Consider the following 115343-nt stretch of genomic DNA (forward strand, 5'->3'; position numbering starts at 1 on the left):
ATTCAATTTTAGAAAAAATTATAAGTATGAATAATATACTTATAGGTTTTATGCACTTTATTATATTACTAAGTGCATCATATTCCTTTTCTTTGTGTTTAATTATAGGTAATACAGATCCTATAGATACCATTATAAATAAATACAACTTAATTAATTCTATATACCTAGATTGAATAAAAAAGTATAAATGATATATAATTGTATTTGTAGAACCTTTTAAATTTATCGGCAAAAAAAATATAAAAATACCACAAATTGAATATATTACTATTCTAAATGAATCCATTAATTCAAAATTTTTATATTCATTGCTTTTTTCTTTTGTATCAATTCCTTCCATCCATTACCTCCATACATATAATATATAATTGATTTAATATTTATATAAATGTATAATACTATCATTAATTAAATTTTAAAAAAGAGGTGATATATTGAATAACACCAAAAAAACAATATTGATTCTTACCGCTCAATTTGGAGCCGGACATATAAGTGCAGCTAATGCTATTAAAGAATACATACTTGAAGAACAGCCTTCATATAAAGTTGTTATACAAAACTTTATAAGTGCAAGTGTTCCAAAAATGAATAAGCCACTTGTTAAACTTTATGAAGCTAATACAAAATATACTCCTGGACTATACAATTATTATTACTATTTAAAAAAATCATTTGACTCTAGACATGATATAGCTTATAAAATGTATACTCCAAAATTATCCCAGTATATAATGGAAACTAATCCAGATCTTATAATTTCAACGTTTCCTATGGCTTGCACTTGTGTTGATTATTTTAAAACTAAAAATCCTGAGTTTAAGGTTCCAACTATTACAGTAGTTACTGACGTTGTCGATAGTCTTGAATGGATTTATCCAACTACTAATATGTATTTTGTAGCTTCTCATGAGATAAAAAATAGATACGTTCAAAAAGGCATAAATCCTAATATAGTTAAAGTAACTGGAGTTCCTGTAAAAAAAGAATTTGAGCATAACTCAGAACAAAATTCATCTCAAAAACATAAGCTACTTATAGTTGGTGGTGGTAGAGGTTTATTTGATATGGAAGATGATTTTTTTTACTACATAGATGATTTATTAGACTTAAATGGAGATGCATTAAAAGTCACTATAGTGTGTGGTAAAAATCAAAAACTTTATGATAAATTAACAGAAAAAAAACCTCTTAAAAACATTAATGTTTTAGGATTCGTAACAAATATGCCATATCTATTGAAAGAACATACATTATTGATAACAAAACCTGGTGGTGCAACTTTATTTGAAGCTATAAAAAGTGAAATTCCAGTAGTTGTCATGCTTCCTAAAGTTGGACAAGAGATAGAAAATGCCCGATTTATAATAGATAAAGGTATCGGCATTGTATATAACGATGAAGATGACTTAAAAAACTTATTAGATGCTTTAGTTGATAAAAGATTAAACGATAGAATAAACTTCATGGTAGACAATATAATTAATTTTAAAAATTCTATAGATTATAATAAAATTGCATCTTTTGTTACACAATTAATAGGGACTTTATAAAATAGTCCCTTATTTATTAATATTTTTATATTTATTAATATTTATTATCTTTGATTCATTTGTAACAAATTTAATATTTTTTATATTACTTTTAGTTAATATATATTTTGTGTTCTTTATAAATTTAGAAATTAGCACAGCTTCTCCTATAAAAAATATAATACATATTGAAGCCTCAATGTTTAAATTATTCAAATATCCTGTTTTTCCTAAGCTAAATACTGAATGAGATTTTACTAAAATTAAAATTAATATATGGATAATTACAATCGATGTAAGCTTATAAAATTCTTTATATAAGTTATTTTTTTTGATTGAGTTAATGATTTGAATTTGGCTGAAATTAAGGATTTTCAATATATCTATGTATATCTGTTTAAATATGTTTCTATCTACTAAGTTTAATATCACTATAACTATAGAAGCAATTATTAAACAATATATATTATATATATATATATGATAAGGCTCATTTAATCCTATCTTTAAAGATTGCATAAAGGTGTATCCAATTGAAAAAAATAAACCTGAAAAATTAAACCTAAATTGATTGTATTTAATGATCATAGAGTATGCAATTAAAATCATAGTAGTCGTCATAAGAGAATATATTTTAGATTCTCCTTTAAATATAGAAAATAGAACAACCGGAGCAATAAAATATACCAAGGCATCTCCTATAAGCCTTTTTTTCATAAATCCACCTCCATTTTATTGAATATTTCAAATCTTCCTATAATTTTTCTCTATATAAAATAAATTCTATTAAACTACTTTTTTTCCTCCTTTTCCATAGTTTTTATTCACAAAAATAAAGACTATCTAACGAAAGTTATATGGATCATATTACTTTACCTAGATAGCCTTTATTTTTTATGCTACTTTTTCAGTTTTTGAATTTTCATTTTTATCATCTTCTAATAAACCTAATTTTTTAGCTAATATCTTTGTAGTACTAGCTTGTACGATTAATGTTATTAAAATTGTCATAAATACAACTGATGAAATTATTTGATAACCTGGAAGTTGCATAGATACAATTATTCCTGATAGAGCCGCTGGTATAACCCCTGTTTCTCTTACCCACATCATAAACAACTTATCTTTAAAATTCCATTTAGCTTGTCTATCAAATAATGTACATATTAAAACTACTAATGGTCTTGCTACAAACATTAAAACTAAAACTACTAATAGTGAAGGTAACCAATATTGTGCTAGTGCAGATAGGTCTACATGAGTTCCTAAGACTATAAATATAGCCATTCTACATAATGCTCCTACACTCTCTCTAAAACAATGTTCTGCATGAAAATCAATATCTGGTACCCATAGTCCGAATAATTTTCTATTTCCTGCTATAAGTCCTGCTATAAATACAGCCATATATCCACTTCCATGTAACTTAGTAGCTATTTCATAAGCTAATGCAACCTTTAAAACAGAAATTATTGGTGCATATGAGTGGAATACACCCCATTTTTTGTCTGACACTAAAAGTGAAAATAATAAACCTATAACAACTCCAACTGCTAATCCTACTACTACTGAAATTAATAATTCCTTTGCACTTTCACCAAGTGAAAATGATCCTGATGTTATAACTGCCAATAAAGTACTTACTAGTATTGCTCCTACTGCATCATTAAATGCTGATTCGCTTACTACTGTTTGCTTAATTTTATCTTTTATTGCAACTTGCTTAAATACTGGTATAAGTGCTGCTGGATCTGTAGATGCTATGACTGCACCTATAAGTAAAGCCGTCATAATTGATACTGGGAAAATTTTACTAGTTGCTAATCCAACTACAACTGTAGATATTACAACTCCTAAAGTCGAAAGTAAACCTACACTAATTTTAACTTTATTTAAAACTTTTAAATTTATCTCTCTACCGCCTTCATATAATATAAATGCCGATCCGAAAGTCAGTATAAGATTATTTTCTATTGGAAAAGCTTCTATACTTATTATATTTAAAACAGCTGGCCCTATTATTATTCCTGCTATTAAATATAAAATTACATCGGGTAATTTTAGTATTTCACTTAATTTACCTAATACTATACCTGTTACTACTACTACTGAAAATATAAACAATAGATTGTTGGTAGCAATTGCCTCCATTGTATTTTCCATACTGTTCACCCCATTCTTTCCATTAATTAGATTTCTAACTGTTTTCTTATCAAACAATTAATAATTATAGTACTCTTGAAATATAAAGTCAATTACTTAATAATTTTTCATTATATTTAAAAAACTCAAACAATTACCTTCAAAACCTTTTTATTTTAATTTTTATTAAATAATTGGTAATACCAATTTCAAGAATAAAATAAATTCACTAAAATTCTTTCTTTATTAAATCAAACAATAAAAAAGCTTATATAATAAACTTTTAATTTTTTATCATATAAGCCTTTAATTTCAATAGTTTTTTAATTTTTATTTAGAAGTTATATCTAAAGGATTTTTTAATTCTCCATTTATCGTTACTTCAAAATGAACATGATTACCTGTTGATCGTCCTGTTGAACCTACCTTAGCAATAGGTTGCCCTTTATATACTAAATCACCCTCGTTGACTATGTTCTGACTATTATGTCCATATATAGAAGTTTTTCCATCAAAATGTTTTATAGCCACTACATTTCCATATCCATTTTGAATACCTGAAAAACTTACAACCCCATAGTCAGTAGATAATACTTCAGTTCCATAATCAGCAGGTATATCTACACCCTTATGAAGTTTTCTTTCTTTAGTTATAGGATGAATTCTATAACCAAAAGGCGAACTCAACTCTGTAAATCCTGGAACAGGCCAAGATCCATAATTTACTTTTCCATTCATTTCATTTTTCAAATTATTTTCTTGGTTTTCTAAATTTTTAACTTGATCATTTAAAGGTAATTTCGACTCCTCTAAAGCTTTTATTTCTAACTCTACAGAATTTTTCAATAAATCTTCATTGTCTTTTAAGCTCTTTTCATCATCAACAAAATTTAATTGAACAACTTCCACATCACTAGATTCTTTTTGAATTAACTTTTTTTCTTCTATAGATTTATCTATATCTGAAATTTTTTCATTGATATTTTTTTGTTCAATTTTTAAGTTGTATATATCTTTTACAATTTGTTCACCTGATGAATTTTCAGTTTCTGCTCCATATATATTAAGTGTACTCATAGTCGTTATTAAACCTACAGCCATTAATATTTTAAAACTCTTAACCATACTTTTTCCTCCTTCTTAATAACTATTTCTTAATATAGACAAGTTAAATATAAATTATTCAAAATTTAACTTAATATCAATCACAATGGACAATCAAACTTAATAAAATAATATAAACTATTTGTTTAAACCTATTAATTTATTTAAAAAGGGGAAGATAATATGATTAAAAATCAAGAGGTTATCTTTGGAATTATATCTGCTATATTCATAATAATATATTCTGCATCATACATACTTTCTGATATATATTTGATAGTGAACTCTAGAACTTTAAAATCAAATATAAATAAAGTACTCCCTACGCTTAGCAAACTAAATACACCTTCACTAATACTATCACTTGCATGTTTAATACCTCATATTTATACATTAAAAGCTAATTTTTCTATATTTGATAGTAGTTCTATGTTATTATTTGTATTGTTTATGGCAACTTGCACAAAGTTAAATTTTTTAAATAAATTAAAAATAAAACAATACTCATCTATAATTGCTTATTTATTAATAGTAAGTTTATCTGTTCATATATTTTTCAGATAAAAAGTTCATTCAATATAACAAAAGGGATTAAGCTTTGCTTAATCCCTTTCTAAATTCTAAATAAAAGTAGTTTAATATACTCTTTTATCTAATTATAAAAACTATTAAAATATGTTTTTTTGATATTGAATATATTTTTGTTGAACTTCTTTCATTTTCTTTTTCATTTCTATTTGAAGATTCGATGCTGTTTCATAATCTTTAATTTCTATAGAATCTTTTATTCTTGTAAATAAAGATTTTTTATTCATTGTATCTTTCATTAAATAATGTTTTATATAGTTTATCTCTTCCCATAATACTTCATCTAAAACGTCCATATCATCATTTATGTGTAATTTTTTTAAACTTCTTATTATATCTATATTATCTTGTATAATTCTATTTTTAAGCTCTTTTTTCCATTTGTCTATAGCCCCTACTTTAAATGAGTCTATTATTTTATCTGAAAATACATTTCCTTGAGTTAATGATTCTAACTTATAGCTTTGAGTTTCTAAGTTTTTCATATTCTCATATACAGTAGCTGGAGGAGTTGAAAATCTTTGATTTCTTTCTTCTTCTTCATAATCTTCAAATACATCATTTTCGTCTCTATAGGCTCTATTTTTTTCTAGATAAAAACTATTTTCGCCTATATCTTTTGATAGTTCCTTCTCTAATTCCTTTGTACCTAATTTACTCTCTGCAACAGCCTTTATTCCATGAATTATAGTTTGGTATGCTCCAGCTATAACTAAATAAGTATTAGATAATGGATTTGGAGATCTAAGCTCAAATCTTGTAGCTAAAGGACTATTGAGATCTCTTATAAGTCCAACTAATATAGATCTATTTCTTGATGGAACTTCGTAAGAGTGACCTACTGATGTAACTATACAAACAGGGGCTTCAAAACCTGGAACTAATCTATTGAATCCATCATTAGACGAAGTAACGAATGGGTTTAGTACTTCATAGTTTCTAAGTATTCCCATTAAAGCCCCATATCCAAACTTTGTAGTATAATCATTTTTCATATCTTCTGGCGAAAATAAATTGACTATCTTTCCATTTTTAAGCTTTGCACTAATTCCAAAGTGAGTGTGTTCTCCACTTCCTGCAACACTATCTAAAGGCTTAGCTTTGAAAGTTACTTCTAAACCACTCCTACAAAAAACGTCTTCTATAACTTCTCTAGCCAATAATTCATTATCCGCGCATTGAAGTGGTGTTGAATATTTCCAGTCTATTTCCAATTGTTCCATTGCATGGTTAGTTTTTCCATCTATACTAATAGAGCTTGTTATTCCTCCAACCTCTTTATGACCCATTTCTGGTTCTACCCCTAAATTTTGAAGTATTATTAGACTATTTTCTAGACAAGTTCTTATAATTCCTTTTGTTCTTTTCCAATACTGTTCTTTTAAACTTTGAGATACATGAAGAGCTTCTATATCAGCTTTATCTTCTGGTGTGTTTACCCAAAATTCTAGTTCTGTTGCAGCAGTTAGATTTATACTTTCTATTTCATCTATGCTACTTATCCCTAGACCTTCAAGCATGTGTGGTTGTTGTGATATTATGTTCATTATAACTTCTTTTGTGTATTCTTCTGACTTTTTTAAAATCCCTCTAGAGCAAACTCTTTTTCCTTCATGTAATAAAAATGCTGGTATTTTTAAAGTTCCTATCGGTAAGTTGCACTTATTACACATATTTTCCATATTATAATCTATATACCAAATAGCATCATTATCTGGCATTAAATCAACTTTTGCATTGTTTAATGTTGCTATATTGTATAATTCAACACTAGAACCATCAGTTTGTATCCCTGAATTTAAAAATCCTGTAATATCATCTAGAAAAAGTTCTATAGGTATTTTTTCATCTATAGCATTTCCACCTAGATCAACTCCCATCAGAGATACAAATTTTATATTTTCATGTTGAGACAATAGTTCCTTTAAATCTTTTTCATTGTGACTATGTTTTTCAATAACATATAATAAAGATTGCATTTTTATCCCCCAATTCACTGATTTTATTTTATGATTTGCAAGTTATAATGTTTTTCAGAATAAAACACTTTTAATTCGCAATATAATTTATATTATTATAATATATTTGTATTTTGTTCGCAATATATTTAATTTTTTAAATTTACTTAAAAATCCTGTGTATGATTTTTTTTTTACATAGGGTATACTAAATTAATAACCAAAAATTTTTAGGAGAGATTCGTATGGAATATATAGTTTTCGATTTAGAATTTAATCAGGGATTTGATAAAGAAAATAACAAAACATTTTCTAATGAACAATGCCCTTTTGAAATAATACAAATAGGAGCTATAAAACTTGATGCTAATTTTAATATAATCGACAAATTTAGTAGTTTTGTAAAACCCAATATATATAAAACCATCCATCCATTCGTTGGAAAAATGACTCATATAACATTGGACAAAGTAAAAGATGCACCTTCTTTTTCAAACGTATATAAGGAATTTAGAAAGTTTATTTCTAGCAAGTCTAGTATAATGTGCGTTTGGGGTTCTGGAGATTTAAAGGAGTTATACAGAAATATAAATTATTACTCACTTCCTTCAAAAGGATTGCCCCAGTTATATATAAACGTTCAGCAGTACGCATCATCTTACTTTAATAATCCAACTGGCCAAAGTATCGGCCTTCAAAATGCTATACAAATTTTACAGCTTGAACAAGACAAGGCATACCACGATGCTTTAAACGACGCTTACTATACAGCTTTAGTTTTAAAAAATATCTACGATGAAAATATAGTTGCAGATACTTATGTATATACACCTGTTAAATCCAATAGAACTAGATCTAAATCAGTTAAAAAGAAAGTTAACTACCTTGCTTTATTTGAAGAATTTAAAAAGATACTAGGAAGAGATTTAACTTCAGATGATAAGAAACTTATAGATTTAGCTTATAAGATGGGGAAAACTAATCAGTTTTTAATAGATGATATACCAGCTCCAACACCTAAAGCTTCACCTAAATCTAGTAAGAAAAAATCAAAACATGGTTTTAAGTATAAAAAAAGAAGATAAGTCCTAATTTTAGGACTTATCTTTTTTATATATTTTTATGCATTCAAAAACAACATTTTTATATTTTCATATTGTGCAAACTCTACAACATCTATTGGTTTATCTTCATTTCTAAATTTGCTTTCTTTTCCTACATATACATTTACATTTCCAACTTGATTGTATACTTCATCTATAATATTTATAAAATCTTCACTTTTTAAGCTTTCTCCTTTAGACTTTATAAATACTACACTTTCATTATCTTCATTTCTAACTATAGACTCTATTCCAAACAAAAGACTCTCTTCTTTTATATAAACAACTTCAGCGCCTAAAGCTATCCCTTTATTTACTTTTTCTTTAAGCTGTACTATATTCATAATACCCTCCTTTATTTAATAGTTTATTAAATTATATTAAAGGTATTATGATTTTATGTTTTATTTTATCACTAACTCAACTGGACAATGATCAGAACCTAGTATTTCAGTATGAATGTTCGCTGATACCAATCTATCTTTTAACTTATCAGATGCACAGAAATAATCAATTCTCCATCCAGCATTATTGTTTCTAGCATTAAATCTATATGACCACCAGCTATATACGCCTTCTTTATCTGGATTAAAGAATCTATAAGTATCTATAAATCCTGAATTTAAAAAATCTGTGAATTTATTTCTTTCATCATCTGTAAATCCAGCATTTTTTCTATTTGTCTTAGGATTTTTCAAATCTATCTCTGTATGAGCTACATTTAAATCCCCACACATTATAACAGGTTTTATCTCATCTAACCTATTTAAATAATCTCTAAAATCATCTTCCCACTGCATTCTATATTCAAGTCTTTTTAAACCCTGTTGTGAATTTGGAGTATATACTGTAACAAAGTAAAAATCTTCAAATTCTAATGTTATAACTCTTCCTTCATTATCATGCTCTTCTATTCCTATTCCATACTTAACATCTAATGCCTTATTTTTTGAAAATATAGCAGTCCCTGAATAACCTTTCTTTTGAGCATAATTCCAATAATCATAGTATCCTTCAATATCTAAGTCAATTTGACCTTCTTGAAGTTTTGTTTCTTGCAAACAAAATATATCTGCATCTATTTCTTTAAAAAATTCCATAAAGCCTTTAGTTACACAAGCTCTCAGGCCGTTTACATTCCAAGATATAAATTTCATATTTTTCTCCTTTGTATCTACTTAAATTTTATTTTTTTCGCAAAGTCTTGTGGCTTAGTTGAAGATACATATATCCCATTACTTACTTCAAATCCCCCAAAGTTATATTTTCTAGGAATTACATGGAAATGCAAATGAAATAAATTATCATTTTCTAATCCCTTTGGATGCGCATGCATACATAAATTAAAAGGCATATATCCACATTCAATGTATATTTTTTCAAATACTTTTTTAAATATATAGGCAAGTTCATTTAAGTTTACTTCACTTAAATTTTCAAACTTAGAACTATCTTTACATATTATTCTAACTTCATTGTTATACATGGATGCATATGGAATTAGCACCAAGAAATTTTCTCCGTTATGCACAACTCTTTCATTTAAACTTATTTCTTCATTTATTACTTTCTCATACAAACTTTCTTTTTTACTTTCATAGTACTCTTTTAGTATCTCTACTTCATTTTTTATATATTTAGGTACTAAAGACATAGAAATAATTTGCGAATGAGGATGAGCTAAAGATGCTCCAGCCTTCTTAAGAAAGTTCTTAAATATACTAATATATACAGTATCTTTATTTTCTATATACTCTTTATACCTATTTTGGTATGCGAGAAACATATTTTTAAATTCAATTTCACTCATATTATAAAAAGAACCATTGTGTCTGTATGTATCTATAATAACTTCATGAATTCCACTTATTCCTATTGCCCCTTCTTCTATTATTGGATATTTATTATAAATAGATTTGCATATCCATCCAGAATCACTATTTATTTGAAAAGTCGTTCCTGCTGAAAGTTCTTCATTCCCTCTACAAAAAGGGCATTTCTCTTCATAAATATTAGCTAATTCTTTTTCATCTTCAATTTTTTTCATATCAGTTGGTCTACCTGTTCTATCAGGAGCAAATATAATTACATCTCCACTAAATAAATCTACCCTTAAATCACTCAAATTTAACACCTCTATTCAGAGTATTTATTAATTAATTAATTTTTAAATATATACTTAATATAATATCTTCAAAATACTACTTTGCTATAATATTTTTTGTAAATCTATAGTTATAATTTTACATATTTTATCACAGATTGCAAATCTTATAAAACCCTTATGATATCTGAAAAAACTGAGTGCTTTTTATCTTCGTTTATGATATTATTCTCTTGTAAGGGGATTTTACATATTTTTCATAATACAGGGGGTATTAAAAATGTACTTTTCTAATAGAGTTATTTCTATGCAATCTTCACCTATAAGAAAGTTAGTTCCTTATGCAACAGCTGCAAAGGAAAAGGGAATAAAGGTTTATCATTTAAACATAGGTCAACCTGATATAAAAACACCTAAAGGTTTTTTTGATGCTGTCAATACTTTTAATAGCGATGTTTTAGAGTATGCTGTATCTCAAGGTTTGCCTGAGTTAATAGATGCAATGATTGATTATTATGCTACATATGACATGAATTTTGAAAAAGATGAAATACTTATAACTAATGGTGGTAGTGAGGCTTTATTATTTTCCATGATGGCTATTTGTGATCCTGGTGACAACATTCTAGTGCCTGAACCATTTTATACAAACTACAATGGTTTTAGCTCTTGTGTAAACGTTTTTGTAAAACCTATAACTACGCATCCAGAAAATGGATTCCATCTTCCAAACAAAGAAGAAATTTGTTCTAAGATTGATAAAAACACTAAAGCAATACTTATATCAAATCCAGGAAATCCAACTGGAACTGTTTATACAAAAGAAGAGGTTCATATGTTAGCTGATATAGCAAAAGAAAATAACTTATGGATAATCGCTGATGAAGTTTATAGAGAATTTGTTTATGATAACTTAGATTATATAAGCTTCGGAAATATAGAAGAAATCAAAGATAGAGTAATAATAGTTGACAGCGTATCAAAAAGATATAGTGCATGTGGAGCAAGAATAGGGTCTTTAGCTTGTAAAAATAAAGAGTTCATTGCTCAGGTTTTAAAATTATGTCAAGGAAGATTGTGTGTATCTACTCTTGACCAAATAGGATCTATAGAATTGTACAAAACTCCTAATACTTATTTTAAAAAAGTTAATGAAGAATATGAAAAAAGAAGAGATGTTTTATATAGTGAGTTAATGAAAGTTGAAGGAGTAATATGCAAAAAGCCAACAGGCGCATTTTATATACTTGCTAAATTGCCAATAGAAAATGCAGAAGATTTTGTAATCTGGATGTTAAATGAATTTGATGTAGATGGAGAAACTGTTATGGCTTGCCCTGCTGAAGGATTCTATGGAACTGAAGGCTTAGGTAAAAGCGAAATAAGACTTGCTTATATATTAAATGAACATGATTTAAAGAAAGCTGCAAATATTTTAAAAGAAGGTCTTGAAAAATATATGGAAGTTAAAAATGATTTAGCAACTAATAACTAAATTTAAAATAGACTAATCAAATGATTAGTCTATTTTTTCGCCACTTTTTACACTTACTGTTAACTTGTCTCTTAAATTGGGTGCTTATGCACATACCCTAGCTTTCTTTTATAAGTATTTCTTCTAAGTTTTTTATAGAATCCATAAATTTATTACGATCTTCTTCATTTAATTCCAAGAATCTTGATTCTAATCTAGTTCCTAATGCTTCTAAAAAGTCTTTAGCTATCTCTTCACCTGAAGTTGTTAAGTTTAATATATATTTTCTTCTGTCTCTTGAATCTCTTGTTCTAGTTAGGTATCCCTTTTTAGTTAAGTCATCTACCATAGTAGTAAGACTTCCTTTTTCTATATTTAATTTTTCGCATAAGTCCGTCATTGTTATTTCCCCATTATTATTTATGAATACAAGTGCTCTTAATTGTGTTCTGTTTACATTTATATTTGCGGCATACTCTTTTAAAGACTCTAAATATAGACTAGCATGTATCTTAGGAAAAGTTTTTGATACGAAGTCTATAATTTCTTTTATTATTTCATTCATTTCTTCACCTCCACCCCCTTAAAAGTATTGTCAAATTCTAGTTTACACTAATTCCTTTGTATAGACAACACCCAAAAACAGCAATCTGATTGTGTTGCAATTTTAACATTATTTTTCAAATTTGATTTTATTTTCTAACTCTTTCTACATTTTTCTACATTTAAACTATTTACAAAATTAATTTTATATAATATAATTGAATCATAACCGCAAAAAGCGGGAAAACAATAACAAGCATTTATTTATTTTAATCAACGAGGAGGAAAACTTTTTATGATGCAAATTATAACGAGTACGGCACTATTATTAGTTGTACTGGCATTATTCACTTTATTCAGTTACAAAGCACCTCACGGTATGAAAGCTATGGGTGCACTAGCAAGTGCTGCTTGCGCAAGTTTCTTAGTTGAAGCATTCCACGCTTCATTATTTGGACAACAATTCGGAATCTCTTTCTTAGAGCAAGTTGGAGCTGCAAACGGTAGTTTAGGAGGAGTTGCTGCTGGTATATTAGTACCATTAGCTTTAGGAGTATCTCCAGTTTATGCAGTTTTAGTTGGTTTAACAGTTTCAGGATTCGGAATACTTCCAGGATTCGTTGCAGGATACTTAATATCATTCGTTGTTAAGTTCTTAGAGGAAAAAACTCCTGCTGGTCTTGACTTAATAGTTATAATATTAGTTGCTGCTCCATTATCAAGAGCAATAGCTATGTTTATGAACCCAATAGTTAATGATACATTAATGCAAATAGGACAAGCTTTAACAGCTGCTTCTACATCTTCTCCAATATTCATGGGTATAATACTTGGAGGATTAATAACAGTTGTTGCTACTGCTCCATTATCATCAATGGCATTAACATCTATAATAGGTTTAACTGGTCTTCCAATGGCAATAGGTGCATTAGCAGTATTTGGTTCTTCTTTCATGAACTTTGTATTCTTCTCTAGAATGAAGTTTGGTGATAAGAAAGATACTATAGCTGTTGCTATAGAGCCATTAACTCAATCAGATATAATATCTGCAAACCCAATACCAGTATTCACTACTAACTTTATAGGTGGAGCATTATCAGGTGTTGTAGTTGCTTTAATAAGTACTTACGTTGCACCTCTTGCAATAAGTGTTCCAGGTATGGCTACTCCAATAGCTGGTTTCGCTGTAGCAGTTGGACAAAACGGAACTCCTGCTTTAATGGCTGCTGCTGGATGTATAGTAGTAAGTATATTCGCTGGATTCTTAGGACATACAATATTCAAGAACTACAAAATAGTTACTGCTGATATAATACGTGGTAACGGAAATGACGAAGATACTGCTGCTTAGTCAGCATATTATAAAAGCACATCATATGATGTGCTTTTTTTATGCGCAAAAAATTTCAATGTCTAGTTTTGTTGATTCTTCTATTTGAATCTCATTAAAAACTTCTTTCATTACAGGCTCTTCTCCTTGTCCTCCATATATAAATATGCCTAAAACAGTGATACAGCAAAGCGCATATAACTTCATAATTCTCCCCTCCCACATAAATTGTATACGAATCGCAATCAATTGACTACAAATACACCAAATATAATGGTAATTTTTTAACAAATCGCCAGTTTAGCTAACATATCTCAAATTTCATTAAAGATAAAAAAGCATAAGTCCAATGACCTATGCCTAATTTTTATCTTTTAAATTTATAGCACTTATCTATCTAACACAAAATACACTTAAAATTCCTGGACCTGCATGAGCGCCTACACAAGATCCTACATCTACTATTGAAATTCCATTAGGATTTAACTCCAAAGTTGCAAGATCCTTTAATTTACTCATATCCTGATTACAATCACCATGTCCTATAGCAATTTCTTTTCCTTCTCCACAATATTCTTTAGTCATATCTACCATCTTAGAAAATATATGTTTCTTTCCTCTTACTTGCGCCACCGGTGTTACTAGCCCATCTTTAACTTCTAATATAGGCTTTATCCCTAACATATTTCCTATAACAGCCTTAGATGATGATATCCTACCACCTCTTTGCAAGTATTTTAAGTCATCTACAGAAAATACTACATACATATTCTCTTTCATATATTCTAATTTATTTAAAATATTATCTATACTAGCACCTTCTCTAGCCATTTGTGCAGCTTTAACAACTTGCATCCCACAGCCATATGAAAAGTTCATAGTATCAAAAGTATATATTTTACCATCCGTATCATTTTTTGCCATTATTGCACTTTGATATGTTCCTGTAGCCCTAGATGATCCTGATATGTATAAAATTTCTCTACCTTCATTTACAAATTTATCAAATACAGATTTAAATTGAGAGTATGTAGCTTGTGATGTTTGAGGCATTTTTCCATCTCTCAACATATCATAAAATTCTTTAGGCGCTAAATCTATACCATCTCTATATTCTTTATCATCAAATCTAACAGTCAACGGAACCATTTCGATATCATACCTATCCCTTAACTCTTTTGATATATCAGATAAACTATCACATACTATCTTTAAATTATTCATTGCAACTCCTCCTTTGTTTTGAATTTTCTAAAAAAAGCAGATTTTTTCTTTATTAAAAATCACTTTTATCGAGTCACCTATAATTGTATTTATATCATGTTTCTTAATATTCATATAAATAACAGCTGCATTACTAAACTTCTCATTTTTTATTACAATAGTAAAGTCAAAAGGATTTTCTGTAATATTTATAACTTCCATATAAATCTCATCACTCCTTCTATTATCACTAATTTTTATATCATATTCACGTATACATAAATATTGTAAATTTTTATATTGGTTTGCATTGTCTATATCAATATTTAAATTCCAATCTATTGCATAAATCAAATTATCATTTATAAATTTAAATCTTGATATATTTTTAAACCCTGTTAATTTTGCTTCTTTTATAGATTTCGGATTATTGAATAATTCATATTTATTTCTTGTTACTACTCCAACACCTTCATCATATACAACTATATCCTCACATACTCTATAAGCTTCATTTATATTATGTGTTACAAATATTGTGCTCCCCTTATATCTGTTCAGTATAACTCTTAAGTTTTCTTCAATTTCACCTCTTAAATGGTAATCTAACGCTGATAATGGTTCATCTAAAAGTAATATATCTGGTTCTTTCGCTAAAGCTCTTGCCAATGCTACTCGTTGCTGCTGCCCTCCTGATAGTTGATTTGGTAAATTATTTTTCACTTTTTCTAAATTAAAATCTTCTATGTATTTATTACAAATTAAATTTTTGCTTTTTTTATCTATATTTTTTAATCCTATTTCTATATTTTCATATACAGTCATGTGAGGAAATAACGCATAGTTTTGAAATACAAAGCCCACATTTCTTTCTTGAGGTTTTAAATTTATATTTTTCTCTGAATCATATAAAACTTTACCATTCAAAGTAATTCTACCTTTATCTGGATTTTCAAGTCCTGCTATGCATTTCAAAGTCATGCTTTTGCCGCACCCAGACTCGCCTAATAATCCTGTAATTTTATTTATTTGGTCTATAAATACCCTTAGCTTATAATTTTTTAAAGTTTTTTCTATATCCACATATAAAGACATTTTAATTCCCTTTCCCAAATTTTTTATCTCTAGATTTAGATATAAAATTTGATATAGTTATTACAATCGATGAAATTCCAATGATAATCATAACCCAAATCATAGCTTTATTCATATCACCACTTTCAACTGCAAAAAATATTGCAATAGGCATAGTTTGAGTTTTTCCAGGTATATTGCCAGCAATCATAAGTGTCGCTCCGAACTCTCCAATGGCTCTTGCAAATGATAAAATTACAGCTCCGATTACCCCAGGGTATGATATTGGTAACATTATTTTCATAAATATTTCCTTCTCACTAAGCCCTAACGTCTTTGCTGCAAATATCATGTTATTGTCTATTTGCTCAAATGAACTTTTTAAACTTCTATACATTATAGGAAAAGATACGATTACAGCTGAAATTACAGTAGCTGTCCATGTGAATATAAGATTTATATCTATTGTTTTAAGTATCATTCCCACAGGTCCATTTTTTCCTATTATAATTAATATAAAAAATCCTACTACTGTGGGAGGTAATACAAGTGGTAAAGTTAGTATAGTATCTATCAAACTTTCATATCTTCCTTTATACCAAAATATTTTATAAGATATAATAATACCTAAAATAAAAGTTATTAAAGTTGCCACAAGTGATGTTTTGATAGATATAATTAATGGCGAAATATCCATATATTGCTCCAATCTAAAATATTAAAAGATTATAAAATTTCTTCATAACCTTTTTACGCTTTATTAATTTATACTTTTTATTATATATTCAGCTCATTTCTTAGTCAAATATATGCGTTTGTTTATATATTTTTACATTTTCCGACATTTTACCTATGTTATAAGTACTTATTCTGGGGTATAATAATAGATATTAATATAGGTGGTGATTTTTTGTTAGATTTAAATTTAGAAGCTAATAGATGTTTAGTTTGTAAAAATGCTAGATGTAAAAGTGCTTGTCCTATAAGTACAGATATACCTACTGTAATAAATTTATATAAAGAAGGTAAAATAAAAGAAGCTGGTGAACTTCTATTTAATAATAATCCTCTTTCTGCTGTTTGTGCAATTGTTTGCCCACATGAAGATCAGTGTGCTGGTAATTGTATAAGAGGAATTAAAGGAGAACCAATTCAGTTTTATAAAATAGAAGAAGAAATTTCTAAAAACTATTTAAAAGATGCTGATTTTTCGAATATAAGCAAAAACGGAAAAAACATTGCTATAGTTGGATCTGGCCCTGCTGGTCTTACAGTTGCATTTGAGTTAGCAAAAAAAGGCTATAATATAACTGTGTTTGAGAAAAATGAGCAGCTTGGAGGAATTCTTAGATACGGTATACCTGAATTTAGGCTTCCAAGAGAAATAATTGATAATTTAATCAATATACTAAAAAATATGGGAGTTAAGTTTAAAATCAACGCTACAGTTGGTCCTATACTTACATTAGACAAGTTACTTGAAGATGGATATGATTCTATATTTATAGGTACTGGAGTTTGGAATCCAAGAAGATTAGAAATAAAAGGAGAAAGCTTAGGTCATGTACACTATGCTATCGATTACCTACGTTCTCCTAAAAATTACGACTTAGGAAATAAGGTTGTTGTTATAGGTGCTGGTAATGTTGCTATGGATGCTGCTAGAAGTGCTAAGCATTATGGTTCAAAAGATGTTTTCGTAGCATATAGACGTGACTTTGACAATATGACAGCAACTAAAGCTGAAATTCATGAAGCTATTGAAGAAGGTGTAGAGTTTATGACTTATAAAGCTCCTATAAAAATAGTTAATGAAGGTATAATTTTAGCTGATACTAAAAAAGTAGTTAATGAAGATGGGACTACTTCTTTAATTACTGTAGAAGATAGCGAAAAGTTATTTAAGTGTGATTCTATACTAGTCGCAGTTAGCCAAGTTCCTAGAAATACTATTGTTTCTAATAACAAAGGCTTAGATGTTAATAATAGAGGACTTATTATGACAGATAATAGTGGACATACTACTCGCGATGGAGTATTTGCTTGTGGCGATGTTACTCATGGTGCTAAAACTGTTATAGAAGCTGTTGTAGCTGCTAAAATTGTTGCTACCTCTATAGATGAATATTTAAAGTAATGTTTATTTCAAAATAAATCTTACTTTAGATACAATAGTATTCTACTGAAAAAAGAGGTGTTTTATCGTGAATAAAGAAGAAAAATTAGTTGATATATTGAGAAATAGTGATAATATAGTTTTCTTTGGTGGCGCTGGAGTTTCAACAGCATCTAATATACCTGACTTTAGAAGTTCCAACGGATTATTTAATGAGAAATTAAATATTACTTTAACTCCAGAGCAATTAGTTTCTCATACTTTTTATTTAAAATATACTAAGGAATTTTTTAATTTTTATAAGAAAAAACTTATATATCCTGATGCAAAACCTAATAATGCTCACATTGCTTTGGCTCAACTTGAAAAAATGGGTAAACTTAAAGCTGTAATTACTCAAAATATAGATGGGCTTCATCAAATGGCAGGTAGCAAAAATGTATTTGAACTTCATGGTTCTGTACATAGAAATTACTGTGTTAGTTGCAATGAGTTTTATGACTCTAATTTCATTCTTAATTCAAAGAATGTCCCAACTTGCACTAAATGTGGAGATACAGTTAAACCTGATGTAGTTCTTTATGAGGAAGGTTTGGATGATTCTATAATAAAAGGATCTATTAATGCTATATCTAAAGCTGATACTTTAATTATCGGAGGCACATCACTTGTAGTGTATCCTGCAGCAGGACTTATAGACTACTTTAAAGGCAAGAATTTAATCCTTATAAATAAAAGTACTACTCATGCTGATAATAAAGCTGATTTAGTTATAAATGATAGTATTGATATAGTATTATTTAATGCCTTAAATAAAATTTAATAAATTTAATTAATATAGAGATTTTGTATATACAACTTAATCTCTATATTTTTATTTTAAATAAAAATATAGAGGATACAATGTAACTTTATATACATCGTATCCTCTTCTTTTTAATATATAATTAATTAATCTTCACTATACTAATACTTTAAATTGATATCCATTATCTTTATAGTATTTTATTAATTGTGGAAGAGCTTTTGCAGTATTTTCTTTACCATAAGTATCATGCATTAAAATAACTACCATTTCTTTTCCCTCTGAAGTTTTTACTGCATAGTTGTATAGTTCTTCAGGTGATTTCTTTTTACCTTCAGCATCTCCACTTAAGGCATTCCAATCTATTGCAGCCATACTGTTAGCAGCCATATATTCATCTAAAGGTTCCATACCTTTCCATGACATATGTCCACCTGGACATCTTATAACCTCTGTTGAGAAGTAAGGTCCTAAAACTCTTTTTAATATATCATCAGTCTTTTTAAAGTCGCCTTTGAAAGCTTCTAAGTCTAATGTTCTATTTGGGTATAATATACCATAATCATGGCTATATGAGTGATTTGCTATTGCATGTCCTTCTTCAAATTCTTGCTTTAGTAAATCTTCAGCTTTCTTTCCACCACGTTCTATATTAGATCCTGTTACAAAAAATGTAGCTTTAACATCTTCATCTTTTAATGTTTTTAATATCTCTGGAGTAACTGTAGTTGATGTTCCATCATCAAAAGTTAAAAATACTACCTTTTCTCCATTGTTTGAATAGTCTCCACTTTTTAATTTCTCTGCAACTTTTTCGGCACTATAGCTGTAACTTTCTGCTCCATGCTTAACTCCGATCATTTTCTTTTTAGCTTCTTCTTCTTCTTTACGTTTTTGTTCTTCTGCTGCAAGTCTTTTCTCCTCTGCAACTTTTTCCTCTTGTTTTTCTTTTATTGTTTCATCCACATAAGCTTTAACTTTATTAAAAGAACCAAATATAACTACACATACTACCATTAGTAAAAATGCTCTTTTAACATTTAGTTTTGCCCGTTTCTTATTTTTATTAGAGCCAGAAAAAATATTGTTATTTTTTTTCATAACTTCCCCCTTACTGTCACTTAATGTCACTTTTTATTATATATACATTATACTCTAATTAATCCATTATGTGTATTACAGCTTCGTAACAACTATTTCAAAATGGTAACATATTGAAAAAATTAAAACAAATTTAATAATTTTATTCCTGTTTTTTAAATTTTATTAAATAATTATATATTATTTTTAAGTTTTATTGGTTTATCTAATGCGTAAAAAAACTGCATACGCAGTTTGTTTTAATACTAATTAACTTTTTTCTTTTCCGATTTCTTCGTTTTCACTGTAATTGTATACAATGCTTCCAAACTCTTGTTGATATCTCATAGTCGTATTTATAATTATATAACCTAACCCCAAAAATATAAAAACTAAGGTAATCCCAATTACCAGTTTTATCTTTAGCCTCATATGGGACCTCCCCTTTTTTCCATTTTTTACCTAATTAAATTATATAACATTTTCTGACTATTTAACAGAAATTATTATCTATTTTTTTCTACAAATTAATGCATAAAAAAAAGCTGGTTAAAACCAGCTTTTTTATTTAAACTTTATTTGTCCATTTTCTATCGACTCTAAAACTACTAATGATTGTAAATTTATATTTTTTTCATCTAAAAGTTTAGCCCCATCTTGGAATCCTTTTTCTATAACTATTCCAACTCCAACCAAGTTAGCTTGAGCTTGCTCAACTAATTCATTTAAACCTATTGCAGCTCTTCCATTTGCTAAAAAGTCATCTAAAACTAATATGTTTTCACCTTTATTTAAATACCTTTTTGAAACTCTTATTGTATAATTTTTAGCTTTAGTAAATGAATATACTTCAGATTCATAAACATCTTTATCCAAATTTTTAGATTCAACTTTTTTTGCAAATACTACAGGTACATTCCCAAAATGTTGAGATGCTATAGATGCTATAGCTATACCTGAAGCTTCTATTGTAAGTATTTTATCTATTTTTTTACCTTCAAATCTTTTTGAAAACTCTTTTCCTATTTCATTTAAAAACGCTACGTCTAATTGATGATTTAAAAAACTATCTACTTTTAATATATCATTACCTGAAATTCTTCCTTCAGTTAATATTTTTTCTTTTAACTTTTCCATAAATATGCCTCCAAATTTTAGTATACTGCATAAATAATGTTGAGAAAGTTTAAAAAAACTCCTGTCTAAAAAGACAGGAGTTGTATTTACTATAAAAAATAATAAACAAACTTCCTGTAGTCAAATCATTTACGGTGATTTGGTAGAAACTCTTGACCCTTATCGTCAAATTTATACAGATATTGTAATCAGTTTATCTAATTATAAATCATTAGTATGTATTAATCAATATTTATTTTATTTATCTCATTTATGCTAAGTGGTTTAAAATAATAATATCCTTGTATATACATCTTTTCATTTTTTATGTTTTTTATAAAATCTTTTTGACATTTATATTCTACGCCTTCACATACAATGGACTTATTCGTGGCTTTACATATATTAGATAAAAATATAATAATTTCCTTTACAAAAATGGAACTTTCTATACTATCTATAAAGTATTTATCTATTTTAACTATATCAAAATCTAATTTTTCTAATATATCTAAATTGGAATATTCAACACCAAAATCATCTATAGCTATCATAAATCCACATTTTTTTAATTTTTCTATAGACCTATTTATTTTGCTTAAATCATTTATCCCCACTTTTTCTAAAATTTCTATACATATGCTATGCTTTTTCATATTCATTAAAGTTGATATATCACATATTTGTTTTATAAATGTATCATTTTCAATTTCATTTAAAGACATGTTTAGTGATATATAAAATTCATCGTTTTTAATATTATTGTATTTTTTTATAATGTCATAATCATTTATTGCAAGTTTTAATATATGTAATGAAGTTTCAAATAACATATCATTGTTTTCAATCTCTTTTATAAAAAAATAAGGTGTTAGTATTTTATTATCTTTTCTCAATCTCAACAACCCTTCAAATCCAATTATTACATTTTTTTTAGGATTTACTATAGGTTGGTAATATAAAAAATATTTATTTTTCTTCAAATCTTCTCTTATGATTTTTTTCATCTTGCACTTTTTAATATATGGTAATTTTTTTTTATAAAAAATATATGCTAAAAATGCAACAATACTTAATCCTATTAAAATAATTATTTTGAAATTACTTTTATACCTACTCTCTCCTTTATTGAAGTATATATCTTTAAGGTTATCTATCGGACTATATTTTTGTTTAGAATATAACTTTAACTTCTTATCTATATCTTTTACAAGTTGTTTATTTTTTTTATTTCCAGCTATGTAAACAGGTCCTGTTGAATATTCAAAAATCTCATTCATATCACTTAACTTTGTATTATTTATATGAGAAATAGTAGCATCAATTTCATTTTTTATTAGTAAATCATCAAGTTCTTTATAAGATTGAGCTTCAACAGGAATTACTTTTATATCCCTATTTTCTAATAAATCCATTATCCATTTCGAGTTAGTCTCTCCAGGTATATATCCAAATCTTAAATTGTTTAAACCTTTTATGTTACCATAGTCTATAGGCTTATTAGTATATACTCCATAAGTTTCTAAAGTTATATAGCTATCTGTAAATTCAAATTCATTATCTCTATCTTCTGTTCTATTAATTCCAATAAGTAAATCTAAATCTCCATTTTTTAACATACTCATTGCTTGTAAAATATTGGTATATTTATACTCATATTCAATTCCCAAATCGTTGCATATAGTGTCTAATATATCGTTATAATATCCAGTTGGATTTCCTTTGTCTATATAAAAATACGGGTTATAATCATAAAATCCAACTTTTATAACTTTATTTTTATATGGTTTCTCCTGTGAATATATATTATTATCAATTATGGGTATTAATACTATGAGAATAACTAAAATGTTACTTATTTTTTTAAGCATAATTCTCTCCGTTTCAATCGTTTTGTATTTAATAATAATATTATCTTTAATCTTTCCTAACCATATATTCCCATTTTATTCATACCATAGTTTAATAAAATTCATACTCTCTTTTGATGGGTAAAACATTTTATCTTTACTTTTTTCTCCTACAGCAAAAATAGAAAACCCTTTAATATACTTTTCATTGTCAAAGGCTATTTTATATGCGTTAAAACATCTAGCTTGCTCATCTCCATTTACCAAGTCAGATACATTATTGTTCCAAGGGTGTGTTGCCGCATATTCAAGTCTTGGAAATCCTAATTCCCCTAAAAAAATTTTTTTATTATATTTATTTGCAAAGTTCTCAATTTCTTGCTTTATATTTTGATTTCTATTATTTACTGTAGAACTATTGATGCATTTAACCAACTCATCAACTGTATTTATAGGCTTATCACTAAGCTCAAAATAAGCTGCAATAGATATAAAATCTACTTTCGAAAACAATTTGTTATTTAATTTTTTATTATATAATTCTTTACTTTTAAGATCCCATTTAGCAGTGTACCACCATGAAGTTTTATATGTTACAAGTCCTTTGAATCTCTTTTTCGTAAAGTCTATTATGTCACACCACTGTTGTTCATAAGATTCAAGCTTACTGAAATTAGATGCTGTATTTATAATATCTACTTTACATGGAACTGCTACCTCATCAATTAGCTCACTTAATATACTTTTCCAATCATTAAAAAATTGTTTTTTATCTTTAGGATTATATTCAGTTTCATATTTACTACCATTGTCAATCCATGGAAATGCTTCTAATATTACTGTTTTATTATTTTTTTTCAAAATTTTAATAATCTGTATGGCCTTATTTTTACTATATTCATCTATAATCATTTTGTTAGATTCTAAAGAAGGTATTTTTATAACTATAGGTACATTTACAGTATTTGCATTTAACATTTTTATATCTTGTAATGCCTGATTAATTTCATAATCTGTAGATAAATTTACTGAATTTAATTTATCTGGTACTTCTGCTTTATCATGTCTATATGCAACTATGCCTCCACATAAAGCTAATATAAGTGTTAAAATTATTACCTTTTTCAAGAGTATCAACTACTTTCTATATTTTAATATTAATAATATAGCTGATATTATTACAGTTAAGAATAAAAATCCTGCAATAAGTACAAATGTTAAACTTGATTTTTCTAATTTAAATTTAGCAGAGTTATCTTCGGGTTCTCCATCTCTTGTGTTGTTTTCTTTGAAACTTATATCCTGAATACCTCCATCTCTATTTACTACAGCTGCATCCCCTTTTAAATCTCTGGTTAAATTGTTATCAGATAAATACCTTACTGATGAACTCAAGCTATTTTTATCTAAAGAAGATACTATAATAGCTGAATTTGATTTACTATAAGGTGAATTTATAAGTTGTATTGTTGATAATTGTTTTGAATATTTATCATCTAAAAATTTAATCTTATCATTATTTTCAAATCCACTAAAATTCTTATCAAATTTAATGTATAAGTCTTTATTTATATCTTTTAAAATACTATTGTCATCTGGAGTTCCTATAACTATAAGATTTCCTTTTTTGTTCGTGTTTAAAAATTCACTATCAGTTAATACATTTAAATTTCCTGTATTATAAACTGCATCTCTTCCCATATTTCCAATTATATTAGCTATGTTACTTAAATCTGAAGAGTTTAAATTCTTAGAAACAACTACATTTATATCATTTGCTTGTTGATTATCTATAAAAGGATACGGATAACTTTTGAAATTCAAACTATCATTGTCTTTAAAATCAAACTTTATAAATGAACTATCCAAAATATAAGCCCATGGGTTATCTGTATCTCTTGTAACGCACATTAAATCTTTTAACTCTAAATTAAATTCAACTTTTATTTTATAATAATTTTTACCTAAAACATCCGTTGGAAGATTTACTTCTAAATTATCATTATCTGCTTTTTCTAAAGATAATTTTTTACTTGAAATAGGCTTATCATTTACATATACAGTAACTAATGATCTTTCAAAATCTAAATTTTTAGCGTATCTAAACTTTAAATTCAAAATTGATCCAGCCGTACTTATTTTATGTTTAGGTATAGATACATCAAAGTTAGTTTCTTGTGAAAAAGGTCCCTTAAGTAAAAAATCATTATACCCTAAGTCATTTAAAGTTAATTTATTTTTAGTATCTTTTTTTATATCTGAAACATCTTTATTTTCATCAATTATGAAGCTACTACTATTTAATTCATTTAACAGCTCATTATTACATATTAATTTAGTTGCATTTTTAAGAGCTTTGATATTATCTGAGATTATTAAAATCATTCTTTTGTCTTTATTAAACGGAGAAATTACTTGCTTTATAACAGCTTTATTTTTAGCCTGATTTTTTTCGTCATTGCTTAGTAAATTCAAAAAATCTGTAGATGTATCATTTGTTCCACCTACATAGATAATATTATTATTGTATTCTTTTAAATTTGACTTTAGTTTTACATCTAATTTGAAATTGTCAGCTTTTAGTTTTTGTCCCATATTTAAGCTTAAATTCATTATGGAGCTTAATTCATTACTATTATACTTATCTGGTAATACAAAAGTTGTATCTACATACTCCTCATTACCTATATTTGTAAATGTACTATTATAGTCTTTTATTTCATTTGAGTTAGATTTTAATGAATAATTCAATTCTATATCTGATTGTTTATGTATTACTAACCAATTTGCAGTATTAGAATCATCTCTACATATTTTATCTGATATAGTTTTATATGCTTTTATAGAAATGCTATTATATCCTGGTTTTACAAGTTCTTTAGGAATGTTAACTTGCCATTTATCCTGATATTTTCTATCTCCATCTAACCTTTTTGAGCTTACAGGCTCTCCATTAATAAATACTGTAATGGTTGAATAGTTTACATCCAATAGCTCACTTTTTGTATATACTAAATTTAATTTCAAATCCTTAACATCCCAATTTTGAGATACATTAAAAAATCTTTCGGTGCTTCCAATAACACCATTTATAGTCACGTCATCTTGAAATTTATATGCTTTTACATCTTCATTATCTGCAAATATCAAACTAATATTAGAAAAAGTTAGTATTAACGATAATGCTATAGTTATTATTCTCATTAAGTACCTCCCTAGAACCTTTCTGTTTTATACCATTTAGCTTCTCTTTTTAAAAATACATCTTGGAAATGTCCAAACATACCCTTAATCGCTACTAATAGCCACATTTGTGAATATGTGAAGTACATAATTGCAACTAAAAATATATTTTCAAGTCCACTTTCTCCTTTTTCCATAGATAAAGTTATGCTAACTTGCAAAATAAATAGGATATATGATAATACCCATACAATCCAAAAGTTAAACGGTATATTGACCTGTACTATATTAAATAAGCTTAAAACAAATATACAGTCTGATATTACAACTGAAGTTAAAAATAAAAAATATACTGAGAAGAAATATACTATATCGAATAATACTCTATTTTGCTTACCTTTAAATATATTTTTTATATACTTAACTAGTACATATATATTTCCTTTAACCCATCTAGTTCTCTGCTTTATCCATACATTTATAGTCTCTGGCTCTTGTTCCCAAGTTACAGCTTGAGGAACATACGTTATTCTTTGCCCTAATTTATAAATTCTAAAACTTATCTCTGTATCTTCGGCTATTGCTTTCGTATCCCATCCACCTAACTGCTCAATAGTTGTTTTTCTTAATACAAAGTTAGTTCCTGGTATCGTACAAAGCCCTAATAATTGTCTTCGTCCTGCTTGAGCTATCCATTGAAAACTCAATGTTTCTATATTTATAAATTTTGTTAAAATGTTTTTATGTTTATTTCTAGTTCTAAATTTTCCAATAACAGCACCTAACTTATCATCTTTTACTATGGTTTGGATTAAATATCTAAGTGCTGTTTTTTCTGGAGTGTTATCTGCATCATATATTGCAATAAACTCTCCTATTGCTTCTTGATATCCAATATTTAGTGCATTTGATTTTCCTTTACCTCCAGTAATATTATCTGTATTTATAATGGTAAAATTATATTTTTTGTATTTATTTTTTATACTCTGAAGTATATCTTTAGAATCATCACTTGAATTATCATTTATCACTATCAATTCCATCTTATCTCTAGGATAATCTAATAATAATAATGACTCCACAGTTTTTCCTATAACCTTTCCCTCATTATGAGCTGGAACTAATATAGATACAAATGGATATTCTTTTAATCTTTCATCTTTAAAATTAAGATTTTTAAGATAATATACATATCCACTTGCAGCTAAAAGAATATTTATAAAAAGTATTGCCCATATAGATATTAAAGAAAATAAAAATAAGTAATCTACTATAGTAAATCTATTCATAACTATCTCCTTCTAAATTTTCGTCTATTTATAAATCTAAAGAATATAAATATTATCGTAAATACAACCAATACAGCAGACACAAATATTACGATTATCTTATTTATATTAGACATAGAGTTTTCAAAGTTCATCTCAGATTTAGATTTTTCATTTGACTTATTCTTATCATACGTAACATCTATTTTGCCATCTTTCGACTTTATATTTATATCATCAATTTTTACATAATTATTTATATCTTTTAAATTTAAGAACTCTGCATCATTGTCTTTTAAGTAAGATATAACTTGTTTTAAATAATCTATATTCATATAAGGATGAAAGAAAAAACCTCCAGTGTATCCTCTTACCATAGAAAGTTTATAAAAGTTATTCTTTATAATATCTATTGAAAACTTATTGTCTCGTTCTATATATCCTAAATTCTCAGGAATTAAAATGTTGAAGTTTTTACTTCCTTCTATGATATATGGAAAACTACTTGTCGCAAAGTTTTCGTTATTGTTTTGATATTGACCAACATAAGTTGAAAAATATTTTTTTAATTCTGTATAGCCATTTTGATCCATAGCATAGTGAGGCGCTTCAAATGCGAGAGGGTAAATACCCTGTTCTACACACAATCTTAATCCACTTAAAACTCTATACTTAACATAGTTCTCCATATTTTCAGATATAGGCTCATCTTTTTCCATATCCCAAAACTCATATCCTTCCCCTGAAATCTCTCTTTTGTCTAAAGAATGCATATATCCATGTAGAATAACGCTACCACCTCTATCTTGCATATACTTTATAGTTTGTATAAACTCTGGATCATCTTTTATGGTATTTATTTTACCAGTTTTGCTATCTACATACGCTGGAATTAATGCTATCATAAAAGGTATGCCTTCAGAGTATAAATAGTCTGCAATCTCTTTTAGGTTATTTTTATCTCTAAATAAATGCACATCCTCAATCCTTACAAATACTTTACCTTTTTCAAAGTTTTTTATATTATAAAAATCATTTAAAGTATCTTCAAATATGAAGGACTGATCTATTTTGTACTCTGCAATGAAATATAAATTTTTATTGTTTATAACATAAGGATATTCATTATAAGAATCTTTCATAGTTGCTAATACCTTATTACTCTCACCCCTAGTGTTAACTACATCAAAATAATCACTTCCAGATATAGTTAGTTTTTTCCCTTTATAATTTAATTCATTTATGCTATTTACCTTTTTATCATATATTAAATCATACTTTTTACTATAGCTTAAAAAGTCTTCAATTCTATTTCCTATCCAATATATACTGTTTTTATAATTTGCTAAATCATCTAGCAAATCAGTATTATTTATTTCATTTTCTATATTTATTACAAATACTGAATCATATTTTGTTAGATTTCCTTTTTTGTAATCATTTACATATATATTATCTACACTTTTGTTAAACCTATATAAAAGTTCATTTAAGTGATTTACTACATTTTCTTTATACGAAAATGTCTTTTGATTTTCATATATTATTAGAGCTTTTTCTTTTTTCTGTATGTCTGCAAAAACTATGCTGCTACTGCTAAAAACTAATAAAACACTTAGAATTATAGCAATATATTTTTTACACATCATACTGAAGCTCCTCTTCACATAAATTTTTAAATTCTATAGAACCATTTATACTTTCCTTATATTCAACAATAGCTATTTTTGTATCTATGTCTATATATGACTTTCCTTGATTTAATTCTAAATTTAATTCACTTATATTTTTTTTAATTCTTTCTTTTACTGTGTTTGCACCGTCAAAATCGGTATATGGCATTATAATCCCTATCATGTCACTTTCCAAGTAATATCTCTCATCTTCAGATCTTGTAGAATCTATTATTATATTGCTTACACTTTTAACTAAGTTATATGTTTTTTCTTCTCCAATTATTTTTCTAATTTCTTTATAATAAGGAAGCTTTATCATCATTAGTGTTAGCTTATTTTTGTGTCGATTTGATTTACTCATTTCTTTTTCTAAAGTAGAATAGAAATGTTTAATATTTCCAAGACCTGTTACTTCATCAACTGTAACAAGATTTTTATATTTGTCTTTTAATACTTTGTTATCTTTTTGAAGTGCTAAAATAACATTAGATAACCTTCCACTAGTCATACATATGATAGGCATACTCAACATCCAAATATAAGATATATAGTTTATATCTATATTCAATACTGTATTTCTATAAAATATTAAAGATGCATATAAAAATATTGCTACTGATGTTAATATAAGCCCAAATATAATGCCTCCTATATATGTTGTTATCGAAATTAAAAATGTAATTCCTAGCATGATAAAATTCAATAAAAAATTAGTATTTTCTTTTGATATAAATAATATCACTACAACAATAAATAATTCTAATACTAGTGCTATCATATACGAGTCTATTTTCTTTGATAACTTATCCATTTTCCCCTCCTATTTATATTTTTTACTTAATTAATCATGTGTATATTATACTCCTTTTTTTACTTTTTTCGCGTTTTTTCGATTTTTTTTAACATTTTTTGCCTTTAAAACTTCTAAAATAAAAAATAGAACACACTTAGTGTATTCTATTTTTTATTTAGTTATTCAATTGGTAGTATTATAATGAATTTACTACCTTTTCCAAATTCACTTTCAATATAAATCTCTCCTCCATGTAGGTTTACTATTTCTTTAGTTATCGTAAGCCCTAATCCACTGGAGTTTTGAATTTCTTCATTTGCATCTACTACTTGCCTAAATCTGTCAAATATAATCTTTTTATGTTCTTCATCTATTCCAATTCCATTGTCCTTTACATATATCTCTACTTCATTTATATGATCTTTTATACCTAATTCTATAGTTCCACCTTCTGGTGTGTATTTTACAGCATTACTTATTAAGTTCTCTATGCATCTTTTTATTTCTATTTTATCAAAGCTAACTATTTTTTCTTCTATCTCTGGATCTATTATCAGCTCTATTCCTTTACATTCTACATGATTTTTCAGCCTTAAAGCTTCATTTTCTATAACCTCAACTATGTCTTGCTTAGTTTTATTGATTTTATATTTTCCATATTCTATTTTTTCTATATCCATTAAATTTGTAATTAATTCCAACAGTCTCTCTGCATTTTTATTAATTACACTCATATGATACTTTAGATTGTCTTTACTTAAACCTTTTTTATCAAGCATAATACTTATTAGCTGTTCAGTTGATGATATAACATTTAATGGAGTTCTTAATTCATGAGACAAGTTTACAAAATAGCTATTTTTTTTCTTTTCTAAACTTAAAACTTTATTAAATAATTTTTCATTTTTTTCAATTTCCTTTGTAAGTGCCTTTGTTCTTTTATTTACCATAGAGTCTAGTAACTTTACTTTACTATCATAGTATAAAATAGCAAATATGCATATAATTCCATAGATAACCATAGCTATTTTACTTTTCCAAATTGGAGGTTTTATAGAAAATTTAATTGTTTTTTCATTAGATTCAGCTACATTATTGTTTATTGCCTTAAGCTTTAAAGTATATTTACCCGGGTTTAAATTTACCAGGTTTAATTTATTACTTTTAACATCTTTAAAGTCTTTGTCTACTCCCTCTATCTTATAATAATACTTAGTATCCCTCATATTCTTATAGTATGGTAAAAACATCTCTATACTTATATTATTTTCATTGAATTTAAAGTTAACATCCTCAATACTGTTATATCTTTTATCATTTACATATATATCTCCTATAGATAAGTCTATATAATATTTCTTCTTCTTTAGCTCTTCACATCTGAATGAGTTTAAGCCGTTTGTTCCTCCAAAGAAAATTTCACCATCGTCACTTATATTAAATGATTTTCCATTAAATTCTCTTCCTTGTAATCCATCTACTATATCAAAATTTGTAAACTCATTTTTTTTGTAATCAAATTTTGATAATCCGTAATTTGTACTTACCCATATATGATCTGATTTATCTATAACTATTCCGTATATAGTATTATTAGGCAATCCATCTTCCATTGTGTAAACTTCAAACTTTTCTGTTTTTGGATTAAATTTATTAAGTCCATAATTTGTACCTATCCACAAGTTACCTTGTTTATCTTCATTTATAACTCTTACAGAATTATTACTTATAGAATTTGAGTCATTTTCTCTCATCCTGTATAATTTTGTTTTTTGAGTCTTAGGATCAAATTTTAAAAGTCCCCCATCTAAAAAATATCCTATCCAATATATTCCATGTCTATCTTTATAAATACATCCATTTAATTTATCTTCTATATTATATTTAGATGACAAACTAGACATATCTACTATTTCACCTGTAGATATATTTAATATTACAACCCCTTCAGTTGTTCCTAGCCATACTTTATTATCATCATCGATAATCACACTTCTTATATTACTATTTTTTAAACCAGTATCTTTATTGTACACCTTTAACGTTTTTTCTTTTTTATTTATTACATTCAGTCCATCATCTGTGGAAATTACTATTATGTCTCCTTTTCCCTTTATATCATACACTTTGTTACTACTTAACCCATCTTTTCTTTTTATATAATAAGTTTTTTCCTTTTCTCTATTTAAAACCGTTACTCCTTCCGAATTTGTTCCAACCCATAGCACACCATCATTATCTTTATAAACCCCACTTACCATATTATCTGAAATGGATGTCTTATCTTCTGGATTTGGATCATGTTTATAATAATTTATATTAGTCTTTGAATCAAATATACTTATCCCAGAATAAGTACCAAGCCATAGAAGACCACTTTTATCTTCCATTATGCAAAATATTAAGTTATCGGTTAACCCATTTACATCGTACTTTCCCTTTTGATAAACTCTAAACTTATCTTTTAACTTATCGTATTTTACTAGTCCCGAGTCTGTAGCTATCCAAAGTTCTTTATTTTTATCCTGTAATATGTCTCTTATAGATGAATTTTTATCAATTCCTTCTGGAGGGTCATACTCTTTTATTTTATTTGTTTTTGTATTTATTTTATATAGATTTTCATTTCTAGTCCCAATCCATAAATTTTTATCCCCATCAAAATAAACTTTGTATACAGTTAAATCTTTTCCACAAGTATCTTTAGTCAAAAATTGTTCAACCGTTTCATCTTTTTTATCAAATTTATATAGTCCCTTTTTAGTCCCAATCCAATAGTTACCACTATCATCTTCAGTTATATCGTATATATGTTTACTTTTTAATTCAGTCAAATTTTTAATTGCTGGTTTAAACTTATCATTTTTTTCATCATATATATCTACACCATTTGCTGTTGCAATTAAAACCTCACCATCTTTGTTTATTAAAATATCATAAACACTGCTATCTGATAAATTCCCATTATCTTTGCTATTATAGTAGTTTTTTATAGAATCAGTTTCAGTATTTATTTTACTTACCCCTCCTATAGTTGCAACCCACAAATTGCCTTTCTTATCTTCTTTTATATCGATAATATAACTATTTGCTATTCCTTTTTTGGGGTCTTTTTTTTGACCATACACTTTAAATTCATATCCATTGTAAACATTTAGTCCATCATTTGTTCCTATCCATATTCGCCCTTTACTATCTTGTTCTATTGCTTGTACTGTTCCCTGAGATAATCCTTGGTTTATAGTTATATTTTTAAAATTTATACTTTCTTGTGCATTAGAAATATCAACTCTGAGTATCATTACAAAAACTATAGATATAAATAGTTTTAAGTATTTTATTCTTTGCATAAATTTTTTCTCCTAAATATTTACTTATTAATCGCTGTGTAGACCTTCAGTATAGTTTAAAATTTTTTTATACTTTAATCTTGGGTAACTATCACTTATAAGTGCATAGTTCGAAAGCTTATTTCCTATCCATCTAGAATGTATTTTGCTATATATCCTAATTGATGCTAAAAATATTTTGCAATCCGGACACGTATATATATGATGTATCCTTTTATTTTTCTTTTTAAATTCGGTATCTATATTATATGCTCTAATTTTGTAAAGCATATGACTATTGCAGCTAGGACATATATATATAGATTTATAATACAGTGAATTTTTTTTAAATTCAGAGGTATAACAGTCTTCTTCATTTAATGATTTAATTTCTTTTATTCTATCACTAGACTTAGCCCAATCTATTTTTTTTAAAAACCCTTTACCTCCAGATTCAAAATCAGACTTATCCAAGCAGTCTTTATTTAAATTAAATTCTTTTAAGTAACTACATCCTGCATACTTTCTATTTAAATAGCTTTTGTTATTTTCTGCTATGTAATTTTTTTCATTACAGTTAGAATTTTCCCGTCTAAATAAATCAAATTTTATTTTCATGGAATCACTCCTTTAATACTTTTGTTATTACTACGAGTATACACTTTTTAACTGTAAGTTTTTGTCGAAATTAGTATTTTTTTAAAATTTTGTACAGAATCTTAAAAAAATACTATTAAATATTTAAATTTAAAATAACAGGCATTATGAGTAGCGTTAAGGTTTGTCCTAAATATAGGGATTGTGAAATGTTATGAGTAAAATAAATAAAAAAATTACCAATATATAATTATATATTGGTAATTTTTTTATTTATTAAAAGTTGTTAAAATTCAACGTATTTCTTCACATACAGTACTATAATTAACCCCATTTAAATTTATACTGTAAAATTTTTCATTCACTAATTCAAACTTTTTTATATTGTTCTTAATTTCAGAAATTTCATCTTCATATTTTTTTAAAGTTCTATGCGCCTCATATATATCTACTTCTTTAAATTTAACTTTATCTCCTGGTTTACATTGAGCTAATTTGCATAGATCTACGCTTATAACATTAGCTATTTTTGTATAACCTCCTACTGTCTGTCTATCCGACATCATAATAATAGGATTTCCATGTCCTGGAATTTGAATTGCCCCAAACGCTATTCCATCTGAAACTATATCTGCACCATCTAAATGATTAATTTTATCCCCAGATAATCTATACCCCATTCTGTCACATTCATTTGTTATAGTATATACAGAGTTATAAAAAGTTTTTATATTTTTTGAGTCAAACATATTATCTTGTGGTCCCCTTATTGCTCTTAATATAATTTCTTTATCATACTCTTTTACATATTTTTTAGGCAAAATTGAGTTTATATTCCCATCAAATTTTAAAAGTCTTATATAGTCTTCATCTATGAGTTCCCTACCTTTATATCCTCCTAGATTACCTTTTATATACGTTGACTTACTCCCCATAACAATAGGTACGTCTATTCCTCCACCAAATGCAATATAAGTTCTACATCCATTTTTCATCCCAGAAAAAGATAATATGTCTCCGCTACTTACAATATAACTTCTATACATATCAATTCTAATTCCATTTAACATAGGGCCTAAATCTCCACCAGTTATTGCTATAATAGATTTCTCATCGAACTCTATAGTAGGGCCAATTATTAATGATTCTATACATGCTTCATATTCATCATTTCCAACTAATACATTTGCAACTCTTAATGAATAATCATCCATTGCTCCAGAAACAGGAACCCCATATTGTTGAAACCCTATTCTAGGACCACCTTGAATTAAGCTTAGTAATCCTTTATTTAAAACTTTAGCTCCCACTAATTAGCTCCCCCTTCATTTAAAAATGTATTGAACTCATCCTTTGTTATAGGTGTAAACTTCACATAATCTCCTGCTTTTAATAATATAGGATTTTCTCTTTTAGGATTATACAATTTAATAGGTGTTCTTCCTATTAATTGCCATCCTCCAGGACTCTCTATAGGATATACTCCTGTCTGTTTTCCAGCTATACCTACAGATCCTTCCGGTATTTTAACCCTTGGATTATCTAACCTAGGAGTCTCTAGTTTGCTATTCATTCCCCCTAAATATGTAAACCCAGGAGTAAATCCTAACATATAAACTAAGTATTCAGCTTCACTATGAAGTCTTATAACATCTTCAATGCTTAATCTATTATGTTTTGCAACAGTATCTATATCAGGACCACAGTCATTTCCATACAAAACAGGTATCTTGATTATATTTTTTTCTCTTTTATCTAAAATTTTCAAATTAAATTCTATATTTTTTACTGAGTTTATAAGATCATTAAATGTTATTTTTAAAGGGTTATAAATTATCATAAGAGATCTATATGTTGGTATCATCTCATATATAGAATTAATCAAACTAGACGATTCTATATTCTTCATTAAATTTATAACTTTTCTATTTATATCTTCATCTATAATATCTCCAAATTCAACTACTATAGCTTTATCTCCTGCTAACAAGTATTTTGTTTCCATAACTAATTTTATCCCCCCAAAAAGTATTTTTAAAATAACTTCGTTATATCTTTAAGCGATATCAAACCACCTACAGCAGTAACTATTACTACTAAAACCCCTAAAATTAATAACCATTTTGGATGCTTATATTCACCCACAATTTCTTTGTTTTTAGATGCTAATAGTATAACGCCTAAGGTAATAGGAAGAATCAATCCATTTAAAGACCCAGCTAAAATAAGTAAACTTGCTGGCTTTCCTACTGCTGCCATTATTAATGTTGAAATAAATATAAACAAAATTATAAATTTATTTTCATGTTTATCTATTAACGGATGAAGCGTTTTTATGAAAGAGACAGATGTATATGCAGCTCCAATAACTGATGTTATACTAGCACTCCATAATACTAATCCAAAAAATTTATATCCTAAATTTCCAGCTCCATATTTAAAAGCTGATGCAGCTGGATTTTCAGGATCTAAACTTAATCCTTGTGAAACAACTGCAAATACCGCTAAAAATAATAAAATTCTTACTATAGTTGCTACACTTATACCTAATATCGAAGATTTTGTTACATCCTTTAAATTCTCTTCTCCTGTTATTCCCGCATCAATAAGTCTGTGTCCTCCTGCAAAAGTTATATATCCCCCTACACTACCGCCTAAAAGAGTTATTATTGGAAAAATCAATCCACCTGGGTTTTCTGGAATAAATGTTCCTTTTACAACTTGATACATATCAGGTTTGTTTATTATAGCAACATATCCTACTACAACTATTACTATAATTGCTAATAATCTTGTAAATCTGTCTATTATTGTCCCAGATTCTTTTATTAAAAAAATTGCTATAGCTATAAATCCACATACTAAAGTAGATATTGTAACATTGGCATTAAACATTACATTTACCCCAAGTGCTGCTCCCCCTACATTTCCAATGTTAAATGCAAGTCCTCCTATTCCTACTAATATAGCTATAAAATAACCTAATCCCGGCAAAACCTTATTTGCTATATCCTGGCCTCTAAGCCCAGATACTCCTATTATTCTCCACACATTAAGCTGTGCTCCAACAAAAAATATAGTAGTCATTAAAACTACAAAGCCAAAACTAGCTCCATATAACTCTGTAAATTTAGCTGTTTGAGTTAAAAAACCAGGTCCAATAGCTGAAGTAGCCATTATAAAAGCAGCTCCCATAAGAGCTGTCAAGTTTTTTTTATTATACATAAATACTCCTCCAATTATTTAATAACTTCACTTATGCAACATATATTTATGCCTTCCTTTATAAGCTCTGATTTTATGCTTTTTACAAATTCTATAGCTTTAGGATTATCTCCATGTACACATATAGAATCCGCTTTGATATCTATGTATTTTCCATTTATATCCTCTACTTTGTTTTCTTTTACCATTTTTATAACTCTTTTTATTGCTATATTTGGATCATATATAATAGATTCTTCAAGACTTCTTGATACTAACGTTCCATCGCTATTGTATGCTCTATCTGCAAATACCTCATTTGCAACCCTTAACCCTACATCTTTCCCAGCATCTATAATTGAGCTATTTGCAAGTCCAAGAAGAATTATATTTTTATCAACCTCATATACTGCTTGTGCTATAGATAAAGATATCTCATAATCTTTCGCTGCCATATTATAAAGAGCACCATGAGCTTTAACATGTTGTATATTTGCTCCATTTGAAATAACAAAAGAATTTAGTGCCCCTAATTGATATTTTACGTAAGCCTTAACTTCATCTTTACTAATTTTCATTTCTCTTCTTCCAAACCCTATAACATCCATAAACCCTGGATGAGCGCCTATTTGCACATTATTTTCCATAGCTAATTTTACAGTTTTATCCATTTGTATTGGATCGCCTGCATGAAATCCACAAGCTATATTTGCTGAGGTTATATGCTTTAAAACCTCCTCATCCATACCTATTTTATAACAACCAAAACTTTCTCCTAAATCACTATTTAAATCTACTTTATACAAATTCTATTCCCCCTATAAACATTTTTAATTTTTATTTATTGTCCTACTTAAATTTTATGAATAAAAAATAATGGTATGACTTAAATTAAGTCATACCATTATTTTTTTATTCATATTCTTACAAAGAAACAATTCCTCTGTTGTACGCATATATAGCGGCTTGCATTCTATCTTTTAAATTTAATTTCGAAAATATATTACTAGTGTGTTTTTTTACTGTATGTTCTGTTATATACAATTCTTTTGAAATTTCAATATTAGTTTTTCCTTTTGCTATACAAACTAATATCTCTTGTTCTCTTTTTGTAAGTGTTTCTATACATTCATTTTCACCTCTAGAGATATAGGTTTCAATTAAATCAGAATCATAATATTTTTTACCCTTAGATATTTGTTTTACAGCATATCCTATATCTTCTGAATCTATGTTTGCCAGTATATATCCGTCTATACCTATTTTCATAGATTTTGCAAATAAGCTTCTATCTTCATAAAAATCTAGTATCATAATCTTTGTCTTTGTAGTCAATTTTATATTTTTTAAATCATTAATATATCCTTCATTTGTCTTTTTTAAATCTAAGATAATTAAATCATAATTTTTTTTATGTATATCTGAATATAAATGACTTTCAATAACTTCACTTACACAACTTTCTTCTGATAATATTTGTACTATACCTTTTCTTATTATTAATGACTCAGAAATAACTATAACTTGCATATTTCCCCCCCATAAAATATCAAGCTATTTAGCCGGTTGCACTACTAGCTCAGTATATTTCAAAGTGCCCAAATACAAAATATACCTCTTAGCATCTAAACCACTTAAATTAATCAAAATTACTACTTTCGTTTAGCAATCATACTTATAGTATATATCTATATTGAGTATGCGTAATCATAAAATAGTTGTATTTGTAATGGTACTAAAGTATAATACAAGTTTTATTTTTCTACATTTTCCCTTGTTCAATTGCATAAATCATTATATCTTGTCTGTTTTTCAAATTTAACTTAGATAAAATACTACTAACATGTTTTTTTATTGTATATTCAGTTACATCTACTTCTTTTGCTATGCTTTTATTGCTTAATCCTTTAACTAAAAATTTCATTACTTGCTCTTCTTTTTTTGTTAGATTTTCAAAATTAGATACACATTCATTCTTAGAATTCCCCAATAAATCTGAATCAAAAAACTTCTTTCCATTAATTATCTTTTTTATTATATATTTAAAATCATCTTCATCTGATATATCTAATATGTATCCATCAATTCCAACTTTAAGTAAATCTAAAAATAAACTTTTATCTTTTTTTGTATCTAATATTATTATTTTTATATCTTTAAATTTTTTAATATCTTTCACTGCTTTTGTAATATAATTTTGTTGACTATTTGAATCTAGGAATAGTAATTCACTGTTCATTACATCTTCTATACTTATATCTTTTAAATTCGGTAAAGATTTTACATTCATATCATCAAAAATATTTTCAAATAAATGTGTAAGTGAATTTCTAAATAAAAAGCACTCTGAAACTACTAGAAAATTCATTTTTTCCCCCCCTAAAATAAACTTTTATCACTAAAAGTAATCTAATAATATATTAATTTATTAAAATTTAAAAATATATTATTAGATTAAAGTATATATTATCACCTTTAAGTATTATGACGGTACCTAAAAGTGTTATATAAAAGTCTAGAGATTAATTTAGATATCTGTTAACACATTATATAAGTTTAAAATAAAAAAAGATGTTTCAAACTTATATTTTGAAACATCTAATTATGATATATTTAACATTGAAATTATAGCTTCTTGTCTATTTTTAAACCCTAGCTTACAAAAAATATTACTTACATGCTTTTTAACTGTATACTCAGTTATATAAAGATTATTTGCAATTTCTTTATTATTAATTCCCTTTGCAATTTCTTGTAATACTTCATGTTCTCTTTTTGTGAGTAGATCCATATTAATTATATATTTATTTTGAACTATGTTTTCAATTAAATCCGATTCAAATACTTTTTTACCTCTTAATACTTTTTCTATATTATATATAAATTCATCCTTATCCTTTATATTAACTATATATCCATCTACATTGATTTGAACTAATTTTGTAAATATAAATTCACTTTTATTTCTGTCTAAAACAATTATCTTTGTGTCCTTTGAATATAACTTTATATACCTTATTAATTCTAAATCAATTTCTGTCTTATCTTCTATTTCTATAAATATCAATTCTGAATTTAACAGTTCTTCTTTAGTCAAATCTGATAATCTTTCTTTTAATATTATATTATCCATCTTTAAAATTTCTTTAAATACACGATATAAAGATTCTCTAGTTATAAATGACATTGATATAACTAGGTTTGCCATAATATATTTCCCTCCTTTTCCTTTAAACAATATCTTAAATTGCAAATTAGAAAAGCCGGTTGCGCTACTAGTTCCATATACTCCAAGCGCCCATATAAAGAGTATACTTCAACACCTCTTCCTACCTTATGTATTAATCTAACTAATTCTACCACAGTATACTTTTGTATACCATATTTTCTCTTCGCCATTTTACTACAAATTTTGTGCTATAATCAAAAATATTATTATCAAATTTATACCTAATAATCTCTCTGTTATTTTATCTTATTTTGTTTTTTTCTACTTATTTTATTCCATTGATATTTTCTTTTTCTATATCCAATAAATCCTGTTATCCTATACCATGAACATAGTTGCCTATACCCAAAACTTTCAAGAAATGCAAATAACATGAGCTTTAATAAAGTTGATAATTTTAAAATATATTTAAACATGTAGTTTTCAAGTATTATCGCTGTCAAAGAGATTATTACACTATAAAAAATATATATAAATAAAAAAGTGATTAAAAATTTTAAATTAAGTAATCCACTAAAATACGATATTAAAATTATAATCAAACCAAAAACATCAATTATACATGAAAACATTTCATAAACAACAAAGTAAAGAAAAGAAAAAATACCTACTAATCCGTATTTAGGATTTAAAAATATGTATCTATGACTATTTAAACTAGTGATTAGACCTATATGCCATCTTCTTCTTTGTCCTTTTAAATCCTTAAGTTTTTCCGGAACTTGTGACCAACATATAGCTTTATATTCATACTTAATTTTATATTTAATCTTATTTTTCCTATAAAAGGAATGCAGTTTTACCACAAGGTCCATATCTTCCCCTACAGTATCTGTATCATAGCCGCCTACATTTAAAACTGCATTTTTTTTAAACAACCCAAATGCTCCTGATATTATTAAATTTCCATTAAAACTATTAAACCAAACCCTTGTTGTTAAAAACACTCTATAATATTCTATTGTTTGAAATATTGTAAGAATCTTTTTAGGTGGCATTACTTTAATAACTTGGCCTTTATCTAAAACAACTTGATTGGCTACTTTTATACTACCTCCTACAGCTATAGTTGTATCATCTTCCATAAATGGCATAACTATATTACTAATTGAATCACGTTGTAAAATTGAATCTGCATCCAAAGAAATAAACAATGGATATTTAGATACATTTATGCCCATATTTAATGCATCTGCTTTTCCTCCATTTTCTTTTTTTACCAATGTCAACTTTATACCATCTTTGATATAGCCTTCATATATAAATTGTTCATTCTTACATTTAACCAATCTTCTTATAGGTCTTGGAACTTTTTTTAATTCAAATTTATTTATTAATTTATTAGAAGTATCATCATTTGATCCATCATCTATAACTACAATTTCATATTCTGGGTAATCTACATACGATAACGATTCAATACAGTCACAAATTGTTTCCTCCTCATTATAAGCTGGAACTAATATAGAAACAGGTACATAGTTATCTGTGCTTTTCAGTGAAAGTTCGTTTAAATACATTTTATTACGTTTATCTTCATTTAAATTTAAAATAGCAAATATAGTAGATATAAAAAATACTATAGCGTAAATAAACATATAATATAAAAAGAACGCATTTAAATAATCTACGAATAATCTTAACATTGATATTCTACCTCTATCTCCTCTAATTTTTCTAAATACTCTTCATACGATATCTTGTTGTCCATAAACATTGCATAGAAAAGTATATCTTTTGCATATTTATCATCATTTTCCAATATATAATTTATTAAATCTTTATCACCAAATTTTAATATGCTTATTGCAGAGTTATATCTAACATACCAGTTTTTATCATTTATACTTTTTAAAAGTGCTTTTTCACTACATTTACACTTATAATTTTTTAAAGCAATTGCACATACAGCTCTATATTCCCAATCCCCATTATTTAATAATTCAATGATTGTATCCTTACATTCATCATACTTTATAATAGTAAAGTATTTTACTATACTTATATTAATTTCTTTGCTTATATTATCTTTTAATATGTTTAATAGTTCTTCTTTTACAAATTTAATTTTATTGTTTTTAAAATGTTCAACAATTACTTTTTGTAGGCTTTCATTAAACTCTTTAAAATCATTTATCAAATATTTATCTAATTCACTTTTGTCTCCTCCAAATTGATTTATTATATCTGTGAAAACTTTATTATTTATATATTTTTCTTCTTTAGATACATATTCAATAGCACTTCTCAATGTATTTATATTTCCTATTTTCGATATTGATTCTAATGCTGTTACTCTTAGATATATAGATTTAGTATTTATACAGCTAAGTAAAAACTCACTTATTTCATAGTTACTAAGCTTGTATTCTCCTAGATTTATAGCCATATATGTTTTTAATGTATTATCCTTTAATTTATGCTTTAAAACGTATCTATTTACTATATCTTCGAAATTCTCCATATAAGTTTTTGTATATTTATGATTATTTATATCTTTATTAAAAACTTCTATAGTATTATTAAAAACCTTAATATAGGGTTTATATTTTAATTTCTCTATAACATATGATATATCCATTTTGGATATATCAGTTCCATTTTTTACACAACTCAATTGTTTTAAAATTTCAGCTTCAAACTTTGGCTTTATAGCTTTTACTTTTTTAAAAAATCTAAAGTTTAAAATATCTTTTGCTATCATATAAATAACAGCACAAGCTATTATATAAATAAAAAAGCTCAGTACTAAATATATATCAACTATATTTTTCATAAAATTTTCCTCTTTACTTTTTTAACTCATCTTTAACTATATAATAAGATTGCTTTAAACGCTCATGATACTCAGGTACATTCCATCCCTTTAAATTGTACGCTTTGCTATTTAATCTATTTATAGTGTTATTCTCTTCTTTTTCAGTTACTCCTATATTTATAGCATTTATTCTTAGAGGCTTCGTCTTAAATTCTTTATAAAAATCATCTTGAATTTGTTTTGTTGAAGGATCCATAAAGTTTATAAGACCCCATGGTATACGCACCTCTACATAATTGTCTCCTATATAATAATCTGTAGCTGAATTATAGTTTTTGCTATTAGGATTTCCATTGCCTTTAGTTAATTTTCCAGTCTCATAACTTATTTTATTTAATGTCTCGTTTAATGATTTAACATACATCTTAGGTCTTATATCCATATAAATAGGTGAGAAATAGTCCATATCAGGTGTATTTTTTATTAAATCTGGTCGTTGTTCATAAAGTGTTTTACTTTCATAAAAGTTAAATCTATTATAGTATTCATGTACTGATACCATCGAATTTTTATTATCATTTATACTAATTATAAAATCTACGGGTTTATCAAATTTTAGATTATACTGAGTACTTTTATTTGATCCTGACTTAGGAGTTACATCTAAATCTATATATAATCCTCCTTTCTTTAAATTCAGCTTTCTTTGTGACTTAACCATTAAATATAGATACTTATCATCACTTTTTGCATATAAACTTAATTTATCATTTTGATTTAAAATATCACTATTATTCCAATCACTTAAGCTATCATCCGGGTATGGAGTTTCATTCACTTTACCTGGCTCAAAATCCATAAGTCCAAAACTTTGACTATATGTTTGTGCATCACTCCAATATGCAGATCTGTCTAGTATCTTGCTATCTTTAGTATTCCATGATGATGATGCCCAACTATCTTGAAATTCAAATAAAAAACATCCTGAAATACCCGATTTTTTTATAGCTCTATATGCACTAACTAGAGCTTTCCCCTGTTCCTGCTCAGTAATATAACCTTTATTAACATCTTTGTTAAAATCTCCTCCTGCCCTACTTGATGGGACACCCATTTCTCCGATTATAACAGGTATTTTATAATGATCATTAATCTTTTTAAAGTATTCACCCATATTGTCCTGATATTCTTTTAAGTCCGTAAAAGATGGATATATATTGTAACTAGCAACTATACCTGTTTTTAATGATCTTGTTCTTTTTATATCGCTAACATCTACAAAGTTTTTTATTTCCTTTTTATCTTTGTTTTTATCTTTGCTAGATTTATTGTTAACTATGTTAGATGGCGATGTTCCTATAAAACTTATTAAGCTTTGTTTCTTGTATTTTTCAAACTCGTATTTAGTTAAATAGTCACCCATACTAGCTAGGTATGATTCAAATGAAGATGCATCTTTATTTGTATACATATATTTCCCATTGTATGGAGATTTTTGGTTCATTATATCTGCATATATTATGTCATGCTTTGCAAATTCAATTCCTACGCTATACCCAATAACATATTTTGATACATCTGTCTTATATCTTTCAAATATATCTGATTTTTTTAAGTTATTTAAATTTCCATGCACAGAATCTATTGCAATTTTAATATTATTTTTAAATGCTTCAGATGCCGTTTTTCCTTCCGGATCTTTACCATTTTTAAGCAATTTTTCATCAAAATAAATTCCTTGCATTAAGTATATAGGATTTTTTTTATCTTTATTAAATTTATGTAGTGCATCGTAAAAACTAGCATCCATTGTATGCGAAACCTTTATACAGTTGGCCCCCATATCATAAATATAACTTATCCATCTTAAATATTCTTCTTCACTTATCATATTTTCACTTGGAAATACACCCGGTTTAGTAGAATTCAAATCTACACCTACAATTTTTAAATTTTCCCATTTATCATTCTTAGCTATATAAATATCTTTTCCTTTAGTTTTCACAAAATAAGTCTTATTTTTTGCAAAAATATCATTTGATATAAAATTTTGAAATGCAACCGTACCTATTACAAAAACTAATATACAAATAGTTAAAAACTTCTTCATCTAATTTCACTCCTATTAAATCGCCCACTTACTTAAGGTATTTATATTTTGATCCATCCACTTACCTCTATTTTTTATAAAATTTTTCATTAGATTTAATTCTTCTTGGTATGACTTAGCTTTGCCTTCTGTCGATTTTAATAAGTGAGAGTGCTTATTTAAAAACTCAATATATTCTTGAGGTGTTTTTATATTTGAATCTCCAAATAAGTCTAAACTATTTTCCTCAAATATCTCTGCTTGATTACATAGTTTTATTGGCCATTTATTGAAATTCCTTTCAATTGATTTGCCTAATTTTCCTTGAGCTTCATCAATTTCTCCTATCAAATATTCATCACTTAAATAAGTTTTTCTCAGTTCTTTGTATCTATTTACAACTTTATTAGCAAATATCTTATCTTCAATTAATCTATCAAACCAAGGTCTTTGATTCATAAAAAAACCTTTATAGTCATATGGTTGTCCTATATCTTCAGTATGATTTCCTAATGATTGATTGAAATCCCAAACTGGACCAGCTTTCATTTTTCCATTATAGTCCTTATACATATATGTACTATAAATTCCAGCATCAGTATTTTTAAAAAATTCATTAATTATATAAAAATCAATAAATGAATCATCATCAATATATTTTTTATATCCTATATCTGGATCATTAAATTTATCAGAATAAAGTATTCTTTCAAACTCACTTATATATTTTTGTATGTATCGGTATTTCCCGGGTGTTAAATTTTTTTTAGGATATTCAATGTTTAATCCATTATTATATAATGAAATTTCTTTTCCATAACTATCAACTTCTATATCTCCTTCTTTTTGTCTATTTTTAGCTAATATGAAACTAGTATCATTTCTTCCCTCTATAGTTTTAGTTATATCTACTCTGTCTTCTCCTCTGTTGATTTTTTCAATCATCATATATACACCTTGATAATTAGAATCATCTATATTAAGACTTTTGTCATCTACTAAAAACACTTCACAAAATTTCACTCTAGGTGCATATCCCATTATTTTGCTAGATGTTTCTAATGCTATATAATTTCTCATTAAAGATTTATCCGCAAAAGGCGCATTTAACACCCATTCAGAATCCCTTGGCATTCCTAGTAAACTTTTTTCTTTCTCCCCACCTTTTTTATCCATAAGTTTTATTATGTATTGTTTTTTAGGGTATTTACTAGTACTATTTCCTCTTATTTTAAAACTCGCTCTACTTGTGAGGTTCGGTGTATCACTTAATCTATTCAATCCTGATTTTTTATCATAAATTTGAATTCGTCCAACAGTTTTATCTTCTCTTTTTATGGTGTTTCCATCTGTATCAATCAGAACTATAGGTAAGTTGTAATCTTTGCTTATTTTACTTTCTTGTTGATATGCTTTGAAGTTTTTTTGTTTAACTTTTTCGAATTCTTTTTGTGATAATTCTTTTATATAACTTAGGTTTGCTACTATTAATAATGTTAAAAATAAAAAAGTAATTGCTACAAAGCTTTTAAATATATCTTTTTTCATAATATATCCCCTAACCTATTGTCTCTCCATTTTGAGCAACTATATTTACAGTGCTAACCCCTTCTATACTATATAAGCTACCTATAATATTTTTATCTTCATTATTTTTAATTTTTATCTGATATATTATTTCTATATTGTCTCCTACTGAGTTTTTAGCTCTTAATTGACTACCCTTAAATGAGTTAAATACACATCTCATGATCTCTTCTTCTTTTTCTCTTAAACCCCTTATTATTAATATATATCTATCTTCTTTTCCAAAACCACTGAAACTAAACATAGATAAAACTGCAAATAAGAATAATGAACCTATAATTGCTACCATATAATTTGAGCTACCTACACTAAGGCCTATTGCTATACACCAAAATATATAACCAGTATCTCTTGGGTCCTTTATTGCAGTCCTAAAACGAACTATAGATAATGCCCCTACCATACCTAGAGATAAAGCTATATCACTACCAATAACTATCATTACCATAGTTGTAACTAAAGTAAGCATTACTAAAGATACATTAAATTTTCTATTGTACATAACTCCGCTAAATGTTATTTTATATGTCCAAAATACTACTACCGATAGTAATAGTGCTATACACATTGTTTCCAATGCTCCAAAAGCTGTTATAGTTCCACTTTGATTTGTTAAGTATTTGTATAATGTTTCCTTCATTCCACCACATCCTTATAATATATAATTTTCAAAAAACTGTCTTGAGCTACAATACTTACTAAGAGATCTGTTTGTTGTGTCTAATCCAGCTAAAGCTTGCGATATCCAACAAAATAGCTCCCCATCAAATTTAACTTCTAAAACTGCATTATAATAATCTACAATAGGTGTCATTAATATATCTTCATTAAACATATCAAAGTCAAATTCATTAGACTTTATATCACTGTCTAATGTAACTCGTATATTATTTTCATTATGTATATAAGCCCTTCTATTGTAATCTACAAGTACTACTGGCCTATATTGACCTATAGTCATTATATTGTACGCGGATTTAGCTGTGTCATTTTCATAATTTAAAAGTACACTATAGTCTTTATTTATAAGAGCTATTGCATCTTCTCTACTTATAGTAGTTGTCTCTTTTCTTTGGCTTACATTCATCTTTCGCTTTATTTCAAGTTTGACCTTATCTGTTTTGGTGTCATATATTCTCAACCTTATTTTCTTTCTTATCTCTTCTCCATTTACTTTTGCATAATAATCATCATTGTTTAAACTATCAAAGTATAAGCTTCGTATACGATACCCATAACTTTTATTGTTTGGATCAGGTGTTAATACCTCCTTAAAAAGTTCATTAACTTTGTAATAATCCATTTCACCTATCGGGTATTTAAGTTCTCTTCTATTTACTATCAAAATTTACACTCCTTCTGAAAATTTTCTAGTTAATATATTTTACATTCTAACATAATACGATATTTTTTTATTTTTTTCGACATCATAGACAATATTTTATTTATTTAATGGTAAAAAATGTAATTAATTTATTAACTTAAGCTAATATTATACATCTTTACTTAATTGATATACCCAATGTTTATCTGTTTTAATAAATTTTTCTCTTTTATTGTATTTCTAAATCTGTTGCAGCAAAAAATAACTTAACTTTGATGTAATCTATTGATTATCCCTATCAAAATTAAGTTATTTTTATTTATATATTAAAACTTACTAATAAATTTATTTTTTATTAATATCATTATAGTAAACATTTTGACTTACTTCCTCACCTAGATTACTACTTGTATTTGATTTATCTGATTCTTCTTCTGGTTTCACTATAGGATCCTCTGGTTTTTCAGGTACTGTTGGCTCTTCTGGCTTTACTGGAGGTTCTACTGGCTTTTCCGGTGTTGTCGGTTCATCAGGTTTTACTGGAGGTTCTACTGGCTTTTCCGGTGTTGTCGGTTCATCAGGTTTTACTGAAGGTTCTACTGGCTTTTCCGGCTTTACTGAAGGTTTTACTTGATTTTGTTGTTCATTTGTAGGTTTATACTGAGAATTTATTGATGTCTGCTGATTTGAATTTTTATTGACGTAATAATTTTTTTTATGTTTTTTTTCATTTTTATTAGATTTGACCGTATTTTCATCTTCTTTAGTGATTTCCTCTTTTTTATTTTCTTGTTTATTAGTCCTATCTTCGATATTTTTTAAAGCTACTTCTTGCTTCTCTACCCTTTTATATTCTTCATTTGCAATAATGGGAGCTTGTGTTAAAGTAAACCCTGAAACTAGTGCAGTTGTTAAAATTGTTGAGACTACTACAACTTTTCCTTCTTTATTCATTTGTTAACTCCTTTGCTTAATATTATTCTATTTGTTTTATATTATCTATTCACTTAAATTCAATAGTTTTCCTTTAGTTAAATTCTTTCATATTTTTCACTAGCTTCTCATAATTTGTGGATTTACTTTGTATTGTAAAGAAGGGTGTAGGTAGTTGACTCTTAACACCAAAGTCTCTGACTTTTAAGTGTTTAAAATCAACTACCTACACCCTTCTTCTTCTCCTTCTTTTCCACAATAAGCAAAGGGATATAGTTGTATTTTAGCTACATTTCAAGCGTCTTTTTGCTTGTGTAGCAAAATACAACTATATCCCTATCTTTACTTATAACTTTAAATCTTTTACTGCTTCTCTTGTTACTACTAATTTATTTTCTATTTCTTCGATATTTTCTTTAGCCATACCTATAAACAGCATATCGATTATCGCAAGTTGAGAGATTCTTGAGCTCATAGCTCCTTCTCTTAAAGATTTTTCTACATAAGGAACCTTTAACGTTATATCAGATAAATCTTCCAATTTATTACTTATACTTGCCTTTGTTATACTTATCACTGGAACATTATTTTTATTTGCATTTTCTACACACTTTATTACTTCTTTTGTCGTTCCTGAATATGATATTGCAACTGCTACATCTTCAGGTTCCATTAAAATAGATGAAGTAATTTGTAAGTGAGTGTCCACATGTGCTATACATCTTTTATTTATTCTACTTAATTTATAATAAAAATCTTGTCCTACTAATCCTGAAACTCCAACACTATAGATATATATATTCTTTGCTTTAGAAAGCAAATCTATCGCTTTTTCTAAATCTTCTTCTTGAATTAGATTTACAGTTTTATCCATAACTTTATCAATCGATTTTTTTATTCCATATATTATATCTGTTGTCTCAAGTTTTTTGTTTATATACTCAAAATCAGCTTTTTCTTTTATATCCCTTAAACTAATAGATAGTTTTAACTTCATTTCATTTAAACTTTCAAAACCTAACTTTTTTGAAAATCTAATCAGTGTAGCTGCTGAAGTATTTGTTATTTCCCCTATTTCTTTAGCTGATAAATTAATTATACTCTCATTATTAGAAAGTAAATAATCAGCTATAAGCTTCTCGCTATCTGTAAAATCTTCATAATTTTGTTTTATATACTCTAAAATATTCATAACTTAAACCTTTCTAAAATAAAACTTTTTACCATCCTTTATATATTTTAATAGATAAAAGTCATCTTGTAAAACTGATGCTACTTTATTTATTCTAGCATCGTGAGCTTGATTTGTAGTTAAAATTTGAAGCTCTCCCATATACCTCTTATATCCTTCATTGTCTATAGTTATATCTCCATAATTTTTATCTACTGTATTTTCAGGTTTTATATTATTCCCATTTAATATTAACCTACTTTCACTAGCTCTTATAGCATCTCTTGCTCCATCAGTTCGTGAACTATATATTTCTTCTAATAATTTTAACGAAACTTTCTCTTTAGTATCTACTTTTATTCTTAATTCTACTCCTTCAGTGAAAAGATTAGCTAAATCATTTAACTCTTGTTTGCTTGGAAGTGAATCACCTATAAAAACTGACTGATTTCCTATTGCAAACAAATGATTTGCAGCTTGTCTTACATCTTTATTCCTATGATCTTCTAATGTTGGTAATCCATCTTTTAATGGACTTCTTTTTCTGTTATTAGACTGAACGAATGCACATACCTTTATTCCTCTATCATTTAAAATCTTATTCTTTTCTAACATGCATTCCTCAGATATCCCCGTTCCGATTCTTGGGTAAAAATTGTGAAGGGCATCTATATTTTCATAATTTGGCGAAAATTTATCTAAGTTTTTGAAAAATGATTCTGTTATTGTAGACGCATTTAATTGTATTTGTATACCATAATCATTTTTACTCATATTAGATATCTCTTCTTCTGTATATCCAAAGTCAATTCTTATAGTTTTTACTCCCATATCTCTTAACCCTTTTAAATCCATGTTATCTAAATCTAAAAATTTAAAAGTATTTGGAGATACATCACTAATTATATCCATATCATATTGTTTTGCTAATTCAAAAAACTCTCTCACTTCAACTTTTAAAATATCATAATTAGCTTCTGGAATATGTAGCGATGTGAAAATCCTAGTAAATCCTAATTCCTTAGCATCTTTTAATAATTGTATATTTTCATCTTTTGTATTATCTAATCCAAAATAAACTGAAAATCCTAAACTCATAATTACTTCCTCCTATTTATATTAAAATAGACTGACCTTATTTTTAGGTGAAGATATGAGAAAAAGTTTTAGCGACCTTCAAAGCATCTTTTCAGCTTTGGGAGCAAAACTTATTCTTATATCTGAAACACCCAATATTAGGTCAGTCCTTTACTATTTTTTATTCTACTGGATCTTCAAACCCTAATAATTCTGTAAAGAAGTATCCACCTACGTATGATGCTACAACTCCAATTAAGAATACAAACATTTTTCCATCAGCTATTAATAGTGCAAGTGGTAATCCTGATACTCCCATTGCAACTGCTCCAACTTTGAAAAATGCCATTACTGCTCCACCTATTCCAGCTCCTAAGCAAGCTCCTAGGAAAGGTTTTCCAAGAGGTAATGTTACTCCATATATTAAAGGCTCTCCTATACCTAAAAAACCTGGTACTAATCCATTTTTTGCTGTTTCTTTTAATCTTTTATTTTTAGTCTTTTTAAAAACTGCTATTGTAGCCCCAACTTGAGCCATACCTGCTGTTGCCAGTATTGGAAGCAAAACTGTTGACCCTGTACTTGCTATTAAATCTGCATGTATAGGTGTTAAAGCTTGATGCATTCCAGTCATAACTAATGGTAGGAATAATGCTCCTGACACTGCTCCTGATATAACAGAAACTATCATATTTCCTGATGCTACAGTATTTGCTACTACTAAGCCTATTGAATCAGATATAAATCCACCTACTGGTTGCAATATTAATAATGCAACTAAAACTGAAACTGTTAGTGTCACTAGTGGTGTTATAAATAAATCTAGTACATCTGGTACTACTTTTTTACATCCTTTTTCAATGTAAACTGCTAATAGTGCAACTAGTATTACTGATATTATTCCACCTCTACCTGGTGTTAATGTCATTCCAAATAAATTTATATCAGCAAGTACTGGAGATGATAAAATTCCTCCAAGTACTCCACCCATCATAGGCATTTGTGATCCAAATTCTTTTGCTGCATTTAATCCAACTAATATAGATAAAACTGAGAAAACTCCGTTTCCTATTAACCCTATTATCTTAGCTGCAGTTGTACTTGTATATGCTTCTCCAAAATATACACCTGCAATATTGTTAACTGCTAAAACCAATCCACATGCTACAAATAACGGTATTAAAGGTATAAATATATTTCCAACTTTTTTAAGTGCGTTTTTGAATTTTGTATTATTTTTTTCCTTTAATTTATCTTTTGTTTCTTTTATTGCATCATCACCTAATAAAACTTTTTTACCAACTATCTTATTTACTTCTTCAGTTACTTTATTTACTTTACCTGGTCCATAAATAATTTGTAATTGTCCCTCTGCTTGAACTACTCCCAACGCACCTTCTGACTTTTTCAATTCTTCCATTTGAACTTTTGAATAATCGAAAAGTTCAAGTCTACAACGTGTCATACAGTTTTGTACACTTTTAATATTTTCTTTTCCACCAACTAACTCAATTAAATTCTTTGCTATTTCTTGGTTTGTCATTACAATTCCTCCTATCTATTTTTATATATTTTTAAGAGCTTTTGCTATATATCCATTATTCATTTCTAATATTACTTTAGCTTCTTCTTTTTCTAAGTTTGACAAGATCATAAATATAGATAACTTTACATCAAAACCAGTTTCATTTAAAATAGTTTCTGCTTCTTTAAAACTTACTCCTGTAGCTTCGCATACTATTTTCTTAGCTCTTTCAACTAATTTTTCATTTGTTGCTTTTACGTCTACCATTAAGTTCCCGTATACTTTTCCCATTTTTATCATGCTTCCTGTTGATAGCATATTTAATACTAATTTTTGTGCTGTCCCTGACTTTAATCTTGTAGACCCTGTTACAACTTCTGCTCCAACAACTGGAGATATTGCTATTTTAGCTTCTTTTGCTACTTGTGAGTCTGCATTACATGTAACTGATATCGTTAGGGCTCCTATTTCATTTGCATACTCTAATCCCCCTATTACATATGGTGTTCTACCTGATGCAGCTATGCCTACTACCGTATCATTTTCATTTAAATGCTTATCCTTTAAATCTAATACAGCTAATTCTTTAGAATCTTCAGCACCTTCTTTAGCTCTAAATATGGCTTCTTGACCTCCTGCTATTAATCCTTGAACTAATTCTTCTGATACTCCATATGTTGGAGGACATTCTGATGCATCTAGTATTCCTAACCTTCCAGAAGTTCCTGCACCTATATATATTAATCTTCCACCTTTTTGCATTCTCTCTACTATTCCATCTATTGCTTCTGCTATTTTAGGTAGTTCTATTTCTATTGCATTTGCTACCTTTTTATCTTCTTCATTTATCATCTTAACCATTTCTAAAGTTGATACTTTATCTATATTTAATGTATTTTGATTCCTACTTTCTGTTGTTAATTTCGATAAGTTTAATTTATCCATTTTTTTACCTCCATATTTTTATGAATTCGTTTTCTTGTTTGTAATTTCATAATACCATGTTTGAAATATCATTTCAATATATTTTATAAATAAAGAAATATTATTTTATACATATGATAAAAATTTATATCCTATTAATATATTTAAGCGAATACATTTTCCTAAAACTAAAAAAGTTAACTCACTTTTTATGAGTTAACTTCTACTTTTGACTGCACTTTTCTTTCCATTTTACTAATTTTTTATTGTATATTTCTTTTATAAGTTCAATATCCACTTCATTTTCATAATTTTGACTTATTATTGAACTTGCAACTATAATAACATCTAAGCATTCTTCAGTTATATCATGCTTTGACTTATTTTTATATCCACATCCACATGCGTTTATACTACTAAGTATCGCCTGTGCTACTTCTCCTGTTTCTTCTGTTAATTTTAAAGACCTTTGCTCTATTGTTTTTTTATCTATTTCTGTTAGTTTTTGAATTTCTTCAAAATTGACTAATGTTTTGTTGTTCATTGTTATACCTCTTTTCTTTAATTAAACACCATATTTAGTATAACATAAGTCTTAGATATAAGAGGATATACGTGTTTTGCTCCACAAACAAAGTTCATATTGAAATGTCGCTAACCCATGTATATCTTTTTATCAAACTTTAATATATATTTAATAGAATTTTAATGTTAAATATTATTAACAAAATCAGTAAAATACCTAGTTTTATTGGTTTAGTATTAAATTTGTGTTAATATATATATATGTAGCTAATTTGAAATTTAATTGGCTACCTCGTGTTTTTACTTCCTACGATTTTCGTAAATTTAAAGGGGGTTGTAATCAGCAATGGATCGGTTGAGAAGAAGTTATAATATGGTTATGTTCTTATTATTAGGACTAATCTGTGGTATATCTGGAAATTTACTAGATAAACCTGTATTAACTCCTGTACTTTATATAGGTTGCGCATTATGTGGACTTATATTTTCAGGGTTAGTATTCTCTCCAATGAAAAAAGGACTTGAAAGTTAAAACTTAAATAAAAAAGAGCTATTTATATAGCTCTTTTTTTCATGTTATTTTACGTTTTCTACATTATAATCATTATCTAACTTTGATTTATATCCATTAACTAGTGAGTCTAATGCTTGCTTTATTTCATATTCACTTGGTAATATTACATATCTTCTTGCATCTAATATAAATTTACTTTCCTTATTAACTATATTAACACTAGAAATTTTCTTATTTACACTACCTTTCATATCTAAAAGTAGTTTTGAAAATTCACCTTTGGTAATATTTTTTAAGATTATGTAAATTTCTTTTTCTGTTAATAAATTATCTCTTGAAACTCTTTCAACTTCTTCATTGAACATTTCCATAACTTCTTGATTAGTATTTTTTATATATTTATCAAGTATTAATTTTGATAATCTAGCTGTTGCAAATCCTCCTGCACCTATTCCTACTATGTTTAGCAATATGTATATATAAGAATTATTTAATAATTTCCCAAAGTTAGTAATAAGAGCCAATATAAAGAAGGCTAATGTACCTCCTAAAATACCTAATATCAGTTTCACATTGTTAATCTTTTGATAATTTTTTTCGTCTTCTAAATAAAAATCATCTTCTATTGTATGGTTTCTATATTTATACAAATCTATATCAAGTGAATTATTCGTAGAGTGTAGACTATTTGCAAATCTACAGTATTCACTTTTATCCACAGTATTATCCAAGTTTATACTTTCAATAAATTTATCTCCGTAAATTTTTATACTTCTCAAAATAGATTTGATAAGCGCTTCATTTTTCGAATCTCCATTCCATATAGATAGTGCATATTCTATACACCCTGACATGCCTAGTATATGTTCTGTTTCTACACTTCCATCAATTTCAAAAAATTCTACTCCTCTTACTTTACCTTCATTAGCTATAATTTTAGCTTGATTGTATGTAAAAGCTCCTCTTTTTAATATCTCCTTTGGCTCTAATGTTGCATGCGTCATACCTTCCTTTATTCTATCTTCAAAGTCCGCTATAGCTTCTTCATATTTATCTAGAGGTATTTCAATACTCACAGGTGATCCATCTTCGTTTATAAACCTTAATTCACCATAATTCAGACATGCATCAACACATCGTTCGCCACTGCTACTATATTTGCTTTTTAGTATCTTTGTCATATATAATTTTCACCCTTTACAAATGAACTTTGTTATCTATGGTTGTTGTTTATCTATTGTGTCTACTATAATAAGTCCTTTTTTATTTTTTATAAGCCCTGGCTTACACTCATAAACATTATATCCATTTACGCTAAGTAGTGCAACTCCATTCGCTTTATTGTCTAGTTTCAAAACATCTCCTACATTTAAATTAATAAGGTCTCTTACAGATATGTTTGTATTTCCTAATGTTGCAGTCATATCAGCCTTTACACTACAAATGTTTTGATATATAGCATTGGTAAATTCATATTGACCTTCTATATCTCTAGTTTTTAGAAGTTTTTTTGTTTCTAATTGTTCAAGTACTGGCTCCATACAACAATAAGGATTGCAAAAATGCATCTTTCCAATTTCTTCGGTACCATTATACATAGTCATTTGTGCAATAAGTACAGACTCACTTACTGAAAACTTATTACTGGATTCAATATTGGTATAAATATTTGAAACTTCCCGTTTATTACATCCTTCTACTATGTGTAACCTTTTTATAAAAGTTTCAGCAATATTCAAAATTAGATGCTTATCAATTTCAGTTAATTCTCTATTTTTATTTTTAAAGCTTCCATCTCCACCTAACATTAAATCTATAAGTGTAAGAGCTACTGTTTTATCCATTTGATATATAAGTCCCTTTACTAAGGGTAATATGTCATGTTCTATTATTATCGAGTCATATTCAATCGATTTCATAAATTCTTCAAAATTAGTTTGCCTTACTTTTTTAAGTTTAGCATTTATGCTTTTCTGTTTTAAATCATATGCTATATTTAAATTCATATACTTGCAAAAGTCTTCAGCTATAAGTGATAAAAATCTCATATTATCAGCAGAATATCTTTGAGGTTTTTTAAAATCATAATCTCTGATTGTAATTTCCATTTTATATGCCTCCGATTCTATCTACTTTGAAGATTGTTTACCATTGACCACATATCGTCTCCTACCTGTATACCCTTGCTGTTATACTGAAATGACCTTTGAGCCATTATTAAATTTACCATCTCATCTTGCATATTTACATTAGACATTTCTACATGTCCTTGTAATATGCTTTTATTTTGTACAGCTTCAACATTAGTTGGCTTTGCAGTAAATAAATTATCTCCTACTGATACAAAATCAGCATCTCCTTTAGGTTGATATAAATTAATCACTCCAACTTTGTTATTATCTAGATATATTTCCCCATTCTTATGTATACTTAAATCTCCATTTTTTAGATTAATATTTTTACCATTCCCATTTAAAGGTTGTATATCTAATATATTACCCTTATCATCTACTAATTTACCAGTTGAATCTAAATTAAATTCTCCATTTCTTGTGTATGCGTAGCTTCCATCTGATCTCATCACTCTAAAAAAGCCATCTCCATCTATTGCTAAATTAGTATTTATTTTAGTTTCTTTAATTGCACCTTGTTCATAATTTCTAGTTGCTTGAGATATCCTACTTCCAGTACCAGTTCTAACACTTGTAGAGTTAGTTGGGTATGAATTTTTATGTAATGATTCTTGATATAAATCTAAAAAATTAGCATCTAATTTTTTATATCCTACAGTCTGTGAATTTGTTATATTATTTGAAATCAAATCTATATTAGATTGACTTGATAACATCCCAGACTTACTATTATGCATTATATTATACATATTTTATACCTACCTTACATTTCCGATTTCATTAGCTATTTGTCTTAATGTTGAATCTATAGTTTGTATAACTTTTTGATTAGCTTCAAACTCTTTTACTGTTTCCATCATTTCTGTTACTGAGCTTATGTAATCTACATTTGACCCTTCTACATATCCTTGTTTTATAGAATAGTTATTTGAGTTTTTAGGGTTATTTCCTGAGTATAAGTTATCTCCAACTTTTTTAAGATTTTTGTAATCATTAAAATCTACAATAGAAAATTTATAACTAGCTCCACCTTCTACCATAAGCTCGTTTGAAGGTGTAACTGTAATTTTACCATTACCTACATATATAGGTTCATTAGCTCCACTTGCCTGATTTAATCCCATAACATTATGGCCACCATTTGTTACAAGGTATCCTTGTGAGTTAACCTTAAATGATCCATCTCTAGAATAAAATGTATTTCCACCAAAGTCTCTTATCTGAAAAAATCCACTACCATCTATTGCAAAATCGGAATTATTTTCAGTTGCTACAAATGTACCTTGCTTAAAATTTGTATTAACTTCGTCTATTCTAGTACCAAAACTTACTCCACCTAAAATTTGTTGATATGCTTTTCCATTTTGGTAATTATCATTATTGGATAAAGTCATTTCTTCAAAACTTTTAGATATTAATTTATCTTCTTTATATCCATTAGTTTTTATATTTGCTATATTGTTTGTTATTGTACTTTGTCTCGACTGTAAATTTAACATCGAAGATACAGATGCATATAGTCCTCTTATCATATTTCCTCCTAATCCAGGTATTTTAGTTTTTTCATCATACCTCTTAAATTTGAAATAGCCTTTTTACTTAACTGTGAAACTCTAGACTCTGTAACTCCTAATATTTCGCCAATTTCTTTAAGTGTCAATTCTTCATAATAATACAGTGATAGCACAAGTCTATCCTTTTCCTTTAGTAAGTCTAACGCCTTAGCTACTGTTTCTATAAGTTCTTCTTTTTCTATTGATGCTTCTACGTTTATAGACTCGTCTTTTATTATATCTATAAGCTTTAAATCATTTTCGCTATCTAAAACCATATTATCAAGAGAACTTGTACTTAAATTTAAGGTGCTTTTTCTTATTTTATGAACTTCGTCATTTGATATTTCCATAAAGTCAGCTATTTCATTTACTGTAGGTTCTCTAAAATTTTTGTGTTGTAAATTTTCTATACAATTTTTATATGATCTTACTTTACTTATACATCCTCTAGATACTGGTGATTGTTTTCTAATTTCATCTATTATATAAGATGTTATTCTTATAGAAGCATAAGTTGAAAATTTAACGCCTTTTCCTTCATCAAACTTATCACTTGCATCTAATAATCCCATAACCCCATAACTTACTAAGTCTTCGTATTCCATTCCTATTTTATTTGTATAATACTTAGAAGCAATGCTTCTAACAATAGGCATATTTTGATTTATAAGTTCTTCTTTACTAATCATAATGTCAACAACTCCAATCACTATATATTAATTACCCCTTGAGATTTTATTTGTACATCATTAGGTATTTCATTTAATGACAATATAGTTAAGTTAGTAAACACCATTTCAACTAATTTTCTAAATGGTGCTCTTATCTTAGGAGAAACTAATACTATTGGTCTATTATTATTAAAATTGACAGACTCTATAGTCGATTGTATTCCTTTAAAAATCTTATTAGTAGTTTCTGGATCTATAGCTGGATATGTTCCATTTACAGATCTTTGTAAACTATTAGCTACTAAATTTTCAATTTCCATAGATAGTGTTGTAACTACTATCGAATTGTTTTCATCTATTAATTCAAGACATATACTTCTACTCATAGCCATTCTTACATATTCGGTAAGTAGCTCTAAATCTTTAGTATTTCTTGCATTATCTGCTAAAGTTTCTAGTATAGTAACTCTATCTTTTATAGATACCTTTTCTTTTAATAGATTTTGGAATACTTTTTGAACTTCTCCTAATGTCATTAAATCTGGTATTAACTCTTCTACAACTGCACTGTATTTTTCTCTTGTAGCATCTATTATCGCCTTTACTTCTTGACGTCCCATAAGTTCATGAGATTTAGATTTTATAGTCTCAAGTAAGTGAGTTACTAATATAGTTGTAGGGTCTACAACAGTAAATCCGTATAATTCTGCCTCTTCTGCTTTGTCTTTTTCTATCCATAAGGCATCTAACCCAAATGTAGGTTCTTTAGTTGATATACCATCCAAATCTACGTCCATGCCCATTGGGTTCATACATAAAAGCATATTTGGCATAAGTTCATATGTTGTTACTGGTATACCTTTTATTTTTATAGTATATTGATTTGGATTTAACTGTAGGTTATCTCTTATCCTTATCGGATGAACTATTATTCCCATATCAATTGCACATTGTCTTCTAACCGATACAATCCTTTGTAATAAATCTCCGCCACTACTTTCATCAGCTAAAGGAATTATTCCATATCCAATTTCTATCTCTATAGGTTCTACATTTAAAAGAGATGAAACATCTTCTGCATTTTCCAGACTTTCCTCAGCTGTCGGCGCAGCTTCAACTTCATATAAAGCTTCCTCTTCGGCCTCTTTTTCTTCTTTTTTAAGTGTGTATCCTATAAATATAGCTCCTGCACCTAAAGTGAAAAATGATAATTTAGGTAACCCAGGCAATAATCCTAGTAATACTAAAACTATACCTGCCATAATTACCGCTTTAGGAATTGATATTAACTGTTTTCCTAATTGAGTACTAAAGTTTTCATCGCCATTAACTTTAGTTACTAATATACCTGCAGATGTTGAGATAATTAATGCAGGTACCTGACTTACTAAACCATCTCCAATTGTAAGTGTTGTATAGGTTTGAATAGATTCCATAAAATCCATATCAAGCATTACAACACCAATAACTATACCTGCAAGTATATTTATTGTAGTTATTATTATCCCTGCAATAGCATCACCTTTTACAAACTTAGATGCCCCATCCATAGAACCATAAAACTCAGCTTCTTGTTGTAATTCTTTTCTTCTTTTTCTAGCTGTCTTTTCATCTATAGCTCCTGCATTTAAATCTGCATCTATACTCATCTGCTTACCTGGCATTGCATCTAAGGTAAATCTTGCTGATACTTCAGATACTCTACTCGAACCATTTGTTATAACAACAAATTGTATTATTACAATTATTAAAAATATGATTATACCAACTACGTAATTTCCTCCAACAACAAAACTTCCAAAAGACTCTATAACATTTCCTGCATAACCTTGCCCTAATATAAGTCTTGTAGATGATATATTAAGACCTAGCCTAAATAAAGTTGTCACTAGAAGTATCGTTGGAAATATTGATAATTCTAATATACTAGTTGAAAATATCGTCATTAGTAATATAAGCACTGACAGCCCTATATTTATAGCTAGCATTATATCTAATAAAAAAGGTGGTAGTGGAATTATTATCATAAGTATAATTCCAATTATCCCAAATCCAACTAATATATCAGTTCTTTTTTTAAGCCCTAATTTTTCCATTTAAAACCTCTTTTTATATTTTTTTATATCTATTTTTTATTTTATAAACTGCAACTAATACCTCTGCTACTTCTTGATACATCTTTTCTGGTATCTCTTGTTCAATCTCTACTTCTTTATAAATAAGTCTTGCTAAAGGCTTATTTTCTATAATAGGTATATCATGCTCTTTTGCTATTTCTCTTATTTTAAAGGCTACTAAATCTGCTCCTTTTGCTACAACTGTCGGTGCAGAATCTGCTCCTTTTTCATATTTTATAGCTATAGATATATGAGTAGGATTTGTTACAATTACACTAGCTGATGGTACAGATTCCATCATTCTTCTTGATGACATTTCTCTTTGCTTTTGCTTTATCTTACCTTTTATTTCTGGATTACCTTCCATTTGCTTGAACTCTTCTTTTACTTCTTGTTTAGTCATCTTAAGATCTTTTTTATGTACATACTTTTGATATGCAAAATCTAGCGTAGATACAACTACTAAAACAAGAATTATATTTTGTATTAAATCTCTAATTAACTCAACTATAGTTCTCATTAAATATGGTAGATAAATATCTCCGGTTTTCATTATTCCCATGAAGTTTTTCTCCATAAATGAATATCCTACCTTAAAAAGAACAGTTACAATGACTATACTTTTTATTAAATTTCCTAATGCCTTCTTCGAAAACATATTTTTAAATCCACTTATAGGATTTAATTTTGACAACTTTGGCTTTAATGGATCCGCTGTCATTAAAAAACCACTTTGCATAAGATTTCCTATTGATGAAAAAAGTATGATAATCATACCAACAGGTATTATAATTTTCATAAACCCCATTAAAAGAATCATCAATAAATCTCTTACCAATGCTATTGAAAACTCATTTGTAAAACCAGTATTTAAATATTGAACTATGTAGCTTTGTAACTCTCCAATTATAAAATCAGACATAGAGTAAATTATCATAAGGACACCTAAAAGTGTTACTGTCGTTACAACCTCTTTACTTTTTGCTACATTTCCACTTTTTCTAGCATCTTTTATTTTTTTACCAGTAGGCTCTTCTGTCTTATCATCAGTTGAAAGCAAAAAACCTAACGGCGCCATAGATGTTACATGCATTTTGCTAGTGGCTTTAAAAGTTCCATCTAAAATATCAGTCATATTAATCAATAAATTATGTAATTCATTTAATATAAATGGTAATGAAATCACAAAAAACATTATTCCAACAATTACTTTTAAAGGCATTCCTATTACCATTACATTTAATTGTGGTACACTTCTTGAAATTAAACCCATTATAAAATCTGTTATTATAAGTGCTAGTATTATAGGAACTGCTATCTTAAATCCGATTATAAAGCACTGAATAAATATATTTACAACATATGTGTAATTATCTTTTAATATATAACTCCCAACCTCGATAAGTTTAAAACTTTGACTTATACCTTTTATAAGCTCATGATGCCCGTTTATACTAAAAAATACCATTATTCCAATCCAATAAACTATATTCTCAATTAGTGTGTTACTTTCATGGCTTGTTGGATCATAAATATTTATCATCGATAACCCAAGTTGTTGATCTATTAAGCTTCCAGCTATCTTTAAACTGTTTATACATATACTTGTTATATAACCTAAAACTAATCCTGTTATAGTTTCCATTACTCCAATATTGACTAGTTCATACACATTTTTAACCTCTACATTAACATTTATTGTAGAAGTAATTATTACCGACATAAATAGTGTGAAAGTAACTTTAAATACATTTGGCGTTCCACTCGGGAAAATTATAGTTATGCATGAAAAAAATGCAATCAATCTTAAAAATACAAATATCAATTTTAAAAGTTATCCTTTTATATTTGCAACCATATTCATAATTTTATTTGTAAATTGAATAAGCTCATTTAACATCCAAGCTCCACCGATCGCCAATGTAATCGCTACAACTATCAACTTCGGTATAAAAGATAATGTTTGTTCTTGGATTTGAGTGGTTGCCTGGAATATACTTATTAGTAAACCTACCAATAAAGATAATATTAAAATAGGCCCTGCTATTAACATTCCTGTATATAAAGTTTCTTTTACTATGCTGACTACTACACTTTCACTCATTTTAGTACGCTCCTCAATTATTGAAAACTTAGCAATAAAGATTTTATTAATAAATTCCATCCATCTACCATAATAAATAACAATAGTTTAAATGGTAGTGAAATCATAACAGGTGGTAGCATAAACATACCCATAGACATAAGTACACTTGATACTACTAAATCTATTAACAAGAATGGTAAATAAATTAAAAATCCTATTTGGAAAGCTGTTTTTAATTCACTAATAGAAAATGCTGGTATTAATATATATAAGGGTATATTTTCTCTAGTTAAATTTTTTTCATTTAAATCTGAGTTTTCAACAAATAGTTTTATATCTTCTTGTCTAGTCTGTTTTAATAAGAATTTTCTTATAGGTTTTTCTGCTTTTTCTACGGCTTCTTCAAACTTAATTTCATGACTCATATAGGGTTTTAGTGCTTGTTCATTTATTTGCTTCACGGTAGGAGCCATAATAAACATAGTCAAACATATTGCAAGTCCAACTAATACTTGATTAGGTATTGTTTGCTGAGCACCTAGTGCAGACTTTATAAAAGAAAAAGTTATTATAATTCTTACAAAACTTGTCATCATAAAGACAATTGCACCTAAAAACATTAAACCTGTTAAAACTATAAACATTTTCATTAAAGGAGTATAATCGCTTAAATATGGTGTTATATCACTTAATGTTTGCATCTTTTTTCTCCTTTAGCTTACCTATTAAATTCATAGGGTTTTGTATATCTTTTTTTAAGTTCAATTTTTTAAATTTTAATTTATCTGCTTTTAATACATTGTTATTTTGTCTTTTATCTTCTATCTCTTTTATGTCCTCTGGAGTTAAATCTTTTATTTTTTCTATATTATTATTTGAAACTAACAACACACATCCATCTTCTCCTGTTTTTAAAACAACTAAATATGTATCTTTGTTAATCCCAACTTTTTCTAAAATTTTTGCATATTTATAAATTCCAACATTTTGTAAGTTTATTCCATTCATTTTATAAGCAATAGCAATTACTCCAATCATCAGAATGATAAATGCACTTAAGTTTACTAAGTATCTCAATGTTTCATACATAATAAGTTATCTTACTCCTTCGTGTCTTGACTTTGTTGCGGTTGTTGATTTTGATTTTGTTCTTCTTGCTGCTTAGCTTTTTCTTTTTTATCTACTATTAAGATATCTACTCTTCTATTTGTAGATCTATTTTCTGGAGTATCGTTAGCTACTAAAGGTCTAAACTCTGCATATCCTTTTACTGCAAATCTAGTTGGTGGAACCTCTTTATTTTCAACGAAGTATCTTACAACACTTACAGCTCTGGCTGTTGAAAGTTCCCAGTTTGATGCATACTGTGAGTTATGTATAGGAACATTGTCTGTATGTCCTTCTACTAAAACATCATTATCCATATCTGTAACTAGCTTAGTTATAGTATCTAATGCCTTTATACTTGTTTCTTTTAAATCTGATTTTCCTGAATCATAAAGTATATTTTCATCTAATTGAAGTACTATACCTCTATCTTCTTCTCTTACTTTAACCGAGTCTTGAAGGTTATTATCTTGCACTGCTTTATTAACTTTCTTTGCAAGATCCTCTTTTTCTAAATTAGGTTTACCTACTTGCACCTTTAAATCTTCTAAATTTTCTATTTTTTCTATAGATGTACTTCCACCTAAAGAACTTTTTAAAGCTTTTGATAATTCACTTAACTTTTGACTATCTACTGCCGATATTGAATATAGTAGGATAAAGAAAGTAAGAAGTAGTGTTATTGTGTCAGCATATGTATCCATCCAAGACCCTGTTTCTACATCATCGCCTTTTCTTTTTCTTTTATCTCTACGCGACATTTACTTCTTCACCTTCTATCGTACCTCTAGTATAATAAGATTTCTTTTCTTTTGGAGTTAGGAAGTTCACTAGTTTTTCTTCAATAACTCTAGTGCTATCTCCATTTTGGATACTCATAATTCCACAAATCATCATATCCATACGTTCACATTCTCTTTCCCCTTTTATTTGAATGTTAAATCCAATTGGATTTAGTATAGCATTAGCCATTAATGCCCCATAAAATGTAGTTATAAGAGCTGCAGCCATACCACTTGATATAGTATCTGGACTTCCCATGTCTGAAAGCATCTGAATTAATCCTATTAATGTTCCAACCATACCAAATGCAGGTGCATAAGATCCCCATATCTTAAATATTTTTGACCCTGTACTGTATTTACTTTCTACTTCATCTATTTCTATTTCTAATATTTCTTTAATATCTTCCATGTCAATACCATCTATAGCTAGTTCTAAGCCTTTTCTTAAAAATGCATCTTCTATTTCAGAAACTTCTTGCTCTACTGCCAAAGGTCCATCTTTTCTAACTTTTCTAGCTAATTCCTTAAATTGATCTACTAAATCAACTTTATTTATATTCCCTGATCGTAATATTTCCTTAGTTATTTTAAATCCCGTTTTTAAATCTTCCATAGAAAATGTTATAAGGATTGATGCAAAAGATCCTCCAACTGTAATTGCTAAGGATGGCACATCTATAAATGCGCCTATCCCTGTTTTTCCTAGTGATATACCATATACAACAAATCCAAGAGCTAATACAAGACCTACGGGAGTTAACATATCATTTTTTTTCATATTATCCTCCTACTATCTTTTTAAGTTTATTATTTCCTGTAAAAGTTCGTCACTTGTTGTTATAACCTTACTAGCTGCTTGGAATGCTCTTGTTGTCACTATCATCTCTGTAAACTCATCTGATAAATCAACATTTGACATTTCTATAGCACCTTGGTTTATAAGACCATATTTAACTCCATACATAGCATTTCCTGAGTTAGCAGTTTCTCCATAAAGGTTACCACTTAAAGATTCTAACCCTTCTGGATTTTGGAATACTGCTATCTTTAATGTTTGAGCATTTTCAACCTTAGTTCCATCTGCTAGTAAATATGACACTTTACCTTCTTTTGATATATTAAAAGATAAAACCTTTTGCATTTCTCCATCTGGATTAGGTTGTTCTTTTGGTATTTCTACTGGCTTTCCATCTGTATTTAAAACTTTATATCCATCAGCTGTTACTAAGTTTCCATTAGCATCTAATGTAAAAGATCCATCTCTTGTGTAAGCTTCTTGATTAGGTCCTACACTTACAACAAAAAATCCATCTCCATCTATTGCTAAATCTGTTGGTCTTCCTGTTGGCTGTACATTTCCTTGTATCATATTTCTAAATATTCCACTTACTTTAGTCCCAATTCCTACTTGTCCTGGGTTAACCCCTCCTATTACATTAGGGTCTCCAGCAGCTCCACCAGGAACACTTGAATATATTACTGTTTGGTTTAATGCATCTGAAAATCTAACACCTGACTTTTTAAAAGCTGTTGTTCCAACATTTGCAACATTGTTACCTACAACGTCCATTTTAGTTTGATTTGCCTTCATTCCACTTATTCCTGAATACATTGACTTTAACATATCATTACTCTCCCTTTTTATTTGTATTTGACTCTAAAGAGCCTTTATTTTCACTTGCTTTTATAAGAGATCCATATTCTATAGATTTTAATTCTCCTGTTTCATCTACTCTTACTTCCATATAAACAATACCATCTTTAATTTTTATGCCTTCTACTACTCCTGTAATAGTTTTTTTATCATCTGGCTTTTCATCATCTTTAACTACATTGTTAGTTTCCTCAGTATCATCTTCCTTTGGAGCATAAGCTTCTATTCTCTTTCCTATAAGTGCTGATGCTGTGCTCATCGCAGAGTTTACTAAAACTCCATTAGTTAATCCTACTAGGTATTCCATCCCCTCATTTAAATTTTGCATCTGCTCTAACGAACTAAATTGAGCAAGCTGTGTTACATATTGTGTAGGGTCCTGTGGGTTTAGAGGATCTTGGTTACTCATTTGTGCTACTAGTAGCTTTAAAAATAAATCTTTATTAGTTTCTTCTCCAGGCATAACTATAGGTGTTCCATTATCTGTTTTACCAGATGACTTGGTATTTCCTACATTTTTAGTATTCGATGTAGTTTTAGTACTTGCTTGTTGTGTATTTACTTTCATAAAATTATTCATAATTTACCTCTAAGCTAATATATTAAGATTTGATTCATCTATTTTATTTTCATCTAAATCTTCTACAGAATTTAGTACTGTGTTATTGTTTCTATTATTTTTTTTTTGCTTTTTTTGTTCTTCTTTTTTGCTAAATTCTTGACTTAAGTTATCTGAAAAGAAATTTTGGTCATTGGATTTCATTTCAACAACTATGTCTTTAGCCTTTATTCCTAAATCTGTTAGATGCTTATTTATATCATGTAAATTTTTATTTAACATATTAAAAGTTTCTTCTTTTCCTACATGTATAAATATTTTTGTAGCTTCCCCGTCTTTTAAAAGCTTTATCGTCATATCCCCTAGCTCTTTAGGATTTATATTTACTTTAATTTCTTCTATATTATTACTTTTCAAGTATTTAACCATTTTTATAAAATCATCACCAATATTACTTGCACGTATGGTTACTGCTGGTAAATTTTTATTTGCAGAAGATTCTTGAGTAAATGTTTTGTTATTTATTATGGATAAATCACTTGCATTTTTATCTGCTATATTTTCTAAGATACTTAAGCTTTCATCCTTGCTTTTATCTTTTTGATTTATATCTACAATGTTATTTTTATTAACATTTGTTGCTACATTTAATTCTTCATATGACTTTAAAGATTTTATCTCACTGTCTACTTTTTTAATTCCATCTTTAGGATTTTTATCCTGTTCATTGATATTTTCTGCCAGTTTAATATTTTCTTCACCAGCTTTTTTCGACAATTTATCTAAATTTAAACCTTTAGGTAAAATAATTTCATCATCAGTTGGTAAATCTAAACCATCAGTTTTAGTAAATTTATCTAAATTAAAATTTAAATCAATATAACTACTTATTTCATCATTACTTAATTTAATCATCTTATCAATATCTAATGTTTTTAAGCTTAAGTTTGATTTATCATTTATGCTCAAAATAGTATCGTTTATTGACTTCAAAATTTCTTCTTTTTTCAAATCTGGATTTACACCTGAATTATCCATTTCTTTTAATTTATTTAAATTTGAAAAAAGGTTTTGAATTAATGATGCTATTAAATCACAATCTTCATTTTTTTGATCTACATTTGTATTTTCAATGTCCATATCTAAAGAAGCTAGTAAATCTTCAAATCCACCTTTACTTGATAACTTAGTGCTTAAATTACTTTTTCCAAGTGCTAAGTTTACTAAGTCGAAGGAAAAATTCAAGTTAAAATTCATATCTCAATCATCCTTTATGATATATTCTTTTTATTTCTCATGTACGCATATAAAGCAAATTCATCATTTTCTATTTGTTCTTTTCTCGCTTCTTCTTTTCTTAACTTTATAAATTTATTTTCTTTTAATGTTTCTAAAGATTTTCTGTTTATTTGTTTTTCAATAAACTTATCTTTAGCCTCTACTACTATTCTTTCTTTTTCTACTAATATTCTATTGCTTTGCTCTATAGTTTGACTTATTGAGTGAAGATAGTTTAATCTTACTTTCTGACTTACAGTATCCTCTACATCTTCAAACTGAGCATATTTTTTATAGCTACAATCTAATTCTTTTATATTATCTTCTAATACTTTTTTATCATTTTGTGCCTTTGTATATTCTAATTTACTTGCTTCTTCTTCTTTTATTTTTATATCTAATAACTTTTGTAGCTTAAACTTATAGTTTGTCACTTAAACCTCTCCTCGTTATTTGAATATGTTCTTTAGTTCCACTATACTCTCTTCAAATTTAGTTTTTTCATTTACACCTTGCTTTAAAAATGAATTAACTTTATCTATGTATTCAATCGCTAAATCTATATTTTTATTAGATCCATGTTCGTATGCACCTATATTAATTAAATCTTCAGCCTCTTTATATGTAGCTAATATATCTCTTGCTAAAGATGCACACTCTTGATGTTGATCCTCACAAATTTCTTTCATAAGTCTACTTACACTATTTAAAATGTCTATAGCTGGGTAATGATTTTTATGTGCAAGGTCTCTAGATAAAACAATATGCCCATCTAAAATACCTCTTACTGTATCTGCAATTGGTTCATTAAAGTCATCTCCATCAACTAAAACTGTATAAAAAGCAGTTATCGACCCTTTATCAGACATTCCACTTCTTTCCATAAGCTTTGGAAGTAGTGCAAATACTGATGGTGTATATCCTTTTTGTGCAGGTGGCTCGCCTATAGCTAGTCCAACTTCTCTTTGAGCCATTGCAAATCTTGTTACAGAATCCATCATTAAAATAACTTTTTTACCTTGATCTCTAAAGTACTCAGCTATAGCTGTTGCTGTTAGTGCTCCCTTTAATCTAAGCAAAGGTGATTTATCAGAAGTTGCGCAAACTACTACAGATTTTTTCATACCTTCTTCACCTAGATCTCTCTCTATGAAGTCCAGTACTTCTCTACCTCTTTCCCCTATAAGGGCAATAACATTTACATCAGCTTTAGCTGTTTTTGCTATCATTCCTAAAGTTGTGCTTTTTCCAACACCACTTCCTGCAAATATACCTATCCTTTGACCCTCTCCACAAGTTAAGAATCCATCAATTGCCCTTATACCTGTAGGCATGATATTTTTTATTCTTGGTCTTTTCATTGGATCTGGTGGTTCATTTGAAAGACTGTATCTTTCTCCTCCTAAAACCTCTTCATCATCTATTGGATTTCCGATTCCATCAAGTACTTTACCTAATAAATCATTACTACATTTAACACTAAGTGGTATTCCTCTAGCAACAACTTTACACCCAGGAGCTACTCCTGCAAGTTCTCCTAGTGGCATTAAAATTACATTCTTATCTTTAAAACCAACAACTTCACAATTTATAGGCTCATCTGCATAATTGTAAACTGTACAAAGCTCTCCTACAAATGCCTTTATACCTTCTACTTCAACAGTAAGACCTATTATCTTAGTTACCTTACCTTCTGATATAACTTCTTTAACTTCTAAAACTTTATTTTTCAATCTTTCAAAGTCTATATCTATCATAAAAGTTCCTCTTTCACCTTTTCTAAAACACAGTCAACGCCTACTATTAATCTACCTTTATTGGTTTCAATTATTGCGTTTCCTGCTTCTATAAATTCATCTGCTAGTATAAATGATTCTCCTTTTATTAATTGTTGGCTTTTTAACTCATTTAATTGTTCATTAACTTTTTCTATGTAGATTGCATTAGTTCTTATTACAAAATTTTCTTTAATTTCATATTCTTTTATAGTAGCTTCAATTATATTATTCATAGAGTCTACATCTTTAAATTTTTCTTTAAGGACTTTTTCTGCTATAGATATACTCAAACTAACAATTTCTTTTTTACTATCTTTTAAAAAGTCTGTAAATTGCTCATTAGCTTGTAATAAAATATTATTTGCTTTATTTATAATATCTTCTGACTCTTGTTTTGCTTTTTCAATATTATCTTCATATGATTCCTTGTATCCATCTTCATAACCATTTCTCAATCCTATGTTGTGGCCTTCTTCATATGCTCTTTTTTTTATTTCTTCACATTCATTTTGTGCTTCTTGAACAATTCTTTCACTTTCTACTTGTGCATTTGATATCATATTTTCACAAGTGTCTTTCGCTTGATTTAGTTGTTCTTCAATTTCTTCTTTGACTTTTAATTCTTTATTTTCATCAACTATTTCTTCATTATTAACTTTTTTGGGTTTAGAAGTAGTTTTTAAAGGCTTAACACCTTTAAAAACTACTCCATTAGATTTTAAAATACTGTTACTTTTAAATAAACTCATCGTCTGAACCTCTAGATAATGTTATTTCACCAGCATCTTCAAGTCGTCTAACAACATTTACAATAGCTTGTTGAGCTTCTTCTACTTGAGATATCTTTACCTTACCAAGTAAATCAATTTCTTCTCGTAATGCTTGTGATGCTCTTTGAGATTGATTTTTAAATATTGCAGTTGAGACATCTGCTGATGCTCCTTTAAGCGCAAATGCAAGGTCTTTAACATTAACTTCTTTAAGAATTCTTTGAATAGCCATATTATCAAGTCTAACGATATCGTCAAAGATAAACATGTTAGATTTAATTTCTTCAGCCAATTCTTCATTTTTCTGCTCGATAAATTTGATAATATTTTTCTCTGTTTTTCTATCAACATTTGTTAATATATCTACCAAGCTATTAACACCACCAGCACTTTCCATCTCTAACTTTCCTAAGCTATTTAATTTTTCTTCTATAGCTTTGTCTATAGATTTTATTACAGCTGGTGATATGTTTGATGTAGTTCCTATCTTAAGTGCAATTTCAAGCTTAAGTTCATCAGGTAATTCAGATAATACTACTGCTGCTTTATCAGGTTGAATATGAGCTAATATTATGGCTATAGCCTGAGGACTTTCACCTTGTATGCATGCTAGTATTTGTTCAGGCTCAGCCTTTCTAGCTGATATAAATAACTTTGTATATGCATCATATTTTATACCTTCTAATAATTTAGTAGCTCTTTGACTTCCTAATGCTCCATTAAGTAAAGATTTCGCACAGTCAATTCCACCTTCTATTACAAACTCTTTTCCCTTGTTTAACTCTATAAATTCTTGTAAAACCTCTCTTCTTTCTCTCGGCTTTACAGTATTTATATTAGCTATTTCAACCCCTATTTTTTGGATTTTTCTATCTGAAAGATTTTTTATTACACTTGAAGCAATCTCAGGACCTAATGTCATTAAAAGTATAGCCGCCTTTCTAGATCCTGTTACTCTTCTAAACTTAGGGATATCGCCTAAGTCATATGCATTACCTTTTATACCTTCTGTCTGCAAATAATCTCACCCTTTACTCATTTAACCAACTATTTACTAGGTCTGTAACTTGATCCGGATTATCAGCTGCAAATTGTTTAACTTCATCTTCTAAGCTAATATTTTCCTCATCCTCTTCTTCGTTACTATTTAATCTATTTTGTTCTAACTCTTCTAGTTTTTTGTTGATTAGTTCTATTTCATCTTCTTCATCTACATAATCTAGCTCACTAGATGCTTTCTTTTTCTTTATAATCATATAAATTATTGTACCTATTATTAAAAGTAAAATAATTACACTCAGTACACCTGCTATAATTAACACCCTTCCTAATGATTTGTCCTTACTTATAGCACTCTTTATAACTCCAAATGTAGAAGTATCTTCGTCTTCTGAGCCAAATCCCATAGAAACTACTTTAACACTATCTCCTCTTTTAGGTTGCATACCAACTGCATTTGCTACCATTCCTTCAACATTTCTCAGTTCTGCACTAGTAAGTGTTCCATTTATAGCAACTGAAGCAGTTATCCTGTTTATGCCACCTTTAGCTTTTATTACTTTTGTCTCCGTTTTACCAGTTTGATATTCTACTTCTTGCTGAGTATCTTCATCTGTTCCTTTTCCACTTTCATTAATATTACTCATATTATTATCTACAGCTCCGCCTGAGTTTTGTCTTTCACTCGACTTACTGTTTGACTTTGATTCTTTTGTAATTACTTTATTTGGATCTATTATAAGTTCAGTTTTTTCACTTGAATCGAAATCTAAGTCTGTATTAACACTAGCTCTTATATTTCCTTCTCCAAATATAGGTTCTAATAAACCTAATATTGATCTTTCTAAGTCTTTACTTAAGTCTTTTTCAGCTTTGATAGATTCATCAACTTCACTTAAGCTATTTGTATGTACATTCCCTTTATCATCAATTAATCCATCTGATAATAATTTCATATTTTGATCTATTACTTCAACATTTTGTTTTGGTACGTTTTGTGTACTCGCTGAAACAAGCGACATTATAGATATTACTTGGTCTTGTTTTAAAGTTTGTCCAGGGCTTAACTCTACGTAAACAGCAGCTTTACCAGGTACTGTTTCATTCGCAAATACAGATTCTTCTCCTTGGGTTATATGAACTCTAGCACTTTGTACTTGAGGAAAAACTTTTATAGTTTTTTCAATTTCCCCTTGAATCATCCTTTGTTTTTTAATTTGGAATTCTTCATCTGTCATACCAAATGATGATCCCCCATCCATTAACTCAAATCCCTTAGATCCATTAGAAATATTACTTGATAATTCCATCCTAAGTTTATCTACGTCTCCCTTGGGTACTAAAATACTATCACCTTTTATTTTAGTTTCCACCTTTTTCGACTCTAGCTCTTTAGTTACCACCGTAGCATCATTAGAATCTAATCCTGAAAAAAGCACTGCATATTTATTTGATTTTGCATAATTAATTCCAAATATTCCTGCTACAACCAAAGTCACAATTGCAGTTGCAATTATTATTTTCTTTTTTTTAGGAAGCTCAATAAATTGATCTTTTTTTACGATCACAAAATCTTTTGTTTTTTGCGGAAATTCCTTTATATTCATTTAAAATTCTCCTTGCTATGAAGTTATAATTGGACTCTATTTAGCTCTTGATAAGCTTCATATATCTTGTTTCTAACCTCAATCATCAACTGCATTGACAATTGCGCTTCTTGAGCTGACAACATCACATCATGCATAGAGACATTTTCTCCTTTTATAAGGTCTTGAATTTTTTGATTTGATTGTACCTGCTTATCATTAACTTTATCTAATGCTTCTTTTATTACATCTCCAAAGTTATTTTCTTTTTCAACTTTTCCTGTGTTACTAGCTCCTGTAAGTAAGTTGTTATTTGTTGCTATATTGTTTATTGCATTTATAGTACTTATTCCACTCATAAACTACTCCTTTTACCTACCTATTTCTAAAGCTTTCGAAATCATACTTTTTTGTGCATTTAATGTATCTATATTTGATTCATAAGATCTAGATGCTGTCATTAAATCAGTCATCTCAACTAAAATATCTACATTTGGATACTCCACATAACCTTGAGCATCTGCATCTGGGTTATTTGGTTCGTATAATTTTCTTAGTGGAGACTTATCCTCCTCTATAGCTACTGATTTCACGCCTAGCATCCCTAATTTTTTATCATAATTTTCTTCAAATACAGGCACTTTTCGTTTATAAGCTCCGCCCTCAGGTGTCCTAGTTGTTTTCATATTAGCTATGTTTGATGAAACAACATCCATTCTTAATCGCTCTGCCGAAAGTGCACTTGCACTTATTCTCATTCCTGAAAAAATGCTCATTTACTTACCTCCCTGTTATTACACTTCTACTCATCCCTAGTTTTATATTCGTCAAAGTTATAAGTGCGTTATATTCAAGAGTTGTAGCCGCCTGGTTAACTTTTTCATTTTCTAAATCAATGTTATTACCATCTTCTCTGACTTTTGATGATGTATCTGTTTTTATCTCAGGCTTAGTATTTTTATCCATAGACTCTTTTAGTGTATTTTCAAACTCTACATATTTTCTCTTGTAATTTGGAGTATTAATATTTGCAATGTTATTAGCAATAACTCTACTTCTTAATTCTGTTGCATCTAATCCTGATTTTAGTAAATTGTAAACTTCCATTTTCCCCTCCAATGCTTAAAATGTTTTTTAGAATTAAAAAAAACTACTCTGAAAGAGTAGTTCATCACTTTTATAGAATATTATTACTAATTTTTTATTTGAAAAATTAAAACAAAACTAGAAAAGAAAATTAATAATAATCATAACTTCATTGTGAATTTTTACACAGATAGTCTTTATAAAAAAAGTGTATGTAAATTTTATGTATTTTAAAAATATACACACTTCACCAATATGCATTAACATGATTTTATAGATTTTCTTAAAATTTTTAGTATCTCTTTGCTTAATTTTACAATTTTAATATTAGCAATGATAACAAAAAGTTTTATTAACTCTTCGGTAACTGGCGAGCATAGCTTTTCAAAGCCTTAGCCCCTATAGTTTTGCGTAGCTAGATTTCCCTAGTTTTGCCCTTAAATATCATTTTTCGACTTACACTTACATTTTATACCAAAATATCACTTATTTCAAGCTTTTACTTTTATTTTGGATAATTCTAAATTTTAATTTTTTATTAACAGAATAATTCATTATTCTACATTAATTTGCAAAAGCTTCTCATTTAGTTTAATAATCGGCATTTTATTTGTAAACTGTATAGTTTTTTTAAAATTTCTAACTATTATATGTATTTATTTAATTCTTTTGTAATTTTTATAGCTCCTAGTTCACTCATATGATCAAAATCTATAAAATCAACTTCATCAAAAATATCTATTTTTGAAAAATCGACAAACTTAATATCATATAATTTATCTATTTCATTTATTATTGAATAAAATTCACGCTCATAGTTTGGACTCAATGAATTTTTATAATATGAAGTGTTTGGAAATACTACTATTATAGGTTCTACTTTGTTGTCTTTTAAAAACGTTAAAAATGATTTAAATATATCCTTATACTCTTTATATGTTTCTTTATATGTTTCAAGCTTGTTATGTTGATTTGCTCTTTCAGTTCCCAACCTTATTTTGTCATTCTCACTAATATCAGTCAATTTCACACCTCTAAGAGCACTATTCATCTCTCTTGTAAAGTTAGTATTGAAATATCCTTTATTATCTCTATATATTAAATCTTTAAAATAAAGATCTAACATATCTAAGTCAAATATATAATTAATACTATTGTTATCTATAACTTTTGAAATATTTAATAGTTCTACTTCTTCTACATTAGTTGCATTATGCTTATCTCTTAAAATTGGATAATATGTATTTTTAACTAAGTTTACTGAATACTCACTTCTTGATTTAGATAAATCATGATTTACTAAGTAATATCCAGCTCCAATAATACATTTTTTTATGTTGCTATTATTTTCTATTGATAACTTTGCTAATTTATAAGAATAATATAGATCTTGACTTGATAAAGCCAATTTTATTGATTTTATATCTAACAAGTCTTCAATAATACCTGTTAGTGGATAAGAATTTCCAACTACTATAGCTTCCACTTGGCTCTCTTTAGATTTTTCCAGTGATTTAGTTAAATAATTATAGTCATAATTACTATAATAAATTTTTTCACTTATGTTGAACATATAGTTCATAACTTTATCGTAGTATATTATTTCATTAAAATTCAATTCATCTTTCAACTTTAAGTTCGCAGTTTCATCACTATATAATAGTATATTTATTTTAAATTTATCATATGTATTTTTTAAATATTCTTCAATATTAGTTACATAAGTTATGTTAAGTTTAGCAATTTTATCTAGTAGTTTATATTTGTCTGTACCATAAAAAATTAATTCAATTTCAACTTTCTCTTCTAAAAAACTCATAAAACATTTTAAAGCCTTATATATAATTTCTGATGTGCAACTTAAATTAATTTCTCCATTATTAAAATTTTCAATTACACAAACTATACAGTCTGCTAAATAAATAAATTCATTAACTTCATTATAGTGTACTTCATTATACTGTATAAAATCAGCTAAAATATTTATTGTATCTATCAATTCTGAACTATTTAGATCAGGTTGATTTAAAATTTTTTCTAATGATTCTAATATACCTTTGTTTCTAATATGTATTTCTAAATTATAATCTTTATTTAATTTACTATAAATATTCATATCTATATCCTTTGCATATTATAAATTCCAATTTAAAACAGTTTTAAATGTAGATGCTAAATCTCTCTCAAAAGATTTAGTTAAATCTTGTATCGAGTTTATATTTATAATCTGTGAAACTAGCTTCTGCAAATGATTTTGACAACTTGTATTTTTTTCTAAAAAATATATAGCATCTTCAAAATCGCTTTTTGTACTTCTACTATTTCCAATTAAAATTAATCCTTTTTCTAGTATTAATCTAGTATTTATTTCAACCTGATTTTCAGATACGCCTAACAATATCACACAACCTTCAGGGTTTATTAAATCAATCATCTGATTTATAGCAAAGTTACTTCCTACACCTCCAACAGCCTCAAATCCATGATCAATTTTAAGATTTTCAGGAATTTCGTCTATTCTATAAACTTCATCTACAAAAGAAAAAAAACTAAGTTTCTCTTGATTTTTTCCAAATACAATAACATTAGAATCTGGATATCTATTTTTTAAAACCAAGGAAATTATAAACCCTAGATTCCCATCTCCCCAAATCCCTAAAGTTTCTTTTTTTGTACTAGATTTTTTTTCAAATCTATTTATTGCGTGAAAAGCTACACTAATTAATTCTATAAAAGAAGCTATATCAGTATCAATATTGTCATACTTTAAAACTCTATCTCTATCCATAAGTATATAATCTTGTGTAAATCCATCAAATCCACTAGATCTAAATTTACTTGATTTTAAGTAATTCTCACTTATAAATTCGTCTTTTTCAATGGGTGTAGTTGGAATCATTACAACCTTATCTCCAGGTTTAAATTCTCCTTTATTATCATAAATTACTCTTCCAACACCTTCATGTATAAGGGCCATAGGTAATTTTTTGCTTAGCACAGATCTTTCTCTTTTTCCTGTATAATATCTTTGGTCAGCTGCACAAATTGATAATTTTTCAGGTCTTATTATTATTTTTTCTCCACTTAAATCAACTTCTTCAAAATCCACTACAAATTGTCCTGGTGATATAAGTTTATATAGTCTATTTATCATGATATACTATCACCTACCATTATATTTGCAACTTTCAAATCATACTGTGTTGTTATTTTTATATTTGCAACATCTCCTATTACTAATTTCACTTTTTCATTTTTTACTACAAATATTTTTGCAGCATCAGTTAAAAACTTTTTTTCTTCTTTATTTAAACAGTTATATAGTTTTTTAAGTTTTTTTATATTGAAAGTCTGCGGAGTCTGTCCTTGATACATATTTGCCCTTATTGGTATATTACTGATTGTATCACCGTTTACAGATTCAACTATTGTATCTGTTGCTGGAATAACAGTATCTGTAGCTCCATACGCAATAGCCATTTCAATGTTTTCTTCTATTATTCTATGTGTTAAAAATGGTCTAACTGCATCATGCGTTATAATTATATCATCATCTTTAATTCCAAAATTAGATTCAATATAGCTTATCCCACTCATTATAGATTCATTTCTGTCATTTCCACCTGGACAAATAATTATATTGTCCAGGTATGCTTTTAATATATGTTTACTAATTATATCTTCAGTGTGTGCAATCCATTCTTTTGGTGTTACAACTATTACCTTATCTATTTTATAGTTTAATAAAAATCTTTCAATCGTATGTATAACAATAGGCTTATTTCCTATGTTTAGAAACTGTTTAGGCATATCTGTTTTACCCATTCTACTTCCTTTTCCACCAGCTAAAATTTCTGCATAAATCATTTTGTATTCTCCCTAAAAATTGTATTATCGATAAAATCCCAAACTCTTAAAGTTGCATTATCATCTTTATATTTATAGAATAAATCTCTTAATTCAAGTCTTTTTTCACCGTAATAATTTTCTTCTTCTAGACTTTTTAATAATTCAATCTCTAATTTTTCCTGATCTTTAACCTTAGGCCCTGCTGTCCAAAATTCATATGGTTCTAAAAGTATTCCTTTTTCTTTTCTATATTGATCTATATCTGTATTTATAAATATAGATGGTTTGTTCATAAATAAAAAATCTCCATATATACTTGAGTAATCCGTTATTAATATATCTGCACAATTTAATATTTCATATAAATCTAGCCTATGCTTATCTAAATCATTATTTGATATAAATATTAAATTTTTTAATTCTCTACCTTGATTTTTATTGCCAACAGTTCGTTCTTCTGCATGATGTACTTTTGCTATACAGATCATATTATTTTCTTCTAAAAACTTGTCAAATCTATCATAATCAAAGTTTTTTATTTTTATAACGTCTGTAAGGTTTTTATCCCCACTTGCCAGCCCAGTGTTTTCATGAACATGAAAAGTAGGCATATTGAATATTATTTTTTTATTAGAAAAGTTTTTTCCCAAAAGCTTTTCTAAATTTTCTAATCCATTAGTCTTTAATAAAGTATCTGTCCTTGGATTTCCAGTAATTATATATTTATCTTCAGGTATAGCCGCCATAGAGCTAAGAGTTAGCATATTCATATTAGACGTTATACAAACTTTATCTATTTTTTCATACTCATCTGGTGTAAAGGCAAAGTTTTTATTCTTTTTATCCATAAGTCCTGCCGCTTTAAAAGATAAAGATCCATGACCTACATCTACGTTATATGTAAATTTAGGATAGTTTACAAATGTATTAAACCCTGATACAGTTAAGCTCGATACCAATGGCACCTTTACTATATTTTCTAATTCAAATACATCTCTTCCATATATTATGTTTAGTTTGTATATCTCCTTATATTTTTCAGGCATATATTTTATAAGTGCATGTATATTAGAATCTGCTGCATTAAATTTATTTAATGTTATTGTTCTTTCGTGGTGCTTATTGCTTAAATTCTCCATAATACTTTCTTCAATTTCAATTAATTTAAGTTTTTTATTTGAAGATAGTATTACAAAACATTTTTTTAGCCCTTTTGAAGCTAAGTGTCTAATAGAATCTATGTAATTAACATCATACGGCACTAAAACTTCAAGCTTATAGCTATCTTTACAGTTTAAAAATTCATCTATAGTTAATATTTCTTTGTTCGTAATCACATAATTATTTTTAATATATGCCCAATCCTCGCATATACTTTCATTTGATAGTAACTCTATATATTCACTATCTACATCCAAAAACTTAGAACCTATATATTCTACCAAGTCAAAATTTTTATAATCAACTTTACTATCTCTTACTTCCTCTATAACTTCTTTGTAAGCACTTTTTAAATGTTCCTCTGAGTACAAAGAGTTTATATCTTCTATAAACTCTTCTTTATAGTTATCTCTTATAGCCACGCCTGAATACATAGCTGATTTTAACTTTTCTCCACATACATTTAAGGTATAGATCAAATTAAAATATCCATCTAAATAGTTATTATTAATATTAATCGAAGTTTTATAGCAGTTTATTGCAGCTTCATATTCCTGTATTTTGAAACATAGCATACCCCTTAAATTCCAAAACTTATAATCATTTATGTATTGTTTTTCATTTTGTATTATCAAATTATATGCATTTTCTATCTCATTATTTAATATACATTCCTGTACTTTATTAATAGTGTCCATCAAACAAAACTCCTTGTCCTAATCTTTAAAGTTCTAAAGTAAATTTATTTTTGATTTAGCTTCTTCTACAACCTCTATATCTGTACAATTATCTATTATTCTAATATAAAATCGCTTAGCTTCTTCAAAGTCTCCTTTTAATTCCTTTAAGTAGGCTATATTAAACATAGAATTAAAATTACAACTATCTAAAATCCATGATTTTTTAAGTAGTTTTTCTGATTCATTCAAATCATTTTGTAATAAAGATATTACTGCCTTCATATTTAAAATTTCAGCTTCTTCTCCAAATATAGACTCATATTCCCTAATCATTGTTAATGCTTCAGCGATCCTAGAGGAATTTATGCTATTTTCAATTAACCTTTTATACTTAATTTTAAGTCCCTTCAATTCTTCACTTTCATTTAGAGCTTCTTCAAACTTAGAAATCAAAATTTCTATGGCTTTTTTATACATAATATTATTTACTGCTAAATCTTTTAGTTTTCTTAAATATCCCAACTTATCATTATTTTTTAATTCATCTATATTCTTAACTTCCACCACAAATTTGTCTTCTTTATTTCTTAAAATGTCTACTAAATCAATATTACTAATTGTGCTGTTGTATATTTGTTTAATACATTCATAATTATAATTTATATACAATAAAAATAATTTTTCATATTTTTCTTTTATTAAATTTCCACTTAATAGTAAAGCCTTAGATATACATGCATAAATTTGTATTTTATAAATATCTAAAGTATTTTCAGCATTTTCTATGTACTTATATAAATCTACTATAATATCTCTTTTATTTTGTACTAAATAATTAATATATCCTTGTATTTTTAAGTAGTCTACACCATTTAGTAATTCATAAATATCTAATCCATCTCTAAATGCGTAATATAAAATATCTGCATAATAAATATCTTTCTCTATTTTTAATAGGTTATTGTACTGTTTAACATCTAACTTTTTTCCTAATCTTATTTCATTTAAAACTTTATAACTTCCATTTAACTGAGTAAAAACATTATAAATTTTTTGTATATCTTTTTCTTTTACAAATTTTAAAGTTGACTCTAAAGTTATCTTGAACTCATTTTCTTGAACATCAGATCCTGATATTCGATTGTATATATTTATTATTTCTTCTTCTTTATTTAATTTATATAAACTTATAATCGCCACTGAAAAAACTTCTTTTAAGCTCTCTTCTTTTAAACCTTCTACTCTTTTTATAACTTCTTCATAGTTTTCTAATTTATAACAAATGTCTATAATATTAATTTTGCATTCTTCCTTATTTACAAGAGTATCTAATATTGCTTCCGAATTATTTGCTTGAGTTGTTATTTCATAATTATCTAAAAGATATAAATATCTATTATAGTTTTCTATACTCTGCTTATATTTACTTAAGTGCTTTTGACTTGTAGCCAAATAATAGTACATATCTATATTTTTATTATCACTTTTTATATATTTAGTACATAGTTTTTCACATTTTATAAACTCACTTAAACTTATATATAAACTTGCTAAATCTTGAATTACAAATAGTGGAATAAGTTTTAACTTTTCATATATTTCATATCCCTTTTCCATATAATAAAGAGCATCCTCACAATTACCTGATATTATATAGTTTTTTCCTAATTGATAGTTTATGTATGGATCATTAGGCTTATCATTGATTTCTTCTAGTAGTATTTTTTTATTCCTACTATCTTTTATCTGCTTTAATTCTTCATTTTCAAATAAATAGCCATAATGGTTAAAAAATGCAATCTCATTGTATATAGGTTTTTTAAATAAAGGCTGTTCATGTATTTTACCTTTGTATTTGAAATCTTCGTCATTTTTAAACATTCTTAATAAAGGACTTATGTTATAACGTTTTTCATCTTCTGAAAAAATGTTTTTAAGTTTTATAGTTGCACTATTGTATTTAGTATGTAAGTCCGACTTAAAAAAATCTATTAACTTTTCATAATTAACTAATTCTTCATCAGCGTCTAATATAAGCAGCCAATCTCCTGAGGCATAACTTATAGATACATTCCTCATATGAGCAAAATCATTATCCCATTTTTTAAAATAAACTTTATCAGTATATTTTTTAGCTATTTCAACACTATTATCAGTAGATCCCGTATCTAATATAATAAGTTCGCTATTTATGTTTTTCATTAAAGGTTTAAGGGCATTCAAAGTTTTTCCTAAAAGTTTTTCCTCATTTTTTATCATCATTACAATACTCAGTAGCATATTATTATTCCTTTCAAGTTATTAAATTTAAAAATAAAGAGTAAAGCAAATGCTTTACCCCTCAGTTTTAAATTTAAAAATTATCTTAATAATTGAGTTACAGATTCTGGTTGTTGTTTAGCTTGTGAAACCATAGCTTGAGATGCTTGGTTTAATATATTTAACTTAGATAACTTAACCATTTCTTTAGCAACATCTACGTCTCTTATTCTTGACTCTGCAGCTGTTAAGTTTTCTGTAGATGTAGTTAAGTTAGAAGATGTATATTCTAATCTATTTTGTGTAGCTCCTAAATTAGCTCTTCCTTTATTTATTTCTTCAAGAGTAGCATCTACCTTAGTAACGAAAGCTTGTGCACTTGTAGTGTTAGAAACTATACCACTTGTAACAGCTAATTTAGTTGCTTCTCCTACTAAGTCTATTGTAGATATTTTTCTAGTCTCACTGTTTGCACCAGCTTGAATAGTAAATGATTGTGTTCCACTTAATAAGTTTTTACCGTTGAACTTAGTTTCTTTACCTATTTTACTCATTTCATCTTGTAATTGAGTTAATTCTGCTTGTATCTTTTCTCTATCTTTAGTTTCTAAAGTATCATTTCCTGCTTGAACTCCAAGTTCTCTCATTCTTTGAGCTATGTTTCCTGCTTCTTCTAAAGCACCTTCTGCAGTTTGCACCATTGATATACCATCTTGTACGTTTCTATCTGCTTGTTCCATACCTCTTATTTGAGCTCTCATTTTTTCTGAAACTGCTAATCCTGCAGCGTCATCTCCAGCTTTAGTTATTCTTAATCCTGTAGATAACTTCTCCATTGATTTTCCTGATAATGCAGTGTTTTTTGCCATTTGGTTTGTCGCTATCATAGCGTTCATATTAGTGTTTATTCTCATGATTTTACTCTCCTTAGTTTTTTCTTCGACATCCTTGTCTTTTATATTTTTATATTAATTAATTTTATCTAACTAAATTATCTTAATAATTGAGTTACAGATTCTGGTTGTTGCTTAGCTTGTGAAACCATAGCTTGAGATGCTTGGTTTAATATATTTAACTTAGATAACTTAACCATCTCTTTAGCAACATCTACGTCTCTTATTCTTGACTCTGCAGCTGTTAAGTTTTCTGTAGATGTAGTTAAGTTAGAAGATGTGTACTCTAATCTATTTTGCATAGAACCTAAGTTAGATCTTGCTGTGTTTATGTTTTCTAAAGCCTTATCTATAGTTGCTACATAACTTTGAGCTGTTGATGTACTAGCAACATCTATTTTTGATAATGTTCCAGCTATACTTGATAAATCTGTCATTTTAACAGATCTAACTTCCTTATTAGCTCCAGCTTGTACAGTAAATGTACCACTAGTTCCACCTTTACCATTTAATAAGCTTTGTCCGTTAAACTTAGTTTCATCAGATATTTTACTCATTTCTGATTGTAACTGAGTTAACTCAGATTTTATCTTTTCTCTATCTTTAGTTTCTAAAGTATCATTTCCTGCTTGAACTCCAAGTTCTCTCATTCTTTGAGCTATGTTTCCTGCTTCTTCTAAAGCACCTTCTGCAGTTTGTACCATTGATATACCATCTTGTACATTTCTATCTGCTTGTTCCATACCTCTTATTTGAGCTCTCATTTTTTCTGAAACTGCTAATCCTGCAGCGTCATCTCCAGCTTTAGTTATTCTTAATCCTGTAGATAACTTCTCCATTGATTTTCCTGATAATGCAGTGTTTTTTGCCATTTGATTTGTTGCTATCATGGCATTCATATTAGTGTTTATTCTCATGACTATACTCTCCTTAGTTTTTTTCTTCGACATCCTTGTCTTTTTACTTGCAAATACTTGGCCAAGTATCGCTTACAATACTATATATCGGAACTTATTTAAAAACCTTTATATACTTTTATTAAAAATATTTAATTTTTCTTTACTTGAATTCATATACGTAATATTTGCTCTTTTAGATTCATTAAGTTTTTTTATTTTTTCTTTTGTGTCACTTTGGCTTAATTCAAGCATTTTTTTTATTTTTTTATCGATTTCAATTATATTATCTTTTAAAAGTTTCTCTTTAAATTTTTTAGTATCTTTTACTGACTCTAAAACTTGTTGTCTCATATCTAAAAGATAATTTGTACTTTCAAAATCTTTATTTTCTAATTTATCAATTATATTAAGTGATATTTCTTTATATTTATTAGCAAGTTCAATCATAGTTTAACCTTTCTAAATTTACATTTGAGCAAAATAATTCATTTGTGAATTAAGCTTATTCATACTTGCTTCTAACTGTCCAAATTGTTTATATAATTTATTTTCTTTATCATCCATTTTCCTTTGTAAAAGTTTTATAGATTCTTCTTGTCTTTTTATTTGTTCTGAATAAAAATTATTTACAACTGAAGAAGTTTTTTCAAGTCCAGCTTTTTTTGCAAAAACGGATGATGAAGTTCCTACATAATCGTACATAGTGTCTTTCATTTTTTCTAAAACACTATCATTACCTCCTGCGAATACTTCATATACCTTTTCACTATTATTTTGAAGTGCTTTTTTAAACTTTTCTTCATCTAAAGATAATTGACCCTTTTTTGTATAATCTTCATGTGAAGTTAATCCACATTCATTTAGAAAATTAACATTATCTCCAAATATTGAGCTTTGCATTTTATCTATAAAGCTTCTCATTTCAGAATCATTTCTTAATAGACCATCTTTAGCTTTCTTTTCCCATACCTTAATTTCCTCTTCACTCATATCTTTCTTTTGTTCTTCAGTCAATGGTGGATAATCTTTATTTGCTTTTTGTGTAACAAGAGAATATATTTTATCCATTATCTTGTTATAGTCTTCTACAAATTTCTTCATATTATCAACAGCAGGTTGTACATCTTCCTTTGAAGTTATATCACAAGTTCCTGTAGTATGTACATTATATGTTATTCCATCTATGCTAAATGAGTTAGCCTCTTCATTTAAAGTCTTTATTGTCACTCCATTTTTTGATTTTACTTCTATTTCTGAGTTTGATCCATTTGTACTTTTAAAATCTCCTAAAAAATCTAAAGCTCCACTTTCTTTTCCTGAATCATCAACTATTTCCAGTTTAGAATTCTGTCCTGTTTTAGTACTTTGAATAGTAAATTCACCTGTCATGTCGCTGTAAGATGCTTTAACATTTCCACCTGTACTCTCATTTATCTTTTTTATTAAACTATCTATAGTATCAGCAGGCTCTTTTACTACTTGGTTACCGTCTTTATCTGTTTCATATAAAGGCTCTGTTCTTATAGTTATTTCTTTCGATATTTCTTTATCCCCATCTCCATATTTTATAGAAAATGTTTTTTCTCCACTAAGTCCTAAATCTTTTAAAGAGCTATCTTTTTTCAATCCTGCCTTGTTAGAAGTCATTTTAGCTGGCTCAGCTAATTTTTTAACATCAAAACTATAATCAACTTTATTAGCTCCTGCACTTCCTGACGCTGTAATTACATTTTCATTCGAACTTCCTATAGTTAATGTATTCCATGCTTTGCTACTCATTATAGAGTTTGGAGAAGTTACTGAAAAATATTTATCTTGAAAAGACTTAATATCTTTCATAACTTCTCTATATATTTCTTGTTGCCATTTTACTACTTGTTGTTTTTGCTTTACTTTATCAATTTTTTGTTGTTCTCCTGAAAGCATGTCTTTTATCATAGCATCAGTGTCCATACCTGTTGCAAGGCCTGGGATTCTTACACTACTTGCACTTCCAACACTTGTCATAAAAATTCCCCCTATTTACCAGTTTTTATTTTCATATCAACTTCATGCCACATATCCCTTACTTCCTCTATCAAAGGAAGCACTGCATCTATTATTTTTACATCTTTTTTCATATTTGCTTTAGCTAATTCATTTTTTATATATTCATATAACTGATATAAATCATCCATAGCCTTAGAGCTTCTATCCATAGTTATCATAAGTTCTAAAAATATATCTTGAACTCTAACTAATTCTTTATGAGCTCTTTCTATATTTCTATCAAGTATCGCCAACCTGGCTATTTTTGTATATTTAACTGCCCCATCTACTAGCATTAAAAGCAATTGCTCCTTAGATGCCGTATTTACAGAATTTTGTTTATACGCATTGTATGGATTTGCCGTGTACATATATTACCTCACCTACTTAAAATAATTTAAAATATCATCTAATTTAGCTATCGCACTTGAATTTTCTTCTTTTACTTTTTCATATATTTCTTTTCTAAGTATTATTTTATCTTTTGGTGCATCTATAGCTAATTTAACACTTCCGTCATCTATCTTAACTATCTTTATTTCTATGTCATCTCCAATTAATAATGACTCATCTTTTTTTCTAGAAATTACTAACATCTTTACCACATCCTATTAAAGGTTCTTTTATATTGTACTTATCATCTTGTAATATTAACTGTGCACCTAATTTATTTTTTACACTCATTACTAAAGGTGCCTTTAGATTTACTGTGCTATTTTCTAATTTTTTTCCAAGTGTTACTATATTTAGTAGCAGTACATCTTCTGGCTTATCTATTTTTAATAAATTTATAGTATCAGCATCTAATTTAATTTCATAATCTTTTTTTATATCAAACGGAGATACAGCTATAAACCCTACACTCTTATCATCTAAAGAGTTTACAACTTTAAATTTTTGATTTTCTTCAATTTCACTTATCTCAAAGTTTTTGTGATTTTCAAATCCTGGAAGTCCTTTTTCAAATACGATTTTCATAATCTCACCTCTATCTTAAATAATCTAATATACTAGGTTGTATAAGTTTTGTTCCAACTTGAACAGATGCATTGTATATCATCTCTGCAGATTTTAATTCTATAAATTTATCAACATAATTCACATCTTGTTCTAATGATAATACACCTTTCATATTTAAGATATTTTCATCATTAAGATCTTTTATTTTTTCAGCTGTATTTACTTTAACCCCAAATTTAGTTCTAGTATCAACAGTGTGATTAAAAAAGTTATCTACATCTTGCTTTACATTTCCTAGTAACTCTTTTTTATTTTCTTCTACATCTACCCCATTAGCTATATCATTCATAAGCTTTGATAAGTCATTTATTGAATCCAGATAATTTTTCCCATCTTTATTGAATATTTCACTTGCAGAAACATTATAATCTAAATTTATTCCATCAGAAATTTCAGCTTTTAAATCTTCATCATTTATATTTGGATTTAATTTTAAGCTAACAACCCCGTCTTTTTCTTCTATTAATACAGGTGGTTCATCTACCGATGTTCCTCCAAACATATATCTTCCGCCATGAGTAGTGTTTAAAGTTTCACCTAAAGCTTTTATTTTCTCATTCATCTCAGCTTGTATAGCCTTCATTTCCTCATCTGAGTAAGTTCCATTTCCAACTTTTAATATACTGTTTTTTATATCTCCAAGTAGAGTTCCAAACTCTTCTAGGTTGGCATCTGTATTATTCATCCATCCAACAACTTCATCTACATTTTGATTGTGTTTTTCTGCATATTTTATTTCATTATTTAAATTCATTATTTTTATAGCCTTATGTGGATCATCTGATACTCTATTTATTAATTTCCCTGAATCTAATTGTCTATTTAAAGTATCTACTCTTTGTAATCCTTGTTGAACGTCATACATATGATTTCTAATCATTGATGAATTTGTTATTCTCATAATTATCCTCCCAAATTATCTTACTAGCCCATTTATTACAACATCTAGTAATGAGTCTATAGTCGAAACTACTTTTGCACTAGCATTATATGCATGTTGAAACTGTATCAAGTTTATCATCTCTTCATCTAATGATACTCCTGATACATTTAGTCTAGAATTGTCTATTTCTTTTAAAACTTTACTTTGATTTTTTTCATTTCTTCTAACTTCTTGAGTTTCATTTCCTAATCTCTGTATTATACTATTATAGAAGTTATTTATAGTTATATCTTCTCCGCCGATACTTACTTTTTCATCTTTTAATTTATACATTTTTTGTGCAGTTTCTGCCGTTATATTTAAATCTGTAGTTTTATCTAAAATATCGTCTTTTACTTTTAGTATAGAGTCTGTTCCAGTTTCAAATATATCTACTCCTAAAGCATCATTTACACTTTTTTTGATTCCTTCTGCCAATTCCTCTAAATCCTTTTTGTAGCCATCTATTTTATCAAGCATTTCAAAAGAACCTTTAATTTCTCCAGATACACCTGGTATCTTTTTTAGATCATCTTCGGTTATATTTTCTCCACTTTCTATTTTATCCTTTAACAGCTTTTGAACGTTTTCATCATTTATGTTCATTTTAAAACTTAAATCATCTAAAATTCTATCTCTTTCATCCAATAAGTCATTAGGCGATTTTCCACTACCCTCAACTAATTTAATTTGCTTATCAATCTCTTTTAATTCTTTTAGCTTTCCATTTATATCATCTATATTTTCATTTAACTTCTTTTTCGCATTTTCACTTAACTCGTTTAATTTCTTATATACATTGCTTATATTTTTAGCTAGGTAATCACTATTTTGAATAACTATATCTTTAGATCCAACATCATTAGGATTTTTTGAAAGTTCTTGCCAACTCATAAAGAAATTATTTATAGATGAAGAAATGCCAGTTTCAGATGGTTCATTAAATATTTTTTCCATAGTACTATAGTGATCATATTTAATACCTATTTCACCATATGTATGACTTTCATTTCTAAATTGGAAATCATAAAATGAATTTCTAACCCTAACTATATCAGTAACTTCAACTCCTGTCCCTAATTGTCCAGCACCTAACTGACTATTATACCCAGGATAACTATATGCACTCCTTGCTTTCTGTTCTACTTGTTGTCTTGAATATCCCGGAGTATTTAAATTGTTTATATTATGAGAAGTTGTCTGTATTGATGCCTGACTTACACTCATACCAGTTCTTGCTGATTGTAAACTGCCTAATAATCCTGACATATATTCCCTCCACTTATTTAATTTTTACTTTCCTACTTGTCCACAATAATTATATGTACCTGTTCCTTGGTTTGGCTTTATTACATTTAACATTTTTTTAGTAAAAAATAATTTTTGCTTTAAAAGAACATGATTTGATTCTTTTTGAACTTCTATCATTTTTATAGTCTGTTTTATTTCTTCATAAGCTTCTTTAATATTTTTATCATCACTTTCTTCTATTAAAGTTCCCATACTGAAATCAGATCCAACTATGTTTCTTCTTTGAATTTCTAATTTAGCTATATCTTTTGATACATTTTCTAATTTTCTTGCAACTTTATCTAACAATGTCGCATCTTTCCCAAGTATTAAATCGTACTGCTCATCTAGCAAATTTAATAACTCTTTAAACAGTTTTCGTTGTTCATACATTATAACTTTTAACTCTGGACTCATTTTTTTCTCCTCCTACAATTTTTCTACTATTTTTTTAGCTAAAATTCTAGAATCAACTTTATAAGTTCCATTTTCAATTTGCTGTTTAAGTCGATTTATTTTTTCCATATCCATAGGTTCTTCTTTTGAACTAACTTTGCTTAAATATTTTCCTAGTTCTGATATTTGTACACTATCAGTTTTATTTTGACTTTTATTTTCATTGTTATTTTTTAATTTATCCATTTTATATATGCTATTGAATGCTATATGTTTATCATTAGTAACTTTCAAAACGCTACCTCCTCAAGAATTTAATATTCTTCTTGCATTGATTTTATCTTTGATAATCTTACCGCTATTTTATCGTTTATTATCATACTTTCTCCGCTTGCTATAGTTACCCCATTTATACTTATATCTAATGGTTCTTCTAAATACTTATCTAACTCTAAGATATCTCCCTCTTTGAGATTTACTATACTAGAAATTTTTTCTCGAGTACTACCTACTAAAACTTCTAATTCCATCTCTGCATGTGATATAGCTTCTATAGCGTTTATAGATGCTGTCTCACCCTTTTGTAATTGTTCAAACTGAGGTTCATATATCTCTTTTATTTCATTTTTGCTTTGCATAAGTGCCTCTCCTTATTTTACAAATATAGGTCAATTAAAAGCCCATTAATGTCGTCTATTTCTGAAATAATATCTATATTATCTTTTTCATTTTCCAAAACAGACTTAGTTAAATTTTCTAATTTTTCATCAACTACTCTTACTGTTTTAAAATAATTATTACTCCAAAAAGAATCTTTTTTATCTGTCTCATAGGTATAATCAACTACAGACTTTAAATATTTCTGTATCGCTTGCTTATATCTAATAACATGTGAATATCCTCTTGTATTTGCTAAGTCTTTTCCTATGTCTTTAATTTGATTTAAATATCTATCTACCTCTTCTTTACTTTTAGATATACTTACCTTATTAAAACTATCATTAAAACTTAGTGACTGTTTTGGCTTCTTTATATCTATTGAACTATTTTCACTAGAAATTTTAAATTCTCTTATTTTCATATTTACCTCTAATTAATAAAATTCCCCTACAGTTAATTCTTCCTCTGTTGTAAGTTTTTCTTCTTTTACTGACTCAATTAACTCATTTAAATCCATGGGTTTATAAAAATAATATCCTTGTACTAAATCACATTCCATACTTTTTAACCTTAAATATTCCTTTTCTGTTTCTACACCTTCAGCAACAACAGTTGTTTGAGTTGTGTGAATCATATTTATTAAACTTTCAACAAACATGGGGTTTCTATTTGAATATTCAACTAAGGATTTATCTATCTTTATTTCATCTACATTATAATTTTTTATATAGTTAATTGAGTTGAATCCTTTTCCAAAATCATCTATTGATATTTTTATTCCAGTTTTTTTAATATTATTTATTATATCATTTATCTTTATTATATCTTCTATATTTTCACTCTCTGTTATTTCTAATTTTAAGGATTTAGAATCAAATGTAGTCTCTTCTAATATTTCAATTATATCGCTTATAAAATCTTTTTCTTCTAATTGTAGTGGTGATATGTTTACTGATAAATCTATATTTGTGTTTAATTTTTTATTTAAGTAATTTATATCTATACAAGCCTTCTCTAGTATCCATTTGCCTAAAATATTTATATATCCACAATCTTCTGCAAAGGATATTATTTTTTCAGGGTGTATATATCCGTGTGTTTTACTAAACCATCTTATTAAAACTTCTACACCTACTATTTTTTCTGTATTTAAATCTATTTTAGGTTGGTAATGCAACTTAATTTCATTACTCTTTATTGCAGTTTCTATCGATTGTATACTTATATGTTCTTCGTATGTATCATTATATATCCCAACCCTATTCCCCTTGCTAATTAAATTTTTCATGCATATATCTAATTTGCTAATAGAATCAGCTATGTCTAAATCATCATTTTTGTATATAACTGCAGCTATATTAAAATTGATGTAAACCTTATATATATCTTTTATTTCTTTTGTTAATATAGATTTAATTTCTTCCATGAATTCATAAATTCTCTCATTATTTGTATTTGTCTTATGAATTATAAAATCAAAACTTGAAAGTCTAGCTATTACTGCATTTTCACAATTACAGTTTTCCTCTAAACAAATAGCTATAAATCTCATCAATGTGTCTCCAATTTCCATTCCATAATGTACATTCACAAAATTTATTCCATCTACATTAATCTTTATAATAGTTCCATTTGGTTTATTTGATATATAATCAAAAAAGTAATCCTTATTGTATATACCTGTTAACGTGTCTTTTTTATTCATATGTGCTCTTACATTATTTTTAATTTCTATCAATTGCTTGTAGTTCATATTTACCCCCTTGCGCAAAAATCGCTAGATGTATATTTAAGTATCTACAAGGTAATATTTAGTTTATCCCTTATAATATTTCATAACTTTAGGCACATAATTTTGTGTTTCTTTCGGCATTAAATATATATCTTCTGGAGAATTAACTCCTCTTTTCCTCATTCTTGTCGGTCCTCCATTATACGCCATTAAAGCCATTTTCGTATCGCCATTGTACTTATCTAGATATTCTTTTATATGTCTTGTTCCACCATCTATATTTTCATATATATCATATGGATTTTTAACGCCTAGATCTCTACAATTTTCAGGCATAAGTTGCATTAATCCTTTAGCTCCTGCTTTCGATGTACACTTGGGATTAAAATCTGATTCTACTTTTATTATTGATCTTATTAAATTTTCATCAACCCCATATTTCTTAGATGATATAGCTATAGCATTTTCTATTTGTGCATTTACATCTTTATTTTTAGATGTTGCCGTAAGTTTATTACTATTGTGCATAGAATTTACTGTATCTAAGTTTTCAGTTTTACTATTTGATGGTTGTATATTGTTATTGTTATTATGATTACAACATGTACAACAATTGTTTACATATTGATTAGTTCTACCTTGCGGCGTATTTGCTACTGCTTTTAATAAGCCTAATATTAACATATCAAATGCTTGTCCGCTCTGTGTGTTATTGTAAGTTTTATAACTATTGTTATTTGACATTAATGCTGTCATTTTTAATAAATCTATATTGTCAATCATTTTATCACCTCTAATATATACTTATAAATAGTTATACGACATGTATTTTTAAAAGTTTAGTATAGTTATTTAAATTTTACTAAAAGGATAGGTATTAACTTCCTTCAGACAAAGTCCTTAAAAACAGGCTTTAAGTCTTTCGTCAGTTGAATACCTATCATTTTTGTATTTACATTTTTGAGTTTTAGAAAAAGGGGAAGTATTCACTTTCTTCAGACAAAGTCCTTAAAACCGGACTTTAAGTCTTTCGTCAGTTGAATACTTCCCCTTTTTCTTGTTTGATTAGTGTTTATTTTTTTAATATAAAACTTATATTTTTACTTGATTTGAGTTACTGTGTATCCCATATTTTCAAGATTTTTTAATATACTGTTTTCTCCGAAGAAGTGAAAAGCTCCTACTGATACAATATATTTTTGTTTTTGTTTTGCTAATTCATCAATTTTCTTTGCCATTTGTTCATCTCTTTTTAAATATTGTGTTTCATACTCTTTTGAGTTTTCTTTTTGTAGTTTATTAGCTTCTTGTTCCATATATCCAGTATCTCCTTTTATAAAGGCATACATATTTTCATTCAAATCTTTCGTTGTATCTTTTAACGTTTTTGAGCTAAATGTATTTACAAAGTCTTTTAAATCTTGTGTTGATTTTTTTAATATGTCTACTTGTGTTTTATTACTTTCCAGTGATACTATTGTCTTTTTGTCTTCACTAAACTTATTTGCTAAATAACCATTTAAAGAAGTACCTGTTAAGCCTGCTTTTTCTGCTTCTACTTGCTTAACTAATGATAAAAATCCACTTGGACTTAGATTTTCAACTTCTTTATATTTTATTCCTAGTGATTCTAAAATTTTATCTAACTTACCTTGTTCTTCTTTTGTAAGTAAGTCTTTTAGTTTTTTATCTTTTAAATATATTTCTTTTTGTTGTTGTTCTTGAAGGTCTTTTACTGTTTTTTGATCTTTAAAATTTATTTCAAGTGCTAAAGCATCTGTTTCTTTCAATATTTTTTTCATTGTTTCATTATTATAATCTAAATTCGGTTTGCTTGGTTGCATAGATCCAGTTAAATATATAGTATCATTTCCTTTTTTAGCTTCCCAGAAAAACCCTTTCATAGGCACTGTTGACTTTCCTGAAGTTTCGCTTTGATTTGTATTAGTACTTTTATTTGTACATCCTGCTCCTAGGACTAAAATTACAATTGGTAGTGTCAATACTAGTAACTTCTTTATAAATTTCATGTAAATCCCCCTCGTCAATTATCTTATGTTGTTATAATTGTAACATAGTTTTTTATTTATTGCGAATTTTAAGTATACTAATGAGGGATATTAATATTCACTTCCTTCAGACAAAGTCCTTCGTCAGTTGAATATTGATCTCCCTACTCATCTCACTCTTCTAATATTTATGAAAAAAGGGTGAGTGTATAAGTTTTAGCTACCTTTAAAGCATCTTTTCAGCTTTGGTAGCAAAACTTATACACTCACCCTTTAACTTAACTATCTTTTTAACTTTTTCTTTATCATATCTATTGCCATATTTGCTTCTTCTACTTTAAATACTACAATAAGTGCTAAATATATTACTCCACCTATTGCTATAGAAGAGCCTAAAGATATTGCCTCTTGTATAAACCCTATACCTAAAATTCCAGATAAGAATTTATATACAAAATATGTTATAATCCCCATTACAATAGATGCCAATAATGTCTTTATAAATGTAGATTTTATTTTATCTTGTCCATAATATCCTATTTTTTTCTTTAAACTTATAAATAATAATAAAATACAAATTATAGATGATAGACTAGTTGCTAAAGCTAATCCTCCGTGCCCCATAACTTTTACTAAGGCTATGTTTAACACAATATTTAAAATAACTGCTATAATACCATTTATCATTGGTGTTTTTGTGTCTTTCAATGAGTAAAACACTTTGCTCAGAATTTCTCTTAATCCAAATCCTATCATACCAACTGAGTAAAATACTAAAGCTGTTGCTGTTAAAGCTGTTGATCTATCATCAAAAGCACCTCTTTCAAATAATATTCTAACAACTGGTGTTGCAAGTATCATAGCTCCCACTGACGCAGGAACAACTAATAAATTTACACAGTTTACACTATTTGCTACAGACTCTGCAAATTTTTCTTGATTGTTTTCAGTAGATAATTTAGATAAAGTTGGATATATAACTGCACCTAATGTGGATATAAATAATCCCATAACAAATCCATTTAATCTATTAGCATTATTTAGTGCTGTTATTACTCCATCTCCAAGGCCCGATGCTAAACTCCTGTCAACCATTGTATTTACTTGATTTACAGCTACCCCTATAAGTACAGGCATCACAAGCCATAACATCTTTCTTAGGTACTCATCTTTTAAATCTATTGTTGGTTTAAATTTATAACCACGCTTTATAGCAAATGGAACTTGGAATAAAAATTGTGATGCCATCCCAATTAAAGTACCTATTGCTAATATATATATATTTCCTGTAGTTGCACTTAATATTATAGATATTATTATTACTATATTATTAGGAAATCCTATCATACCTGGTATAGTAAAATCTCCTTGAATCTGCAAATACGATGTCATTAAATTACTTAATCCTATAAATACAACTCCACCGATCATTATTCTTACAAATTTAACTGCTAATATTAGCTTTTCCCCTGTATAATGCATTGCAAATAACTTTACTAAAGGTTCTGCAAATATATATCCTAATATACCCAATAATACACTTAGTATTAGTACTATACTCATTATGTTATTAGAAAACTTTAGAGCTCTTTTAGGACCCTTCTCACTTAATACCTCTTGGTATAATGGTATAAATGTTGTAACTAATGCTACTCCTATTGATGAAAATACTACTAATGGTATATTCATAGATACTATATATACATCACTATATGCACTTGTGCCATAAAAATACCCTAATATAATTTCCCTTCCAAATCCTAGTACTTTTGATAACATTGTGACTACCATAAGCCAAAATGCTGATTTTGCCAAATTACTCATACGTTCCTCCTAGTTCTACTTTCGCCTAAATTCTATTATATAAAATTTATAGAAAAATAAAAAGACTCGAAAGTATAATATTTTCTTATTTTAAGTTACATTTTGTTGATTATTTGTTACATATTTTAATCTTAAAATTTCATTTCTATATTTTTTAGGAATTTATACCAATCCCCCATTTGTAGACTTTTGTTGAAAAATGTTATATCATATCTATTGGCTAAGTTTTTAAATAAAAGAGAGGTGTTAAGTTTTGGATGAAAATATAGTACAATCGGTTACTGAAAATGTTGAGAAAATAAGTAACATGCCTTTAGATATAATAACTCATAAGTTTTTAAACTGGATTACAACTTTTGGTGCTAAACTTATTATAGGATTACTTGTTATATTTATAGGTTTAAAAGTTATAAAAAAGGTTGTGAAGCACTTTACAACTTTCCTACAAAAGAAATCTGTTGATGTAACTCTTACTAAGTTTTTACATGCATTTGCTGAAGTAACATTAAAAGCATTCCTATTTTTAATAATACTTGGATATTGGGATGTTCAATTAACAGGACTTGCTGCATTGGTGGCTTCTGGAGGGGTTGCTATTGGTTTAGCTCTTCAAGGAAGTTTATCAAACTTTGCAGGAGGTTTTATAATACTTTTAATTAGACCTTTTAAAGTTGGTGACTATATAGAAACAGGAATTTATCAAGGAAGCGTTGAAGAGATTGGTTTATTCTATACTAAGCTTACAACAGTAGATAATAAACTGATACTAATTCCTAATGGATCTTTATCAAATGGTAGCTTAGTTAACTACTCTGCTAAAGAAAAAAGAAGAGTAGACTTAACTTTTAGTGTTAGTTATGAAAATGATGTAAATCATGTTAAAGATGTTTTGATTGATGTTGTTAACAAACAAAATTTTATTTTATCTGATCCATCTTACTTTGTAGGTATAACTGCTCATGGTCCTAGTTCTATAGATTTTACAGTTAGAGTATGGTGTAAATCTGAACATTACTGGGATATTCATGGTAGTTTATTAGAAGAAGTTAAAATAAGATTTGATAAGGAAGGTATCAGTATACCTTACCCTCAAATGGACGTGCATATAAAGAAATAAGAAAAGGTGCCTTTAACGATTTTCACTTCGTTAATTCGGCACCTTTTTTTATTTATAATTTATTAGTAATTAGTATTTTATCTAAAAATCTATCTCCATTTTCAGTTCCTTCTAGACCAAAATAATCTATGGCTGTTGCTCCTATATCTGCTAATGTTTTTAATTCACCTATATACCCTGGTTTAACATTTTCATTATATATAAGTATTGGAACTTGTTCTCTTGTGTGCTGACTATGACCTATAGTGGGATCATTTCCATGGTCTGCCATAACTACTAGTATATCCTCTTTATCTAAAATATTTATAAGTTCTTTTAACTTATAATCTGATATTTTAAGAACTTTAGCGTATTTCTCACTGCTTTGTTGGTGTCCCGCTAAATCTGATTCTTGAACATTTAAGCAGAAAAATCCCGATTCATTTTCTCTTACCTTTTGTACAAGTTGATCAAACACTTCAGCTGTATCTACTCCAGGTATACTTATACCGTAGTTGTTTTCAACTATATCTGCTACTTTTCCAAATAAATAAACTTTTACATTATTTTTACCTAGTATTGTTGGAACTTGAGTATTTGGATCTACTCCATACCCAAGGTGTATCACTTGATACCCTTTATTGTATACTCCACTTCTAGGCGCATTTATTCCTGCATATATACATTCTTTTTCTTCATATGCATTTAATAAATCCTCAAGGCTTACATTTTCGCCTCCAAAAGTTATAACTCTAGATGTATAAACACTTTCCCTTACTATTTTTCCAATTTTAATAAGCTCATCAAAACTTATTAAATCTAAAGATCCAGTTATATTGTAAACTTGTCCTAGATCTGCTTCTAAATTGTCCCCTACTGTAACACAATCATCTATAACCAATACTTTAGCTTCATTTCCATACTCATTTACCTTATATCCATTTGATATAAGTATTTTTTTAACTCTGTCTTTTGCCTCCGAAAAAGGTTCTTTCAGCGGTTTTTTAGGTGTAGATCCCATTATTTCTTGATGTCCATAAAATGTATCTGCTCCAAAATGCATAAGATTGCATTTTCCAAATAACGCAGAATTTGAGAATTTCATATCTCCAAATTCGAATTCCACTGCATTACATATACCTAATTTTTCTAAAGTTGGAAGGTATATATTAGTTTCTTCTACTATGTGTTTAAAAGTATTAGCTCCTATATCTTTTGGTCTAACAATTTTAGTGTCTTCCATCTCCCCTATTCCAAATCCATCTAAAACTACTACTATGAATCTTTTCATATTATAGCCCCTTCTTTCTTCCTAAGCTGTCATATATTCCAACTAATTTTGGTGAATTATATTTAAGTCCTTCAATTAAAGCAACATCACTTCTAGTTACAAATATTTGAGTTCTAAAATTCATAATTACAGTTGATCCTATTTCATGGTTCCCTTTAAGTTCAAAGTAATAATCTATACTAAAAGGATCATTTTCTATAACATCAACAATATCTTGTCTAGAGTCATCATTAACAACTATAGCTTTAGCTAGATGAGATCTTCTATAATTGCCTCCTCCAAAACAATAAGCTGTATCTTTTAGGTTATGTGAAATTTCTGATACATACACCATACATAACTTTTCTTCTAAATCTTTTACAGCATGCATCGGTGTACTACCTGTTAAAGCATGTCCAGGCTCTCCATGTGTTCCTCCATATTTTTTTATTTCCTTTATATTATATACAGATGTTGCTGAAGGCATATTCATTTGATTTATCTTTATATCGTGATTAGACTCTATTAATTTTTTTGCTTTTTTAATCGTATTTATATTATTTGTTGCTTTTATAACCTCTTTTTCTGTGTCAAATAAGAAACAAGGAAAAGCTGTTAATCCTTCTATTTCTATATTTTCAAATTTAATTATTTCCTTTATAGTTTTATTTAATGAATCTATATTAAATCCTCCATACTGAGATGGATAAAGTGTATCTTCATCATCATATACCCTTATAAGAATTTTTTGTTTTATGTTGTACTCCTTACAAATATCATTGATTTCTTTTATTTTATCTATAGAAAATACAGTTATGACCTCAGGCTCTATGTCCAATATTACTTTTTTTAAAATGTATTTAGGTACCTGAACTAAGTGACCTATATGCGAAACTTTTATATTATTTTCATGCATAATTAAAGCCTCTTTGTAGTCAACTGCTACTACCCCTTCGTAGCCTATATCTTTTAATTTTTTAGCTATATATGGATTTCGTCCAAATTGCTTAGTCATATAATAAAGTTTTATATTATATTTATTTGCTTCATTGTATATTTTTGTAGCATTATCAATTAATGTATCTACATCTATTACATATGTGTCTGGTAGAATTTTTCCTTCTTTATGAAGATTTATTGAGTAGTCTATAAGCTTTTTATTGTCTTTTATTGTTTTGTCAAGAAACATACACTACACCTCCATTCTATTTGATTTCTACATTCTTTATAGCTTGATTTAATATTCTAAGAACAGTATCTTCACCACTTCTTAAAGGATTTATTCTTATCATCTTCTTAGCTAATGATGGATCAGCATTTATAAACGTTCCTGATAATCTATAAAACATTGGTACAAATTCATATTTTGACTCTGCCCCAACTGGATTTGGCGCTGCCCCTAGTTTTTCAGCTTCTATTAATACTTCATTTGCTATCTCATCTTCTAATTCAACTAGTATAACTTTTGATTGAGCATTAGCTATAAATGCATTTTTTACTTTTTCTACTTCTTTATTTAATAATCTATTAACTATATTAGTTGTTACATCAGCTTGTATAGCAAGCATTACAGGTGCATATACAAGTCCTCTCATGCAATCTATAGCTTCATGACCTTGTACTTGTAAACCTCCAGAGTAATTAGTTTTTATAAGCTTATCTATATATTCACCTTTTCCTACAATACAACCTATTCCCTCTGGACCTAATAACTTAAATAGTGAAAAACAAGATAAGTCAGCCCCAGCTTCAACTCCTATATATTCAACTTTCATAACTGCATAATTGTCATCAGTTATAATAGTTATATTTTTATTAGCTTGTTTTATGGTTTCTATTACTTGCTTTATATCATAAGAGTCTGATGGCTGTTGTCTTGTGTATTGAACTATTGCAACCTTTATATCTTTATTATTTTCTATAACATTTTTTATATCTTCTACATTGTTGTAATCCGCACTTATAGTGTCTATACCTAACATATCTATAGAGGTATTAGTTGTTGGATAAATAGGTGCTGTGTGAACTAAAACTTTTTCATCTCTTTTTACTGATGAATATAACGCCATTCTAATAGCCATAGTTCCAGCCCCTCTTACAAGCATAGCTTTTTCTTGGTTGAAAAAATTAGCTATTACTTTTTCAACTTTTAAAGTTGTGTTTGGTTTGTTAAGCCCCTTTACAACTCCTAAATCTCCTCTTGTTAATATTTCACTTCCTTTAAATTCTTTAGTTATTTCATCTATAAGTTTAAATTGTAATTGTTTAGCTTGTTCTATTGATATACTTTGTAATGGATATGTCTTCATATTAATCCTCCTAAGAATTGTTATTTAAATAAGTTTTTTGGATTTTCTTTTAACATTTTATCTATGTTATTTTCACTAATACCAGCTTCTCTAAGTTTAGGTATGAAAGTTTCAAATAAATAATTGTATCCTATTCCACCTTTGTACTTTAAGTGAGACTTTCTAGTTATATCAACAGACATAACAACTTGATCTATAAGCCCTCTTTTAGATATTTCAACTAACATATCCACCCTTTTCTCATCTGGTAAATAATTTATCTTTCCTATTGTGTCAAACTCTACATAAACACCTTCATTTAGTAGTCTCAATATATAATCTATGTTTCCACTTAAATCTACATGACCTATAACTACCTTAGATAAATTCACATTATATTCTTTGAATAAGTTTACTTGCTCTATTCCATAACTACCTAGTGTTGTATGAGTTGTTATCGGACAATTAGTTTCATTATGAGCTATAGAAGCTGCTACAAATACCTTTTTTTCAAGTTCTGTCATAAAGTCTTTGCTAGTTCCTATTTCACCTATCAAACTAGCTTTACAATTTGTATCTTCTATACCCTGTGTTAACTCTTTTAACATTAATTTAGCTAGGTTTTTTTCACTTTTTTCACTTACTATATCTGGGAAGAAAGGTTCTTTATAAAATCCAGTTGATAATATAAAATTTATATTGCTTTCTTTTTCTATATCTTTTATATAATTTATATCTCTGCCTATACCTATATTGGTTACCTCAACTATGTTTCTAACCCCACTTTCATATAGCTTTTTTATTTCTCTTATAGTTTCATCTTTACAGTCTAATCTACAATCTTCATTTTGTTTTACTTTAGATAAATCAATATACATATGTTCATGACATAATGTGTATCCGTCTATTATTTTCATAATCAATCTCCTAAATCAAATATTATACTGTTTTCTCTTAAGTTGTAATTTTCTTTAAAATATCTTTCAAACACATTGTTCTTTTCTATTTTTTTGTCTATTTCAATTCCTATTTCAAATAGTTTTCCAACTAATTTATTGTCAAATGTATATATTAAATACGCTGATCCTAATTCTATATCAGGTATAGCCAAACAATTTGCATTTATCATATTTAATATTCTTATAATTCCCTTATTTCCATTTTGTTGAATATTCGCTCCACACTCTCCAAACATACCTATAAGAGAATCTCCATTTCCATTTATATCTATTTCTTTTTCATATGATATAAATATCTTTCCTTCTTTTTTTATTTCATTTAAATTTTTAATTAATTCTTCTCTTTTTAAATATAAATTTAAATCTATAAACTTTGATATATTATTAACTTTTTTGAATTTATCTAAGTAATTTTTATCTCCTATCCCATATATTTCATAATTTACGCCTTCTTTTATGTGATTATTTTTTTCTAAAAATACATTTACTGCTCTTTGTAATACTTCAATATCCTTTGATATAAAACCTATTCCTGCTTCAAAGCTAATACCATCTGTTGATTTTTTAATTTGAGAAATCTTAAGGTTCATTCCTTTTGCAAGATATGAATATAAATTTAAACATATAGCCGGTGCTAATACAGAACCTCCACCATCTGTTCCTATCCCCAAATCATTTATTCCAAGTAGCACATTTATTGCACTTGCGCTTGATGATCCCGTCATAACTTTTCCGGTTAATGGGTTTATTAGGTTTGTATCTATAGCCCTTCCTCCAACTGATTTATTATCTATTGTATGAAGTATAAATCCTTCCTTATTTAGCTTTTTAAGTATTAATCTGCTTATTCCTTTGTTATCTTTTACTCCCATATACATAGAATTTTCATTATTTGTTATTTTTTCTGTATAATCTATAATCGCATCTTCATTCATATGAACTACAGTTTTTCCTTTTTGTTTCATAGCTTTTAAACTTGCTTTAGCATGTATTTGTATATTTGTGTAATTTTTCATTTTTCCATCTCCTTATTTTTAAAGGGACGGTATTTTTAACCATCCCTTTAAATAACTAATTATTACACTGCTGGTACATACAATCCTAATACAAATAATATGTTTAATAATATTCCAAGTGCTATCACAGCTACTGGTCCTACAGCTATTTCTACCATAGATTTTTTAGCAGTTTTGTTTAATGCATATGCACCTGCTACGAATAAAAATCCTGTTCCTGGAGCTAGTGCATTTCCTGCCATCATAGACCCTGCCATTATAGCTATTTCAAGTACTTTATTCATAGCTGTTCTTACATGATCTCCTGATTTTTTTATTCCAGGGAATTTATCTAGTCCTGCTGCTGCTTTTTCTAGTAATATTACCTCTAAGAACATTACTAATGCTCCTACTATAAATGCAAGTATTGGATTGTGCATAAATATTATCCCTACTACAAATACCAACGTAGTTCCTGCTGGTCCATATACTCCAGTTGTTATAGCTGTTGTATATACTAATGGTATAAATCCTACTGCTCTTGCTGCTGCTGATATTCCAGCTTCCATAGTCTTACCTTCTGCTAGTAATTTTAGAGACGTTGGATCTCCAGCAAAGAACATTAAACTTGTAGCTGCTGCTACTAATCCACCCATTACAGCTATTATAAATACATTTTTCTTTATATTTTTAAGTCTTTGTTCAAATATACCGATTAGTACTTGATTGGAATTACTTCCATCACTTTTTTCCCTCATAGCAAATCCTAACATTATTATTACACCTACTAGTAATGCCATTCCATCTGGACTTAAACTTATAACAGATTCTCCAACTTTTATTTTGCCAAATGTCATCACAAGTTGATTCACTAGTGCTACTATTGCAAATGTAATTATTCCTTTTTTAAATCCATATTGGTAACCAACAACTATAGCTGGAAACACCGCAAATGCTGCTACTACTGGTGCTCCAACTTGACCTAGGGCATCTAGGAAGTTTACTGGAAGCATTGCGAATAGTTGAACAACTATTTCTAGTCCATATACAACTCCAACTCCATATAATCCACCAATTACAGCAGACATTATAGTCCCTTTTTTAGAATCCGGACACCATGTACCTATTATGTCAGAACCTAATAGTATGCTGTGTGCTAATATTATTGGTGACCCTATTGAAAACGGTATCCCAAATCCTACAACTAATCCAAATGATAATGCAAAACTAGTTGCTGCAAGTTCAGCTCTCTTCATTCTTCCTTCGATATACTCTGGCATTATAGGTCTTAGCGCATCATTAAATGTTGCTATATTTTTATTTACTAGTACACATGATAAGCCTCCAAGTAATGCAGCTACTATATATTTAAATACGTCTCCCATACCTTGTGTTATATAGTATAATCCTGAAAATAAAAGGGCTAATAAACCTAATGACACTATCTTTTTTGTCATATTTGAGTTTGTATTATTAATTTCAACAGTGTTATTTTCCACTATATTTACCTCCTTAGCCTAATATTTTTTCTAATATTATCTCTATAACTTCATCCGCATGTTGAGGTGTGAATCCAAATGCCTTTTTACCATTTTCAATTCCTTTTACTATATCTTCTTTTTGTAACATAGTTCCTGGCATCGATGCTGTTAAACATTCATTCATCCCAACTAACGCTATTGCCATTGCTAATGCTCCACCTCCACCTGTGTTACATGCTCCAAAATAATAGTCAGCTTGTCCAGTTTTCATTGCCATAGCTGCATCTAAGTCTGTTTTTACTTCAAGAGTAATTTTATCTTTTCCTATTTCTTCTATCTTTTTAGCTATTCTTTCTTTATCCATTTGTCCGCCTACAACTATTCTTATCATTTTAATCTCTCCTTTTTATTTTATTATTTTTATTTATTATTGATTAATGTACAAAGATGTAGAATCATAAATTTCTTTTCATTTTCACTAAACTCTATTGGTATATCAATTTGTATGTCTTCCCATAATCTAAGACTTTCTTTATAATATTTATCTTTTTTTACTTCTTCATATAAAAAGTCTTCCATCTCATATGCCACTTCACATTTTTGTTGTCTTGATATTGCCATTGCAAAGTGAGTTATCATTCGTTGCATATCATCACTATTTTCTTCAATTCCTATACCTTTTAATTTTATTACTATATTTCTTAGATATAATAGCGTTTGCTTATCAATTATACCTGCTTGATGTAATGTTACCAGTCTTATATCCATAATATACACCTCTCGTTTATTTTATATTAAACCCAATGTACATTTTTTTGTACATTGGGTTTAATATAAAAACCTTTTATAACTAAAAGGCTTTCTTAATTCTTTCAATGTACATTTTTTTGTATATTGAGTTTAAATATTTCTTGTCTTTATATTACTTAATCTAATCATTTTTGTCAATCGTTTTCCTCATTTTTTTATTTTTTAATATTTAGGTGTTATTTTTTCTTGTATCACTTTCTGCTGTATATCTCTTACTTCACTTGGCTTTACTAGTTTTTCTATTAGTTGATCAAAACCATTATTATTATTGTTAATTATAATTACAGCCGTGTTTGAATCTTTACTTTTATGATTTTTTAAATCTCTATATGATAAAAGTATCTCTTTTTCTTCTATCTCATCTATTGACCATACAGCTGCATCTATTTCTTTATTTAATATTTTAGTAACAATTTGGTTATAAGACATATCTATAAATTCTACATCTACACCTTCAAATTCTTTTATCGATAAATAGTACTGGTCTCTTGAAGTTTTATCCACTCCAACTTTTATCCCATCTTTTATTTCAATTTTTTCACCTTGTCCATATACTAATACATGTTTATTTACATAAGTATTTTCTCCAAGTTCTAAAATCACTTTCATATCGTCATTTTCTTTCAATATTTGATCTGCAGCTAGTTTAGATGTTATCGCAAAATCATATCTTCCATATTTTAAACTTTCTATTCTTGTTTCAGCCCCTCTCATATATGCCATTGCCACTGAAAAGTCATTTTTACCAAGTACAACATTTAGTCCAGTAGATAAACCTTGGTATAGTTTTGAATATGGTAAAGGCATAACACCTACAATTGTTTTATAATTTGTAAACTCCCAAAGTTTTTTATAGTTTATATATATTAAAAATGTTCCTAAATGTCCCCTTCTTTCTAAATTTATTGCCCCTTCATTTTCCAGATGTTTAATAACTGATTGTATCGTTCCTCTTCCTACATTGTATTTTTTAGAGTAGTTATCAATTGTGTTTATTTTATCTCCCTCTTCCATTAGGATTAGTTCTCTTGCTAAATTTATCGTTACTAATCCATTTTTATGTAGAAAGTTTTTTTGTATATTCAATTTTTTCTCCCCTTTCTATTCTTATATGCTTATTATATTTGGTTTATAGTTTTTATGTCAAATATAATTAAATAATCTTAAAAATATAAGAGCAGTAATATGATGAAATACTAAAAGTAATTATACTTTTAGTATTTCATCATATTACTGCCATTGTCTATCTTTTCTCTATATTGATTTAAAATAAATTTTATTTTTACTGATTTAATGTATTAATAATTAGTTTTATCAGATTCTTGTATTATCATTTCAAGTTCTTCAACTTCTTTTTTATCTACTTTTTTATGATTTAAATCATCATTTCCATGGTTTACTCTGTGATTTAAAAATTCCATAAATTCTTTTCCTAAATCAGCTCTTTTTAGTGCAAAATCTACTGTAGCTTCTAAAAATTCTAATTTATTTCCAACATCATATCTTCTACCTTCAAAATTGTAAGCATATATTGCTTCATATTTACTTAACGTTTTTAATGCATCTGTTAAATGTATTTCTCCACATGTTCCCGGTTTTTGATTTTCTAAAACTTCAAAAATGGTTGGAGTTATTATATATCTACCTAATATAGCTATATTAGATGGTGATTCATTATATTTAGGTTTTTCTACTAAATCGTCAACTTTATAAACACCTTCTTCTATATACTTTGCATCTATTATTCCATATCTTTCAACCTCATCTTTTTCTACTCTTTGAACGCCTAATATAGAAGTGTTGTATTCATCATATACATCAATTAATTGTGCTAAGCAAGGCACTTCACTGTCTACGATATCATCGCCTAAAAGTACAGCAAATGGCTCATCACCTACAAAGCTTTTAGCACAATAAATTGCATTTCCTAATCCTTTAGGTTCTTTTTGGCGTATGAAATATATATCTGCCATATTAGATATATCCTTCACCATTTTTAACATTTCTGTTTTTCCTTTTTGTTCTAACTCTAACTCTAGCTCTATACTTCTGTCAAAGTGATCTTCTATAGATTTTTTATTTTTTCCTGTAACTATTAAAATTTCTTCTATTCCTGAATTTACAGCTTCTTCTATTATGTATTGTAGCGTTGGTTTATCAACTATAGGTAACATTTCTTTAGGTTGAGACTTTGTAGCTGGTAAAAATCTTGTTCCTAGTCCTGCTGCTGGTATTATTGCTTTTCTAATTTTCTTTTTCATAATTGCCTCCGGGTTTAACTCATTTTTTATAGTTTTATAAATACCCTTTTAGTTTATGTATAAAAATGTTTTTTATTTTTTATGTAAAGGTTTTATTTTAATCTCCGTATAATGTATTTGAGGGTTATGCCATTGACCCTTCATCAAAGATTTTTGAAATCTTTTTTCCGCATTGTTAGTATGAGCTTGATTGTTAAAGTATTCACTTTGATAATCAGGCTCATATTATTTTAAACAAAAGACTATTATTCCTTAAAATAAATATAGAGGTTAGATAAGTGTGTCTAACCTCTATATTTATGCTTATTAATTTTGTAATTTAGTTATTTTATATCCTTTTTCTTCTAATTGCTTTAATATGCTGTCTTGCCCAAAATAATGCAATGTCCCAACTGCTACAACATATCTCTTATCTCCTTGTACTAATTTATCAATTTCATTAGCCATATCTATATTTCTATTTTTGCTTAACTTTTCGTATAGTTCTTTATTTGATTTACGTAAATCTTCAGATCTTTTTTCCATATACTCCGAGTCACCTTTTATAAATGCATTCCCAATTTCATCCATAGTTTTTTCACCTTTTCCAACTAAATCCGAGTTATACTCAGCTAAAAAAGTTTTAAAACTACCTGTTAATTCATATAATAATTTGTAATGCTCCTCTGCATTTTCAAGCCCTACTATATCTTTCTTATTAGTTTCATAAATTTCTTGTAACCATAAATCTGAGCTATATGTAAATCCACCATCTTCTTCTTGTTTTTCTTCAATGTATGATGAAAAGCCATCAGGACTTAGATACTTGACTTCATTGTACTCAATATTAAAATCTTTTAAAACCTTATCAAGTTTAACTTGTTCTTCTTTAGTTAATAAATCTTTTAATTCTCCTTTTTCTAGATATAGATTTTCTTTATCTATCTCCTGAGCTTTCTCTAATACTTCTTTATCATTTAAGTTTACTTCTAGTGCCAGTGCATCCGTATTATCTAAAATTTTCTCCATTGTTGAATTTAAATAATTTATATTTCCTTTTGCCGGGTGCAATGTTCCTACTAAATAAACTACTTTATCATCTTTTTTTGCTTCCCAGAAAAATCCCTTTGCCTTGTCTTTTTGTATATCTATTTTTGCCTGAGCACTTGCACTACATCCAACTAAAAATGATGGTACTATTATTAACAACATCACTATTACTAGATTTTTCAACCTATTCACATGATTACCCCCTTATAATTTGCCCCTTTGACATAGATTATAGCATAAATTTTCCAACATGCAATTTTTAGCAAAATTCACTATATTTTGTTAAATGTAAATAAAAAAAGTTAGTAGTTTACAAACTACTAACTTTTCCATTTAAACTTTATTTCTTTTTCTTTCTATTTATTCCAATCATTAAACCAGTTGCTCCAACTCCTAATAAAGAGTATGTTAAGATGCTAGCATCTCCTGTAGCTGGAGATGTAACTCCTGGGTTTATTGATGGTTTATTTGGCTTATCTGTACTAGGTTTATCTATTGAAGGTTTTTCTGGATCAACAGGTTTTGGTTTTTCAGGATCTGGATCTGGCTTAGGTGTAGATTTAACTTTTTCGTTTTCTATGTTTCCTAGATCCACTATTTCAAACTTCCCTTTTTCTATGTTAAGCTCTACTTTTTTAGGACTTAACATATATCCCTCCGGTGCTTTTGTTTCCACTAGATAGTATTTTCCTTCTCTTTCTACTGCTCCATATATCTTTCCATCTTTGTCACTTACTAATTTCTCTATCACTACTTTTCCTTTTTCATCTTCTAATCTAAATTCTGCTCCTTGTAGTGCATTTCCATTTTCACTATCTACTTTCTTTCCTTCAAACTTATACGCCTCTGGATCTACTTTATTCTCTATATTTCCTAGATCCACTATTTCAAACTTCCCTTTTTCTATGTTAACCTCTACTTTTTTTGGGCTTAACATATAACCGTCTGGTGCTTTTGTTTCTACTAGATAGTATTTTCCTTCTCTTTCTACTGCTCCATATATCTTTCCATCTTTGTCACTTACTAGTTTCTCTATCACTACTTTTCCTTTTTCATCTTCTAATCTAAATTCTGCTCCTTGTAGTGCATTTCCATTTTCACTATCTACTTTCTTTCCTTCAAACTTATACGCTTCTGGATCTACTTTGTTTTCTATGTTTCCTAGATCCACTATTTCAAACTTACCTTTTTCTATGTTAACCTCTACTTTTTTAGGACTTAACATATATCCCTCCGGTGCTTTTGTTTCCACTAGATAGTATTTTCCTTCTCTTTCTACTGCTCCATATATCTTTCCATCTTTGTCACTTACTAATTTCTCTATCACTACTTTTCCTTTTTCATCTTCTAATCTAAATTCTGCTCCTTGTAGTGCATTTCCATTTTCACTATCTACTTTCTTTCCTTCAAACTTATACGCCTCTGGATCTACTTTATTCTCTATATTTCCTAGATCCACTATTTCAAACTTCCCTTTTTCTATGTTAACCTCTACTTTTTTTGGGCTTAACATATAACCGTCTGGTGCTTTTGTTTCTACTAGATAGTATTTTCCTTCTCTTTCTACTGCTCCATATATCTTTCCATCTTTGTCACTTACTAGTTTCTCTATCACTACTTTTCCTTTTTCATCTTCTAATCTAAATTCTGCTCCTTGTAGTGCATTTCCATTTTCACTATCTACTTTCTTTCCTTCAAACTTATACGCTTCTGGATCTACTTTGTTTTCTATGTTTCCTAGATCCACTATTTCAAACTTCCCTCTTTCTATGTTAAGTTCTACTTTTTTAGGACTTAACATATATCCTTGTGGTGCTTTTGTTTCTACTAGATAGTATTTTCCAGCTTCATTTACTCTTCCATAAAGTTTACCATCATCACCACTTGTAAGTTTTTCAATTATAACTTTCCCTTTTTCATCTTCTAGTCTAAACTCTGCCCCTTGTAATCCTTTTCCAGTTTCACTGTCTATTTTTTGAGCTCCAAACTCATAATATTTGTTGTTAACTATATAAGGTAATTTTACAACTCTTCCAATAGAGTCAGATTTAACTTCAAATTCTACATCTTTTTCAAGTTTATTATATCCTTCTGGTGCTTTTATTTCTCTTAGTATATAGTTACCTGCATCTTTTAACTCTGATGAAATTAATCCTTTATCATTACTAACAAGTTTTTTAATATGAACTAAATCTTTTGATCCATAAGGAATTAAATTGAATAATTTAGATTGCTCTACTTTGTATAAATCAAATTCTACATCTTTTAAAGGAGCATTGTTATTGTCTCCGTCAACTTTTACAGCTTCAAACTTATATCCTTTTTTAACTATAGCTGGAGGTGTTTCTTTATCATTTATTTTAGCTATATTTTTAACTGTTTCTCCAACTGGAACATTTGTAAAATCTACTTTCAACTTAACTTCAACTGGCTTATCCTTACTAGATGTAGGTATATCATCTATATTAACAATTTTTACAGTATGACTATTTTTATCATAATCTACTTTCATAAATTCTGGAGCTTCACAGCCTTTATACTCAACTCTAGAATCTAGTTTATCTACTATATTTAAATATTCAGCTGGAAAAACAGCATTACTCCAAACTTTTATAGTATAGTCTACGATTTGTGAGTCTCCATCTTTAAGTTCAGTTTTGTTAGCATATTTAGTTGCATTTATTCCACCTGCACTTACTGCATAGTTTACCTCATCTTTAGATACCCTATCGATATCTCTTCCTGTTACTTTAGCTGTATTCTCATAAGATTTCTTTAATGCTGTTATTTCGCACATATATTCAATTCTATATTTACTATATGTATCACCAAAGTTTATTGTAAGTTTATCATTTTTTCCTGACTCATCTTTTCCATATATTTTATCCCAGTTATCTAGGAATTCTTGTGTGCGATCTATAACTTTACCACTATTATCTGTTTCTGTAACTTTAAATCCATCTTTTATTAATTTCATACCAGTTGGAATTGTATCTTCAAACACTAACTCTAAAATTCTCTTATTGTTAGGATTTATATCTACATGATATTTTACTTTGTCTCCAACCTTTGAAATAGTATTTTTATCTGATCCTTTTATTACAACTCTCTCGTTCTCACCTGGATCTATACTTCCTGCTTTTATGTTTACAACTGCGCTAGATTCTTCTCTTTGATCTTTACTATGTGTTAATACCGCAGTATTTTTATATCCAGTTTCTACTAACTCTGTAACCTTAGTTTTGTATGTAATCTTATATCTATCTGTTATATTACCAAGATTTATAGTAAATGAATTTTTATCACTTTCTATTTTTAAATCAGACGTTACATCTTTATATACTCCTGATCCATAGTCTTTTAAAACTCTTATACTTTTATCAACTAATTCCATACCTTTTGGAATACTATCTTTTAATACTGCATTGTCCTTTTGTTGCATTTTATCATTTACAATTATTTCATAATCAAATGTTCTTCCTATAAAGTTTTTATCATAGGATACTGTTATACTTGAATTTCCATTAACTTTTTTATTTAAATCAGTTTTCCCAGGTGTAGGCTTGATAGGTGTAACTGTAGATGAATCACTATTTTTGCCACCATCCCAAGTTATTTCAGCAGTATTTTTATAACTATCTTTTAACTCAGTTATTTCTGTTTGATAATCAACTCTATATCTTCTATTTGTGTCTCCAAAATCTACAACAAGAACTTCTTTTCCATCAATAACTTCAACATGTCTTGGAACTTTAGATGCATTAACTTCGTTAAATGAGTTATACCCATTATCAATATACACTTTTATAGTATTTTGAAGAATTTTCATTCCTTCTGGTATAACATCTTTTAATACCAAGTTGTTCTTTTGTTGTAGTTCATGATTTACTAATATAGAATATTTAAGCTTTTGTCCTACAAAACCTTGTTCATTATTTGAATTAGGTTTCAAATTTATATTATCTTTTCCATTTACAGTTTTATTTAAATTCCCGTCTCCTGGAGGTCTTGGCTTTGTAACAGTGCTACTGCCACTACTTTCACTTCCATTGTAAGTTATAGTTGCATCGTTTTTATATTCTTCTTTATATTTTACAATTACAGTTTCATATTCAACTATATACTTATTACTTATATCCCCAAATGCTATTTTAAGTAAATTATCCTGTTGAGTTATCTTACTTGAAAATTCAGAAGTTACATCAATATTTTGACCTCTGACTTCTTTAAAAATTTTCACACTATTTTTTACAAGATTCATTCCATCTGGTATATTATCTTTAAATACAACATTTTCTTTAGACTCTTTAACAGAGTTTACTTCTACTCTATACCCAACCTTCTGACCTATAATAGTTCCATCTGAGTTTGGATTTATCTGACTTCCAGGATAACGTATAGTTTTATTTATATGTGAATCTCCTTTAGCATCTTCTTTAGGAATAGCTTTTACAGAATCACTTTCTGATCCTGTAGTACTTGATGTGATAGTTGCTCTGTTTAAATATTCATTTTTAAATTCCGTTATTTTTAATTTGTATGATATCTTATGCTTATGATTTATATTATTTAAATTAATTACTAATGGATTTGTACTTTTAATTTCATAATCTTTTATTACTTGAGATGCTCCATTTACTATTTTTTCTACTTTTACACTTCCATCAACCAATTCCATTCCTTCTGGTATATCATCTGTAAATACACCATTTTCCATATGTGTATATTTTTCATTTACCATTACAGAGTATGGAACTTCTTGCCCAACTACATCTCCATTACTACCTGGATTTATAGTGTAGTCATTATCTTGACCATTTACTTTTTTATCTATTAACTTATCGTTAGAGCCTGGTGGGTTTGTTTCTGTATCTATTACAATCTCTTTTCCATTTATCTCGATTATAATTTTACCAGGAACTTCTACCTCTACCTGACTTACAGTTGCACCGATTTTAAGAAATCCTCCGATTGCAGTATCTATGTCTGGTCCACATATTAAAGTTACTACAGTTTCTCCATTTTGTTCTTCTATTGTCATATCTTTAAAATGATTTTCTGGATAAACAGGTTTTATATCCTTAAATACACTAGGTAGTACAAATTTAAATTCGTCTCCCTCTTGCGGTACCGGAGCTTCATTATCTGCACTATATGTCACTTCAAAATCAACTTTATTTCCCGGTGCAAGCTCAACTATAGAGCCTAAGTTTACAGGGTTTCCATTTACCTTCATAACTACGTCTGAGTTAAGTTTAAATGGAGTCCCCGCTGCATAAGCTACACCCATTTGAGTTACCGAAGTAAATATAATATTCAACAAAACTATAAAGAATGTAGCTATACTTATTTTTTGTTTACGTTTTTTCTTATTAAACAATTGCCCCTCCTAAAATTCTATATATTCTTAGACTAATAATTCAAATTGCCACCCCCATAGCATACATATTTAGTCTAAGTCCATGTATAATTTTATAGAGCTTTATAAGAGATTTATATTATACGGTAGTATACATTTTCTTCTACTTTTTAAGACTTTAGTAGTATACAATTTGCTTCTCTTTAACATGAAAAAAGGATATACACTTAACAAAACACTGTAAAGTATTTTATTAGGTGTATATCCTTTTTAAACATTATTATAATAATTGTAGTTATATTTAACATCAAAATCTTCAATATTATAATATTTCATTTTTTCTTCAATTTTTTTCTTATTCTCATTACTTTCCATTATGTTTATAGTCTTTAAAATACCATCTGCTATATTTTCAAATTGATCAAACGGTATACCTGCTGCTAACTCATCATTTAACCACCCAGCTCTATGCCTTGTTCCAATACACAAAGCTGAAATATTTAAGTCTTTAACTACAAACGGACGAGCAGTACACTCTAAGCAAATAGCCTGATTCCCAATAAAGTTTATGTTTTTAGCTATCCCATAATGATATGAATACCCTTGTACCAATCTCATAATATTATACGGATTAGTTACTATAATAATAATATCTGGTTTTTCTTCAAATAGTTCTATGGGTTGAGCTATAATTCCATAAATTTTATCGTTCTTATACGCTAAATTTGCTCTTACATCCTTGCTAATTTTTTTATCTTTATATAGCCCAAGCCTTGTCCAGTTTTCTCCATTAGAGTTTTCCAAATCTAGTGAATTAATACCAAGTACCTTTACTCCACTTTTACATGCTATTAAATTTTCATTTAATTTAACTTTATATCCACAAGTTGAACTCTTAATCATACCACAATAATTCATAGGATTTTTAGGTATAATAGCATCTATATTTTCAAATTCAGACTTTGACTGTATAAATTTGACCCCCACTATTTTTCTTTTTAATTCTAACGACGCATATATAATCTCTATTGATTTCTTCCAATTTTCACACATATATTTTCACTTATTCCTTTACTTCACTATCATCTTTATAAAAAGTAAAAACTCCTGGTAGTTCTCCATCTATTTCTTTTTGAACAGATTCAACTTTTAAACAAGATGCGAAATCTTTTGCCCAT

The 115343-nt window shown here is 27.8% G+C and carries 111 protein-coding genes and 4 riboswitches (2 of these 115 running past the window's edge); of the genes, 9 read left to right on the forward strand and 102 right to left on the reverse strand.

Annotation, left to right across the window (positions count from 1 at the left end):
- Positions 1 to 343, reverse strand: the 5' portion of a protein-coding gene (locus ACN6I1_RS10060) for a YjiH family protein (protein ID WP_419741821.1). 992 nt of this gene lie to the left of the window's left edge; only the first 343 of its 1335 coding nucleotides appear in the window; its start codon is at positions 341 to 343; its stop codon lies beyond the left edge, outside the window.
- Positions 344 to 437: 94 nt separating this feature from the next.
- Here ACN6I1_RS10060 and ACN6I1_RS10065 point away from each other — a divergent pair, with 94 nt between their 5' ends.
- Complete coding sequence (locus ACN6I1_RS10065; RefSeq protein WP_419741822.1) at positions 438 to 1556, forward strand: MGDG synthase family glycosyltransferase; 1119 nt, start codon at positions 438 to 440, stop codon at positions 1554 to 1556.
- A gap of 9 nt (positions 1557 to 1565) precedes the next feature.
- On the opposite strand, the gene ACN6I1_RS10070 is transcribed toward ACN6I1_RS10065, so the two are convergent.
- From ACN6I1_RS10070 to ACN6I1_RS10080, 3 genes are all read right to left on the reverse strand, one after another.
- Positions 1566 to 2252 (reverse strand): hypothetical protein, encoded by a 687-nt coding sequence (locus ACN6I1_RS10070; protein WP_025161603.1) that lies wholly within the window; start codon positions 2250 to 2252, stop codon positions 1566 to 1568.
- 177 nt (positions 2253 to 2429) lie between these two features.
- A complete protein-coding gene (locus ACN6I1_RS10075) occupies positions 2430 to 3698 on the reverse strand; it encodes a cation:proton antiporter (RefSeq protein WP_021433617.1) in 1269 nt (422 codons plus the stop codon).
- 309 nt (positions 3699 to 4007) lie between these two features.
- Positions 4008 to 4802: a M23 family metallopeptidase gene (locus ACN6I1_RS10080; RefSeq protein WP_419741823.1), complete on the reverse strand. Its 795-nt coding sequence runs from the start codon at positions 4800 to 4802 to the stop codon at positions 4008 to 4010.
- A 162-nt stretch (positions 4803 to 4964) separates the two neighbouring features.
- Here ACN6I1_RS10080 and ACN6I1_RS10085 point away from each other — a divergent pair, with 162 nt between their 5' ends.
- Positions 4965 to 5345, forward strand: coding sequence for a hypothetical protein (locus ACN6I1_RS10085; protein WP_035115037.1), 381 nt, complete (start codon positions 4965 to 4967; stop codon positions 5343 to 5345).
- A 104-nt stretch (positions 5346 to 5449) separates the two neighbouring features.
- On the opposite strand, the gene ACN6I1_RS10090 is transcribed toward ACN6I1_RS10085, so the two are convergent.
- The gene (locus ACN6I1_RS10090; protein ID WP_021429770.1) at positions 5450 to 7348 is read right to left on the reverse strand and encodes a glutamine synthetase catalytic domain protein; all 1899 of its coding nucleotides are present in this window, start codon (positions 7346 to 7348) and stop codon (positions 5450 to 5452) included.
- A 224-nt stretch (positions 7349 to 7572) separates the two neighbouring features.
- Here ACN6I1_RS10090 and ACN6I1_RS10095 point away from each other — a divergent pair, with 224 nt between their 5' ends.
- Positions 7573 to 8412: a 3'-5' exonuclease gene (locus tag ACN6I1_RS10095; RefSeq protein ID WP_025161604.1), complete on the forward strand. Its 840-nt coding sequence runs from the start codon at positions 7573 to 7575 to the stop codon at positions 8410 to 8412.
- A gap of 35 nt (positions 8413 to 8447) precedes the next feature.
- Here ACN6I1_RS10095 and ACN6I1_RS10100 read toward each other — a convergent pair whose 3' ends face one another.
- From ACN6I1_RS10100 to ACN6I1_RS10110, 3 genes are read right to left on the reverse strand one after another with little or no spacing between them, the layout of a single operon-like run.
- Positions 8448 to 8774 (reverse strand): hypothetical protein, encoded by a 327-nt coding sequence (locus ACN6I1_RS10100; RefSeq protein ID WP_021429765.1) that lies wholly within the window; start codon positions 8772 to 8774, stop codon positions 8448 to 8450.
- 60 nt (positions 8775 to 8834) lie between these two features.
- A complete protein-coding gene (locus tag ACN6I1_RS10105; RefSeq protein WP_419741824.1) occupies positions 8835 to 9587 on the reverse strand; it encodes an exodeoxyribonuclease III in 753 nt (250 codons plus the stop codon).
- A gap of 17 nt (positions 9588 to 9604) precedes the next feature.
- Entirely contained in the window at positions 9605 to 10555 is a 951-nt protein-coding gene (locus ACN6I1_RS10110; RefSeq protein WP_419741825.1) for a DUF4931 domain-containing protein, read from the reverse strand.
- Positions 10556 to 10814: 259 nt separating this feature from the next.
- Here ACN6I1_RS10110 and ACN6I1_RS10115 point away from each other — a divergent pair, with 259 nt between their 5' ends.
- On the forward strand, positions 10815 to 12029 hold the full coding sequence (locus tag ACN6I1_RS10115) for a pyridoxal phosphate-dependent aminotransferase (protein ID WP_025161607.1): 1215 nt from the start codon (positions 10815 to 10817) through the stop codon (positions 12027 to 12029).
- 97 nt (positions 12030 to 12126) lie between these two features.
- Here the strand turns inward: ACN6I1_RS10115 and ACN6I1_RS10120 are convergent, their stop codons facing one another.
- Positions 12127 to 12573, reverse strand: coding sequence for a MarR family winged helix-turn-helix transcriptional regulator (locus tag ACN6I1_RS10120; RefSeq protein ID WP_021429767.1), 447 nt, complete (start codon positions 12571 to 12573; stop codon positions 12127 to 12129).
- Between the two features lie 273 nt (positions 12574 to 12846).
- On the opposite strand from ACN6I1_RS10120, the gene ACN6I1_RS10125 reads away from it, so the two are divergent.
- A complete protein-coding gene (locus ACN6I1_RS10125; protein ID WP_332840958.1) occupies positions 12847 to 13902 on the forward strand; it encodes a PTS sugar transporter subunit IIC in 1056 nt (351 codons plus the stop codon).
- A 39-nt stretch (positions 13903 to 13941) separates the two neighbouring features.
- Here ACN6I1_RS10125 and ACN6I1_RS10130 read toward each other — a convergent pair whose 3' ends face one another.
- The 4 genes from ACN6I1_RS10130 to modB all read right to left on the reverse strand — a co-directional run bounded on the left by ACN6I1_RS10130 (position 13942) and on the right by modB (position 16855).
- A complete protein-coding gene (locus ACN6I1_RS10130; RefSeq protein WP_021429609.1) occupies positions 13942 to 14088 on the reverse strand; it encodes a hypothetical protein in 147 nt (48 codons plus the stop codon).
- 186 nt (positions 14089 to 14274) lie between these two features.
- On the reverse strand, positions 14275 to 15105 hold the full coding sequence (locus tag ACN6I1_RS10135; protein WP_419741826.1) for a DegV family protein: 831 nt from the start codon (positions 15103 to 15105) through the stop codon (positions 14275 to 14277).
- Positions 15106 to 15132: 27 nt separating this feature from the next.
- Positions 15133 to 16179, reverse strand: a complete 1047-nt coding sequence (locus tag ACN6I1_RS10140; protein WP_419741827.1) for a sulfate/molybdate ABC transporter ATP-binding protein — start codon at positions 16177 to 16179, stop codon at positions 15133 to 15135.
- Position 16180: 1 nt separating this feature from the next.
- The gene (gene modB, locus ACN6I1_RS10145; RefSeq protein ID WP_419741828.1) at positions 16181 to 16855 is read right to left on the reverse strand and encodes a molybdate ABC transporter permease subunit; all 675 of its coding nucleotides are present in this window, start codon (positions 16853 to 16855) and stop codon (positions 16181 to 16183) included.
- Positions 16856 to 17068: 213 nt separating this feature from the next.
- Between modB and ACN6I1_RS10150 the strand changes: the two genes are divergently transcribed.
- The gene (locus ACN6I1_RS10150) at positions 17069 to 18295 is read left to right on the forward strand and encodes an NAD(P)-dependent oxidoreductase (RefSeq protein ID WP_419741829.1); all 1227 of its coding nucleotides are present in this window, start codon (positions 17069 to 17071) and stop codon (positions 18293 to 18295) included.
- Between the two features lie 64 nt (positions 18296 to 18359).
- On the forward strand, positions 18360 to 19097 hold the full coding sequence (locus tag ACN6I1_RS10155) for an NAD-dependent protein deacylase (RefSeq protein ID WP_419743305.1): 738 nt from the start codon (positions 18360 to 18362) through the stop codon (positions 19095 to 19097).
- A 138-nt stretch (positions 19098 to 19235) separates the two neighbouring features.
- Here ACN6I1_RS10155 and ACN6I1_RS10160 read toward each other — a convergent pair whose 3' ends face one another.
- From ACN6I1_RS10160 to ACN6I1_RS10305, 30 genes are all read right to left on the reverse strand, one after another.
- Positions 19236 to 20180 carry a polysaccharide deacetylase family protein gene (locus ACN6I1_RS10160; RefSeq protein WP_226887881.1) on the reverse strand — a complete coding sequence of 315 codons (945 nt, stop codon included), beginning with the start codon at positions 20178 to 20180 and terminating at the stop codon, positions 19236 to 19238.
- A gap of 249 nt (positions 20181 to 20429) precedes the next feature.
- On the reverse strand, positions 20430 to 20591 hold the full coding sequence (locus tag ACN6I1_RS10165; RefSeq protein ID WP_419741830.1) for a hypothetical protein: 162 nt from the start codon (positions 20589 to 20591) through the stop codon (positions 20430 to 20432).
- A 132-nt stretch (positions 20592 to 20723) separates the two neighbouring features.
- On the reverse strand, positions 20724 to 21296 hold the full coding sequence (locus ACN6I1_RS10170; RefSeq protein WP_035115056.1) for a xanthine phosphoribosyltransferase: 573 nt from the start codon (positions 21294 to 21296) through the stop codon (positions 20724 to 20726).
- A 97-nt stretch (positions 21297 to 21393) separates the two neighbouring features.
- A riboswitch (purine riboswitch) is annotated at positions 21394 to 21495 on the reverse strand.
- Between the two features lie 22 nt (positions 21496 to 21517).
- Complete coding sequence (locus tag ACN6I1_RS10175; RefSeq protein WP_419741831.1) at positions 21518 to 23146, reverse strand: EAL domain-containing protein; 1629 nt, start codon at positions 23144 to 23146, stop codon at positions 21518 to 21520.
- A gap of 75 nt (positions 23147 to 23221) precedes the next feature.
- Positions 23222 to 24253, reverse strand: coding sequence for a glycoside hydrolase family 113 (locus tag ACN6I1_RS10180; RefSeq protein ID WP_419741832.1), 1032 nt, complete (start codon positions 24251 to 24253; stop codon positions 23222 to 23224).
- Positions 24254 to 24262: 9 nt separating this feature from the next.
- Positions 24263 to 26329 carry a cellulose biosynthesis cyclic di-GMP-binding regulatory protein BcsB gene (locus ACN6I1_RS10185; protein WP_419741833.1) on the reverse strand — a complete coding sequence of 689 codons (2067 nt, stop codon included), beginning with the start codon at positions 26327 to 26329 and terminating at the stop codon, positions 24263 to 24265.
- Between the two features lie 11 nt (positions 26330 to 26340).
- A complete protein-coding gene (locus tag ACN6I1_RS10190; protein ID WP_053831591.1) occupies positions 26341 to 27597 on the reverse strand; it encodes a glycosyltransferase in 1257 nt (418 codons plus the stop codon).
- 2 nt (positions 27598 to 27599) lie between these two features.
- Positions 27600 to 29225, reverse strand: coding sequence for a DUF2334 domain-containing protein (locus ACN6I1_RS10195; RefSeq protein WP_419741834.1), 1626 nt, complete (start codon positions 29223 to 29225; stop codon positions 27600 to 27602).
- A complete protein-coding gene (locus ACN6I1_RS10200) occupies positions 29215 to 30063 on the reverse strand; it encodes a GGDEF domain-containing protein (RefSeq protein WP_419741835.1) in 849 nt (282 codons plus the stop codon). Before ACN6I1_RS10200 ends, ACN6I1_RS10195 begins: the two co-directional genes overlap by 11 nt.
- A gap of 161 nt (positions 30064 to 30224) precedes the next feature.
- Complete coding sequence (locus ACN6I1_RS10205; protein ID WP_419741836.1) at positions 30225 to 33395, reverse strand: ligand-binding sensor domain-containing protein; 3171 nt, start codon at positions 33393 to 33395, stop codon at positions 30225 to 30227.
- 27 nt (positions 33396 to 33422) lie between these two features.
- Positions 33423 to 33992, reverse strand: a complete 570-nt coding sequence (locus tag ACN6I1_RS10210) for a hypothetical protein (RefSeq protein ID WP_419741837.1) — start codon at positions 33990 to 33992, stop codon at positions 33423 to 33425.
- Between the two features lie 272 nt (positions 33993 to 34264).
- Positions 34265 to 35281, reverse strand: a complete 1017-nt coding sequence (locus ACN6I1_RS10215) for a biotin-dependent carboxyltransferase family protein (RefSeq protein ID WP_419741838.1) — start codon at positions 35279 to 35281, stop codon at positions 34265 to 34267.
- Entirely contained in the window at positions 35281 to 35976 is a 696-nt protein-coding gene (pxpB, locus tag ACN6I1_RS10220; RefSeq protein WP_419741839.1) for a 5-oxoprolinase subunit PxpB, read from the reverse strand. Before pxpB ends, ACN6I1_RS10215 begins: the two co-directional genes overlap by 1 nt.
- Before the next feature lie 29 nt (positions 35977 to 36005).
- Positions 36006 to 37196: an NRAMP family divalent metal transporter gene (locus ACN6I1_RS10225; protein WP_419741840.1), complete on the reverse strand. Its 1191-nt coding sequence runs from the start codon at positions 37194 to 37196 to the stop codon at positions 36006 to 36008.
- A gap of 14 nt (positions 37197 to 37210) precedes the next feature.
- Positions 37211 to 37981, reverse strand: coding sequence for a LamB/YcsF family protein (locus ACN6I1_RS10230; RefSeq protein ID WP_419741841.1), 771 nt, complete (start codon positions 37979 to 37981; stop codon positions 37211 to 37213).
- Between the two features lie 118 nt (positions 37982 to 38099).
- Complete coding sequence (locus ACN6I1_RS10235) at positions 38100 to 38705, reverse strand: DNA-binding response regulator (RefSeq protein ID WP_419741842.1); 606 nt, start codon at positions 38703 to 38705, stop codon at positions 38100 to 38102.
- A 21-nt stretch (positions 38706 to 38726) separates the two neighbouring features.
- A riboswitch (cyclic di-GMP riboswitch) is annotated at positions 38727 to 38811 on the reverse strand.
- A 126-nt stretch (positions 38812 to 38937) separates the two neighbouring features.
- Positions 38938 to 39543: a response regulator transcription factor gene (locus tag ACN6I1_RS10240; RefSeq protein WP_419741843.1), complete on the reverse strand. Its 606-nt coding sequence runs from the start codon at positions 39541 to 39543 to the stop codon at positions 38938 to 38940.
- A gap of 234 nt (positions 39544 to 39777) precedes the next feature.
- On the reverse strand, positions 39778 to 40383 hold the full coding sequence (locus ACN6I1_RS10245; protein ID WP_419741844.1) for a response regulator transcription factor: 606 nt from the start codon (positions 40381 to 40383) through the stop codon (positions 39778 to 39780).
- A 44-nt stretch (positions 40384 to 40427) separates the two neighbouring features.
- A riboswitch (cyclic di-GMP riboswitch) is annotated at positions 40428 to 40510 on the reverse strand.
- A gap of 130 nt (positions 40511 to 40640) precedes the next feature.
- Entirely contained in the window at positions 40641 to 42050 is a 1410-nt protein-coding gene (locus ACN6I1_RS10250) for a glycosyltransferase family 2 protein (protein WP_419741845.1), read from the reverse strand.
- On the reverse strand, positions 42044 to 43180 hold the full coding sequence (locus ACN6I1_RS10255) for a HEAT repeat domain-containing protein (protein ID WP_419741846.1): 1137 nt from the start codon (positions 43178 to 43180) through the stop codon (positions 42044 to 42046). Before ACN6I1_RS10255 ends, ACN6I1_RS10250 begins: the two co-directional genes overlap by 7 nt.
- Positions 43181 to 43193: 13 nt before the next feature.
- Entirely contained in the window at positions 43194 to 45272 is a 2079-nt protein-coding gene (locus tag ACN6I1_RS10260; protein WP_419741847.1) for a hypothetical protein, read from the reverse strand.
- A 15-nt stretch (positions 45273 to 45287) separates the two neighbouring features.
- Positions 45288 to 46799, reverse strand: coding sequence for a CotH kinase family protein (locus tag ACN6I1_RS10265; RefSeq protein WP_419741848.1), 1512 nt, complete (start codon positions 46797 to 46799; stop codon positions 45288 to 45290).
- Positions 46800 to 46809: 10 nt separating this feature from the next.
- Positions 46810 to 47478 carry a DUF4956 domain-containing protein gene (locus tag ACN6I1_RS10270; RefSeq protein WP_025162910.1) on the reverse strand — a complete coding sequence of 223 codons (669 nt, stop codon included), beginning with the start codon at positions 47476 to 47478 and terminating at the stop codon, positions 46810 to 46812.
- Between the two features lie 12 nt (positions 47479 to 47490).
- On the reverse strand, positions 47491 to 48183 hold the full coding sequence (locus ACN6I1_RS10275) for a polyphosphate polymerase domain-containing protein (RefSeq protein WP_195946162.1): 693 nt from the start codon (positions 48181 to 48183) through the stop codon (positions 47491 to 47493).
- A 324-nt stretch (positions 48184 to 48507) separates the two neighbouring features.
- Positions 48508 to 49116 (reverse strand): hypothetical protein, encoded by a 609-nt coding sequence (locus tag ACN6I1_RS10280; protein ID WP_419741849.1) that lies wholly within the window; start codon positions 49114 to 49116, stop codon positions 48508 to 48510.
- A 325-nt stretch (positions 49117 to 49441) separates the two neighbouring features.
- The gene (locus ACN6I1_RS10285) at positions 49442 to 50287 is read right to left on the reverse strand and encodes a MurR/RpiR family transcriptional regulator (RefSeq protein ID WP_419741850.1); all 846 of its coding nucleotides are present in this window, start codon (positions 50285 to 50287) and stop codon (positions 49442 to 49444) included.
- A gap of 3 nt (positions 50288 to 50290) precedes the next feature.
- Positions 50291 to 51364, reverse strand: coding sequence for a DUF871 domain-containing protein (locus tag ACN6I1_RS10290; protein WP_419741851.1), 1074 nt, complete (start codon positions 51362 to 51364; stop codon positions 50291 to 50293).
- A 160-nt stretch (positions 51365 to 51524) separates the two neighbouring features.
- Entirely contained in the window at positions 51525 to 52886 is a 1362-nt protein-coding gene (locus tag ACN6I1_RS10295) for a PTS transporter subunit EIIC (protein WP_419741852.1), read from the reverse strand.
- Between the two features lie 21 nt (positions 52887 to 52907).
- Positions 52908 to 53813, reverse strand: coding sequence for an N-acetylmuramic acid 6-phosphate etherase (gene murQ / locus ACN6I1_RS10300; protein WP_419741853.1), 906 nt, complete (start codon positions 53811 to 53813; stop codon positions 52908 to 52910).
- A gap of 202 nt (positions 53814 to 54015) precedes the next feature.
- A complete protein-coding gene (locus ACN6I1_RS10305; protein WP_419741854.1) occupies positions 54016 to 54336 on the reverse strand; it encodes a MazG-like family protein in 321 nt (106 codons plus the stop codon).
- A gap of 327 nt (positions 54337 to 54663) precedes the next feature.
- Between ACN6I1_RS10305 and ACN6I1_RS10310 the strand changes: the two genes are divergently transcribed.
- Positions 54664 to 54849, forward strand: a complete 186-nt coding sequence (locus tag ACN6I1_RS10310; RefSeq protein ID WP_114543864.1) for a hypothetical protein — start codon at positions 54664 to 54666, stop codon at positions 54847 to 54849.
- Between the two features lie 44 nt (positions 54850 to 54893).
- Here ACN6I1_RS10310 and ACN6I1_RS10315 read toward each other — a convergent pair whose 3' ends face one another.
- The 45 genes from ACN6I1_RS10315 to murJ all read right to left on the reverse strand — a co-directional run bounded on the left by ACN6I1_RS10315 (position 54894) and on the right by murJ (position 96617).
- A complete protein-coding gene (locus ACN6I1_RS10315; RefSeq protein WP_025162524.1) occupies positions 54894 to 56012 on the reverse strand; it encodes a hypothetical protein in 1119 nt (372 codons plus the stop codon).
- A gap of 36 nt (positions 56013 to 56048) precedes the next feature.
- The gene (locus ACN6I1_RS10320; protein ID WP_419741855.1) at positions 56049 to 56939 is read right to left on the reverse strand and encodes a flagellar motor switch protein FliM; all 891 of its coding nucleotides are present in this window, start codon (positions 56937 to 56939) and stop codon (positions 56049 to 56051) included.
- A gap of 17 nt (positions 56940 to 56956) precedes the next feature.
- A complete protein-coding gene (locus tag ACN6I1_RS10325) occupies positions 56957 to 57712 on the reverse strand; it encodes a flagellar hook-basal body complex protein (protein WP_021429556.1) in 756 nt (251 codons plus the stop codon).
- Between the two features lie 9 nt (positions 57713 to 57721).
- The gene (locus ACN6I1_RS10330; protein WP_025162522.1) at positions 57722 to 58495 is read right to left on the reverse strand and encodes a flagellar hook-basal body complex protein; all 774 of its coding nucleotides are present in this window, start codon (positions 58493 to 58495) and stop codon (positions 57722 to 57724) included.
- 8 nt (positions 58496 to 58503) lie between these two features.
- Positions 58504 to 59208: a sigma-70 family RNA polymerase sigma factor gene (locus ACN6I1_RS10335; RefSeq protein ID WP_021429636.1), complete on the reverse strand. Its 705-nt coding sequence runs from the start codon at positions 59206 to 59208 to the stop codon at positions 58504 to 58506.
- Positions 59209 to 59228: 20 nt separating this feature from the next.
- Entirely contained in the window at positions 59229 to 61286 is a 2058-nt protein-coding gene (gene flhA, locus ACN6I1_RS10340) for a flagellar biosynthesis protein FlhA (protein WP_053831612.1), read from the reverse strand.
- A gap of 13 nt (positions 61287 to 61299) precedes the next feature.
- Positions 61300 to 63132 (reverse strand): fused FliR family export protein/FlhB family type III secretion system protein, encoded by a 1833-nt coding sequence (locus ACN6I1_RS10345; protein ID WP_419741856.1) that lies wholly within the window; start codon positions 63130 to 63132, stop codon positions 61300 to 61302.
- Positions 63133 to 63141: 9 nt separating this feature from the next.
- Complete coding sequence (locus tag ACN6I1_RS10350; RefSeq protein ID WP_370013843.1) at positions 63142 to 63360, reverse strand: flagellar biosynthetic protein FliQ; 219 nt, start codon at positions 63358 to 63360, stop codon at positions 63142 to 63144.
- Between the two features lie 68 nt (positions 63361 to 63428).
- Positions 63429 to 64094 (reverse strand): flagellar type III secretion system pore protein FliP, encoded by a 666-nt coding sequence (fliP, locus tag ACN6I1_RS10355; RefSeq protein WP_021429620.1) that lies wholly within the window; start codon positions 64092 to 64094, stop codon positions 63429 to 63431.
- The gene (locus ACN6I1_RS10360; RefSeq protein WP_419741857.1) at positions 64078 to 64482 is read right to left on the reverse strand and encodes a flagellar biosynthetic protein FliO; all 405 of its coding nucleotides are present in this window, start codon (positions 64480 to 64482) and stop codon (positions 64078 to 64080) included. The genes fliP and ACN6I1_RS10360 overlap by 17 nt, the downstream gene beginning before the upstream one ends.
- 11 nt (positions 64483 to 64493) lie before the next feature.
- Positions 64494 to 65261, reverse strand: coding sequence for an OmpA/MotB family protein (locus tag ACN6I1_RS10365; RefSeq protein ID WP_419741858.1), 768 nt, complete (start codon positions 65259 to 65261; stop codon positions 64494 to 64496).
- The gene (locus tag ACN6I1_RS10370; protein WP_419741859.1) at positions 65251 to 66063 is read right to left on the reverse strand and encodes a motility protein A; all 813 of its coding nucleotides are present in this window, start codon (positions 66061 to 66063) and stop codon (positions 65251 to 65253) included. The genes ACN6I1_RS10365 and ACN6I1_RS10370 overlap by 11 nt, the downstream gene beginning before the upstream one ends.
- Positions 66064 to 66075: 12 nt before the next feature.
- A complete protein-coding gene (gene flgF, locus ACN6I1_RS10375; RefSeq protein WP_419741860.1) occupies positions 66076 to 66909 on the reverse strand; it encodes a flagellar basal-body rod protein FlgF in 834 nt (277 codons plus the stop codon).
- Between the two features lie 4 nt (positions 66910 to 66913).
- Positions 66914 to 67519, reverse strand: coding sequence for a flagellar hook assembly protein FlgD (locus ACN6I1_RS10380; RefSeq protein WP_419741861.1), 606 nt, complete (start codon positions 67517 to 67519; stop codon positions 66914 to 66916).
- A gap of 9 nt (positions 67520 to 67528) precedes the next feature.
- Positions 67529 to 68755 carry a flagellar hook-length control protein FliK gene (locus ACN6I1_RS10385; protein ID WP_419741862.1) on the reverse strand — a complete coding sequence of 409 codons (1227 nt, stop codon included), beginning with the start codon at positions 68753 to 68755 and terminating at the stop codon, positions 67529 to 67531.
- Between the two features lie 14 nt (positions 68756 to 68769).
- Positions 68770 to 69210, reverse strand: coding sequence for a flagellar export protein FliJ (fliJ, locus tag ACN6I1_RS10390; RefSeq protein WP_419741863.1), 441 nt, complete (start codon positions 69208 to 69210; stop codon positions 68770 to 68772).
- A gap of 15 nt (positions 69211 to 69225) precedes the next feature.
- Positions 69226 to 70533 (reverse strand): flagellar protein export ATPase FliI, encoded by a 1308-nt coding sequence (gene fliI / locus ACN6I1_RS10395; RefSeq protein WP_419741864.1) that lies wholly within the window; start codon positions 70531 to 70533, stop codon positions 69226 to 69228.
- On the reverse strand, positions 70530 to 71303 hold the full coding sequence (locus ACN6I1_RS10400) for a FliH/SctL family protein (protein ID WP_419741865.1): 774 nt from the start codon (positions 71301 to 71303) through the stop codon (positions 70530 to 70532). The genes fliI and ACN6I1_RS10400 overlap by 4 nt, the downstream gene beginning before the upstream one ends.
- Positions 71290 to 72342, reverse strand: a complete 1053-nt coding sequence (gene fliG, locus ACN6I1_RS10405) for a flagellar motor switch protein FliG (protein WP_025162510.1) — start codon at positions 72340 to 72342, stop codon at positions 71290 to 71292. Before fliG ends, ACN6I1_RS10400 begins: the two co-directional genes overlap by 14 nt.
- 13 nt (positions 72343 to 72355) lie before the next feature.
- Positions 72356 to 73930: a flagellar basal-body MS-ring/collar protein FliF gene (gene fliF, locus ACN6I1_RS10410; protein WP_419741866.1), complete on the reverse strand. Its 1575-nt coding sequence runs from the start codon at positions 73928 to 73930 to the stop codon at positions 72356 to 72358.
- Between the two features lie 23 nt (positions 73931 to 73953).
- Entirely contained in the window at positions 73954 to 74268 is a 315-nt protein-coding gene (gene fliE, locus ACN6I1_RS10415; protein ID WP_021429568.1) for a flagellar hook-basal body complex protein FliE, read from the reverse strand.
- A 12-nt stretch (positions 74269 to 74280) separates the two neighbouring features.
- Positions 74281 to 74685, reverse strand: a complete 405-nt coding sequence (gene flgC / locus ACN6I1_RS10420) for a flagellar basal body rod protein FlgC (RefSeq protein ID WP_419741867.1) — start codon at positions 74683 to 74685, stop codon at positions 74281 to 74283.
- A gap of 4 nt (positions 74686 to 74689) precedes the next feature.
- Complete coding sequence (gene flgB / locus ACN6I1_RS10425; protein WP_035115124.1) at positions 74690 to 75016, reverse strand: flagellar basal body rod protein FlgB; 327 nt, start codon at positions 75014 to 75016, stop codon at positions 74690 to 74692.
- Positions 75017 to 75354: 338 nt separating this feature from the next.
- Positions 75355 to 75441: riboswitch (cyclic di-GMP riboswitch) on the reverse strand.
- Positions 75442 to 75641: 200 nt separating this feature from the next.
- Positions 75642 to 77111: a hypothetical protein gene (locus ACN6I1_RS10430; protein ID WP_419741868.1), complete on the reverse strand. Its 1470-nt coding sequence runs from the start codon at positions 77109 to 77111 to the stop codon at positions 75642 to 75644.
- A gap of 18 nt (positions 77112 to 77129) precedes the next feature.
- The gene (locus ACN6I1_RS10435) at positions 77130 to 78149 is read right to left on the reverse strand and encodes an alcohol dehydrogenase catalytic domain-containing protein (protein WP_419741869.1); all 1020 of its coding nucleotides are present in this window, start codon (positions 78147 to 78149) and stop codon (positions 77130 to 77132) included.
- Complete coding sequence (locus ACN6I1_RS10440) at positions 78146 to 78862, reverse strand: 2-C-methyl-D-erythritol 4-phosphate cytidylyltransferase (RefSeq protein WP_419741870.1); 717 nt, start codon at positions 78860 to 78862, stop codon at positions 78146 to 78148. Before ACN6I1_RS10440 ends, ACN6I1_RS10435 begins: the two co-directional genes overlap by 4 nt.
- A complete protein-coding gene (locus tag ACN6I1_RS10445; protein WP_419741871.1) occupies positions 78859 to 80703 on the reverse strand; it encodes a CDP-glycerol glycerophosphotransferase family protein in 1845 nt (614 codons plus the stop codon). Before ACN6I1_RS10445 ends, ACN6I1_RS10440 begins: the two co-directional genes overlap by 4 nt.
- A 33-nt stretch (positions 80704 to 80736) precedes the next feature.
- Positions 80737 to 82965 (reverse strand): glycosyltransferase, encoded by a 2229-nt coding sequence (locus ACN6I1_RS10450; RefSeq protein ID WP_419741872.1) that lies wholly within the window; start codon positions 82963 to 82965, stop codon positions 80737 to 80739.
- Between the two features lie 80 nt (positions 82966 to 83045).
- On the reverse strand, positions 83046 to 83858 hold the full coding sequence (locus tag ACN6I1_RS10455; RefSeq protein WP_419741873.1) for a flagellin: 813 nt from the start codon (positions 83856 to 83858) through the stop codon (positions 83046 to 83048).
- Positions 83859 to 83935: 77 nt separating this feature from the next.
- Positions 83936 to 84754 carry a flagellin gene (locus ACN6I1_RS10460; protein ID WP_419741874.1) on the reverse strand — a complete coding sequence of 273 codons (819 nt, stop codon included), beginning with the start codon at positions 84752 to 84754 and terminating at the stop codon, positions 83936 to 83938.
- Between the two features lie 108 nt (positions 84755 to 84862).
- Complete coding sequence (locus ACN6I1_RS10465) at positions 84863 to 85183, reverse strand: hypothetical protein (RefSeq protein WP_419741875.1); 321 nt, start codon at positions 85181 to 85183, stop codon at positions 84863 to 84865.
- A gap of 18 nt (positions 85184 to 85201) precedes the next feature.
- Positions 85202 to 86743: a flagellar filament capping protein FliD gene (gene fliD / locus ACN6I1_RS10470; protein WP_419741876.1), complete on the reverse strand. Its 1542-nt coding sequence runs from the start codon at positions 86741 to 86743 to the stop codon at positions 85202 to 85204.
- An 11-nt stretch (positions 86744 to 86754) separates the two neighbouring features.
- Positions 86755 to 87135, reverse strand: coding sequence for a flagellar export chaperone FliS (fliS, locus tag ACN6I1_RS10475; RefSeq protein WP_053831638.1), 381 nt, complete (start codon positions 87133 to 87135; stop codon positions 86755 to 86757).
- A 12-nt stretch (positions 87136 to 87147) separates the two neighbouring features.
- Positions 87148 to 87360 carry a carbon storage regulator CsrA gene (gene csrA, locus ACN6I1_RS10480; RefSeq protein WP_085282256.1) on the reverse strand — a complete coding sequence of 71 codons (213 nt, stop codon included), beginning with the start codon at positions 87358 to 87360 and terminating at the stop codon, positions 87148 to 87150.
- Entirely contained in the window at positions 87344 to 87742 is a 399-nt protein-coding gene (gene fliW / locus ACN6I1_RS10485) for a flagellar assembly protein FliW (protein ID WP_419741877.1), read from the reverse strand. The genes csrA and fliW overlap by 17 nt, the downstream gene beginning before the upstream one ends.
- A 10-nt stretch (positions 87743 to 87752) precedes the next feature.
- Positions 87753 to 88685 carry a hypothetical protein gene (locus tag ACN6I1_RS10490; RefSeq protein ID WP_419741878.1) on the reverse strand — a complete coding sequence of 311 codons (933 nt, stop codon included), beginning with the start codon at positions 88683 to 88685 and terminating at the stop codon, positions 87753 to 87755.
- A gap of 15 nt (positions 88686 to 88700) precedes the next feature.
- A complete protein-coding gene (gene flgK / locus ACN6I1_RS10495) occupies positions 88701 to 89975 on the reverse strand; it encodes a flagellar hook-associated protein FlgK (RefSeq protein ID WP_419741879.1) in 1275 nt (424 codons plus the stop codon).
- Positions 89976 to 89999: 24 nt separating this feature from the next.
- On the reverse strand, positions 90000 to 90413 hold the full coding sequence (locus tag ACN6I1_RS10500) for a flagellar protein FlgN (RefSeq protein WP_419741880.1): 414 nt from the start codon (positions 90411 to 90413) through the stop codon (positions 90000 to 90002).
- Positions 90414 to 90425: 12 nt separating this feature from the next.
- Positions 90426 to 90686 (reverse strand): flagellar biosynthesis anti-sigma factor FlgM, encoded by a 261-nt coding sequence (gene flgM, locus ACN6I1_RS10505; protein ID WP_419741881.1) that lies wholly within the window; start codon positions 90684 to 90686, stop codon positions 90426 to 90428.
- 20 nt (positions 90687 to 90706) lie between these two features.
- A complete protein-coding gene (locus ACN6I1_RS10510) occupies positions 90707 to 91030 on the reverse strand; it encodes a FliM/FliN family flagellar motor switch protein (RefSeq protein ID WP_035115161.1) in 324 nt (107 codons plus the stop codon).
- Positions 91031 to 91047: 17 nt separating this feature from the next.
- Entirely contained in the window at positions 91048 to 91473 is a 426-nt protein-coding gene (locus tag ACN6I1_RS10515) for a YaaR family protein (RefSeq protein ID WP_419741882.1), read from the reverse strand.
- 12 nt (positions 91474 to 91485) lie between these two features.
- Positions 91486 to 92805: an EAL domain-containing protein gene (locus ACN6I1_RS10520; protein WP_419741883.1), complete on the reverse strand. Its 1320-nt coding sequence runs from the start codon at positions 92803 to 92805 to the stop codon at positions 91486 to 91488.
- A gap of 63 nt (positions 92806 to 92868) precedes the next feature.
- On the reverse strand, positions 92869 to 93567 hold the full coding sequence (locus ACN6I1_RS10525) for a lytic transglycosylase domain-containing protein (RefSeq protein ID WP_419741884.1): 699 nt from the start codon (positions 93565 to 93567) through the stop codon (positions 92869 to 92871).
- Positions 93568 to 93884: 317 nt separating this feature from the next.
- Positions 93885 to 94814: a TraB/GumN family protein gene (locus tag ACN6I1_RS10530; protein ID WP_419741885.1), complete on the reverse strand. Its 930-nt coding sequence runs from the start codon at positions 94812 to 94814 to the stop codon at positions 93885 to 93887.
- Between the two features lie 261 nt (positions 94815 to 95075).
- Positions 95076 to 96617, reverse strand: coding sequence for a murein biosynthesis integral membrane protein MurJ (gene murJ, locus ACN6I1_RS10535; protein ID WP_419741886.1), 1542 nt, complete (start codon positions 96615 to 96617; stop codon positions 95076 to 95078).
- A 253-nt stretch (positions 96618 to 96870) separates the two neighbouring features.
- Between murJ and ACN6I1_RS10540 the strand changes: the two genes are divergently transcribed.
- Positions 96871 to 97734: a mechanosensitive ion channel family protein gene (locus tag ACN6I1_RS10540; protein ID WP_021429633.1), complete on the forward strand. Its 864-nt coding sequence runs from the start codon at positions 96871 to 96873 to the stop codon at positions 97732 to 97734.
- 52 nt (positions 97735 to 97786) lie between these two features.
- Here ACN6I1_RS10540 and ACN6I1_RS10545 read toward each other — a convergent pair whose 3' ends face one another.
- The 14 genes from ACN6I1_RS10545 to ACN6I1_RS10610 all read right to left on the reverse strand — a co-directional run.
- On the reverse strand, positions 97787 to 99004 hold the full coding sequence (locus ACN6I1_RS10545; RefSeq protein WP_419741887.1) for a phosphopentomutase: 1218 nt from the start codon (positions 99002 to 99004) through the stop codon (positions 97787 to 97789).
- 1 nt (position 99005) lies between these two features.
- Entirely contained in the window at positions 99006 to 100172 is a 1167-nt protein-coding gene (locus ACN6I1_RS10550) for a YhfX family PLP-dependent enzyme (protein WP_419741888.1), read from the reverse strand.
- Positions 100173 to 100188: 16 nt separating this feature from the next.
- On the reverse strand, positions 100189 to 101292 hold the full coding sequence (locus tag ACN6I1_RS10555; RefSeq protein WP_419741889.1) for an aminotransferase class V-fold PLP-dependent enzyme: 1104 nt from the start codon (positions 101290 to 101292) through the stop codon (positions 100189 to 100191).
- A 20-nt stretch (positions 101293 to 101312) separates the two neighbouring features.
- Complete coding sequence (locus ACN6I1_RS10560) at positions 101313 to 102188, reverse strand: phosphotriesterase family protein (protein ID WP_419741890.1); 876 nt, start codon at positions 102186 to 102188, stop codon at positions 101313 to 101315.
- 2 nt (positions 102189 to 102190) lie between these two features.
- A complete protein-coding gene (locus ACN6I1_RS10565) occupies positions 102191 to 103246 on the reverse strand; it encodes a hypothetical protein (RefSeq protein ID WP_419741891.1) in 1056 nt (351 codons plus the stop codon).
- Between the two features lie 62 nt (positions 103247 to 103308).
- Positions 103309 to 104724: a YhfT family protein gene (locus ACN6I1_RS10570; RefSeq protein ID WP_419741892.1), complete on the reverse strand. Its 1416-nt coding sequence runs from the start codon at positions 104722 to 104724 to the stop codon at positions 103309 to 103311.
- Between the two features lie 13 nt (positions 104725 to 104737).
- The gene (locus ACN6I1_RS10575) at positions 104738 to 105097 is read right to left on the reverse strand and encodes a DUF2620 domain-containing protein (RefSeq protein WP_419741893.1); all 360 of its coding nucleotides are present in this window, start codon (positions 105095 to 105097) and stop codon (positions 104738 to 104740) included.
- 29 nt (positions 105098 to 105126) lie between these two features.
- Entirely contained in the window at positions 105127 to 105474 is a 348-nt protein-coding gene (locus tag ACN6I1_RS10580; RefSeq protein ID WP_419741894.1) for a PRD domain-containing protein, read from the reverse strand.
- Between the two features lie 204 nt (positions 105475 to 105678).
- Positions 105679 to 106602, reverse strand: a complete 924-nt coding sequence (gene yhfZ / locus ACN6I1_RS10585) for a GntR family transcriptional regulator YhfZ (protein ID WP_419741895.1) — start codon at positions 106600 to 106602, stop codon at positions 105679 to 105681.
- Positions 106603 to 106814: 212 nt separating this feature from the next.
- Positions 106815 to 107777: a UTP--glucose-1-phosphate uridylyltransferase GalU gene (gene galU / locus ACN6I1_RS10590; RefSeq protein WP_419741896.1), complete on the reverse strand. Its 963-nt coding sequence runs from the start codon at positions 107775 to 107777 to the stop codon at positions 106815 to 106817.
- Between the two features lie 306 nt (positions 107778 to 108083).
- Positions 108084 to 108998: a TraB/GumN family protein gene (locus tag ACN6I1_RS10595; protein WP_419741897.1), complete on the reverse strand. Its 915-nt coding sequence runs from the start codon at positions 108996 to 108998 to the stop codon at positions 108084 to 108086.
- 148 nt (positions 108999 to 109146) lie between these two features.
- Positions 109147 to 114186, reverse strand: coding sequence for a SpaA isopeptide-forming pilin-related protein (locus ACN6I1_RS10600; RefSeq protein WP_419741898.1), 5040 nt, complete (start codon positions 114184 to 114186; stop codon positions 109147 to 109149).
- A gap of 249 nt (positions 114187 to 114435) precedes the next feature.
- Complete coding sequence (locus tag ACN6I1_RS10605; protein WP_419741899.1) at positions 114436 to 115218, reverse strand: DUF169 domain-containing protein; 783 nt, start codon at positions 115216 to 115218, stop codon at positions 114436 to 114438.
- Positions 115219 to 115228: 10 nt separating this feature from the next.
- Positions 115229 to 115343: the 3' end of a MetQ/NlpA family ABC transporter substrate-binding protein gene (locus ACN6I1_RS10610; protein WP_419741900.1), read on the reverse strand. It continues 722 nt past the right edge of the window; 115 of the gene's 837 nt are visible here — the last part of the coding sequence; its start codon lies off the right edge, out of view; its stop codon occupies positions 115229 to 115231.

The organism is Paraclostridium dentum, from assembly GCF_048568265.1.
Lineage (GTDB): Bacteria > Bacillota > Clostridia > Peptostreptococcales > Peptostreptococcaceae > Paraclostridium > Paraclostridium dentum.

Excerpts from the sequence above, each read along its gene's own strand:
- ACN6I1_RS10070 (WP_025161603.1), bottom strand. The coding sequence starts at position 2,252 with ATGAAAAAAAGGCTTATAGGAGATGCCTTGGTATATTTTATTGCTCCG.
- ACN6I1_RS10075 (WP_021433617.1), bottom strand. The coding sequence starts at position 3,698 with ATGGAAAATACAATGGAGGCAATTGCTACCAACAATCTATTGTTTATA.
- ACN6I1_RS10080 (WP_419741823.1), bottom strand. The coding sequence starts at position 4,802 with ATGGTTAAGAGTTTTAAAATATTAATGGCTGTAGGTTTAATAACGACT.
- ACN6I1_RS10085 (WP_035115037.1), top strand. The coding sequence starts at position 4,965 with ATGATTAAAAATCAAGAGGTTATCTTTGGAATTATATCTGCTATATTC.
- ACN6I1_RS10090 (WP_021429770.1), bottom strand. The coding sequence starts at position 7,348 with ATGCAATCTTTATTATATGTTATTGAAAAACATAGTCACAATGAAAAA.
- ACN6I1_RS10095 (WP_025161604.1), top strand. The coding sequence starts at position 7,573 with ATGGAATATATAGTTTTCGATTTAGAATTTAATCAGGGATTTGATAAA.
- ACN6I1_RS10100 (WP_021429765.1), bottom strand. The coding sequence starts at position 8,774 with ATGAATATAGTACAGCTTAAAGAAAAAGTAAATAAAGGGATAGCTTTA.
- ACN6I1_RS10105 (WP_419741824.1), bottom strand. The coding sequence starts at position 9,587 with ATGAAATTTATATCTTGGAATGTAAACGGCCTGAGAGCTTGTGTAACT.
- ACN6I1_RS10115 (WP_025161607.1), top strand. The coding sequence starts at position 10,815 with ATGTACTTTTCTAATAGAGTTATTTCTATGCAATCTTCACCTATAAGA.
- ACN6I1_RS10120 (WP_021429767.1), bottom strand. The coding sequence starts at position 12,573 with ATGAATGAAATAATAAAAGAAATTATAGACTTCGTATCAAAAACTTTT.
- ACN6I1_RS10125 (WP_332840958.1), top strand. The coding sequence starts at position 12,847 with ATGATGCAAATTATAACGAGTACGGCACTATTATTAGTTGTACTGGCA.
- ACN6I1_RS10130 (WP_021429609.1), bottom strand. The coding sequence starts at position 14,088 with ATGAAGTTATATGCGCTTTGCTGTATCACTGTTTTAGGCATATTTATA.
- ACN6I1_RS10135 (WP_419741826.1), bottom strand. The coding sequence starts at position 15,105 with ATGAATAATTTAAAGATAGTATGTGATAGTTTATCTGATATATCAAAA.
- ACN6I1_RS10140 (WP_419741827.1), bottom strand. The coding sequence starts at position 16,179 with ATGTCTTTATATGTGGATATAGAAAAAACTTTAAAAAATTATAAGCTA.
- modB (WP_419741828.1), bottom strand. The coding sequence starts at position 16,855 with ATGGATATTTCGCCATTAATTATATCTATCAAAACATCACTTGTGGCA.
- ACN6I1_RS10160 (WP_226887881.1), bottom strand. The coding sequence starts at position 20,180 with ATGAAAAAAAATAACAATATTTTTTCTGGCTCTAATAAAAATAAGAAA.
- ACN6I1_RS10165 (WP_419741830.1), bottom strand. The coding sequence starts at position 20,591 with ATGAGGCTAAAGATAAAACTGGTAATTGGGATTACCTTAGTTTTTATA.
- ACN6I1_RS10170 (WP_035115056.1), bottom strand. The coding sequence starts at position 21,296 with ATGGAAAAGTTAAAAGAAAAAATATTAACTGAAGGAAGAATTTCAGGT.
- ACN6I1_RS10175 (WP_419741831.1), bottom strand. The coding sequence starts at position 23,146 with ATGCTTAAAAAAATAAGTAACATTTTAGTTATTCTCATAGTATTAATA.
- ACN6I1_RS10185 (WP_419741833.1), bottom strand. The coding sequence starts at position 26,329 with ATGAGAATAATAACTATAGCATTATCGTTAATACTAACTTTTTCTAAT.
- ACN6I1_RS10190 (WP_053831591.1), bottom strand. The coding sequence starts at position 27,597 with ATGAATAGATTTACTATAGTAGATTACTTATTTTTATTTTCTTTAATA.
- ACN6I1_RS10195 (WP_419741834.1), bottom strand. The coding sequence starts at position 29,225 with ATGATGTGTAAAAAATATATTGCTATAATTCTAAGTGTTTTATTAGTT.
- ACN6I1_RS10200 (WP_419741835.1), bottom strand. The coding sequence starts at position 30,063 with ATGGATAAGTTATCAAAGAAAATAGACTCGTATATGATAGCACTAGTA.
- ACN6I1_RS10205 (WP_419741836.1), bottom strand. The coding sequence starts at position 33,395 with ATGCAAAGAATAAAATACTTAAAACTATTTATATCTATAGTTTTTGTA.
- ACN6I1_RS10210 (WP_419741837.1), bottom strand. The coding sequence starts at position 33,992 with ATGAAAATAAAATTTGATTTATTTAGACGGGAAAATTCTAACTGTAAT.
- pxpB (WP_419741839.1), bottom strand. The coding sequence starts at position 35,976 with ATGGAAACAAAATACTTGTTAGCAGGAGATAAAGCTATAGTAGTTGAA.
- ACN6I1_RS10225 (WP_419741840.1), bottom strand. The coding sequence starts at position 37,196 with ATGTATAATAAAAAAAACTTGACAGCTCTTATGGGAGCTGCTTTTATA.
- ACN6I1_RS10235 (WP_419741842.1), bottom strand. The coding sequence starts at position 38,705 with ATGCAAGTTATAGTTATTTCTGAGTCATTAATAATAAGAAAAGGTATA.
- ACN6I1_RS10240 (WP_419741843.1), bottom strand. The coding sequence starts at position 39,543 with ATGAATTTTCTAGTAGTTTCAGAGTGCTTTTTATTTAGAAATTCACTT.
- ACN6I1_RS10245 (WP_419741844.1), bottom strand. The coding sequence starts at position 40,383 with ATGGCAAACCTAGTTATATCAATGTCATTTATAACTAGAGAATCTTTA.
- ACN6I1_RS10250 (WP_419741845.1), bottom strand. The coding sequence starts at position 42,050 with ATGTTAAGATTATTCGTAGATTATTTAAATGCGTTCTTTTTATATTAT.
- ACN6I1_RS10255 (WP_419741846.1), bottom strand. The coding sequence starts at position 43,180 with ATGAAAAATATAGTTGATATATATTTAGTACTGAGCTTTTTTATTTAT.
- ACN6I1_RS10260 (WP_419741847.1), bottom strand. The coding sequence starts at position 45,272 with ATGAAGAAGTTTTTAACTATTTGTATATTAGTTTTTGTAATAGGTACG.
- ACN6I1_RS10265 (WP_419741848.1), bottom strand. The coding sequence starts at position 46,799 with ATGAAAAAAGATATATTTAAAAGCTTTGTAGCAATTACTTTTTTATTT.
- ACN6I1_RS10270 (WP_025162910.1), bottom strand. The coding sequence starts at position 47,478 with ATGAAGGAAACATTATACAAATACTTAACAAATCAAAGTGGAACTATA.
- ACN6I1_RS10280 (WP_419741849.1), bottom strand. The coding sequence starts at position 49,116 with ATGAATAAAGAAGGAAAAGTTGTAGTAGTCTCAACAATTTTAACAACT.
- ACN6I1_RS10285 (WP_419741850.1), bottom strand. The coding sequence starts at position 50,287 with ATGAATATTTTAGAGTATATAAAACAAAATTATGAAGATTTTACAGAT.
- ACN6I1_RS10290 (WP_419741851.1), bottom strand. The coding sequence starts at position 51,364 with ATGAGTTTAGGATTTTCAGTTTATTTTGGATTAGATAATACAAAAGAT.
- ACN6I1_RS10295 (WP_419741852.1), bottom strand. The coding sequence starts at position 52,886 with ATGACAAACCAAGAAATAGCAAAGAATTTAATTGAGTTAGTTGGTGGA.
- murQ (WP_419741853.1), bottom strand. The coding sequence starts at position 53,813 with ATGGATAAATTAAACTTATCGAAATTAACAACAGAAAGTAGGAATCAA.
- ACN6I1_RS10305 (WP_419741854.1), bottom strand. The coding sequence starts at position 54,336 with ATGAACAACAAAACATTAGTCAATTTTGAAGAAATTCAAAAACTAACA.
- ACN6I1_RS10310 (WP_114543864.1), top strand. The coding sequence starts at position 54,664 with ATGGATCGGTTGAGAAGAAGTTATAATATGGTTATGTTCTTATTATTA.
- ACN6I1_RS10315 (WP_025162524.1), bottom strand. The coding sequence starts at position 56,012 with ATGACAAAGATACTAAAAAGCAAATATAGTAGCAGTGGCGAACGATGT.
- ACN6I1_RS10320 (WP_419741855.1), bottom strand. The coding sequence starts at position 56,939 with ATGGAAATTACAATCAGAGATTATGATTTTAAAAAACCTCAAAGATAT.
- ACN6I1_RS10325 (WP_021429556.1), bottom strand. The coding sequence starts at position 57,712 with ATGTATAATATAATGCATAATAGTAAGTCTGGGATGTTATCAAGTCAA.
- ACN6I1_RS10330 (WP_025162522.1), bottom strand. The coding sequence starts at position 58,495 with ATGATAAGAGGACTATATGCATCTGTATCTTCGATGTTAAATTTACAG.
- ACN6I1_RS10335 (WP_021429636.1), bottom strand. The coding sequence starts at position 59,208 with ATGATTAGTAAAGAAGAACTTATAAATCAAAATATGCCTATTGTTAGA.
- flhA (WP_053831612.1), bottom strand. The coding sequence starts at position 61,286 with ATGGAAAAATTAGGGCTTAAAAAAAGAACTGATATATTAGTTGGATTT.
- ACN6I1_RS10350 (WP_370013843.1), bottom strand. The coding sequence starts at position 63,360 with ATGTTAATAGCAGGGCCTATTTTAATATTATCTTTATTGGTAGGTTTA.
- fliP (WP_021429620.1), bottom strand. The coding sequence starts at position 64,094 with ATGCAAACATTAAGTGATATAACACCATATTTAAGCGATTATACTCCT.
- ACN6I1_RS10360 (WP_419741857.1), bottom strand. The coding sequence starts at position 64,482 with ATGTATGAAACATTGAGATACTTAGTAAACTTAAGTGCATTTATCATT.
- ACN6I1_RS10365 (WP_419741858.1), bottom strand. The coding sequence starts at position 65,261 with ATGTCGCGTAGAGATAAAAGAAAAAGAAAAGGCGATGATGTAGAAACA.
- ACN6I1_RS10370 (WP_419741859.1), bottom strand. The coding sequence starts at position 66,063 with ATGAAAAAAAATGATATGTTAACTCCCGTAGGTCTTGTATTAGCTCTT.
- flgF (WP_419741860.1), bottom strand. The coding sequence starts at position 66,909 with ATGTTAAAGTCAATGTATTCAGGAATAAGTGGAATGAAGGCAAATCAA.
- ACN6I1_RS10380 (WP_419741861.1), bottom strand. The coding sequence starts at position 67,519 with ATGAATAATTTTATGAAAGTAAATACACAACAAGCAAGTACTAAAACT.
- ACN6I1_RS10385 (WP_419741862.1), bottom strand. The coding sequence starts at position 68,755 with ATGAATTTTAACTTGAATTTTTCCTTCGACTTAGTAAACTTAGCACTT.
- fliI (WP_419741864.1), bottom strand. The coding sequence starts at position 70,533 with ATGATAGATATAGACTTTGAAAGATTGAAAAATAAAGTTTTAGAAGTT.
- ACN6I1_RS10400 (WP_419741865.1), bottom strand. The coding sequence starts at position 71,303 with ATGAGTTTATTTAAAAGTAACAGTATTTTAAAATCTAATGGAGTAGTT.
- fliF (WP_419741866.1), bottom strand. The coding sequence starts at position 73,930 with ATGAATATAAAGGAATTTCCGCAAAAAACAAAAGATTTTGTGATCGTA.
- fliE (WP_021429568.1), bottom strand. The coding sequence starts at position 74,268 with ATGAGTGGAATAAGTACTATAAATGCAATAAACAATATAGCAACAAAT.
- flgC (WP_419741867.1), bottom strand. The coding sequence starts at position 74,685 with ATGAGCATTTTTTCAGGAATGAGAATAAGTGCAAGTGCACTTTCGGCA.
- flgB (WP_035115124.1), bottom strand. The coding sequence starts at position 75,016 with ATGGAAGTTTACAATTTACTAAAATCAGGATTAGATGCAACAGAATTA.
- ACN6I1_RS10430 (WP_419741868.1), bottom strand. The coding sequence starts at position 77,111 with ATGAATATTTATAGTAAATTAAATAAAGATTATAATTTAGAAATACAT.
- ACN6I1_RS10435 (WP_419741869.1), bottom strand. The coding sequence starts at position 78,149 with ATGATAAATAGACTATATAAACTTATATCACCAGGACAATTTGTAGTG.
- ACN6I1_RS10440 (WP_419741870.1), bottom strand. The coding sequence starts at position 78,862 with ATGATTTATGCAGAAATTTTAGCTGGTGGAAAAGGAAGTAGAATGGGT.
- ACN6I1_RS10445 (WP_419741871.1), bottom strand. The coding sequence starts at position 80,703 with ATGGACACTATTAATAAAGTACAGGAATGTATATTAAATAATGAGATA.
- ACN6I1_RS10450 (WP_419741872.1), bottom strand. The coding sequence starts at position 82,965 with ATGCTACTGAGTATTGTAATGATGATAAAAAATGAGGAAAAACTTTTA.
- ACN6I1_RS10455 (WP_419741873.1), bottom strand. The coding sequence starts at position 83,858 with ATGAGAATAAACACTAATATGAACGCTATGATAGCGACAAACCAAATG.
- ACN6I1_RS10460 (WP_419741874.1), bottom strand. The coding sequence starts at position 84,754 with ATGAGAATAAACACTAATATGAATGCCATGATAGCAACAAATCAAATG.
- ACN6I1_RS10465 (WP_419741875.1), bottom strand. The coding sequence starts at position 85,183 with ATGATTGAACTTGCTAATAAATATAAAGAAATATCACTTAATATAATT.
- fliD (WP_419741876.1), bottom strand. The coding sequence starts at position 86,743 with ATGACAAGTGTTGGAAGTGCAAGTAGTGTAAGAATCCCAGGCCTTGCA.
- fliS (WP_053831638.1), bottom strand. The coding sequence starts at position 87,135 with ATGTACACGGCAAATCCATACAATGCGTATAAACAAAATTCTGTAAAT.
- csrA (WP_085282256.1), bottom strand. The coding sequence starts at position 87,360 with ATGTTAGTAATTTCTAGAAAAAAAGATGAGTCATTATTAATTGGAGAT.
- fliW (WP_419741877.1), bottom strand. The coding sequence starts at position 87,742 with ATGAAAATCGTATTTGAAAAAGGACTTCCAGGATTTGAAAATCACAAA.
- ACN6I1_RS10490 (WP_419741878.1), bottom strand. The coding sequence starts at position 88,685 with ATGAGAATAACAAATTCATCAATGATTAGAAATCATATGTATGACGTT.
- flgK (WP_419741879.1), bottom strand. The coding sequence starts at position 89,975 with ATGTCAGGATTATTAGGCAGTTTACAATCAGCAAGAACTGGTATGAGT.
- ACN6I1_RS10500 (WP_419741880.1), bottom strand. The coding sequence starts at position 90,413 with ATGAGTCCAGAGTTAAAAGTTATAATGTATGAACAACGAAAACTGTTT.
- ACN6I1_RS10510 (WP_035115161.1), bottom strand. The coding sequence starts at position 91,030 with ATGCAAAGCAAAAATGAAATAAAAGAGATATATGAACCTCAGTTTGAA.
- ACN6I1_RS10515 (WP_419741882.1), bottom strand. The coding sequence starts at position 91,473 with ATGAAAATAAGAGAATTTAAAATTTCTAGTGAAAATAGTTCAATAGAT.
- ACN6I1_RS10520 (WP_419741883.1), bottom strand. The coding sequence starts at position 92,805 with ATGAACTACAAGCAATTGATAGAAATTAAAAATAATGTAAGAGCACAT.
- ACN6I1_RS10525 (WP_419741884.1), bottom strand. The coding sequence starts at position 93,567 with ATGATTGACAATATAGATTTATTAAAAATGACAGCATTAATGTCAAAT.
- ACN6I1_RS10530 (WP_419741885.1), bottom strand. The coding sequence starts at position 94,814 with ATGAAATTTATAAAGAAGTTACTAGTATTGACACTACCAATTGTAATT.
- murJ (WP_419741886.1), bottom strand. The coding sequence starts at position 96,617 with ATGAGTAATTTGGCAAAATCAGCATTTTGGCTTATGGTAGTCACAATG.
- ACN6I1_RS10545 (WP_419741887.1), bottom strand. The coding sequence starts at position 99,004 with ATGAAAAGATTCATAGTAGTAGTTTTAGATGGATTTGGAATAGGGGAG.
- ACN6I1_RS10550 (WP_419741888.1), bottom strand. The coding sequence starts at position 100,172 with ATGTTTCTTGACAAAACAATAAAAGACAATAAAAAGCTTATAGACTAC.
- ACN6I1_RS10555 (WP_419741889.1), bottom strand. The coding sequence starts at position 101,292 with ATGAAGACATATCCATTACAAAGTATATCAATAGAACAAGCTAAACAA.
- ACN6I1_RS10560 (WP_419741890.1), bottom strand. The coding sequence starts at position 102,188 with ATGAAAATAATAGACGGATACACATTATGTCATGAACATATGTATATT.
- ACN6I1_RS10565 (WP_419741891.1), bottom strand. The coding sequence starts at position 103,246 with ATGAAAAATTACACAAATATACAAATACATGCTAAAGCAAGTTTAAAA.
- ACN6I1_RS10575 (WP_419741893.1), bottom strand. The coding sequence starts at position 105,097 with ATGATAAGAATAGTTGTAGGCGGACAAATGGATAAAGAAAGAATAGCT.
- ACN6I1_RS10580 (WP_419741894.1), bottom strand. The coding sequence starts at position 105,474 with ATGGATATAAGACTGGTAACATTACATCAAGCAGGTATAATTGATAAG.
- galU (WP_419741896.1), bottom strand. The coding sequence starts at position 107,777 with ATGAAAAAGAAAATTAGAAAAGCAATAATACCAGCAGCAGGACTAGGA.
- ACN6I1_RS10605 (WP_419741899.1), bottom strand. The coding sequence starts at position 115,218 with ATGTGTGAAAATTGGAAGAAATCAATAGAGATTATATATGCGTCGTTA.